Source organism: Mesorhizobium sp. LCM 4576 (assembly GCF_001854815.1).
In the GTDB taxonomy this organism is placed as follows: domain Bacteria; phylum Pseudomonadota; class Alphaproteobacteria; order Rhizobiales; family Rhizobiaceae; genus Mesorhizobium; species Mesorhizobium plurifarium.
Map to the genome: position 1 here is coordinate 1 of NZ_MDDT01000047.1, position 86,064 is coordinate 86,064.

The following is an 86,064-nucleotide window of genomic DNA, read 5'->3' on the forward strand; positions in this document are numbered from 1 at the left end:
GGACACCCGCATTCGGTGAAATGCTTCACCCACGCGGGTCAGCCTTTTGATTGAGCGGTAGGCTGAAGACGATCTAGAACGTGATCTCGGCGTCCAGCTGCGAGAGCGGGCGAACGCCCGCCAGCAGCGCCCTCGCCTCGGCCTCGTCGTTTTTCATCTGCGCCCCCAGCGCGTCGAGACCATCGAATTTGAGCTCGGGGCGCAGGAAGCCGAAGAACGACACCTCGCAGGTCTCTCCGTAGAGATCGCCGGAAAAATCGAAGACGTATGTTTCGAGCAGCGGCGCGCCATTGTCATCAACGGTCGGACGCCGACCGAAGCTGGCGACGCCGTCATGAAGCGTGCCGTCGGCGCGACGGAAACGGACGGCATAGATCCCTTCCTTCAAGGCCGCTTCCGGCGAAAGCCGCATATTGGCGGTCGGGAAACCGAGGGTGCGACCAAGCTGCTGGCCGCCGATCACCTCGGTCTCGACGGTGAAACGGTAGCCGAGCAGTCCGGCGGCCTCCTCCACCTTGCCTTCGGCAAGCAGTTCCCGGATGCGGCTCGACGAAACCACCTCGGCGCCTTCATCGCGGAAGGCGTCGACCAGCGTCACGCCGAAGCCGTGCCGCTCTCCGGCCGCCATCAGAAAAGCCGGGCCGCCCTGGCGGTCCTTACCGAAATGAAAGTCGAAACCGGTGACGGCGTGGCGGATGCCAAGGTTCTTCTCCAGCACGTCGGTCACGAAAGCCTCGGGCGAAAGGGAGGCAAAATCGCGGGTGAACGGCTGCTCGACCAAAGCGGCAAAGCCAAGTCCGGCGAGCAGCCGCGCCTTCATCGGCGGCGGCGTCAGCACGAAGAGCGGCACTTGTGGCCGGAAAACCTTGCGCGGATGCGGCTCGAAGGTGAGCACCAGGGCGGGCACGCCATTGCGGCGGGCCTCAGCCAGCGCGCGCTCCAGGACGGATTGGTGGCCGCGATGGACACCGTCGAAATTGCCGATCGCCACAACGCCGCCGCGCAGATGGGCGGGCAGCGGCGCGACCGCCGAAAGACGTTCGAAGGCTTGCGTCATGTCGAAGCGCCCGTCATGGCCAGACCACCAACCTATTGCAGACGTGGAATGACGGCGACCGGCCGGTAGCCGTGCTTTTCAAGGAAGCCCGCCAGCCTTTCCGGATCGGGCCGCAGCGGATCGCCATAGTCGCGAGCGTGGATGCCGCCCGAGACGTAGAGCACATCGAAACCGTTGTCGGCCGCGCCCTTGACATCGGTCATCATGCCGTCGCCGATGGCGAGAACCTCGCTGCGCTCGACGGCGCGGCCGAGAAGGCCGGCGACCTCCTTCATGGCGACATCGTAGATCGGCGCGAAGGGCTTGCCGGCAATCAACGTGCGGCCGCCCAGTTGGGCGTAATCGCGCGCGAGCGCGCCGGCGCACCAGATGGTGCGCTCGCCGCGCTCCACCAGGATATCCGGATTGGCGCAAATGAACGGCAGATTGCGCGCACGCAGCCGCTGCAGCAGCTCGGCATAGTCGGCGGGTTTCTCGACCTCGTCGTCATAGAGGCCCGTGCAGACGATGCCGGAGGCCTCGAACTCCTCGACGAGATCGACGTCGAGCCCGTCATAGAGGGTGAAATCGCGCTCGGGACCGATGTGAAAGATCTTCCTGGGTCCCTCTGCGATCAGGTCGCGGGTCACATCGCCGGAGGTGACGACCCGGTCGCAGGCATCGGCGGGAACCCCGATGACCTTCATCTGGGCGACGACGTCGGCGCTGCGACGCGGCGAATTGGTGATCAGCACGACAGGCACCTTGGCCACGCGCGCCCTGGCAAGCGCGGCGGCTGCGGCCGGAAAATGCCATTCACCATTGTGAACGACGCCCCACACGTCGCACAGGATGGCAGCGTAGCGCCCCGCCAGATCGTCGAGCGAAGCGATGATGTCGGGCGAATCCGCCATGCCGTGTCCTTGGTTTTGATCCTGGCAAGGCCGCTGCGGCCCCTTCGGTTCAGGGGTCGCCACGGCAGGTCCCGCATAACCGAAGCGCTTCATCCTGTCACGAGCTTTCCCCGCCGCTACCATCGCGGTCCATCCCGCAAGCCCGCAAAGCACAAGGTTAACGCGCCGTCAAAAAGGCAGTGCGTGGTTGATTGTTTCGCGCAAGCTGAAATTTAACGATTTATGACCATGGTAGCAGACCGTATACGACCAACGTCGTAGCTCAATATGGATCCTTGGCGGGGGTAAGCACAATGATCCGCGATTTTTTTCGCGATAAGCGTGGCAATTACGCCTTGATGACGGCCATCACGATGATCCCGCTGATGGGCGGCATCGCATTGGCGGTCGACTATACCGAATTGGTGCGGGAGCGGCAGGAGACGCTGAACGCGCTGGACGCGGCCGGCATCGCGACGGCACAACAGATCGTCGCCGGCGCCAGCGACACCGACGCCAAGGCCTACGCCAAAACTTTCTTCGAGGCCAATCTCAGGCACGTCCTTCCGGCGAATACGACGCTGACGGTAACGCTGCCCAACAACAATGCCGGCGGCGGCACGCTGGTGCTCGAAGCCGCCCTGAAATACAAGCCCTATTTCCTGCCGGCCGCGGTCGCGCTGCTTGGCGGAACGGCCGGCCAAACGAACCTCGCCTTCTCGGCAAGATCCGAGATCCGGCTCAAGAACACGCTGGAAGTAGCGTTGGTGCTCGACAATTCCGGATCGATGAGCCTGAACGGTTCAGGTACCGGCCAACAGCGAATCGAACTCCTCAAGACCGCCGCTACCGAATTGGTGACCACGCTGGCCGGACAGGCCGATTTAATGCGGCAGGTCAGCAAGCCCGTGCAGTTCTCGCTGGTCCCGTTTTCTGCCTCGGTCAATGTCGGCCCGTCCAACAAGGACAAGAGTTGGATGGACCAGGATGGCATTTCGCCCATCCATCATGAGGATTTCGATTGGTCACAGATGTACAAGAACGCGTCCGGCTATGATCCGAACAAGTACATCGAGAAAGTCGGCGATATCTATTACAAGCGCGGCAGCGGCTGGGGCGCAAGCCAAAATGCGAAGGCAACGCGCTTCAGTCTTTATGGCGATGTCATGGCCACTACTCGAACCTGCTCCAAAAAGAACAGCAACGGTTCATGCCAGACATACACTTACACGWCGGCTCCCTATGAGGCTTGGCGAGGCTGCGTAGAGGCCCGGCCCTACCCTTACAATGTTGACGACACAACTCCGGCCCCAGGCACTCCCGCGACGCTGTTCGTCCCCATGTTCGCCCCCGACGAAGCAGGTAATCTGTGGACTGACAGCACGCGCACCAGCACGAATTCGTGGGGCTACAGCAACAACTGGTGGATAGATTCGAGCGACGGTCTAACAGTGACCAAGCGCCAAGCGGATATGCGGAAATATTTTCTAACCAAACCGTACAACGCTTCGACCGTGTCGGCAGACGATGGCCCCAACGCCGGTTGCACGACAAGCCCGATCACACCGTTGCAGGATGTAACGACGACTATCGGCAAGCAGACAATCCTCAATGCCATAAATGCGATGACGCCTACGGGCAACACCAACGTGCCAGAGGGACTCGCATGGGGCTGGAGGACTCTTTCCAGCAATGAGCCTTTCACCGAGGGCCGAGATAATAACGAAAGAGGCAACGACAAGGTTGTCATCGTGCTCACGGATGGCGCCAACACCTATAGTTCAGTCAACGATGGCAGCTACGCCAAGAACAGATCAACCTATGCCGCTTATGGATATACAGGGCTGGCATATCCCGGTTCGGGCTCGGTGACCCGCCTGTTCATGAACACCAGCTCAGYCGTCGGCAAAAGCACCTATACGGACRCCAACTATACCGCCGCTCTCGACGAGCAGATGCAAACGCTATGCGCCAACGCCAAGGCTAATAACATCATCGTCATGACTGTTTCCCTTGATCTCAGCAATCAAAAAACTGCCGAGAAGAAGGCAATCTCGGCGCTTACGGCCTGCGCGTCGGATTCGCGTTTCCGCAAGGATCCGACCGACCCGACCAAGCCAGCGAAGCTGTTCTGGAATTCGACCGGCGCAACGCTGTCGGACGACTTCAAGGCGATCGGCAACGAATTGTCGAACCTTCGCATCGTCAGCTGATCTGCTCGGACAAATGATCGACGACGCCCGCTCGCAAGGCGGGCGTTTTTCGTCGCGCGGCATGGCCGCGGTCAGTTGGCTTGGTTAGCGCTTGGTGAAGCCTCCGTTAAGCAATCGAGCGGTTTGCCAAACCGGTCCTTCAGCGTTTTGTGGAAGTGTGGCCTGGCGAAAATCCGTCGGCGGGGGGCCGCTTCAAGTACAATGCGCAAATTCTGGCATCAATTCTGCCGTGACCGCCGCGGCAACTATGCGCTCATGACGGCAATCGCCATGGTGCCGCTGATGGGGGCGGTGGCGATAGCTGTCGATTTCAGCGAGCTCAATCGCCAGAAGCAGATGGTGCTGAACGCGCTCGACGCCGCCAATTTTGCCGCCGCGCGRCGGCTTGCCGAAGGCGCCACCGACGACCAGATCAGAGCCTACGCGGTCGACTTCTTCAACGCCAACCTCAACAACATCGACCCCGCCGACATCTCGCTCAACATCACGCTGCCGACCAACCAGGCCGGCGGCGGCCTGCTCACCATGAGCGCGACGCTGAACTACCATCCTTACTTCTATCCATCCTCCTCGCTGCTCGTCGGCGCGTCGACGGTCGACGCGAACAAGCCGATCACTCTCGCCATGGACTCCCAGGTGCGGCTGAAGAACACGCTGGAAGTGGCGATGGTGCTCGACAATTCGGGCTCCATGACAACGCCCGGCACAGGCACGGGACAGAAGCGCATCGACTTGCTCAAGCAGGCCGCCAAGCAGCTCGTCGACACGCTGGCGCAGCAGGCGGCGCAGATCAAGYAGATCGACAAGCCGGTCCAGTTCAGCCTCGTGCCGTTCGCGGCCTCGGTCAATGTGGGGCCGAAAAACGACAATGCCTCCTGGATGGACACCTACGGGCTGTCGCCGGTCGCCAATGAGAATTTCGACTGGTCGACGCTGAATGCGCCGGACAAATACGCCCAGAAGACCAACGGCATCTGGTATAAAAAGGGTACCGGCTGGGRCACGGAAGAGGGTCAGATATTGACTCGCTTCGAACTCTATCGGGACATGAAGGTCGTCACCAGCCACGAACGTATCGCCGGCAGCAAGCGCGTCGTCTGCGACGAATATCGCGACAACCACACCTGCAAGCGCAGCCACGACGAATACGACTATATCGACACTTACGGACCGTTCGCCAGCTGGCAAGGCTGCGTCGAGGTCCGGCCTTATCCCTATAATGTCGACGACACGCCGGCCTCCGGCGGCCCCAACAACACCGGCATTGGCGTCGGAAACCCCGCGACGATGTTCGTGCCGATGTTCGCCCCGGACGAACCCGGCAACCACTGGTACGTGACCCAAGACCCCGATGAGCCGAGGCCGGTGACCTATGGCGCGGCCAACAGCTGGTGGAACGACGATCCCTCGAGCACCACCGGCAAGACCAGGCAGTCGAACATGGCCAAGTATTTCATGCCCCGRCCAATCGATGCGCCGGTGCTGTCGAAAGGCGCCGGCCCGAACTATAGCTGCACCACCACGCCGATCACGCCGCTCACCGACGTCACAACCACGGACGGGCTGGCGGCCATCAAGGCGGCGGTCGATCTGATGCAGCCCAACGGCAACACCAACGTGCCCGAAGGCATGGCCTGGGGCTGGCGCACCGTCTCCAGCGCGCCCCCCTTCACCGAGGGGCGGCCGGAAACCGAGCGCGGCAACGACAAGGTTGTCATCGTGCTCACCGACGGCGAGAACACCTATTCGACGGTCAATCCCGACCCGGCCGGCAACAAGTCGACCTATGCCGCCTATGGCTATACCGGCGTCGGCTATAACGGCACTTCGGTCACCCGCCTGTTCGGCGGCACGTCGAGCGCCATCGGCCAGTTCAACTATTCGTCGAGCAACTACACCGCGGCGATGAACGAGCAGATGGCGAAATTATGCGACAATGCCAAGGCGGCCAAGATCATGGTCATGACGGTCGCTCTCGACATGTCATCGACCGATACCAGCGACCAGAAGGCGATGGCCGCGCTGAAGGCATGCTCTTCCGATTCCCGCTTCCGCAAGGATCCGACCAACCCCAGCAAGCCGGCCAAGCTGTTCTGGAACGCCACCGGCGCGACGCTCTCCGACAATTTCAAGGAGATTGCCAACGAGCTGTCGAACCTGCGGGTGGTGGGTTAAGCACGCCGGCGTGGAAATTGCTGATCTCCCCCGCAAGGGGCGAGATTGGCCGCTTCGCCGATTTCGCCAATCATCACCGCTGGCGCAAAAGCTGCCGCAGTCAAGGTCTTGCGGCCGGTGGACGGCCGTGATGAGTCCTTGGCCGAATGGAGCCCCAATGCCCGACGCTGCCAACCACCTCACCTTCGCGCTGATCTGCCTCGGCATGGTGCTGACACCGGGCCCGAACATGATCTACCTGATCTCGCGCTCACTGTCGCAAGGGCCGAAAGCCGGGCTGATCTCTCTCGGCGGCGTGGCGCTGGGCTTCCTGTTCTACGTGGTGTCGGCAGCCTTCGGCATCACCGCGCTCATCTTCGCCGTGCCTTACGCCTATGACGCGCTTCGCTTCGCCRGTGCGCTCTATCTGCTGTGGCTCGCCTGGCAGGCGCTACGGCCCGGTGGGCGCTCTCCGTTCCAGGTGCGCGAGTTGCCCAGGGACCGGCCGCGCAAGCTTTTCGTCATGGGGCTGATGACCAACCTGCTCAATCCGAAGGTGGCCGTGCTCTATCTTTCGCTGCTGCCCCAATTCATCAATCCGGCCAAGGGCCATGTTCTATCGCAGCTTCTGGTGCTCGGCGTGACGCAGATTTCGATCAGCCTCACCGTCAACGCCATCATCGCGGTGACCGCCGGCTCGATCGCGACTTTCCTTGCCGGACGACCGTTCTGGCTGGTCGTCCAGCGCTGGATGATGGGCACGGTGCTGACGGCGCTGGCGCTGAAGATGGCGACCGAGGCGCAAAGATAGCCGTCCCTCCGGACCAGCCGTCCTACATCGGCCGGCGCACCGGCCGGATCTGTTCCGGCTCGACCACCTTGCGATAGAGATGCCAGGTCGCGTGGCCGAGGATCGGCATGACGACGGCAAGGCCGGCAAACAGCGGGATCGAGCCGACCACCAGCAATACGGCGACGGTCAGGCCCCAAAGCGCCATCGTCAGCGGGTTTGCCATCACCGCGCGGGCCGAGGTTTCGATCGCCGAAACGGCGCCGACGTCGCGGTCGAGCAGCAGCGGGAAGGCAACGACGGTGGTGGCCAAAACGACGACGGCGAAAACGAAGCCGACGGCGTTGCCGACCAGGATCAGCGTCCAGCCCTTGCCGGTCGTCAACACGTCGCGCACAAAAGCGCCGACCGAAGCGGGCGGCTCGGCGCCGAACAGGCTGGTGTAGAGCGACTGCGCGGTGAACAGCCACAAAAGGAACAGCGCGAAGAGCAGGATGCCGATGACCGCGATCGACGGCAGCGCCGGCGAATGGCGGACATCGAGCGCATGCCGCCAGTGGCTGTTCATGCCCAGCTCGCGCCGGCGGCTGATCTCATAAAGGCCGATGGCCGCGAACGGGCCGATGAGCGCGAAACCCGACATCAGCGGATAGACGAGCTGAATGGCGTTCGAGCCCGAGCTCCATTGCGTCAGGATCAGGCCGACGATCGGATAGACCAGGCACAGGAACACGTAATGCGAGGGCTTGGCCCAGAAATCCTCGGCGCCGAGCTTCAGCGCGTCCCAAAGATCCGAGGTGGAGATGCGGCGCACCGTAGGCTGCACATGCATCCCATACGCATCCGCCATGACATGAAAACCAGCCATAACCGTCCTCCGTTTGTCAGTGCATGTGCGCGAAAACCAGGAGGTTCTCGCCACGCAATCATGCGCCAGATCAACGCGGGTCGGTCACCGCTTGCGGTGGCCGCCCCTGGCTGCCACTTCAAGAACGACCGCATCATAGCCGATCTTCCGGGAAAAGTCGCCGCTTCACGCGATTTTCATCCCTTGCCTTTCATCTCCTGCCCGGCAAAAGCCACGATCGGCGGTATCAGAGAGCCGGATGAGCATCTCGATCAYCGCCCTCCCCGACCTCAACCGCCGCATGCTGCTCAAGGCAGCCGGCCTGGTGGCGCTTGCCGGCATCGCGGCCTGCAGCACAGTCACGGTGCCGACCGGCGAAGGCGCCGGCGCCTCTTCGTCCGCCACGGCGACACTGGCCAGTATTCGCAGCTCCGCCGGACTGCCGGCGCTGACCCMMGACACGCAGCTCGAACAGGCGGYGCTGCAGCAGGCCGGCTACATGGCCTCGCGCGAACGCATGAGCCACACCACAGGCTGGGGCAAGGATTTCGCCTCGCGCATGAAGGACAACGGCGTGCGGGGCGCCGCGGCCGAAAACATCGCCGAGGGCCGCTTCGACCTTGAGAAGCTATTCGACATCTGGATGCATTCGGACGGCCATCGCCGCAACATGCTCGATCCGGACTTCAGCCGCTTCGGACTGGCCTATGTGCGTGACGGCCGCGATCCTGCCTTGCGCTACTGGGCGCTGGTGCTCGGCCGATAGGCCGTCGGCCCGGCCCTATCTCGTCGTCGCCTTGAACTTGCCCATCAGGTATGGCCCGGAGCGCACCGRCTCGTATTTCGGCACCTCGCCCTTGGTTAGGCATGCGTCCAGAACCGTGATCTCGGCATCCCAGTTCGGCTGGTGGAAGAAGGCCATCGACTGCCGGCGATCCTTGCCGCCCTGCTCAGCCGGCGGGTTGACGACGCGATGCACGGTGGACACCCAACGGTCGTTGGTCCAGCGCGCCATCAGGTCGCCGATGTTGATGACGAAGGCGCCGGGAATCGGCGGCACCTCGGCCCATTCGCCGTCCGGCGTGACGATCTGAAGTCCGCGTGAACCCGCCTGCGGCAGCAGGATGGTGAGGCTGCCATAATCGGTATGGGCGCCGGCGCGGATCTGGCCGGGCTTCGGCGCGACATGCTGCTCTGGATAGTTCAACGCCCTCAGCGCGCTGATCGGCGTATCGAGGAAAGCGTCGAAATAGGTTTCCGGCAGGCCAAGCGCGGTGGCGAAGACCCGCATGATGCGCAGCGCCAGGTCCTCGAGAGCCGCGTAATACGCTTTCCAGGCTTCGACGAAGCCCACGGGCTCGGCCGGCCAGATCGTCTCGGCATAGCAGAAGGCCAGCGCCTCCGGGTCCTTCATGCCCGGCGGCACGCGGAGGGGCCCGCCGTTGAAGCTCTCCTTCAAATCCGGCGGCGTGTCGACATTGCGGGATTTTGCCAGCGCCTCGAGCTCGGGGCCGAGATATCCGTAGGGATAACCCTTGTAGGGCGCCTTCGAGCGCTGCTTTTCCTCGGGTGGCAGGTCGAAGAAAGCCTTCGCCTTCGACCAGGCGGCGTCGATCACTGCCTGCGGAACGCCGTGGTTCTTGATCGCCAGGAAACCGGTGCCGCGACAGATCTGGTCGACCTCGCGGCCGAGCGCCTTCTTCTGCGCGGCGCTCGCAGTCTCGAATTGTCCAAGATCGAATACGGGAAATGTCTGCATCGCATTCATCCGACCACTCAACGCTGGAACGATGCAGCTTGTCCCGGCTGTGATCTAGGACCAACCGGCGCGGCGGTCCTAGTCCATGTGCGCCGCGGGCGCCCCGCCCGCCGGCGCCGCTTTCGGCTTGCGCAGCAGGATGACGAACGGGATCGCGACCAGCGTCATCACCATCAGGAGCTTGAAATCGTTGATGTAGGAGATCATCATCGCCTGGGCGTTGACGGCCAAGTCGACCTGCGAAAGCGCCGCGGGATCGCCGGCGGCGGCTGCCGGCGACGCGGCCCACAGGTTCGGGTTGTACGGGTTGATGAAGGTCGAAAGCTCGGTGTGGTTGATCTGCGTGTTGCGCACCATCAGCGCCGCGACCACCGACACGCCGATCGAGGAGCCCAGATTGCGCACCAGGCTGAACAGCGAGGTGGCATCGGTGCGGTAGCGCGCGTCGAGCGTGGCGAAGGCGACCGCCGACAGCGGCACGAACACCATGCCCATGCCGAGACCCTGGATGACACCCGAGGTGATGATCAGCCAGTTGTCCATCTGCGGCGTGAAGCTCGCCATGGTGTAGAGCGACTGCGCGGTGAGCAGGAAGCCGATTGCGACGAGGATCCTTGCGTCGATCCTGTRCATGATGCGGCCCACGACCAGCATGGAAATCATCGTGCCGATGCCGCGCGGCCCCAGCACGACGCCGATCGTCACGGTCGGATAGCCGAAGATGTTGGCTAGCATCGGCGGCAACAGCGACATCGAGGCCAGGATCAGCACGCCCATGACGAAGATGAAGCCCAGCCCGGTCACGAAATTGCGATCGAGGAAGATCTTTGGATCGATGAACGGATGCTCCGATGTCACGGTGTGGATGATGAACACCCAGAAGCCGGTGAGCGACAGAGCGAGTTCGATCCAGATCTCGGCCGAGTTGAACCAGTCGACCTCGCCGCCGCGGTCGAGCAGAAGCTGCAACGCGCCGACGCCGAGCGAGAGCATGGCGAAGCCGAAGAAGTCGAAGCCCCGCACGCGCTTGGCGATGACGGGGAGATAGGCGGCCATGCCGAGGAAAGCGAGGATGCCGACGGGCAGGTTGATGAAGAACACCCAGCGCCAGTTGAAGTTCTCCGTCAGCCAGCCGCCAAGCGTCGGCCCCAGGATCGGCCCGAGCATGATGCCGGCGCCCCAGATCGCCATCGCCTGGCCATGGCGCTCCTTCGGGTTGATGTCGAGCAGAAAGGTCTGCGACAGCGGCACGATGGCGGCGCCGAACACGCCCTGCAGCAGACGGAACAGCACCATCGTCTCGAGGCTCCAGGCGAGGCCGCAAAGCATGGAGAAGATGGTGAATCCGACGACAGATGCGAGGAACAGTTCCTTGCGGCCGAGCCGGTCGGCGAGCCAGCCGGTGACCGGCGTCATGATCGCCGCGGCCACGATATAGGAGGTCAGCACCCAGTTGATGTTGTCGGGCGACGCGCCGAGATCGCCGGTCATGGTCGGCAGCGCGACATTGGCGATCGTGGTGTCGAGCGCCTGCATGATCGTCGCCAGCATCAGCGCGACTGTGATCAGTCCGCGATGCGGCACTTCCTTGAAGGCTTCGGGCTTGCTCATGACGCTGAACTTCCAGCAGGTAACAAAAACGTGTAAACTGGGCTTCCGGGCGGCAAAGCCTTCCGTTGAGAGACCCTCATCGCGGTGGGACGCGACTATCGATGTGGGGGTTACATCGACCGAAAGTCTCTGTTGGAGCGGATGCCTGCCGCCCGGAAACCTGAGGACCGACGGGTCCGTGTCGAAGGTTTCGGTTTTGATCGCGCCGCCAAGCGGCTGATCTTAAACGCTTGTCCTTCCCACTCCTCCCATCAGACCAATCCCCTGCTCCGCCCCCGAATTCGCGGGGGGCGTATTGTTACTGCGCGTGCTCCCCTGCCGTGGCGTGGCCGAAGATCGACGGCAGGCCGCGCGCCACGCCGGTGTCGACGGTGACGGTCGCGCTCATGCCGGTGCGCAGCGCCATCTTGGCATCGGGATCGGTCAACTCCAGGCGCACGGGAATGCGCTGCGTGACCTTGACCCAGTTGCCGGTGGCGTTTTGYGCAGGCAGCAGCGAGAACTCCGCGCCGGTGCYGGCGCCGATCGCCTTGACGGTCGCCTCGAAGGTGCGACCCGGATAAGTGTCGACGACGATCTCGGCCTTCTGGCCCGGCTTCATGTTGGTGAGCTGGGTCTCCTTGAAATTGGCGTCGATCCAGGTATCGCCGGTCTCGACCAGCGCGAAGAGCGGCGTGCCGACCGAAACATACTGGCCGACCTTGAAGGAGGCGGCCTGGTAGATGATGCCGTCCGCCGGCGCCTTGACCGTGGTCTGCGCCAGGTCGTAGGCGGCCTTGTCGCGCGCGGCGAGCGCCRCCATCACGGTCGGATGCTGGTCGGTCGCGATGTCCGGATTGCCGCCGAGCGCGGCCTTGGCGCTGACGATGCCCTGCTCCGCGACGGCCAGCTGCTGCTTGGCCTTGTCGAGGTCGTTGCGGGCCTGGTCGAGCGAGGACTTGGCATTGATGCCCTTCTGCGCGAGATCGGCGGCACGGTTATATTGCGACTGCGCATAGTCGACCTCGCTCGAGGCGGACTTCTCCTGCGCCATCGCCTGGCTGTAGGCGGCGCGCAGTTGCTCGACGTTGAGGCGCGCGGCGGCGACCGCCGCATCGGCCTGGGCGAGCGCGATCCTGTAAGGCTCGGGGTCGATGACAAAGAGAAGGTCGCCCTGCTTGACCAGCTGGTTGTCGGCGATGCCGACCTRGACGATACGGCCCGCCGTGTCGGAGGCGACCGAAATCCTGGCCTGCTGCAGGTTGGCGTTCTCGGTTTCCTGATAACGGCCGCCCGTCACCCAGACATACGCGCCGCCGGCAAGCAGCGCCAGCGGCAGGGCGACCATCAACAGGAAGCGGCCAAGGCGGCGCTTCTTCTTGGGCGCGACCGGGGCCGGTTGGGGCTCAGGCGGCGTCGTAACCGGAGCGGCCGCCGGCTGCGCCGGGGCTTCCGCGACCGGCTGCGCCGAAGCGAACTTGGTGACGTTGTCGTCCTCTATCTTGGCTGCCGCGTTCATGCTGCCTGCCCTTCTGTATTCTTGATCTTTTCCAGGGACGACGTCTCGCCGTCCGTCAGATTCTGCACGATGGTGTCGAGCACCCGGATCAGGACGCGGCGTTCCTCCGCCGACACGCCGGTCAAGGATTCTTCATAGACCTCGCCGGCCAGGCTCTTTACGTCGGCATAGGCCGCGTTTGCCTTCTCGGTCGGGAAGATCATGCGCACGCGCCGGTCGGTCGCGTCCTGGCGGCGTTCGATCCAGCCGCCCTCCTCCATGCGGTCGACCAGGCGGGAGACGCTGATCGGCTCGATTTCGAGGAGCTCGGCAAGCCGCGCCTGCGCGACGCCCGCCTCCTTGGCGACGCGGACGAGCAGGCGCCATTGCGCCGAGGAAAGACCCAACCCGCTGGCGCGCGCCTCGAAACGCTTGCGCATCAGGCGCTGCACGTCGTGGATCAGAAACCCCAATCTGTCGATACCATCAGAAACCATGAGCGATACATATAATAAGCGTGCTTACTATTCAAGAGGATGCTTTGTTCCAGAAGCCGGCAAAGCGACATGGCAGACATGCAACGCCCGGAAAGGTTAGCGATCGATGAAATACGGGGTCGATGCCGGGCAGGCTGCACCAAAGGCGCGGGATATCACGGCCGGCGGCGCATCAGCATGGTGACGACGAAGAAGGCGCCAAGCGAGCTCGTGATGATTCCGATCGGCAGTTCCTGCGGCGGCAAAAGCGTACGGGCAAGCAGATCGCTGGCCAAGAGCAAGATCGCGCCGAAGAGCGCGCAGGTCGCTATCAGCGGCCGGTGCAGCGGACCGGCCAGCGGCCGGCCGAGATGCGGGATCATCAGGCCGACGAAGCCGATGACACCGGCCACGGCAACGAGAATGGCGGTCGCCAGGGCGGCGACGAGGAATGTCGTGCGGCGCATCCTCGCCACCGGAACGCCGAGGCTCTCGGCGGCGCTTTCGCCGGCGAGGAAGGCATCGAAACGGCGGTGGTTCCGCAGGCCGTAGGCGAGGATGATGCCGGCACCAAGCGCCGCGAGGCCGATATTGTCCCAGCGGGCAAGTCCGAGCCCACCCATGGTCCAGAACAACACCGAGTGYGCGGCGCGCTGGTCGCCGGCGAAGACGAGATAGTTGGTCAGAGCGGTGAACAGGAAGGAGACGGCGAGGCCGGCAAGGATTAGTCGCTCCGGTCCCTGCCCCTTCACTCGCGACACCAAGAGAAGCACGATCGCCGCCGCCAGCACGCCACCGGTGAAGGCGGCGAGCGGGAGTGTCCAGATGCCGAATGTGTCGCCGAATACGGTAATAACGGAGACTGCACCGGCGGCCGCGCCCGAGGAGAGGCCGAACAGGAACGGGTCGGCGAGGTCGTTGCGGGTGACCGTCTGCAGCAGCGCGCCGACGACGCCGAGGCCGGCGCCGACGGCGATCGCCAAGAGCGCGCGTGGYAGCCTCAGGTCGACGACGATGCCGCCGACCGGGCCGGACGGGCTCTGGCTGTCGAGCCCCGCCGCATGCGCCAGCGCGCCGACGACCTCGCGCAAGGGGATCAGCGTCGAGCCATAGGCGATCGAAAGCAGCGCGAGCGCGACCAGCAGGATCGCGCCCAGCGCCATCGCCAGGACGAATGGCTTGCGCCGCGGTCTCAAAACGCTTCCGGATGCATGGCCCTGGCGATCTTGCCGATCGCCTCGATATTGGCGGGCCCCGGCGTCAGCTCGGCGTAGCGGAGCGCCACGAAGCGCTCGTTCCTGACCGCGTCGGTCTCCTTCATTGCCGGATGCGCTTTGAGGAAATCGAGCAGTTTCCTGTAGCCGCCGCCATCCTGGTAATCGAGCAGGATGAGGAACTGCGGATTGCGCGAGGCGACCGTCTCCCAGTCGGTGTTGCCCCAGCTCGTCGCCATGTCTGCCATGATGTTCTCACCGCCCGCGGCAGCGATCATGGCGTCGGGAATGGCGAATTTGCCGGCGGTGAAGGGCTTGTCCTCGCCGGAATCGTAGAGGAAGACGCGCGTGCCCTTGGCGTTGCCCACTTTCGCGGTGATGCCGGCGAGCTCGGCCTTCCAGCCGTGGACCAGCTTTTCGGCCTCCGCCTCCTTGCCGAAGATCTTGCCGAGCTTCTCGACGTCGCCATAGAGCAGGTCCATCGAGGCGGCGGGACGGTTCTTGTCGAGATGGACACAGCTCTCGGTCAGCACCAGCGTCTTGATGCCGTGCGGAGCGAGCGTGTCGGGCGTCACCTCGCCGCCCGGCTTCATGCCGTAATACCAGCCGGCGAAGAAGAAATCGGGCTGCACGGCGACGAGGTTCTCGAGCGTCGGATATTTCGGCGCCAGCTCGGGGATGGCGCCCTGCTCGGCCTTGAACTCGGGCCCGACCTTGTACCAGCCGGTGATGCCGGTGAGCCCGACGATGGACGGCTGCAGCTTAAGCGCGAAAGCCATCTCAGCCATGTTGAGATCCTGGATGACGGCGCGCTTCGGCGGCGCGTCGAAGGTAAGCGGCTTGCCGCAACTGTCGACGGTGACCGGGAAGGCGAAGGCGGCCGAGGCGACAAGCGAGAAGGCAAACGACAAAGCGAGGCGTTTCACGGGGCATGCTCCTTGTTTGTGTTGGGCAGGTTCAGGATGGCGAGGAAGCGCGCGTGGGCAGCTCGAAGACGGTGAGCTCGCGGTCCTCGGTCGGGTGCCGCAGGCGCAGCACATCGATGCCGAACACCTCGCGGATGAGCGGCTGCGCCAGCGCGTCGCGTGGCGGCGCCAGCGCGCGCAGCCGGGCGTTGCTCATCACTGCGACGCTCGTGGCGAAGGGCGCTACGAGGGCCAGATCGTGCAGCACGGCGACCACGGTCATGTTGAATGCGGCGACCAGCTCGAGCAGCTCGCCGCGGGCGCGCGGATCCAGGTGGTTGGTCGGTTCGTCGAGAAACAGGATTTTCGGCTCCTGGGCGATGGCGCGGGCGAGTTGTGCGCGCTGGCGTTCGCCACCGGAGAGCGAACCGATGCTGCGCGCGAGTAACGGCAATAGCCCGGTCCGGCGCAGCGCTTCGACGACGATGTCGCGATCGTTGTGCCGGCGCCTCAGGCCGGCATGCGGGACGCGGCCGAGCTCGACATAGTCGATCAGCGCCAGCCGTGGATCCGGCTGGTCCGTCTGGCCGACGACGGCAATGCTCAGCGCCCGCTCGGCCGCGGTGATCCTGTCCAGCCGGCGTCCGGCAAGGCGAACCTCGCCGGCGCTCGGCCGGAGCGCGCCGCATAGCATGCGCAGCAGCGTCGTCTTGCCGGCGCCGTTGGGGCCGATGATCGCGAGCCGCTCACCCGCCGCCAGCGACAGGCCGACATCCTCGACCAGCGTCCGGCCGTTTGCCATGGCACGAAGAGCGCGGGCTTCAAGCAGGGGCGCGCTCACCGGACCTGCTCCCTGCCCCCGGCCGGGATGCGCGCCAGTATCTTGCCGGCGAGCCTTGCCGGGCGCTGGTCGGAACTGCACCAGCCATCGGCCAACGAGGCATAGAGTCTGGCAAACTSGACTAGCGCGCCGGCATCGGTGCCGCTGTCGATCGAGCCGAAGAGATAGCTGGYCTTGCCTTGCGCGTTGAAGGCGACGGTCAGTGGTCGCGAACAGCCGGCCATGCAGTCGACGGTCTCGACAGCAAAAGACGACGCCAAAGTCCCGGCAAGCCTGGAGCGCAGTTCGGCGCACAGATCCTCGCCGGACCTCAGCCTGGTCACGGTGTCGCGGCATAGCGAACAGACGATGATACGATGGTATGCGGTGTCCAGCATTTCCGTCACTTCCCAAAATGGCGACGGAAGGATGCCGGACGAGTCGRCCGAAAGGCCGGTGCCCGCGTCTCCTCCCGGCACACCCCGTCCGGTCAACTCGTGTCGATGGCAGGTCTCCTGGCTCGCGGGTCGTTGCGCCATCCGCCTTCCCAGCCTTGCCGGCCAGTGGCGTTTCGGATGGAGCTCGCCGCTCACAGTTGCGGGGGCAGCCACGGCCTCGACCCGGATAGGCCTCACCGTGTTCCCTTTTCACCCCTCGCCTTGCGGTTCGGGGACCATGACGTAACGATCGTAGGTAGTCCGGCCGCGAGTCGCAACGGGCTTCCGCGCAACCTTGTCACCGTTCGAAGCGACCTGCCTGAAAAGATGCATTTCCGATTGATATGTAATAACGTTACATACAGCTGGCGGAGGCGCTTTTGTCAACCCCCTTCTCCAGCCGTCGCGACCAACATCGGAGAATTTTCAGAAACCGTTCGGGTTTCGAACATGGGCACAGCGTCGAGACGGCTGAAGAGCTCCAGCGGGGTGGAACGTCAGGATTTCCTGGTACACCTCTTATCCGTCTCGGCGCTGCGCGCCGATCAGCCTTCTCCCCCGTGAGCCCGCAAGGGGAGACGGGAAAGAGAGCTAAAGCTCCAAATTCCAGGTCTGGCCGACCAAGTCCTTGCCGAAGGAATGATGGCGTTCCTCGTCGACCAGCTTGAAGCCCGCGGCCTGGTAAATGCGGCGGGCCGAGCCAAGAATGTCGTTGGTCCACAGCGTCAGCGTCTTGTAGCCCTTGGCTCGAGCAAAGGTGATGCATTCGTCGACGAGCCGCCGGCCAATACCAAGGCCGCGCGCCGACGGTTCGACATAGAGCAGCCTGAGCTTCGCCACCTTGGGCGATTTGYGCATGACGAAGACCGAGCCCACCACCTCGCCTTCGCGCTCGGCGATCCAGCTGCGCTCCCATTGCGGGACGAAATTCTTGACGAACTCGCCGAGGATCTCGGCGACCAGCGCCTCGAAGGTTTCGTCCCAGCCATATTCCTGCGCGTAGAGCATGCCCTGGCGACGCGTGACCCAGCCGATGTCGCCGACCTGCAGCGGCCGCWGGATATAGGGCACCTTCGGCTCGGGCCTGTCGCCGAGCAGGTCCTGCACCGTGCGCATGGCCTTGACCAGCCTCTCCTGGTCGACGGGCGCCAGGCGGTCGAGCAGCGCGCGCACCTGGTCGTGCGAATCCCGGTTGAGCGGCGCGAAGGCCTCCCTGCCGGCCGGCGTCAGCGCGATCAAGGCCCGGCGCGCGTCCGCCTCGCTTGCCTCGCGCTCGACCAGGCCACGCTCCTCGAATTTCTTCAGGAGCCGGCTGACATAGCCGGGGTCGAGGCCAAGGTCGCGCACCAGGTCGCTGGCGACCAGCCCGTCGCGATTGGCAAGCTCATAAAGCACCCGCGCCTCGGTCAGCGAGAAAGCGCTCTTCAGCAGGCCCTCATCGAGCAGGCCGATCTGGCGGGTGTAGAAGCGATTGAAGGCGCGCACCGTATCGACGCGTTTCTTGCCGGGGTGATCGTGGATGGTCATGGGAGTCCTCCTGTCGTGGACAGGATCAATCATTTAGTTGACTGAGTCAATAAAATGATCATCACGGCTTCGTGCGTCCCTCACCCCATCGGCAGCACCGGCCAGAACTCCACGATCCGCCCGCCGGCGAACACCRCAATCGCGCCGAAATGCTGCAGCACCGCCTCGCTCTGCGTCGGCCGCAGGAAGGCGTAGTCGCCGGGCTTCACATCGGCGCCCGCCGRCAGGCCCATGAATTGCTGGTTGGACGACAGCCCGATCAAGCCGTTCGGCTTCATGCCTTCGGGAAACGCCGGCTCGGCCATCCACTTGCCGCCATAGAGATAGCAGCCCTTGCGCGGAAAGAGGCCGAGCGCCTGCAATGCCCTGGAAACCGCCGGCGGACCGGGCAGCATCGGATCGAGCGCCTTGAGGATCGGCGTTGCGATGAAGGCCGCCGGCTGGAAGCCGCCGAGGCCGGGCGTGTCGAAATCCCCCGGAAGCACGAAGGCCGAGCCGATCGACACTTCGTTGACGACGCCGCCGCCATGCAGCAGCGCGGTCTTGGAGCCGCCGATGTTGAGGATACGGCGCTGGTCCGGATCGAGGGCGGCGATGAATTCGGCGGCCTTGGCGGAGGCCCGCTTCAGCGCCTTGGCYGCGCCGCCGAACAAACCGGGAATCTCCGGCGCATGCGCCTCGTAGGCCATGATGCCTTCGCAGCGCAGCCGCYCCGGTATCGTCAGCGCCTTGATCTCGGCGGGGCTGAAAAAACCGCCGCGATGCAGGCCGACATCGACCTCGAAGGCGAAGCGCAGTTCGGTGTCGAGCGAGGCGGCCAAGGCGCCATAGTCGGCCAGCCGCGCCGGCGTGTCGATCAGCCAGCAGACACGCGACCACCAGCCGGCGCCGCCTCTGGTCAGCGCGACCCTGGCGGCACCGACCGGCATAGGCTTGCCATAGAGCAGGTCGCCCTCGGGAAAGGCGTCGAGCACCGCCTGCGTCACGGGCGGATGGAAGGTCATGAAGCGGTTGGTTTCGAGTGCTCGCGCGATGTGCGAGAGCAGCGGCAAGCAGGGCAGCGACTTGTCGACCAGCCGCACGGCAAGGCCCGGCGCCAGCCTCTCCTTCACCAGCGCGATGTTGCCGTCCAGCCGGTCGCGGTCAAGGACAAGGCAGGGCCGGAAAATATCGGCGGCTTTCAGCGCCTCGGACAGAGCGGCGAAATAGTCTCTCATCGCTCAATACCGAACAGGCCGGCCATATAGGGCGACACGAAACGGTTGTCCGGGTCGATGTCGCGCCGCACGGCAAGCGCGTCGTCCCAGCGCGGATAAAGCTTCTTGAAGTCCGCCGCCTTCAGGCTGTGCATCTTTCCCCAATGCGGCCTGCCGCCATACTTCAAGAAGATCGGCTCGGCGGCGCGCATGAAGGGCAATGGGTCGTTCGCCGCGTCGTGGTGGATGGCGATCGAGCAGGTCAGCCTCTTGTAGAAGGGCGAAAGCCAGAATTCGTCGGGTGCCACCGAACGCACCTCCATCGGGAAATAGACTTCCGGGAAGTGCTTCTCCGTCAGCGTGATGATCTCGGCCAATGCCTTTGGACCTTCCTCGTAAGGCAGGTGGTACTCCATCTCGTTGAATTTGGTGCGACGGTCGCTGACATAGACATTGAGCCAGTCCTGCACATAATCCTCTGCCGGCACTTTCCTGACCGCGCCCATTATCAGGGCGCGGCGCAGCCATGGCAGCCAGCGCAGCACCGTCCGCAGCTTGCGCAGCGTCGCCAGACCCGCCTCGTCGTCCTCGGTCGGCCGCGGCGTCGGCGCGGCGTCGCTCAGGTCGCTGGCGATGAACTGCGCGTAGCCGGAAAACGGAATGTAGTAGAATTCGGCCGAACGGTGCGCGGCCATCATCGCCTCGAAATCGCGCAGCATATCTGCGATCGGCAGCACCCATTTGCGGCGGCGCAGCCGATAGGTCGCAATGTTGTTCATCGTCACTTCGGTCAGCACGCCGAAAGCGCCCAGCGCGACGCCGGTGGCGTGGATCATGTCCTGACCATTCGCCCGGCCATAATCGCGCAGCTTGCCTCGCCCATCCACCAGCTGCAGCGCCTCGAGCTGCGTGTGATAGGCGCCGAGCGTCGGACCCGAGCCATGCGTTGCCGTGCCGAGCGCGCCGCCGATCGCCTGCTTGTCGATGTCGCCCATATTGGGCAGGCCCTGGCCGATGTCCTGCAGGATATGCATCAGGGCGCCCAGCCTTGTCCCCGCCCTCACCCGCGCCCGGTTGTTCGCGGTATCGTGCGAGATCAGCCCTTCGATCTTCTCCAGCGAGACGATAGTGCCGTCCGATTGCACCAGCGGCGTGAAGGAATGGCCGGCGCCGGCGACGCGCAGCGGTGCGGGCGCCTTGCGCACCAGCTCGGCCAGTTCGCCGGCGTCGGCGGGCGTCGCGATCGATTGCGGGGAGGCTGTGACGAAGCCGGACCAGTTGCTCCAGGCTTTTGCCATCATGATCCTCCTCTCAGGGCTGGCCGCGGCGGYGCGCGACCAGCACGAAGACGCCGAGCAAAAGCACGCTCGCCAAAGCGGTGGCGGCGGCAAATTCCGGCACCGGCCGGAAATTGTCGCCTTCGATCAGAAGCGAGGCGGCGATCGGGCCGATGGCGAGGCCGAAGAGCTGGGCAGCCGGCACCAGGAGGGCGGCGGTGCGCGTCTCGTCGGCTGTGATGGCGAGGCGGATCTGGTACGGCACGATGAAGAGCAGGATGAAGCCCATCACCAGAGCCACTGCCCAGAACACCGAAAGACCCGGGCCGGACGCGAGCAGCACCGAGCTGATCGCCGCGACGATGCCGATGATCGTGATGGCGAAGCGATAGTCGATGCGCGCCTCGAAGATTGTCGCGGTCATGGCGCCGATCACCTGCGCGGCAAGGCTTGCCGAAACCATCAGGCCGACGGTGCGGCCGTCGATGCCGAACTGCGCGCCGATCGGCTCGAGAAAAGCCCAGACGGCCCCGAAGAACATGAAATAGCAGAAGATCGACAAAAGCGCGGTGATCGCCGGCACGGTCGCGACATTGGCGAACTGCTCTTCCTTGGGAAGGTCGGCATAGTCGTCGGGCACGGTCCAGGCGACGGCGAGCGAAAGCAGACAGACGATGCCGAGCGCGATGAAGCCGCCGGCCGAGCCTGCTCGCGGCACGGCATAGAGCGCGAGGATCAGCGCCAGCGCGCATTGCGCCAAGGTCTGCAGCGTGACGAAATAGCCGCCAATGCGCTCGGCCCGGCGCGAGCGGGCGATCAGCTCCGTCGCCACGGCGACCAGCCCGCCCTCCGCGAGGCCAGCCAGCGTGCGTGCGCCGATCAGCGCATTGGGGCTGCCGGCGTAAGCGGTCCAGACATTGGCGAACGCCAAAAGCACGAGCAGCACCGCGCTCTTCCAGCGCATGTTCCTGGCGGGAAGCAGCATCGCCACGATCGCCGAGCCGATGGCGATCGCGATCATCTCGGCGGTGGCCATCAGCGCGAGCTCGTCGCCAGTGACGTGGCCTTCGGTGTAGAGCGCGCCGAGCAGCACCGGCTGCAAGCCGAGGATCAGCAGGCCGACCGAGYCGATCCACAGCGCCGAGGCCAGTTGCAGCCCGGTCGGATTGCCRACAAGCCAATCGCCATTTTCCGCCTGCGCGGCTTGCGATGCGGTCACGAGGCGCTCTCCCTTGCAGCTCGGTCGGAAAGCTGACAAGTTGTCAGCATTTGGCGAAACTGATACTTGATCATGTTTCTTGTCAACCGCGAATTCGCGTGAGTGATTTGGCGCATGACGCAGATGAGGCGAAAAGCGACGGAACCGCGGCGCAAGCCCAAACAGGAGCGCAGCCGCGAGCGCATCGACGCGATCCTCGCCACGACCATGCGGCTGATCGGCGAAAAAGGCATCGACGCGGTGACGATGAAGGAGGTGGGCGCGCTGGCCGGAGGGCCGATCGCCACCGTCTATCATTATTTTCCGTCGAAGTCGGCGATCCTGGCGATGCTCTACGAGCGCTTTTCCGAGGAAAGCCGGGCRCGGCTCCGCGAGATCGTCGCGAATGTGCGGGAACGCAAGGACGTGATGCCGGCAGCTGACCGACTGCTCGATGATTATCGCGGCCGCGTGGCCGGCGATCCGGCAATCCAGGATTTGCAGAACGCGATCCAGGCCGACAAGGCGCTCAAGAATCTCGATATCGCCGAGACCAAGCGGCAAGCGGAGATGTTCTGCGAAACGGTCGTCCCGTTGATCGAGCCTGAGCAACGCGAGGCTTTCGCCCGGATCGTGTTCCTGATCTTCCAGCTCGCCGGCGGCGTCGTGCGGCTGGCGCTGACGCAAGACGAAGCGGAAGGACGGATGACGATCGAGGATTATCGCTCGAYCATCCATGCGCAGTTGCGGTTGTTTCTCTGAGCGCGATCAGGGATCCAGCTTCGGCCCCAGAATCTCCACCAGCCAATCCACGAACACCCTCACCCGCGGCGATAATTGCCGGCTCGGCGGATAGAGCACCGAGATCGGCGTCGGCGTCGGCGGATTGTCCGGCAGCACCTCGATCAGCCGGCCCGCTTCGATGTCGGCGGCGAAGCGGCGGCGCGGCGCCTGGTAGAGGCCGAAACCCTGGCGCACCAGCGTGGCGGCGGTGTCGGAATTGGAAACCGTGACGCGCGACGGCAGCACGATCTCGCGGGTCTTGCCGTCGACGGTGAATTCCAGCGGCATCACCTGGCCGGTGCGGGACGAGACGAAGCCGATCATCATGTGCCCGGCAAGCTCCTCCAGGGTGCGCGGCAGTCCGTGGCGCTCGACATAGGCGGCGCTGGCAACCGTCGCCTCGCGCGCCATGCCGATGCGGCGCGCGATCATATCGCTGTCGGGCAGCGTGCCGGCGCGGACCACGCAATCGACACCCTCGCGCACCAGGTCGACGAAGCGGTCACCCTCGCCGATATGCACGCTGAGCCCTGGATAGCGGGCAAGCAGGGCCGGCAGTTCCGGAATGACGAAGGTGCGGGCCATGTTGCCGTTGATGTCGACGCTGAGCCGGCCGCGCACTTCGCGCGCGCCGAAGGCGCCCTCGGCGTCCTCGATGTCGGCGAGGATGCCGATGCAGCGCTGGTAGTAGGCTTCGCCGTCAAGCGTCGTGGTGACATGGCGTGTGGTGCGGCGGAGCAATTGCACGCCGAGCCGCTCTTCGAGCTGCTTGATCGCGGCGGTGGCGCTGGAGCGCGGCAGGCCAAGATCGGCCGCGGCGGCGGTGAAGCTGCGCCGCTCCACGACCCGGGTGAATAACCGCATGCTGTCGAACCGGTCCATGACCGATTGTTCGCACAGACTGAATAGTGTTGGCAACGCAGAGCCGATTATATCAACCACTCAGGCGAGTATATGCGTCTCCATTCACACAGAAGGAGATTTCGCCATGACCACTCGCCCCATCGCCCTCATCACCGGCGGCAGCCGCGGCCTCGGCCGCAACACGGCGCTCAACCTCGCCCGCAAGGGCGTCGACGTCATCATCACCTATCGCTCGCGCGCCGACGAGGCCAAGATGACGATTGCCGRGATCGAGGTCGCCGGCGGCCGCGCCGCCGCGCTTGAACTCGACGCGGGCGCCGTCGCCAGCTTCCCGGCATTCGTTGAAGCGTTGAAGAAGACGCTTCACCAGACCTGGCAGCGCGACCGCTTCGACTATCTCGTCAACAATGCCGGCACCGGCCTGCGCAAGATGATCGCCGAGACGACCGAAGCGGAATTCGACACGCTGATGAACACCCATCTCAAAGGCGTGTTCTTCCTCACCCAGGCGCTGCTGCCGCTGATCAACGATGGCGGCCGCATCATCAACATATCGAGCGGACTGGCGCGCTTCGCCGCTCCCGGTTCGTCGGCCTATGCGATGATGAAGGGCGGCATCGAGGTGTTCACGCGCTACCTCGCCAAGGAACTCGGGCAGCGCGGCATCACCGCCAACACCGTGGCGCCCGGCGCGATCGCCACCGACTTCAACGGCGGCCATGTGCGCGACAATGCCGAGATCAACCGCATGGTGGCCGGCGTCACCGCGCTCGGCCGCGCCGGCGTCGCCGACGATATCGGGCCGATGATCGCCTCGCTGCTCTCCGACGACAATCGCTGGGTCAACGCCCAGCGGATCGAAGTGTCGGGCGGCATGAACATCTAGAGCAATTCCAGGAAAAGTGTGAGCGGTTTTCCGTCCGGAATTGCGTAAAAACAAACGGATAGGGCGCTTCACCGTTTCCGCGAAACGGTGAAGCGCCCTAGGCGATCGGTTATGAAACCTGTCGGATCAGTCCTTCGAAGCCGTCGGCAAGGTTGGCATTGCCGGCGGCGATGAAGCTCGACAGATTGCGGGCGCGACCGGGCGTCTTGTTGGCATCGAGCAGCACCGCCTTGCCCTCATGCATGACGAAATCGAATTTTCCGTAATCGAAGCCGAGCTTGCGTCTTAGCGCGCGAAGCTCGTCCGGTACCGGAACCGGCTCGCGGCGGATGGTGTCGTCGCCCTTGACGAGGCTCTGCGGCGAGACATGGCGGGTGCAGCGCTCGCGCTCGCCGCAGAAGGTCCAAAAGCGGGCGCCGAAGCCGTCGCGCTCCGGCTCGGGAATGAACTTTTCAACAACCAGGTCGCGGCGCGCGAAGACTTCGGCCGGAACGTCGGCGAGCGAAGCATGGACCTCGTACCGGTCGAACGGCTCGACCCCCGCAAACGGCTCCGGCTTGCCGGCACGCCGCGCGCGCTGGTTCAGCTGCTGCTCCGGCGTTCCCCGATGGTTGAGGCTGCTCTTGACGATGACCTTTCCCGCCCAGCGATCGTCCCTGCCAATTGCTGCACCGCTGACGCGGCGTTTCGAAATGTCGGTGGCGCCGAGGTTGAGGCAGAAGGGAAAACGGCGGGCATATTCGGCATAATCCGGCGGTGTCACCGTCACATCGAGATGCAGCACCGCGATGTCGGCGGCCGGCTTGGYCGAAATGCCCTTCAGTATCTGCACCGAATGGCCGCGGCGCTTCAGTTCTTCCAGCACGTCGAAGAGCATGTAGGGGCTGTCACGGCGCATCAGCAGCCCGCGCCGGCCCTGGAACCGGTCCAACTCATGCGTGATCACCGCGATGCGCGCCATGCTTGCCCCCACTTGGCTTGTTCAGCATCCTCTATTATTCGATCGAATACAAAGCGCTAAGCGGGTGGGCTTGCATGACGGAGCATTGGAATGCAATTCGCAGGCATTGGCAGTTGCTCGGATCGCCGCTGAGGCCRCCGCCGGAAGTCGTCGAGGCTTACGACCGCGAGCTCGGGCTTGGCCGATCGCATGTCGTCATGTTCGGCGTGACACCCGAACTCGCCGGGCTTGGCGCCACGACGACGTCGGTCGACGAGTCTTGCGACATGATCGCCGGCATTTGGCCGGGCGACACCGACACGCGCAAGGCGGTGCTAGGCGACTGGTTCGATTTGCCGTTCGGCGATGCAAGCGTCGAGGCACTGATCGGCGACGGGTGCCTCTCGGTCATCGGCGCCGCCGACTTCAGGCGCAAATTGCTTGCGTCGGTCGCGCGTACCCTGAGAGCAGACGGGCGGGCTGCCATCAGACTTTATGCTTCGCCCGAAACGCCCGACGATCCAAGGGAAGTCCGCGCCCTTGCGCTGGCCGGCGGCGTCTCGACCTTCCACGACCTCAAATGGCGCGTGGCCATGACCGCGATCGCCGGCGCGCCCGACTACACGATTCCGGTTACCGGCATCCTCGAGCAATTCGACAGGATGTTTCCCAACCGCGAAGAGTTGTCGGCTCGAACCGGATGGGAATTGCCGGTCATCGGAACCATCGACGTCTACCGGAACTCGTCTGTCGTCTACAGTTTCGCCCCCGCGGCAGYGCTGACCGAGGAAGCCCGGACCTTCTTCGATGATGTCCGGCTGGCCTCGAGCGGCACATACGGTCTGGCCGAACGCTGCCCGCTGCTGGTGCTGCGCTCGCCGAAGTGCCCGGGCTAACGGGCAGGATTGCTCGCCCATGCTTGGCGGCAGCCACCGGGTTTCTGCCCAAGGCTCCGCCGCAGAAAAATTTCGCGCCGCTTGCCCCTCGCGCGCGCCTTGACTCCGGYACGGCTCCAGCCTATTTCAGCGCCACGTTAGCACTCGCCATTGGTGAGTGCTAACTGATGTCCGGCGGCCTCGCCGGATGGAGGAACAGTTCTCACCGTTCTCATTCGAGGAAGACAACATGGCAAAGTCCAAGTTCCGCCCGCTTCATGACCGCGTGGTCGTTCGCCGGGTCGAATCCGAATCCAAGACCGCCGGCGGGATCATCATCCCGGACACGGCGAAGGAGAAGCCGCAGGAAGGCGAGATCATCGCCGTCGGCTCCGGCGCTCGCGACGAAAGCGGCAAGCTCGTGCCCCTGGACGTCAAGGCCGGCGACCGCATCCTGTTCGGCAAGTGGTCGGGCACTGAAGTCAAGCTCAATGGCGAAGACCTTCTGATCATGAAGGAATCCGACATCATGGGCATCATCGGCTGATCATCGGCCTCTCCATCAACTGAGTTTTCGGGCTCTTCCCGAGCCCCTGTCAGGAGCTAACTATGGCTGCAAAAGACGTAAAATTCTCCCGCGACGCCCGTGAGCGCATGCTGCGCGGTGTCAACATCCTCGCCGACGCGGTGAAGGTCACCCTCGGTCCGAAGGGCCGCAACGTCGTCATCGACAAGTCGTTCGGGGCCCCGCGCATCACCAAGGACGGCGTCACCGTCGCCAAGGAGATCGAACTCGAGGACAAGTTCGAGAACATGGGCGCCCAGATGGTCCGCGAAGTCGCTTCGAAGACCAACGACATCGCCGGCGACGGCACGACCACCGCGACCGTTCTCGCCCAGGCGATCGTCCAGGAAGGCAACAAGGCCGTTGCCGCCGGCATGAACCCGATGGACCTCAAGCGCGGCATCGACCTCGCCGTCGGTGAAGTCGTCACCGCTCTCGGCAAGGCCGCCAAGAAGATCAAGACCTCCGAGGAAGTCGCGCAGGTCGGCACGATCTCGGCCAATGGCGACGAGTCGGTCGGCAAGATGATCGCGGAAGCGATGCAGAAGGTCGGCAACGAAGGCGTCATCACCGTCGAGGAAGCCAAGACCGCCGAGACCGAGCTGGAAGTCGTCGAAGGCATGCAGTTCGACCGCGGCTACCTCTCGCCCTACTTCGTCACCAACGCCGACAAGATGGTCGCCGATCTGGAAGACGCCTACATCCTGCTGCACGAGAAGAAGCTCTCCAACCTGCAGGCCATGCTGCCGGTCCTGGAAGCCGTCGTTCAGACCTCGAAGCCGCTGCTCATCATCTCCGAAGACGTCGAAGGCGAGGCCCTGGCCACGCTGGTCGTCAACAAGCTGCGTGGCGGCCTGAAGATCGCCGCCGTCAAGGCTCCGGGCTTCGGTGACCGCCGCAAGGCCATGCTGGAAGACATCGCCATCCTGACCGGTGGCCAGGTCATCTCGGAAGACCTCGGCATCAAGCTCGAGAATGTCGGCCTCAACATGCTCGGCCGCGCCAAGAAGGTGTCGATCTCCAAGGAGAACACCACCATCGTCGACGGCGCCGGCAAAAAGGCCGAGATCCAGGGCCGCGTCGCCCAGATCAAGCAGCAGATCGAGGAAACCACCTCGGACTACGACAAGGAGAAGCTGCAGGAACGTCTGGCGAAGCTCGCCGGCGGCGTTGCCGTGATCCGCGTCGGCGGTGCGACCGAAGTGGAAGTGAAGGAAAAGAAGGACCGCGTTGACGACGCGCTCAACGCGACCCGTGCGGCCGTGGAAGAGGGCATCGTCGCCGGCGGTGGCGTGGCGCTGCTGCGCGCCTCGGCCAACGTCAAGGCCACCGGCGCCAATGCGGACCAGGCCGCTGGCATCGCCATCGTCCGTCGCGCCCTGCAGGCTCCGGCCCGCCAGATCGCTTCGAACGCCGGTGCTGAAGCCTCGATCGTCGCGGGCAAGATCCTCGAGAACAAGGCGCAGACCTACGGCTACAACGCCCAGACCGGCGACTATGGCGACATGATCGCCATGGGCATCGTCGACCCGGTCAAGGTCGTGCGCACGGCTCTCCAGGACGCGGCCTCGGTCGCCGGCCTGCTGGTCACCACCGAAGCCATGATCGCCGAAGCTCCGAAGAAGGAAGCTGCCGGCGGCATGCCGGGCGGCATGCCCGGCGGCGGCATGGGTGGCATGGGCGGCATGGACTTCTAATTGACGAATGATCCCGAAAAGTTGCAGACTTTTCGGACAAGATCATTCGCAATCGGAAGTCCATAAAGCACGCCCATCAACTAACATTGCTCAAGCCCGCAAGCGGGCTTGAGTGGCGGCATGGACTTCTAGTCCAGGCTATCCAGCTGACGCATATGGAAAGGGCGCCGAAAGGCGCCCTTTTTGTTTGCGAAGGATTTGCCAGCGCGATCAGCGTTTGATCGGCATTCCGAAACGAAATTGCATCGCCGTGAAAATAAGTCGCCGCAGCGCCTTCAGGCTGAGCGCCAGCTTTCCTTCAGGCTTCATCGCCCGGTCCATCCAGCATGGACTTCACGCCGACTGAACCGACACCAGCGAAAGAAGCGATGCCCCCTTCCGCCAGAGGTCGTGCAGCGATCAGCCGTTCCGCGAGGTCGCGGGCCACACCCTGCTCCGCAAGCACCTGCATGGCCTGTCCCGCCGGCAGCGCGTTGAACCAGCGATAGCCGGCGACGCGACGCGCGGCGGGGTCGACCTTGCCCAACAGCCTCACCCGCGAGATGCCGCCATCGGGATAGGCATCGAGCCTGACGTAAGAAACCGGCTCGCTCGTTTCCGCCACACGGAAGACATGGCGTGTGTCCGGCTGAAGCAGCCGGCGCGTAAGCAGCGGCTGCCAGCCATCGTCGCCAGGCAGCGCCTCCCCCGCGCCGGAGAGCGCTACCTCGGCGGAAGCATTGTATTTGAAATGCGCGGTGTCGATCTCGACCAGCCTGACATGGCCCGGCAGCGCCAGGCGGATGATGGCATGGTCATTGCCGTCGTCGCGACGGCGGCGCGTTTCCCAGCCGTCGCCCATGTTGCGGGCCTTGTCGGGACGGTTGAGCATCGCGGCCGAGGTGTAGAAGCCGTCGCTGCTGGTCACCACCTGGCCGCCATGGTCCTGGCTGGCGAGGTCGATAGTGAGACCGTCGAACGTCCGCGGGTCAGGCAGGACATGGCCGTAGACGCGCAGCCTGGCGATGCCGCCGTCTGGAAAGGCGGAGAGGCGCACATGGGTGAAGCGACGGCGGTCGGAAACGTCGAAGCGATTGTGCGCGTCGCCCTTGAGCGGCGAACGCGGCACGATCTCGATCCATTCGGTCTCGGCCGATTGCAGCGCCTTCGGGCTGGGATAGGCTTCGACGCCGCAGGCCTCCATGCGGCATGTGGTCGGAAAATTGCCGGTGAAGAAGGACGTATCGACATCGATGCCGGTGATGATGCCGGCAGCACCCAGCCGGATCAGCGCCCAATCGTGGCCGGGCTCGCGGCGCCGCTTCGTCTCCCAGCCGTCGACGATCTCGCCGCGCGGTCCATAATTGCCCGGGATGAAAGCGGATGGCGTCGGCGTAAGCAGGCTCTCCTTCTCGCCGAAGGACTCATCGCTCGCGGCGAGCACGCTGCCACCCAGCCAGCGCGAGGCAAGATCGACCTCCGCAGCGAAATCCTCCTTCAGCTCGGGCATGGCGTAAGCATCATGCGCCGGGCCTTTCTCGATCATGTTCATCGCCGGCCTCCCGCGCGCAGCGCCAACCCTTGCGGACGTGGCCCCAATCCCAACGCCTCCGACAGCGGCCAGCCGTCGATGCGCTTGGCCTCCGGCTTCGCGTAGGTCGAGACCTTACTGGTCTTGAGCCCGAGGCCGACGACCGCCTCGGCCAGCCGCACCGCGGCCGCCACACCGTCGATGACCGGCACGCCGAGCTCGGATGTGATCGCTTCCTCCAGGCCGGCCATTCCGGCGCAACCAAGGCAGATCACCTCGGCATGATCGTGCTCGACCGCCTTGCGCGCCTCCTCGACGATGGAGCGCATGGCGCCGGCGGGATCCTGATCGACCTCCAGCGTGGTCATGCCGTTGGCGCGAACCGAGGCGCAGCGGTCGGCAAGGCCGGAAAGCCGCAGTCGGTCCTCGATCGGCGGCACCGAACGCCGCAAGGTGGTGACGACCGAATAGCTGCGGCCGATCATCATCGCCATATGGGCGGAGGCCTCGCAGATCTCGATGACCGGCTGCTCGATCAGTTCCTGCAGCCCATCGCGGCCATGCTCGCCGAAACCGGCCATGACCACAGCATCGAACGGCTCATCATAGGCAAGCACGCGGTCCATGACGGCGACGGCCGAAATGTAGCTCTCGAAGTTGCAGTCCACCGCTTCGGGTCCGAAGAAGGGCGTCAGCGTGACGATGTCGGTGCCGGGGGATGYGGCGGTCTTGGCGGCCGCGTCGATGACATCGGACATCGACTGGCTGGTGTTGACGTTGACGACCAGGATCTTCATCTCAGGCACTCCTTCTCAATTCTTGTGTCCGGCTTTCCTCTCCGGCCTGCGCTTTTCTGGCGATCAGTTCACCCATCGGGTGGCCGAAAAGGTCGATGCGCCGGCCGCGCAGGAAGGTTCCCTGCACCACGCCGCTCAGCGTCCTGCCGGCATAGGGGGTAATCGGATGGCGGTGGTGCAGGCTGGCTGCATCGACGACGAATTCGGCATCGGGTGAAAACAGTGTGAAGTCGGCGTCGCAGCCGGTCGCGATGCGGCCCTTATGCGCCAAGCCGGTGAGCGCGGCGGGGCGCTCAGCCATCCAGCGAGCGACGTCCGCCAGCGAATGGCCGCGCTTGCGCGCCTCACTCCAGGTCACGGGCAGGCCGAGCTGCAGCGAGGAGATGCCGCCCCAGGCGGCGCCGAAATCGCCGGAGGCCAGTTCCTTCATCTCAGGCGTGCAGGGCGAATGGTCCGAGACGATCATGCTGATCGTGCCGTCCCCGACGCCACCCCAGAGCCTCTCACGGTTGACAGCTTCGCGCACCGGCGGGCCAACCTTGGCGGCGGTCGCGCCCTTGCCGATCTCCTCGGCGCAAAGCGCAAGGTAGTGCGGGCAGGTCTCGACGCTGAGCCTAACGCCGTCGGCGATCGCCGAAGCGATCATCGGCAGCGCGTCGGCGCTGGACAGATGAAGGATATGCGCGCGGGCGCCGCTGGCGCGGGCCGCCTCGATCACCTCGGCGATCGCCAGGTTCTCGATGCCTTTGGGGCGCGAGGCGAGGTAGCCGGCATAGCGGTGGGTGTGGACCTCCGGCATCGCGGCCATCGCGTCGGCGCTCTCTGCATGGACGATGAAGAGCGAGCCGAGGCCGGCGACGACATCCATCACCTTGCGCATATGCGCGGGCGTGATACCCGGAAAATCGTCGGTGCCGGTATCGCAGAGGAAGGATTTGAAGCCGAGCACGCCGGCGGCGTGCAGCTTCGGCAGGTCGTCGAGGTTCGACGGGATGGCGCCGCCCCAGAAGCCGACATCGACATGGCATTGGCCGGCGGCGGCCTCGAGCTTGGCGGCAAATGCCTCGAGCGTCACGGTGGTCGGTACGCTGTCCAACGGCATGTCGACCAGTGTGGTGATGCCGCCAGCCGCCGCCGCGCGGGTCGCGGTCAGAAAGCCTTCCCATCCGGTGTTGCCGGGTTCGCAGATATGGACGTGGCTGTCGACTAGGCCGGGCAGCAGCACGGTATCGGCATCGAGTGTGACGGTTTCCCGGGCGTTGTCYGGAGCATCAAGCGCGGCGACACGGACGATCTTGCCGCCGACGGCGCCGACCGACACGGCGCGCTCGCCTTCAGGCAAGATGGCGCGCGGGGCGCGGATGAGGAGATCGAGGGATGTCATGGCAATTCCTCCCGTGCGGCCTGCCGCGACGGACACTGGAGCTTGGATCCCCGTCCGGAGGCTGGCTGCAGCCTCCGGACAGATTGTGCCTCAGATGCGGGCGAAGCCGAGCAAGGCCTTCACGTCGGCCCGCTTGTGGACCAGCGTCACGCCGATCAGGTAGACGACCGCGCCAGTCAGCCAGGCCTGGAGAGCCGGGAAGCCGATATAGTCGCTGTTGATCGCCGGGATGAGGCCCGCGGTGTAGACGCCGGCGACCGTGCCGGCGGCCAGGGCTACCACGCCCGGCCAGTTGGCGATGCCGAGCTCGCTCCAGTTGGCGACGCGATACATCGGCCGCTTGATGCCGAACAGCCAGGGCAGCAGGAAAAGGTCGATCGCCATGATCGTGCTTGCGACCGGAACCGTGGTCGAGCCGATGCTGGTGACGAGGTTGAACGTGTCCTGCAGGTTGGGCAAGTAGAAGGTGAGCACGGCCGCGATGAGGCCGAGGCCGACGACGGTGTACTGGCGCTTCCAGCCGCGGATGCCGGAGAGAACGTTCTGCGCGCCGTTGACGGCGATGTAGAGGTTGCCGTCCTGCACCGCCCACTGGTTGATGACGATGACGGCGATGCCGAGCAGCGCGCTGCCGAACATGGTGAAGTTGACGAAGTAGCTGATGCTCGGGCCGAAATCGGGCTGGTTGGAGAGCGCCGCGATCATGTAGCCCATGACCGGGAAGAGCAGCGCGCCAACCAAATAGGAAATGACGATGGTCGGGATGTTCCACCAGGAGGCGCGGCCGACCTTGGCGTAGCGGAAGAAGTCCGGCTCATTGCCCCAGGTGGACAGGCCGACCATCGAGCCGATCACCATGATCATGGCGGTCTTGTTGTCGACATGCGGYACCGCCGCCAGCACGTCATGCGAGACGGTGGTGAAGGCAAGGATGGTGGCGAAGATGCCCCAGACCAGGATAACCGGCACGGCGACGAACTGAGCGAAGCGCTGCACGCCCTCGAAGCCGAAATAAGTGTTGACGATCATCACTATAGCCWGCAACGCCGTGATGATGCCGACCGCCGGCAGCGTCATCAGCCCTCCGGCGATGTCGATGATGAACTTCACCGTGAACAGGTAGAAGGCCATGCYGTTGACCACCAGGAGCAGCGAGACGAGGCCGCTGCCGATGGTGCCGAAGATGCTGCGGGCCATCACCGAATGAGTCTGGCCAGTGGCGGCGCCAGCATTGGCAGAGCCGATGCAATAGAGGCTCATGACGGCCGCCGCGATCAGCATCGCCACAGTCAGTTCGGAAAGCGTCAATCCCTGGAAGCGCGCGCCATAACCGACCAGCACGGTGCCGAACACAGCCTGCATCGACAGGAACTGCGCCAGCATGCGGAAGTTGGAACGCCGCTTTGCCTGCGGCACCACGGATTCGGTATAGTCGGCAAGGTCCGCCTCGGTGACGGACAGGATCGTCTCGACGCTGTCGGCAATCGCCGGCTGCGCCTCGCCCGGCAATGGCTGCCTGGGCGAAGTCGGTGTTTGCAAGGTCATCTCAGTATCCCCTTTGCGAGGTGTTCCCCTGGTCGACATGCCAGCCCGTCTTCGCCTTACGGCAGCATCAACGGAACCGATGCAATGTCGCCATGCGTGACCATGAAACCCCGATTTCTTCCCTTCAACGCCCAAAGATCGAACGTTAAGCATTAATCAGATCAATGCTTTCCTACCACCGGCTGCGTCCGCTCGACGATCTCGGCGATGAAAAGGTCACGCGCGATGTGTTCCGGGCTCTGCGGGTCGGTGACGATGAAGATGTCGTTGCGAGGCACGTCGCCACCGGCGATCAGCGGCCACAACCGTCCGGCCTCGACGTCGGTTTGCGCGTAGCCTTCCGGCAGGAAGCAGAGGCCGATGCCGAGGATCGMTAGCCGTTTGGCTTCCTCGAGATGATCGGACATGCCGGCGATGTTGCGGCCGAACCCATGCTCGAGCCGAAACTGAGTGAGCTCGTCGCCCTCGTCGGCGCCGGTCAGCACGAAGGCTTCCTTCGCCAGATCCTCAGGATCGGCGATGCTCTTGCCAAAAAGCCTGTGCGGCCTTCCGCAATAGGGGCGATGGATCTCGGTGAAGAGGTGAAGGTAGGCTAGCTCCGCGCGCTTCACCCGCGAAGGCGAGATGCCGACGTCGATCCTATGCTGGATGAGCGAGTTGACCACTTCGGTCCAGGCTGCGACCTCGACGATCAGCTCGACAGCCGGATATTTGGCATGGAAAGCGGCGATCGCCTCATCAAGCGCCGGCGCGACGAGGTTGGAGACCAACATCACTCGCAAATGTCCGCGTATCTCGGACTTGAGGTCCGAGAGCTTCGCCGGGATTTCACGGATCGCGCCGGCGAATTCCCGGCAGTGCTCGGCAAGAATGCGGCCCTCCTCCGTCAGCTCGAAGCCGGTCGGGCCACGATGGCAGAGCGTGACGCCAAGCCTTTCCTCCAGGCGCCGCAGCGCGAGGCTCAGCGCCGGCTGCTTGCGGTTAAGCTCCTGCGCCGCCTTGGTCACCGAGCGGGCATTGGCGATCTCATGGAAGAACTTCAGCAGGTTCCAGTCGAGATTCCTGGCGAATTGCGGTCCGCGAACCGCCTGATCCGACTGTCTGCGCCCCAATGCCTGCTCCTGAAGCCACTTCGCCGGCCGCCCGTTGCGGCAAGACCCGGCAAGTTAAGCCGATATTTTCGGAGCCGGCAARGCCCTTTGCCTTCAAACGGTAGCGTCAGCTTGCTTCGCCACCTTGCCGGCGAGCACGGCCTGCTCGACAAGCGCCGCCACCTCATCGGCGACAACGCTGACCGGGGTACGGTCGCGGGTGGCGCGGRCGATCACCATCAGGCCTTCGAGCGAGGATTCGACCAACAGCGCCAGCGCCTGCGCGCGCCGCTCCGGCACCCCTGCCCTGACGAATGCCTGGCGCAGCAATCCGATCCACTGCTCGAAGGCCGAGCGGCAGATTTCAGCCAGGTCCGGAACATCGTTCGGCGCGTCGAGCACGACCGGCGCCACCGGGCAGCCGAGCGAGAATTCGTTCTCCTCCAGCATGCGCGCGACCGACTGGTAGATGTGGCGGACGGCAACGGCGGGATCGCTTTCCTCCGAGAGCGCCGCGCCCAGCCGCTCGGTCACGTCGGCCACGCTGGCGCGCGTCACCTCAATGACAAGCTGATCCTTGCCGCCGGGGAAGTGGAAATAGAGCGAACCGCGCGGCGCGCCGCTGGCGCTCAAGATGTCGTTCAGCGACGTGCCGTGATAGCCGCGCTGCCGGATGAGCAGCGCCGTCGCCTCGATCATGCGGGTGCGTGTGTCCGTCGCCACCTCGACCTCTCGAATGTCAACCTCTGTCAGGAGTGCGCATTATAGGGCTTGCCGTTAATATGACAACCGGTCTACATAATATGTAAATCGGTCTACATATTCCGGAGGCAAAAAAATGCGGACTTATCGGCTCGACGAATTCGGCGACGTCGAGAAGCTGTCGATGCGCGAGATACCAATGCCCGAGCCGGGGGCAAACCAGATCCTGGTGCGTGTTCGCGCCACCTCGCTCAACCGCCGCGACACGATGATCCTCAACGGCACCTATCCGCTCACGCCACGCGCGGGCATCGTGCCGCTGAGCGACGGCGCCGGCGAAGTGGTGGCCGTGGGCGATGGCGTGACGCGCTTTGCTGTCGGCGACCGCGTCACCGGCAGCTACTTCGCGCGTTGGGTCGACGGCCGCATGCATCCGGGCATCGTCGACCAGCTGGGCTGCACGCTGGACGGCATGCTCTCCGAATATGCATTGCTCGACGAGCAATGGGCGGTGCGGCTGCCCGACCATCTCTCATGGCAGGAAGCTGCGACCTTCACCTGCGCCGGGCTGACCSCCTGGAGCGCGCTGACGGGTTCCGAAATTCCGAAGCCGGGACAATGGGTTCTGGWGATCGGTTCAGGTGGCGTTGCGCTGTTTGCGCTGCAGTTCGCCAAGCTCATGGGCTGCCGCGTCGCCGCCGTCACCTCCCGCGCCGAGAAAGCCGACAGGTTGCGGGCGCTCGGCGCAGACCTTGTCATCGCCGCAGCCGAAACGCCGGAATGGGGTATGAAGCTGCGCGAAGCGACCGGTRGCATCGACCTGGCCGTCGAGACCGGCGGTCCGGCGACCTTCGCGCAGTCGCTGATCGCCAGCGCGCTCTACGGGCGCATCGTGCTGCTCACCGTGCAGGACCAGAACGGCAAATCGGTTGAGATTCCAGGCGCCGTCTACCAGCGCAGCCTCGTCACCATCGGCCGCCTGTTCGTCGGCAGCCGCAACGGGCTGGAGGCAATGCTCGCCGCCGTCGCCACCCACCGGCTGAAACYGGTCATCGACAAGGTCTTTCCATTCGCCGAGGCGCGCGAGGCCTACCGACATTTCCAGCAGGGGGATGTCTTCGGCAAGGTCGTCATCGATGGCGCATAACCACCGCATTTTTTCGCAAAACCAGAAAGGAGATCAGCCATGACAATCCGCGAAGCCTCGGCCGAATGGCAGGGCACGCTCAAGGAGGGATCCGGCCGGTTGCGGCTGGGCAGCGGCGTGTTCGAAGGCGCCTATTCCTTCCCATCCCGTTTTGAAAACGGCCCGGGCACCAACCCGGAAGAACTCATCGCGGCCGCGCATGCCGGCTGCTTCTCAATGGCACTCAGCGCCATACTCGGCGGCGAGGGCCATACGGCCGAGAGCATCCACACGATCGCCAAGGTGCATCTCGGTGCGACCACGGCCGGGCCGACGATCACCTGCATCGAGCTCGAAACGGAGGCCGACGTCGCCGGCATATCGGCCGAGGATTTCGAGCGGCTGGCGCAAAAGGCCAAGGCCGCCTGCCTCGTCTCGCGGGCGCTGGCCGGCGTCGCAGCCATTACGCTCAAGGCGAGCCTCATAGCTCAATGAAACGAACGGAGAAATCCAATGACCCAGGAACAGATCATCGACATCGCCGCAGCCAAGCGCTCCGCCGAGACGGCGGAAATCATGCGGCGCTACAATAACGTGTTCCAGCGTCACGATCCGGCGRCACTGGACGAATTGGTGGCGCAGGACTGCGTGATCGAGAACACCACGCCGGCGCCGGACGGCGCTCGCCGCATCGGCAAGGCGGCTTGCGTCGAATTGTGGTCGGCGATCGCCACCGGGCCCGGAACACGCTTCGATCTCGAAGAAACATTCGTCGCCGGCGACCGCGCCACGATCCGCTGGCGCTTCTGGACGGCCGACGGCAATTCGCTGCGCGGCGTCAATCTGATACGTGTCGCGGATGGCAAAATCGTCGAGGCGATGGGCTATGTGAAGGGATAGGGCCTGGCGCGGAAAGCCACGCTCAGGCCGAGCCCGGAACCTGCCCGTCAGGATCTCGGTTCCGGGCAAGTCTTACGAGACCACTCTGTTGAGCTTCACGAAGGTCTTTGGGCTGCGCTGGATGGTCTGGAAGATCACGCAGTAGCGATCGGTGAGCTCCATGAGCTGGGTCAGCCGGCTTTGCTCGACATCCGACTCGATGTCGAAGCGAAGGCGGATTTCCTTGAAGCCGACCGGCACRCCTTCGGTGACGCCGAGCGTGCCGCGCAGGTCGACGTCGCCCTCGGCGGAGATTTCCGCCGATTTGATCGGGATCTCGAGCACGGCAGCCGCGRCCCGCATCGAGACGCCGGCGCACGCGATCAGCGCCTCCAGCAGCATGTCGCCGGAACAAAGCTCCCGGCCGCTGCYGCCCGCCTTCGGATGGATGCCGGCAAGCRCAAGCCCGCGTCCGGTCTCAACCTTGCAGGTCACTTTGGAATCGTCGGCACTGCCCTTGGCCTTCAAGGTAAGAAGCGCGGCCCGCGCGTCCTTGCGATAAAGATCCTTGATCGGTTCCTGCGTGGCGCGAAACGTCGCGATATCCATTCAAATTCTCCTGTCGTGAATTGCGGTTTTCTGAAATCGTCGGCCATCGTCCGGACCTATTCCGGGACGGCGATGCCTGAGCCGCCGAGCTCGGCGGGAAAATCCTGAAGCTTCGGCAGCCCGTCCTTCATCGGCAGCACCGTCTCGGCGTAGTTGACGTGGACCGCCGGCGTGAATTCGACCGTCGGTATGGTGGCCGCATAGACGTCGACCAGCCCGAGCGGCGGGTGATCCGTCATCAGATGGCCGCCACACTTGGTGCAGAACTGGYGGTCGCTCATCGCGGACTTCTCGAAGCCGGACAGAAACTCCGCGCCCTTGGTGACCTTGACGTTCCCGGGCTTCCACAGCGTGAAGGCGTTCACCGGAGACGCCGACCACGAAYGGCAGGAACTGCAATGGCAGTAGCCCATCGCCTCGGCGGTTCCATGGACTTCTATTTCCACGGCGCCGCAAAAACACCCGCCCTTATGTACCGTCATGACTTTCGTCCTTTTTCTTTCGTTGCGTTCGATCGCGCGGAGCGTCCACAGAAGACAGCTCCTGACGCCGGTTGGGATTTAAAGCTTCCGGCCGGAGACGGAATGACGGGGCGTCCGCGTTCGTTGACAGCGCGTCCGGAACTCGAATGGAATGCCGCGCAGCTCGCGAGAAAGGGGTGGAATGGCCGGGGACGCTCTATCGGATCTTTTGAAAACGGTGCGCCTCACCGGCGCGACGTTTTTCGACATCGAGGCCCAGGACCCTTGGGCGGTGTGCTCGCCTGCGCCCGCCTCGATACTGCCGAGGATACTCCCGGGCGCCGATCATCTGATTTCCTATCACGTGCTGACGTCCGGCCGTTGCTTTGCCCGCATCGTCGGCCAGGAGGCTATCCCGGTGGAAGCCGGCGAGGTCGTGGTCTTCACCCACAGCGACCCGCACATCATGTCGAGCACGCCCGATCTCCGGGCCGATCCGCCGGCGGCGGATGTGCTGGAGATCGCGGCCGCAAGCCAGACGCCCTTCCCGATCAACTACGTGAAGGACGGACCGCTGTCGGCACGGCTGGTCTGCGGCTATCTCGCCTGCCATGCCCTTCCCTTCAATCCGCTCCTCGAAGCGCTGCCGCCCGTCATCAAGGCCGGAGACGTCGAAGGTGACGGCGGCTGGCTCGGCCAGTTCATCAGGCTGGCGGTCTCGGAAGTGGCCGAGAAGYGGGCCGGCAGCGAAACGGTGCTGACCAAGCTCAGCGAACTGATGTTCGTCGACGTGCTGCGCCGCTATGTGGAGTCACTACCCCCGCAACAAACCGGCTGGCTGGCGGGCCTGCGCGATCCGCATCTGGCGAAGGCGCTGGCGCTGATCCACGACCGTCCGGCCCACAATTGGACGGTGGAGGCGCTGGCCAGGGAGTCCGCGCTGTCGCGCACGGTGCTGGCGGAGCGATTCACCAAAATCGTCGGCATGCCGCCGATGCACTATCTCGCCAAATGGCGGATGCAAATCGCCTCGGAACTGCTGAGCGCCGGCAACAGCAACGTCGCCAGCATCGCGGCGGACATCGGCTATGAGTCCGAAGCCGCGTTCAGYCGCGCCTTCAAGAAGATGATCGGCGTCCCACCTTCGGCCTGGCGGCTCGGCGTCCGGGCCGCGGCCGGCTCTGGAAGCGATCAGCTTTCCGGAACCGGATCAGAGATCTAGCGATCCGCCAGCGCCAGCTTGGCGCCGAGCATGACGAAGGCGGCAGCGAAGCTGCGGCGCATCCAGGTCAGCACCTTCGGCCGCGTCACGATATGGCTGCGCACCGAAGCCGCGAACACGCCGTAGACGGCGAAGATGACAAAGGTCATCAGCATGAAGACGCCGGAGAGCTCCAGCATCTTGGGCAGCGCGTGCGGCTCGGTTGTGCTGACGAATTGCGGCAGGAAGGCGAAAAAGAAGATCGACAGTTTCGGGTTGAGCACGTTGACCAGGATCCCGGTGGTGATGGTCCTTGCGGTTGAGCGCGGCGCGGCATCCTCGTCGATGCTCAAGCCGCCCTTCTCCTTCAGCGTGTTCCAGGCCATGTAGAGCAGGTAGGCGACGCCGAGATATTTCAGCGTCTCGAAGGCGACGGCGCTTGTGTGCAGCACAGCGGCGAGGCCGGTGATGGCGGCCGCCATATGCGGGATGATGCCCAGCRTGCAGGCGAAGGCGGCGACGATCGAGGCGCGCGCGCCGCGCGAAAGGCCGGCGCTCAGCGTGTAGAGGACGCCGGTGCCGGGCGAGGCCACGATGATCAGCGACGTCAACAGGAATTCGATGCTCATGGATTTCCTCCGCGGCCCTTGCCGGCCGGGGAAGGTATCGGGAGGCGTGGGTTGAGGCAAGCGGGGGGAGAGCGTGATCTCCCCCCTTGTGGGGGAGATGGCCGGCAGGCCAGAGGGGGGCGCGAAGGAATGCGGCCTCTCAGTTTCCTCTTTTTGAAATCTACTCGGATGTCCGATCGAAGCTCGCCTGAACCGCCGGCGGGACAGCGCCCCCCTCTGCCCTGCCGGGCATCTCCCCCACAAGGGGGGAGATTGGCAGTTGCAGCCCGTGCGCCGCCCGCGCCATAAGGCAGTCGGCGCCGCCGGGCATGCAGGCGCGGCAGACATCGGGACGGAGATCATAGATGCCGCAGGCCGTATGCTTGCCGACCTCGCCGGTGAGCGCCGCGCACCGCGCGCCCTCGCAGCGCATTCCTGACTGGTCGGCCGCGACCAGCTCCGCCGGAATGCGGTCGAGTTGCTCATCCTCCTCGGTCGAAAAGCGTGGCCAGTCGGCCGCGTAGGAACAGCAGGCGCCGCAGCTCTGACAATCGAAGGCGGCGCTTTGCGAAAGCGATAAGGTGATGGCGGGGTCGAGCGGCAAGGCAATTCCTCATGCGTCCCTTGTCTTGACGCAGGATCGGGACGTTCGTCCATCCTTCAACGCAATTTTTTCGGCAGCACGATTTTTTCGCTTTTGCGGGGAACTCTTTCGCCGGCTACCGGTTTTATCCTTGCTGTCAGCAGTTCGAGAGCAATCGAGAAAGGTTGACGGCAAAAAGACGCCTCCCGCGTGTAAAAGCGCGAGAGGCGTTTTTCGTTGTTCAGCGTTCTTGATCGGTCGGGCGGATAAGTATCTCGTTGACGTTGACCCTGGGCGGCTGGCTGACGGCATAGAAAATAGCGTTCGCGATATCCTCGGCGGTCAGCGCTTCCATCGTGGCGAGGCGATGTTCAAGCCCGGCCTTCGATTGCGCGTTGGTGATGTGGTCGCCGAGCTCGGTGCGCACCAGGCCTGGCTCGATGACGGTGACGCGCACCTTGTCGGCATAGACCTCCCGGCGCAGCGATTCCGAAAAAGCCACCACCCCGAACTTGGTCGCCGCGTAGCCAGTCGCGCCCGGATTGGCAACGCGGCCGGCGACCGAGGAGACGTTGACGATATGGCCCTTCGAGGCCTTGAGATGCGGCAGCGCCGCTTTGGTGGTGGCCATCAGGCCGATCAGGTTGAGCTCGATCATTCGTCGCCAGTCGTCGAGATCGGCTTCGGCCGCGGGGGCAAGCAGCATGACGCCGGCATTGTTGACGAGGATGTCGAGTCGCCCCCATTCGGATACGACCTTGTCGACCATCGCGACAATGTCGCTGGCCTTGGCAATATCGGCTTCAATGGCGAGAGCGACGCCACCCGCCTTCTCGATGCGGGCAACCAGTGCTTCGAGGCGATCGGCGCGACGGGCGGCGACCGCGACTTTCGCCCCGGCCGCGGCAAGAACTGCGGCGGTGGCCTCGCCGATGCCCGACGAGGCGCCGGTGACGAGCGCTACCTTGCCCGTGAGTGCTGAATTTGCGGATGTCATGAGAAATCTCCAGATGCCCGGCCCGTTCCTTCACATAGGCCGCGCGGCCGAAGCGTGAAGCCCGCCATCGGACCAGTTGACGCGATTTGGGAGCCGTCCYGCGCTCAATCCTGTTCGTGTGGCCCCGGCTCGGGCCACGGTTCCTTCGCCGCTTCGGCGTACCAGCAACGCATCGCTGGTGTCGCCAACACCGCATCGACATAGGCGCGGGTGACGGGCGCCAGCTCGCCGCCATAAGTGTCGAAGCGCGTGACGACCGGCGCATACATGGCATCGGCCGCGGTGAAATGGCCGAACAGGAAGGGACCGCCCTCGCCATATTGCTCGCGGCACTGGCGCCAGATCGCCTCGATCCTCGCCCGCTGCGCCTCGCCCTCGGCATCGAGCGGCTTGTGCGATTTCGGCCGGCGCAGATTCATCGGCCAGCCGTAGCGAACCTCACGGAAGCCGGAGTGCATCTCGGTCGCCACCGAACGCGCCAACTGACGGGCGCCGAGGTCCTCCGGCCAGAGCTTTTTCTCGGGGTAGAGATCGGCCAGATATTCAAGGATTGCGAGGGTTTCCCAGACGATCCTGCCGTTATGAATCAGCACCGGCACCAGCCCGGTCGGCGACACCTTGGCAAGGTTGGCCGCCGTTTCCGGCGTGCGCAGCCGCACGAACCCTTCCTCGAAAGGGATATCCAGGTGCTTCATCGCCACCCATGGCCGGAGCGACCAGGAGGAAAAGCACTTGTTGCCGATGTAGAGGGTGAACTCCGCCAAGACCGTCTCCCGATGATGWCAATCCGCTTCGGCCGTCGTTATCGCCGATGGCCTGACGCCAGCGCGGRCCTGGATCGCGGCGACCGCCGCCTTTATGTCGGGGTTGACCTCGATCGCCTTGCGGCCGGCCTCGATCGTCAGGTCCACCTGATCGACAGACAGCCGCAGCCTGGTCGGAATTTCGTTGAGCTTCGCTTGCATCGCCGGATCGACATCGGCGAAGGACAGGTGCTGGACCACAAGGCGGACATCACGGCAGTTCCAGCCGGCCGCCGATCCGCGATAGGCGGAAACGGTGGAAGCCGGCAGCCCGCAACGATAGCGCACCAGCTCACCCTTCCATTGCGAGACGGCGAGTTTCAGCGCATCGAACTCGTCGCGCACCGAGGCGGCGAGCGTGGTGCTGGTCACCGCATCGAGGAGTTCGRCAGCCTTTGGCCCGTGCAGGGACTTCGCCCAGCTCACGTCGCTGTCGCTCCCGGCATCGGCGACAACGAAGATCAGCGTGTTCAGACGCACCGCCGCTGAGGGCGACAGCGGCCCGTAAGGCGTGCCCGCGGYGGAGCGCTCGAGCGTGAAGCCGGTGACGCCGATATTGTCGGTCAGGCCGCCATCGAGCAGCTTCACATAGTCGAGCGGGTCGGCGTTCTGGTAGGAATCCAATGCGCTGGCATAGGCCTTGAGCCGCAGCGAGGCATTGCGATCCGCGAGCGCAAGGCTCAGCCATTGCGGCCTGCGGTAACCGCAATGGGGACTGGTCGCCGAGACCACGATCGGCGCGAAGACGATCGGCACGGCGGCCGACGCCGCGACCGCATCGGCAATCCGCACCTTGTCGAGGTCGCTGCACAATGCGGCGAAGGTGTCGTAGGTGAAGAGGAACGGCGTGCGATTGTAGATGTCGGAGGCATTGATCCAGACGATCGGCCCCTTCGGCCGATGGAAGGCCTTGAATGTGGCGCCGTCGAACAGATGGTCGTTCAGCCATCTGGCGAAACCGCTGCGGTCGTTGACGCCGCCATAATAGGCGCGGATGAAATTGACCGGCGACAGCGATGTCCTGAGGTCGGCCTCGGCGTCCTGGATGAGAAAGCGTTCGCGAAAATCGCCATAGCCTTCCCTGCCGCGATAACCGAAATAAGCGGCAGCGACCGCGCCGCCCGAGGCGCCGGAAATCATCCTGATGTTGTCGACCAATGTGCGCCGGCGCGGCTGCTGGTCAACGACGATATCGTCCAGCGCGCRCAAGACGCCATAGGAAAAGGCCGCGGCGCGGGTGCCCCCGCCGGAAAAGGCCAGCCCGACGACGGTCGAGCCGTCATCGGCGGGATCGGGGATGTAGGTGGGCGACGGGTGGCCGACTTGCGTGGTCAGCACATTGATCGGCCCGACATCGTCGGCAACGCAGCCGGCCAGGGCCATCAGGATAGCRACAAAAGCCACACGAAGACGCAAACCCGGTTCCCCCAGGGCTGCCTCTCCCGCAGCCGCCGCGAACCTAACCGGATTGTATTGCCCGATGCAACCACCGGTACAAAGACGTCGCCATGGTCGGGAACCTGAACCGCTCCGGCACGTTATGAGACCCGGATGCGGTTCTCGCATCCAACTCCCATCGAGACCCCAGGAGATGCGCGTATGGTGAACAGGGATCAGGTCGCCGGCATTGCCAAGCAAATGAAGGGTTCGGTCAAGCAGGCGGCTGGCAAGGCCACCGGCAACCGGCGGACAGAGGTCGAAGGCGTTGCCGACAAGATCGCCGGCAAGGTGCAGAAGGCCYATGGCGACGTGAAGGACAAGGTCAAGAAGACTTTCTGATCTCTTAGCCGTTGACGACAAGGCTTTGGAGGCCGCCGTGGGGCGGCCTTTTCATGTCTGGAATTGCTTGGCCAAGGCGTTGGTGAAGACGATCTCGCCGTGATCGCCAGTTGCTTCGCCTAGCACCACATCCATGTTGTCGGCCGTCACCCTGGCCAGCGCGAAGCCGCCCATATAGGCCGCCTTCGGCTTGAGAATATCGAGCCCGTCGCGCTGGTAGATCATCGGCACTTCATGCTGGTGGCCGTGGAAGACGGCAATGACGTTGTAACCCCTGATCGCGGCCAGCAGCGCCTGRCGGTCGGCCTCGCCCCACCAATGCGGGCGGCCCGTGCCATCGTCGTCAAAGGTGCGTTTCACCGGGTCCCAACGCTCGGTCGAGAAACTGTCCCAGCCATAATGCTGGAACAGCACGACCGGACGGCCGTCGCCGGCATAGGTGGCGAGGTCCTGCTTCAGCCAGGGCAGGCTGCTCGGCAYGCCGTGGCCGGTGTCCCCGGCGAAGCGGTGCGTCTGGATAAGATGCAGGCCGCCCCAGTCCCAGGAATAGCAGTCGGTGTCGACATCATATTCGGTTGCGGGCACCGGCGGCTTGAAAAACACGCCTGGGCGATGATTGACCTCGACATAGTCGCGCAATTCGCGGCGATACCAGTCGACATGCGGCGGCGAGCCGTTCTGGTCGAGATCGTGATTGCCGAGCCCGACATAGACCGGGATGTGGACGCGATCCGGCCCGACGCCCTCCTGGTAGCGCTGCGAGAACTGCAGAAGCTGCGTGCCTTCGCTGGGCTCGGTGACCTGGCCGCCGCCATYGTCGGTGATGTCGCCGCCGGTGACGAGGCCGAGCGGCGTGCCGATACGGGTGCCGGCCGAATGCAGGCCGGTGGAGACGCCGTTGATCTCGGCCGGCCACCTTTTGTCTGCAATCGCGTTTAGCGCCGCGACATTGCGCAAAAGCGCTGCATCGGTCTTGCCTTCCTGCCGGCAGTTGGGGCTGAGCCCGCTCGCCATGCGGCAAGCATGGATATCGGCGATGAAGAGGAAGGTGGCGTCGATCGGCTGGATGCGCTTGCCGGTCTGGCCGACGGCCGCGCGAGGCAAGGCGCAGGTGGCAGCGAGACCTCCCATCCGGGCGATGAAGGTGCGGCGCGAAACGAGTGCTGGCGAAGAGCGATTCATCGTCACTCGATTAAACATCCTCGAGCCGGCTCGTCCACCGTGAAGACGTTTCGCGCGCGGTGCAATCGTGAATGACTCCTGGTCGACAGCACAGCGGTGGTCTGTCATTGCTTTGGAACATGCATCCAGGGGAGGAAGGCATGAAAATCCTCACAATCGGCATGACGCTCGCCATGCTCGCCGGCACCGCGCAGGCTGCCGACTGCGTCGACGGCAAATCCGCGAAAGCCGGCTTCGTGCTCGAAAAGCCCGGTATCCGCAGCGAGTTCCGGCCGGCGCCCGGCGGCATGATCGCGGTCGCCAACAAGTACGAATCGGATTCACCGCAGACGCAGTATCTCTATGCCGGGTTGATCGAAGTGTTCCGCGACAGCGACACTGGGCGGCTGTCGATGATCCCGCTCGGCGACTTGAAGAAGCTGTTCCCGCTGAAGGCCGGCGCCAAGAGCAAGACCGAATTCGTGCGCCTGTCTTCGAAAAAGGCGCCGAAGGGCACCGAGACCTTGGCCTTGGCCGTCAAGGGCAAGGACAGCTACAAGCTCGGTGACTGCAAATACAATGTGCTCGTGGTCGGCGAAACGATCACCGGGGATTCCGGTGCGGTCATCGACAGCTTCACCGCGCTGTATTCGCCGGACCTGCAGGCGGTGCTGGCGCGGCGCTATGACGAAGGAACGAGCGCGCAGAGCGAGGTGGGGTTCGAGACGATCAAGCCGCTGAAGGAGTAAGGCGTAATTGTCGACTGCAGGCACTATCCGATTTTCGGCCGTGGCAACACACGACGACGGTGCTTTGCCGTCAATCCGCCCTGCGATGGCAAGAGCTCGAAACTTTCCAACCCCTRCAAGCACTCCCGCAACACCCGGGCGTCCTGGGATGTCTTGGCCATCGACATGGCGCCGGAATAGGTAGCGACGGTGAGCGCCGCAAAACGCTCCGGATCGGTCCCACCCTCCCCGTCGCCCAGCTGGTCGGCCCGGATCTTGTCGGCGATCGCCTGGCGCCAATCGGCAAGGATCATGGCCAGCGCCAGGCGAAATTCATCGTCGGCCAGCGACAGTTCATGCGCGAGGTTGTTGAGCGGGCAGCCGCGCACATAGCCCTGCTGTTCGAGCTCCGCGGCCACCGCCTCGAACACGGCCCGCACCCCTTGGCGGRYCGACGGCGCYGCCAGCACCGGGTCGATCCAGGTTTCCCGGACCGCGGCCGCCACCCGTTCCTCGATCACCGCCAGCGCCAGCGCCTTCTTGGTCGGGAAATGGTGGTGCAGCGCGCCGCCCGTGACGCCGGCCGCCGCCATCAGATCGCCGAGGCTCGAGGCGTGATAGCCGCGCGCCTGGAAGGCGTCTTCCGCCACGTCGAGGACTCGCCGGCGCATGCCTTCCGGATCGTTGGTGCGCTTTTTGCGAGCCATATGCGACCTTCCCTTCTCGCGTTGTGGGAGAAGGAAAAGAAAATATCAGATTGACAAAACAGGACAACCGGTCTGTTTATAAAACAGGACGATCACCCTGTTTTGAGATTCCGACCATGAACCGGCCTTTCCGCCTTGCCTCGCCTGTCGTGGACCTGCGGCAATACGCGCTGAAGCCGGGGCAGCGCGAAACGCTGATCGCRCTGTTCGACCGCGAGTTCGTCGAGACGCAGGAAGCGACGGGCATGACCGTCATCGGCCAGTTCCGCGACCTCGACCGTCCCGACATGTTCGTCTGGCTGCGCGGCTTCGAGGACATGGAGGCAAGGAAGGACGCGCTGAGYGCTTTCTATTGCAGGCCAGTCTGGGCCGCGCATCGCGATGCCGCCAATGCGACGATGATCGATTCCGACGACGTGCTGCTGCTGAAGCCGGCCTGGCCGGGTGCGGCGTTCAACCTCTCGGGGTTGCTTCGGCCGACAGATACCGAGGCTGAAACTACGAACGATGAGAGCCGCTTGTCAGGCTTTGTTGAGATTTCGATTCATCATTTGCAGCCAGGCATCGAGGCTGGCTTTGCCGAGCGCTTCCGGGCGGAGGCGGCTCCGCTGCTTGCGGCAAACGGCGCCCGGCTGCTCGGCGCCTTCATCAGCGAGCATGCCGAAAACACGTTTCCGCGGCTGCCGGTGCGTGCCGCGGAAAATGTCTTTGTCATCGTCACCGGTTTCGATGATGTCGATGTCCATGCCGGCCATCAAGCCGCCCTCGCCGCTTCGCCGGCATGGCAGGCGGCCCACGAAACCATGACGGCTGTTTCCACAAAGCCGGTCGAGACGTTGCGCCTGATACCGACGAGCCGGTCGCTGTTGCGGTAGTCACGCGGCCGGAAACATGCCCGCTGTTGCGTTGGCGACAAAGGCCGGGTCTTCCCAATGCGGGTTATGGCCGCAATCCTGCGCCCACACCAGACGCGACCCGGCGATCGCCTCCGCCATCGACTGCTGGTGCGCGGGGCCGAAAAGCGGGTCGCGCCCGCCGGCGATGATCAGCGTCGGGACCTGCACGGTCCGCGCCGCGGCGGTCAGATCGGTGCTGCGGACTTCCTCGAGAATGGCGCGCCAGCGCGCTGTGGGAATCGCCGAAGCGTCCTTCGCCAGACCTGCCAGAAAAGCCCGCGGCACGACCGGCTGGCAGGCATGCCACCAGTCATAGAACGGATCGGACGGCGAGATCGGATCCCGCAGAGCCGTGACGCCATCGATCAACGGGTGATCCGATCCGAAATCGGGCTTCAGTGTGCTGGCCAGGATCACCAACCCGCCGATCAGCTCTGGATACCGGGCGGCCAGCGCGATCGAGACCATGCCACCCAGCGAATGCCCGACAACGACCGGCCGGTCTAGTCGCAGGCGCCGGATCAGCCCAGCAATGTCGTCGGCGAAACTGGCGACAGCAAAACCCTGGCCCGCTGGCGAGCCACCGTGGCCGCGCAGGTCCGGCATGATCAGCCAGCGCCCCGGAAGATGCGGGGTCAGCAGCGAGAAACTGCGGCTGGTGTCGGTGAAGCCATGAACCAGGAGCAGCGGCGGCTCCGAGCCGGCGACCTCGACATAGGCAAGGTCGAGACCGCCGACGTCGACGCTTCGCTTGTGGCCGGCCCAGGCGTCCTGCTCGGCCTCCTGATCCGCCAGCTCAAAAGCTGCCGGCCTCACAGTCCGAGCTTTTGCTTGACCGCTGCAAGRCCGGGCTTGCCGTCGAAGGTGGTGACGCCGGCGAGCCACGTATCGAGGCGGTCCTTGTGCAAGGTGATCGACTTCAACGCCCCGTCCTCCGGCTTCATGCCGTCATTGATGAGGTAGCCCATGCCGACATTTTCCATGTCGATGTCGAAGGCGAGGTTCTTCAGGAATTGCGCCACGTTCGGGCATTCCTGCAGAAAACCCTTGCGCACCTGCGTCGTCACGGTGGCGGCGCCGAAATTCGGACCGAAGAACTTGTCGCCGCCGGTCAGGTACTTGAAGTCGTACATCGTGTTCATCGGATGCGGCGCCCAGCCCTGGAAGATGATGAACTGCTTCTCCTTGATCTCGTAGCCGACCTCCGAGAGCATGCCCGCCTCGCTCGACTCGACAACCTRCCAGCCATCGAGCTGGAACTGCGGATCGGCAATGGCGTCCATCATCAGCTGGTTGGAGCCRGGCTCGATGCCGTACATCTTCTTGCCGAACTTGTCGGCAAACTTATGCAGGTCGGAAAGATCCTTGACTCCGGCCTCCCAGACATAGGTCGGCACGGCGAAGGTGTATTTGGCGCCGACCAGATTGACCCTCACATTCTCGATCGAGCCGTCCTTCTTGTAGGGCTCATAGTAAGTGACCATCGCCGGGTCCCAGTAGCCGAGGAACAGATCGAGGTCTTTGTTCTTCATCCCTTCGTAGATGACGTTGATGCCGAGCACCTCGCTCTGCGGCTCGTAGCCGAGCGCCTGGAGCAACACCTTGGYCACGCCGGTGGTGAAGGCGAGATCGTTCCAGCCTGGCTCGGCCATGCGGACCGCTTTACAGCTTTCGGCCTCGGCGGCCCGGGCCGCCTGGGAAGCCATGATCAGGGCCGCGAGACAGACGCCATTCGCAAGCATGCGCAACATTCCGGTTCTCCTCATCGTCGAAATTGACCTTTTGGTCGATTTATTGTCCCACTGGTCAATCGTTGATCTGATCGGACGAAAATGTCAACATGGATTCGCCATGCATGGATCGGTCCGTTGAAACTCACGCGCCTCAGCGACATACGCCGCAAGGAGTTGCGGCAGGCGGCGTTCGCCGTTCTGGAGCGCGAAGGCATCGCCGGCGCGACGCTGGAAAAGGTCGCGGCCCAGGCCGGYGCCTCGAAGGGCATCGTGCTGCATTATTTCCGCAACAAGCAGGAGCTGTTCGAGCACGCCATGCGCGAAGCCAACGCCGTGCTCTGTCACGCCGTGGTCGCCAGGCTGCAGCGGGCGCGCACGCCGATGGAGCGGCTGGATGCCGTGATCGAGGGCAATTTCGAGGAGCACCTGTTCCTGCCGCCACTCTGCCATGCCTGGCTGTCGCTCTGCGCCGAGGTGCCGCGCGACGAGAAGCTGGCGCGCATCCAGAAGGTGATCCACGCGCGCATGCGCTCGAACCTCTTGTCCGGCCTGCGCGGCCTCGCTTCGCCCGAACTGGCCGACGAGATCGTGCTTGGCGTCACCGCTTTGATCGACGGGCTGTGGCTCAGGCTCGGCCTGCAGCCGGGCAGCGTCACGCGCGAGCAGGCGGTGCGTCAGGTCAAGGACTTCGTCGCGGGGCGGCTGGCGCTACGCCATCCCGCTCCCGTCGGGCTGGCCTCGGCGGGATAAAGATCATATCGAGCGATAGCCCGCCGGGTGGATGGCGGCTAGGCGGGGTGAGATTGACCGCTCAATAGGCTGTCTCAGTCCTTGAACCCAAGCTTTGAGAGGCTGACGAGACTGTGCGCCGAGAACGGCATCGACATTGTCGGGCCGCCGCTGGGGTGAGCCTTCTCTTCAACCGATTTGCATCTTTCCTGCCCGCAATCTCCRCTTGATGCCGTTTGTGCAACGCGATACGCCCTTGCCCAAATCGACAGATCGGAGAGTTGCCGTGAGCGCTGAGAAGACCAGAACAGAAACCGATACGTTCGGCCCGATCGAAGTGGCGGCCGACCGCTATTGGGGCGCGCAGGCACAGCGTTCGCTGGGCAATTTCAAGATCGGCTGGGAGAAGCAGCCGGCTTCGATCGTGCGTGCGCTCGGCATAGTCAAGCGCGCCGCTGCCGAAGTGAACATGGAGATGAAGCGGCTCGATCCCGCCATCGGAAAGGCGATCGTGGACGCCGCGCAGGAAGTCATCGACGGCAAGCTTAACGATCACTTCCCGCTGGTGGTGTGGCAGACGGGCTCGGGCACGCAGTCCAACATGAACGCCAATGAGGTGATCTCCAACCGGGCGATCGAGATGCTCGGCGGCATCATGGGCTCGAAGAAGCCGGTGCACCCGAACGACCACGTCAATATGAGCCAGTCGTCCAACGACACCTATCCGACGGCCATGCACATCGCCTGCGCCGAGCGGGTCGTCAACCATCTGATCCCGGCCCTGCATCATCTGCACAAGGCGCTCGACGCCAAGGCCCGCGCGTTCAACCACATCATCAAGATCGGCCGCACGCACACGCAGGACGCCACCCCGCTGACGCTCKGCCAGGAATTTTCCGGCTATGCCGCGCAGGTCGCCTCGTCGATCAAGCGTATCGAGCAGRCGCTGCCCGGTTTGCAGGAGCTGGCGCAGGGCGGCACCGCCGTCGGCACCGGCCTCAATGCGCCGGTCGGCTTCGCGGAAAAGGTGGCGGATCGCATCGCTTCGATCACCGGCATCGCCTTCGTCACCGCGCCGAACAAGTTCGAGGCGCTCGCCGCACACGACTCCATGGTGTTCTCGCATGGCGCGATCAACGCCGCGGCCGCGGCCCTCTTCAAGATCGCCAACGACATCCGCCTGCTCGRCTCAGGCCCGCGCTCCGGCCTCGGCGAGCTGTCGCTGCCGGAAAACGAGCCCGGCTCCTCGATCATGCCCGGCAAGGTCAATCCTACCCAGTGCGAGGCGCTGACGCAGGTCTGCGTGCAGGTGTTCGGCAACAATGCYGCGCTCACCTTCGCCGGCAGCCAAGGCCATTTCGAGCTCAATGTCTACAACCCGCTGATGGCCTACAACTTCCTGCAGTCGGTGCAGTTGCTGGCCGACGCTTCCGTGTCCTTCACCGACAATTGCGTGGTGGGCATCGAGGCGCGGGAAGACAACATCAAGGCCGCGCTCGAGCGCTCGCTGATGCTGGTGACGGCGCTGGCGCCGACCATCGGCTACGACAACGCCGCCAAAATCRCCAAGACCGCGCACAAGAACGGCACGACCTTGCGCGAGGAAGCGCTCGCCACCGGGCTGGTCAGCGAAGCCGATTACGACCGCCTGGTGCGCCCGGAGGACATGACGCATCCGGGGTAAAAGGACCCGACGCAGGGCAAGAMCCTCGCGAGATCGTCATTCCAGGGCGAAGCAGGAGCGAAGCTCCGTCGCCGAGACCCTGGAATCCATGCCGTTACTTCGGGCGTGGAGCACGACGGAGCAAAAACCTGCACCGCAGCGGCTGTTTTGACGTCACGGCATGGATCCTCGGGTCTGCGCCGCGTCGCTTCGCTCCTTGCTCCGCCCGTGGATGAAGAAGCGATCGGGATTTTGCGGCAGTACAATTTACCTCCTTCACCTCATCTACCGACATGATTTTCGCGCCTGCCCGCGAATCCCGAAAACATACGTCCTGTGAACAATGTGTTGCCGCATAGGCGGCTTTTTGTGAACAGTCTCCATCGTTTATCTAACGGGCCATTCAACCCCGTTCGGAGAACCGCCATGTCCATCAACTCTTCCGTCGCCGGCAACGGCGCAGCATCCAACAACTCCACCACGATCCTGCTCGGCCGCATTCTGCTTGCCGTCATCTTCCTGCTTTCCGGCTTCGGCAAGCTCACCGCCATTTCCGGCACCGCCGGTTATTTCGGGGCTCTCGGCCTGCCGGTGCCGACCGTAACCGCCGTCGTCGTCGGCCTGATCGAACTGCTCGGCGGCCTTGCCATCCTCCTCGGCTTCCAGACCCGCATCGCCGCCTGGGTGCTGGCCATCTTCACGATCGCCACCGGGCTGGTCGCGCACACCGGCTGGGCCGATCAGATGCAGATGATCCAGTTCCTCAAGAACCTCGCCATCACCGGCGGCTTCATCCTGCTCGCCTCGTCCGGCGCCGGCTCCTATTCGATCGACGCCAAGCGCGCCTAAGTCTTCCCTCCCAGCCCTGAACGCAAGCGGCGCGGAATTTTTCGCGCCGCTTTTTCGTTGCAGGCGTAGACTGCACCGGCAGCCGGCGTCATGCCGACCGGGCGCCGGCAAGGGAGGTGGCCATGTTTCGCAACGCGTTGCTTCTGGTCTCGCGGCTCCTTCTTGCCGCGCTCTTCGTGCCATCGGGCTTCCAGGCGCTTACCAATATCGGCGGCACGATCAACTATTTCGCCGGCCTCGGCCTGCCGCTGCCGGCTTTGGCAGCCTGGGGCACAGGGCTGTTCGAGCTGATTGCCGGGCTGTTGATCCTCGTCGGTTTCCAGACGCGGATCGTGGCGCTGCTGCTTGCCGCTTTCTGTGTGGTTGCGGGTTTCATCGGCCATTATGGCCAGGGCGGCGACGACGCCACGCTTGCCTTCCTGCACCAGCAGATGCTGATGAAGGATATCGCCATTGCCGGCGGCTTCCTGGCGCTCGCCATGGCCGGCGCCGGCGCATGGTCGGCTGACGGGCGTGGCTTCGGGATCGGCGCCGAGGTGACTTGAAGCGCCGGCCCTATTTCGCCGAAACGCCTATTTTACCGAGACACTTGGTCCGCCCTCCACCGCCAGCACCAGGCGGCGGTTGGTGATGCGCGCGAGCTGCGCCAGCCGGCCCCCAGGCCGCTCGCCATAGAGGTCGGCGAGCGAGGCAGGCAGCACCAGCGCCAGCGCACCGTTGCCGCGGCTTTCCCATTTCAGCCTCGGCATGACGCCCGGCATTGCAGCGGTGAGGAGATAGACCACACGCATCATCGCCGCCAGCACGCGGGCGCGCTCGAGCAGACGCGGCGGCGCCAGCGCCTTGATCTCCGGCGCGATGCCGTCGTTGAAGATGCCGTCATGGCGATAGGCGTTGGCCAGGGCCAGATAGGCGCGGCCGGGGTGATCGACGCCGATGAAGGAGGCATGCGCGATGATATTGAGCGACTGCCTGCCACGGTATTCCGGGTGCGCGCGCCAGCCGATATCGGCGAGCAGGCAGGCGGCATGGCGATAGCGCGCCTCGTCCTCTGTCTCGTCGATGCCGAAGGCCTTGAACGCCGTTCCGGTCCATTCGACCAGATCGTGCGCATGGTGTACCGAGCGCGAGCGCWACAGCGCCAGTTCCTCGGCGGCCGAGATCAGCGGGTCGGCTTTCTGCTCCTCGGCGTCGAGCAGCGAATAGAGGAAGCCCTCGCGCACGCCCTGCGCCGAAACGACGATCTTCGAGGGCTGCATCGCCGCCATGATCTCCTGGAGCACCACCGCGCCATAGGGCAGAAGCGAACGGCGGTTCTTGGAGACGCCCTCGATGCCGCGCACCTTCTCGACCTCGCCCTTGGCCACCTGCTTCAGGAACGCCTGCGCGCTGTCGGCCGAAATCTCGTAGTGATGCATGACGCCGAGCGGATAGTTGGTCATCTCCATATGCAGCCTGGCGAGGTTTCGCCAGGTGCCGCCGACGGCATAGAAGACCCTGCCCTGCCCGCCCTTGAGCAGCTTTGCCCGCGCCAGTTCCTGGCGCGCGATCTTCTGGGCCTGCRCCAGCGAGTTCTTCGYCATGTCCTGCAGGCGCAGACCGCCGAGCGGCAGCGTGATGCCGTCGCCGATCGCCTCGCGATTGATGTCGATCAGCTCAAGGCTGCCGCCGCCAAGGTCGCCGGCGATGYCGTTTGCCGGATGGAAGCCGGAAATGACRCCGAGTGCCGAATAATAAGCCTCCTGGCGGCCAGTGAGCACGCGGATCTCGGTCTTCAGCACATCCTCGGCGCGATGGATGAAATCGGGGCCGTTGCCGGCCTCGCGCGCCGCGGCGGTGGCCAGAACATAGATGTGCTCCGCGCCCGCTTGATCCGACAGCGCGCGGAACCGGCGGAATTCCTCCATCGAGCGCGTCACCGCCTCGGGGTCGAGCTTGCCCGTCGAAACGATGCCGCGGCCGAGGCCGGCCAGCATCTTCTCGTTGAACAGAAGCGTGGGCGAGCGCGCCAGCCCCTCATAGACGACAAGGCGGATCGAGTTCGATCCGATATCGATGATCGACAGCGGTCGCCGGTCCTGAAGCCGGCCCTGGGAAACTGCGATCACGCGGCGCCGTTCTTCTTGCGGCGCTTGAACTGGGCGATGCGCTTKGGCGCATGCGATTTCAGCGCGTCGCCCCGTCCGGAGAGGCTCGGATTGGTCATGAAATATTCCTGCGCGTTGAACGGTTCCTCACCCTCTTCCAGCACAACGCGCCGGGAGGTGCCGTCAGCCAATACGTCGAAACTTTGCTGGTTGTCCATGACATTGCCCAGCATGATCTGACCAAGCACCTGTTCATGCACAGTTGGATTGGTGATCGGCACCAGGGTCTCGACGCGGCGGTCGAGATTGCGCGGCATCATGTCGGCGGACGAGATGTAGACGATCGCCTCGTCCGACGGCAGGCCGTGGCCGTTGCCGAAGCAGAAGATGCGGCTGTGCTCGAGGAAACGGCCGACGATCGATTTGACCCTTATGTTCTCGGAAAGGCCCGGCACCTGCGGCCTCAGGCAGCAGATGCCGCGCACGACGAGGTCAATCTCGACGCCTGCGCGGCTGGCGTCGTAAAGCGCATCGATGACRATCGGATCGACCAGCGCATTCATCTTCATCCAGATGCGCGCCGGCCGGCCTTCGCGCGCGTGGACGATTTCCTCGGCGATGTGCTTGAGGATGCGCTTGCGCAGCGTGAAAGGCGACACGGCAAGCCGCATCTCCTCGGCCGGTTCGGCATAACCGGTGATGAAGTTGAAGATTTGCGCGACATCGCGCGCGATCGCGGGATCGGTGGTGAAGAAGGACAGATCGGTGTAGATGCGGGCGGTGACCGGGTGGTAGTTGCCGGTGCCGAGGTGCACGTAATTGCGCAGCTTGCCATCCTCGCGGCGCACCACCAGCGACATCTTGGCGTGCGTCTTCAATTCGAGGAAGCCGAACACGACCTGCACGCCGGCGCGTTCGAGGTCGCGCGCCCAGCGGATGTTGGCCTCCTCGTCGAAGCGCGCCTTGAGCTCGACGAGCGCCGTCACCGACTTGCCGGTCTCGGCGGCGTCGATCAGGGCGCGCACGATCGGGCTGTCGTTGGAGGTGCGATAGAGCGTCTGCTTGATCGCCACCACTTCCGAATCCGCCGCCGCCTGGCGCAGGAACTGCACCACCACGTCAAAGGATTCATAGGGGTGGTGGACGATGATGTCCTTCTCGCGGATGGCGGCAAGGCAGTCGCCGCCATGCTCGCGGATGCGCTCGGRGAAGCGTGGATTGTAGGGCGTGAATTTCAGATCGTCGCGCGGAATGGCGACGATTTCGGAAATCTGGTTGAGCGCAAGCGGGCCGGTGAGCACGCTGATGCGGCTCGACGAGACGCCGAGTTCGCCGGCGACGAAATCGCGCAGCTCGGCCGGCATCAGCGTGTCGAATTCGATGCGGATCACCGAACCTCGCCGGCGCCGCTTCAGCGCCGTCTCGAACAGGCGCACGAGATCTTCCGACTCTTCCTCGACCTCGATATCGCTGTCGCGGATGATACGGAACGTGCCGGAGCCCTTGACCTCGTAGCCTGGGAAAAGCTTGCCGATATAGATGCCGACCGCCTCCTCCAGCGGAATGAACCGCACATGGTGCTTGCGGTCGGGCAAGCGGATGAAGCGCCTGAGCGCCACCGGCAGGCGCAAGAGCGCGCTCATCTCCTCGCCGTTCTTGCGGTGGCGCAGTTGCAGCGCGATCGAGAAGCCTAGATTGGGGATGAACGGGAACGGATGCGCCGGATCGATCGACAGCGGCGTCAGCACCGGGAAGACCTGCTCCTGGAAATGCTCTTCCAGCCAGGCCTTCTCGTCCTTGGTGAGCGCGTCGCGGGTGATGCTTTCGATGCCTTCCTTGTTGAGCAGGGTCATCAGCGCCGAGAGGCTCTTCTGCTGGTCTTCCTGCAGGCGCTCGACCTCGCGCAGCAATTGCTCGAGCTGCTGCTCGGGCGTGCGGCCGTCCGGGCTCTTCAGCGCGATGCCCTCGCGCACCTGGCCGGCAAGGCCGGCGACGCGCACCATGAAGAATTCATCGAGATTGGCGGCCGAGATCGACAGGAAACGGACGCGTTCGAGCAGCGGATGATGCTGGTTCAGCGATTCTTCCAGCACGCGGCGGTTGAATTGCAGCCAGGAGAATTCGCGGTTGACGAAACGGTCGGGATTGCCGCCGTCCGGGCTGGCCGCCTCGACGGTGATGAACTCGCTCTGCACCGGCTTCAGTTCGTTCATGGTTTCCCGCTCTTGCCCGCAACCGTCCCTGGGGAGCGCCGCATATTGCCGTTCGGCGACGCTCTAGCATGTCTTTGTGACGCATGATCGTCACGGAATCGCTCCGACGCCCGGCCTCATGCGCTTAACCGGCTCAACTTATCCTCTGACAGGCTTTTGCGACAGTTTGATTTCATCGATCTTGCAAACTGGGCTGTTATGCTCCAGATGCAGGCTGGTCACACCCACTGGCCGAACCCAATTGGAGACGACGATGGCAGGCGGCAGCATTCCCCATTTCCAAAACGACGCGGGCCATCCGGTCATCGAGATCGGCGTCAAGGAATTCATGTGCACCGGCGCCAACCCGCCTTTCGACCATCCGCATGTGTTCCTCGACATGGGCGACGACAATGAGAAGGTCTGCCCCTACTGCTCGACGCTCTATCGCTATTCGCCATCGCTGAAAGCGACGGAAACGCAGCCGGCCGGCTGCCTCTATGTCGACCAGGCCGCCTGATCGCCCCCTTTCGACCATGACTGAAACGCGGTCCCGGCAGATCGTCATCGTCGGGGCTGGCATCGCCGGGCTGACGGCAGCACTTGCCTTCGCCGAGCGCGGCTTCCCGGTAAGACTGTTCGAGCAGGCCAGGCAACTCGAAGCGGCCGGCGCCGGCCTCCAGCTTTCCCCCAACGCGACCCGCATCCTGCGCCGGCTCGGCGTGCTCGAGCGCCTGCTGCCCGAGGCGATCCGGCCGCAAGCGGTGGTGCTGAAGGATGCGAGAAGCCTGCGCGAGCTGGCGCGCGTGCCGCTCGGACAGGCAGCCGAGCAGCGCTGGGGCGCGCCTTATCTCGTGGCGCACCGCGCCGACCTTCAGGCGGCGCTGATGGAGGCAGTGGCGGAACGGCCCGACATCGAGCTTGTCACCGGCGCGCGGGTGACGGGCATCGCCGTCGACCCGCAAGGCATAAGCGCGACGGTCGAGACCGACGGCAAAGCGACGGATGTCGCGGGCGGCCTGCTGGTCGGAGCGGACGGCGTATGGTCCTCGGTTCGCGCAGAGCTTGCAGGCAGGCAAGCGGCTTTCATGAAAAGCCGTTTCTCGGGCCGACTGGCCTGGCGGGCCACGGTGGCGGCCGAAAGCGCCGCTGGGCAGACTTTCGCCGAGATCGGCTCGGCGGACTGCGTCACCACCTTCCTGCATCCCGGCTTCCATATGGTCGCCTATCCGGTGAGCAAAGGCCGCGCCGTCAACCTCGCCGCCTTCACCAAGGGCGAACGCATCGCCGAAGGCTGGTCGGGTCATGCAGACCCGGCCATCCTGTCCAAGGCCGTGCATGACACCGCAGCGATGCTCGCAAGGCTCGTCGCGCTGGCAGGGCCGTGGACAGCGTTTCCAATGCACACCGTCCAGCAACAGCGCTGGACGGCCCCGCAAGGCATCGCGCTGATCGGCGACGCAGCRCATGCGATGACGCCTTTCGCGGCGCAGGGCGCGGCCATGGGGATCGAGGACGCGTCGATGTTGGCCAATCTGATCGCCGACTTCCCCGGCGATCCAACTCAGAGYCTCACCGTCTGGGAAAACCTCAGGCGACCGCGCGTCGAAAGAGTGCTGAAACGCGGCGCGCTCAACCGGCTGGCCTGGCACGCCTGGGGGCCGGTGGCGATCGCCCGCAACCTGGTGCTGGCGACGCGGCCAGCGGAGAAGCTCGCGGCAGACCTGGACTGGCTCTACGGATGGGAAGAGCGGAAGGTTGTGCGGCGATAGGGTATCGTCGACGAACGACTGACCAGATAGGTCGGCGGTGTGACGGAGCGTAGCGTTTGCAGGTTCCCATCAGCCTCAGTCATACAATCCCATCGACCACCACAGCGACACCGGCAGCGGGTTCCACCATCCCGTGCGGATGCCGGCCACGCGCAGTCCCGCCRCCGTCCAGGTGTTGCAGCCAACCAGCGCGTTGAAATGGYCGTTAGCTTCGTAGAAGCGGTCATAGGTTGAATAGCCTGCGTTCTCGACCACCATCGGTCCATTCGGCCCCTGCTGGAAGCTCGCGGCGATGTAGTCGAGCAGAGCTGCAAAGTGCGCCTCGTCGATGTCGAAACCTGCAACATCCGGGTGCGGCTCCTTGATCGCGCCGGCGACATCGACATGCATGACCGAGGCGTCGACGGTCAGCGCCTTCAACACCGGCTCGGCCTTCAGCTGCGACCATGTCGGAGTCTCCAGATAGAAGGCGCGCCCGCCCCAGCCGAGGACGATATAGCGCGCCTCCGGCGCATCGACGGGCAGGCCGGCCGAGGCCAAGAAGGCGAAGCGCCGGCGCACGTCGTCATCGAGGGGCACGGCGATGTCGGTGTGGATCGGATTCTTCAGCACAAGGATGTGCCGTGTCCCCTCGCCTTCGGCCATTGCCGCGGGCCAGAGCGGGCGCGGCACCACCGTGCCGAGCGCGGCGGCAAGAAACACGGCTCCTACGAGCATTGCCAGATATCGCAGGAATTTCCGCATCAGGGAGGGTAAGCCGGTCGCCTCATGACTTCGTCATCCTCGGGCTTGACCCGAGGATCCGTGCCGTGACCTCGACCCAAGCGCGGCGGGGCAGAATTCTGAACCGTCGCAACGCCTTAGCGTCACGGCATGGATTCCAGGGTCTGCGCCGCGTCACTTCGCTCCTTGCTCCGCCCTAGAATGACGGAGCGGAGGCGCCGCCTCAGTGCAGGATCTGCGACAGGAACAGCTTCGTGCGCTCGTGGCGCGGATGATCGAAGAACTCGGCCGGCGTGTTCTGCTCGACGATCTGGCCCTGATCMATGAAGATCACCCTGTTGGCAACCTTGCGGGCAAAGCCCATCTCATGGGTGACGCACAGCATGGTCATGCCTTCCTCGGCAAGGCCAACCATCGTCTCCAGCACTTCCTTGATCATTTCGGGATCGAGCGCCGAGGTCGGTTCGTCGAACAGCATGATGCGCGGATTCATGCAGAGCGAACGGGCGATCGCCACGCGCTGCTGCTGGCCGCCGGATAGCTGTCCAGGATATTTATTGGCCTGTTCCGGAATCTTGACGCGCTTGAGGAAATGCATGGCAATTTCCTCGGCCTGCTTCTTCGGCATCTTGCGCACCCAGATCGGCGCCAGCGTGCAGTTCTCCAGGATGGTGAGGTGCGGGAACAGGTTGAAGTGCTGAAACACCATGCCGACCTCGCGGCGCACTTCGTCGATCTTCTTCAGATCGTTGGTGAGTTCCTTGCCGTCGACGATGATCTTGCCCTTCTGGTGCTCCTCCAGCCGGTTGATGCAGCGGATCATGGTCGATTTGCCGGAGCCGGACGGGCCGCAGATGAMGATACGCTCGCCGCGCATCACCTTGAGGTTGATATCCTTCAGCACATGGAACTCGCCGTACCATTTGTGCATGCCGACGATGTCGATGGCGACATCGGTGGTTGAGACATGCATCTTTCCGGCGTTGACCTTGAGGTCTTCCGCGCTGACGGCGTTTTCGGTGGCCATGGCCAATTCCCCTTATCGTTGTTCTTGATACATGCCCCAAAACCGCTCCACAGTTTTGGGACACGCATCAGCGTTTGTAGCCGGTATCGAGCCGGCGTTCGGTGTACATTGAATAGCGCGACATGCCGAAGCACAACAGCCAGAAAACGAAGGCGGCAAAGATCAGGCCGGACTTCGGGGTCTGGGGCGTTGCCCAGTTCGGGTCGGYGAAGTTCTGCTTCACCACGCCGAGCAGGTCGAACATCGAGATGATCAGGACCAGACTGGTGTCCTTGAGCATGCCGATGAAGGTGTTGACGATGCCTGGGATGACCAGCTTGAGCGCCTGCGGCAGCACGATCAGGCCCATCTTCTGCCAGTAGCCAAGGCCGAGCGAGTCGGCGCCTTCATACTGGCCCTTGGGGATCGCCTGCAGGCCGCCGCGCACCACTTCGGCCATATAGGCGGCGGCAAACAGCGACACGCCGATCAGCGCCCGCAGGTATTTGTCGAAGGTGACGCCCGCAGGCAGGAACAGCGGCAGCATGACGCTGGCGAAGAACAGCACCGTGATCAGCGGAATGCCGCGCACCGTCTCGATGAAGACGACGCACAGCCATTTGATGATCGGCATCTTCGAACGCCGACCGAGCGCCAGCACGATGCCCAAAGGCAGCGACACGGCAATGCCGACRAAAGACAGGCTGAGCGTGACCAGCAACCCGCCCCAGCGCGGGGTTTCGACATGCGGCAGGCCGAACATGCCGCCGACCAGCAGGAAGAAGGCGACGATGGGCAGCGCCACGAAGAGCAGGATCGCGTTCAACCCCTTGCGCGGCACGCGCGGGATCAGCATCGGCACCAGCAGCGCCACGAACAGGATGGCGACAAGGATCGGCCGCCAACGCTCCTCGATGGGATAGGTGCCGAACATGAACTGGCCGAACTTGGCGTTGACGAAAGCCCAGCAGGCGCCGGTCCAACCGTCGGGTTGGATGCCGCCCTGCGAAGCGGTCGTGCATACCGTGCGGTCCGGGCCGGTCCAAACGGCGTTGATGAAGGCCCAGTTGATGATTTGCGGCAAGACCCAGAGCACGATGGCGATGCCCAACACCGTCAGGATGGTGTCGCCGACCGACCCGATCAGGTTCTTACGCACCCAGGCATAGGCGCCGCGTTCGGTAGGCGGGGCCGGCTGCGCAAGCGCCATCTCGGCGCGCACCCAGGACATATCATGTTCCTGCATGGCCCTACCTCTCCACCAGCGCCATTCTGGCGTTGACAATGTTCATGACAAAGGACGTCACGAGACTGAGCACCAGATAAGCGATCATCATGATGAACACGCCCTCGACCGCCTGCCCGGTCTGGTTCAGCACGGTGCCGGCGGTGGCGGTGAGATCGGGATAACCGATGGCGATCGCCAGCGAGGAGTTCTTGGTCAGGTTGAGATACTGGCTGGTGAGCGGCGGGATGACGATGCGCATCGCCTGCGGGATGACCACCAGCCGCAAGATCGGGCCGGAACGCAGGCCGAGCGCGGCCGCTGCTTCACTCTGGCCCTTGCTGACGCCCCTGATGCCGGCGCGCACGATCTCGGCGATGAAGGCCGCCGTGTAGAAGGACAACGCCAGCAGCAGCGACAGGAACTCCGGCTTGATCCAGAAGCCGCCGGTCAGGTTGAAGGTCGACTGCTTTGGGAAATCGAAGGTGAGCGGCATGCCGGCAAGCAGAAAGGCGAGCACCGGCAGGCCGACAATAAGCGCAACGGAGGTCCAGAACACCGGGAATTGCTGGCCGGTCGCCCGCTGCCGCTGTCGCGCCCTGTGGGCGACGAACCAGGTCATCGCGATGGCGAGCAGCAATGCGACGCCGATCAGCCAGGAGCCATCTCCCCAGACGGCGCGCGGCAGATAGAAACCACGCTGGTTGAGGAAGGAGCCGAGGGGCAGATGGATGCTCTCGCGCGGTGGCGGCAGCACTGCGAGCACGCCGGAATACCAGAAGAAGATGACCAGCAGCGGCGGAATGTTGCGGAAGATCTCGACATAGACCGTGCAGATCTTGCGGATCAGCCAGTTGTTTGACAGGCGGCCGATGCCGATGGTGAAGCCCACGATAGTGGCAAGCACGATGCCTGCGACGGCAACGATGATCGTGTTGAGCAAACCGACGACCAGCGCGCGGAAATAGGTCGAATCGGACGTGTAGGCGATCGGCGTGTCGGAAATGTCGAAACCGGCCCTGCTTTTCAGGAAACCGAAGCCTGACGCGATGTGCAGGCGCTGGAGGTTTTCGATCACATTGTGAACGATCCACCAGATCGAACCAAACAGCAGAATCACAACCAGCGTCTGGAAGAACAGGCCGCGTATTCTCGGGTCATTGATGAAGGAGCCGCGGCTCGACCCCTCGCGAAGGATTTCCTGCGAAGCCATGGACCGTCCCCTGGAAAGAGAAACCGGGAGGCAGGTGACCTGCCTCCCGGATCACGTTTCAATCAGCGGATCGGCGGACCGTATTGCAGGCCGCCCTTGGTCCACAGCGCGTTGATGCCGCGCGCGATCTTGAGCGGGCTGCCCGAGCCGACATTGCGCTCGAACATTTCACCGTAGTTTCCGACGGCCTTGACGATATTGACGACCCAGTCGTTGGAGAGGCCGAGATCGGCGCCATACTTGCCGTCAGGCTCTGTGCCGAGGATACGCTGGATGTTCGGGTCGGTCGACGTCTTCATCTCGTCGACATTCGCCTGGGTGATGCCGGCTTCTTCGGCGTTGAGCAGCGCAAAATAGGTCCAGCGCGCGATATGCGCCCACTGGTCGTCGCCCTGGCGCACGGCCGGGCCGAGCGGCTCCTTGGAGATGATCTCGGGCAGCACGACGTGATCGGCCGGCGAGGACAGTGTCAGGCGGATACCGTAAAGGCCGGACTGGTCGGTGGTGTAAGCATCGCAGCGGCCTGCGTCATAGGCGGCGTTGACCTCTTCCAGCTTCTCGAACACGACGGGGTTGTATTCCATCTTGTTCTTCTTGAAGTAGTCGGCAAGGTTGAGCTCGGTCGTGGTGCCGCTCTGCACGCAGACGGCGGCGCCCGAAAGCTGCAGCGCGGAGTTCACGCCCGGCAGCTTCTTGGCGTTGATCATGAAGCCCTGGCCGTCATAGTAGGTGACGCCGACGAAATCGAGGCCGAGCGCGCTGTCGCGGTTGCTGGTCCAGGTGGTGTTGCGCGACAGGATGTCGATCTCGCCCGACTGAAGCGCGGTGAAACGCTCCTTGGCGCTGAGCGGCGTGAACTTGACCTTGGAGGCATCACCGAAGACGGCGGCCGCGACGGCGCGGCAGAAGTCGGCGTCGATGCCCTTCCACTCGCCCTTGTCGTCCGGCGCCGAGAAGCCGGCGAGGCCGGTCGAAACGCCGCACTGGATGAAGCCCTTCTGCTTGACGGTGTCGAGCGTGCCGGCCGAAGCGGCGGACGCCATGAACCCTAGCGCGGCGGCGCCTAGGATGCCGATTGCAATGTGTTTCATGACCCACAGACCCTTTTTTCTGTTACAGACGCCCCTGCTGCCAGGCGACGCTTGATCTTTTTTCGTTTGTGAATGCAGCTTCCCACTTAAGGCCACTCCCGGACCCGCATCGGTTGCCGATGCACTGCCTCCCATTCACGAAACGCATCGAAGGCGATTATTCCTGTGAGGTCAAGGGAAATGACCGAATGCGGGGAGGTTCGAAAAGCAATTGCCGCAAATGCCTGAATTGCGGACAAGAGCCCATGAAATCGGCAGGCCATGCGAACAAATCAGCCAAGTTGCGTCGTTGCGAATCCATAGCCCGGCGGCCGAATCCGCTTCGGCAATAGCAGTGCTTTATTGGGCGCGCACGCCGTTGGATTGGCCTAGCGGAAGACCGGCCTTTGGCGGGCCCGGCGCGGTTGYGCGGGCTTTGCCGCCGCTTTATGGCTCTCATTCACATCATTTGACGGGCGACGAACCATGGCTAAGGACGGCATCGAAATGGGCATGAACACGCTGCTTGCCCATTCCGGCAACAATCCGCGCGATTATTTCGGCTTCGTCAATCCGCCGGTCGTGCACGCCTCGACGGTGCTCTATCCAGACGCGGCATCCATGGCCGGACGCAGCCAGAAATACACTTACGGCACGCGCGGCACGCCGACGATGGACGCGCTGACGCTCGCCGTCGATGCGCTGGAAGGCTCGGCCGGAACCATCGCCGTTCCTTCGGGTCTCGCCGCRGTGACGGTGCCGCTGCTCGCCTTCCTTGCCGCGGGAGATCACCTGTTGATCGTCGACAGCGTCTACCACCCAACGCGCCACTTCGCCGACACGATGCTGAAGCGGCTCGGCGTCGAGGTCGAATATTACGAGCCGCGCATCGGCGCCGGCATCGCATCGCTGATCAAGCCCAACACCAAGGTGGTGTTCACCGAATCGCCGGGATCGAACACCTATGAGGTGCAGGATATCCCCGCTATCGCGAAGGCGGCGCATGAAGCGGGCGCCATCGTGATGATGGACAACACCTGGGCGACGCCGCTCTACTTCAAGCCGCTCGGCCACGGCGTCGACATCTCCATCCATGCGGCGACCAAGTATCCGGCCGGCCATTCCGACGTGCTGCTCGGGCTGGTTTCTGCCAACGAGACCTATTGGAAGCAGCTCTATGACGGCTTCTGCACGCTGGGCTGCTGTTCGGGGCCGGACGACGTCTACCAGGTGCTGCGGGGCCTGCGCACCATGGGGGTGCGGCTCGAGCATCACCGCAAGAGCGCGCTCGATATCGCGCGCTGGCTCGAGGAACAGCCGGGCGTCGCGCAAGTGCTGCACCCGGCGTTGGAAAGCCATCCCGACCATGCGCTCTGGAAGCGCGATTTCTGCGGCTCGAGCGGCGTCTTCTCGGTCGTGCTCAAGGGCGGCGGGCAGAAGGCGCAGCACGCCTTCCTCGACGCGCTCAGGATCTTCGGGCTCGGCTATTCCTGGGGCGGCTATGAGAGCCTCGCCGTTCCGGTCTTCCTCGGCGACCGCACACTTGCCAAGGGTTCGTATGCCGGATCGCTGATCCGGCTGCAGATCGGGCTGGAGGACGTCGAGGACCTCAAGGCCGACATTCGCCGCGGCCTGGCCGCGGCGGCCGCCGCCGAGTAACGGGGCTGATCGGCGAGAGCTTCCATAGAGCGACAGACCGAGGGCAGCAGACAGGCCTCGGCCGAAGCGGTAGCATGGCCCGCGCAACCAACCTGGGAACCTTTTACCGGCAGGCGCATCCAATGCGGATGTAACGACCGCCGGGAGATCTGGACGAGATGAGAAAGCGTGCCATGCAAGCCGCCGAGGTCGGCCCGGTCGAGGCCGGCGACATGGCACTGGTGCGCCGGGCGCTTGCGCGCGATCCGGACGCGTTCCGCGCCATCATCAAGACGCACAACCAGCGGCTCTACCGCATCGCGCGCGGCGTCGTGCGCAATGACGCGGAGGCCGAAGACGTCTTGCAGGAAACCTATATGCGCGCCTTCAGCAGCCTAGGCGCCTTTCGCGGCGAGGCCTCGCTTTCGACCTGGCTGTCGCGCATCGCCATCAACGAAGCGCTCGGCCGGCTGCGAAAGCGCAAGCGCATCGTGGCGATGCCCGGAAATCCGGAAGCGCAGATCATCCGGTTTCCCTTGAACCAAAACGACGTGAATCCAGGTGACGATCCGGAGCGGACGATGGCGCAGCGGCAGATCCTCGGGCTTGTCGAACGGGCGACCGACAGCCTTCCCGATGTCTATCGCACCGTCTTCGTCGCCCGAGTCATCGAGGGCCTCAGCATCGAGGAAACCGCCGACCTGCTGGGCGTGAAGCCCGAGACGGTGAAGACCAGGCTGCACCGGGCGCGAGCGCTGGTGCGAAAGGCGCTGGACGACGAGATCGGCCCGGTGCTRCTCGACGCCTTCCCCTTCGCCGGCCGGCGCTGCGAGCGGCTGACGCAGGCGGTGATGAGAAGGCTGGGATTCGAGCCCTGAAGCGCGTCGCGGTCTTTCAGATTCGCTCCATGCGCTTTCGTTTTTGATTTTACGCATGTCTTTATCCCGAAACCGGTTCCCACTTTCGGGAGACATGCCTTAATTTCGATCTCCCGACCTTTTCCCGGRAACGTTTCGTTCTCGACCGCATCCAATGGCAGTCAACACCAGATGAAGCCCGAGGCCAATGCCGCCGGGCGAAGGAGATGCCATGTTCATGCGATCAACCGCCACCCTCGCCGCTCTTTTCCTCGTGAGCACGGCGCCGCTGGCGCCAGCCGCCGAAAAGCCCACCGATCCTCAGATTGYCCACATCGCCTACACGGCCGGCACGATCGACATCGAAGCGGCCAAGCTGGCGATCAAGAAGTCGAAAAACAAGGAGATCGTCGACTTCGCCAAGGACATGGAGCGCGACCACGAGGCGGTGAACAAGCAGGCGCTCGACCTTGTGAAGAAGCTGAAGGTCACACCCGAGGACAACGACACCAGCAAGGCGCTGACCAAAGCCGCGAAGGAGGAACACGCCAAGCTGGCGAAGTTGAACGGGGCAGCCTTCGACAAGGCCTATATCGAGAACGAAGTGGCCTATCACAAGCAGGTCGACAGCGCGCTCGAAACCCTGCTCATCCCTTCGGCCAGCAATGCCGAGCTGAAGAGTCTGCTGGAGACCGGCCTCAAGATCTTCCAGGGGCATGAGCAGCATGCTGAACATGTCGCCGGCATGCTGAAATGAGGGTGCTGCTTCTTGCGCCTATGCTGGCGACGGCGCTCTTCGCGTCGCCGGCCTTCGCGGCGACCATCGAGGTGACGATCGACAAGCTGGTCTTTTCGCCGGCAAGCGTCCAGGCAAAGGTCGGCGATACGATCGAGTGGACGAACAATGACATCCTCGCCCACACCGCCACGGTCAAAGGTGRCTGGGATGTGATGATCCCGGCAAAATCGAAAGGTAAAGTCACGCTGACAGCGGCTGGAGCGGTCGACTATTTCTRCCGGTTCCACCCCAACATGAAAGCCCATGTCGACGTGGCCCCTTGATCACCCCACCGGAAAGCGAGGCGCCCGCGCCTCGCTTAGCCTTGCAGCGATCCTCCCATGCAGGTTGCCGCACGCCGCACCAGCGCAGTTTTCGCCGAGGCCAGGACGTTCGGACGAATTGCCAAACCGATTGCGCAAACCTTCGTAAGAACTTGACGCGATTGACAAAGTGAACGCCGCCGGCGGCCTGCCACAGGTTCCGCATCACGCAATAATATTCCCCTCAGCGCCGGCGAAACGGATTGGTTTGGCTTCCAAATCCGTGACTTCGGCGGCATTGCGAGCAGCGCAATTCCACCCGTTCGATCCAGGGCCTGCCATGGCGTTTCGCCTTTTCGTTCCGATCCTTGCCGGCGCGACGCTTCGCGAACGGCTGCTTGCCTGTATCGGCGCGACCATCGGTATCGCGCTCACGGGCATGATCAGCGGGCTCGCCATGGGCAGCGGCCCGCTTGTGGCGATGCTGGTGGCGCCGATGGGCGCTTCCGCCGTGCTCCTCTTTGCCGTCCCGTCGAGCCCGCTGGCGCAGCCCTGGTCGATCGTCGGCGGCAACACGATTTCGGCGCTGGTCGGCGTGACGGTCGCGCATTTCGTGCATGACACGGTGATAGCCTCCGGCCTTGCGGTAGCGCTGGCGATCGCCGCCATGTCGTTCACACGCTCATTGCATCCGCCGGGGGGCGCCGCGGCACTCACCGGCGTGCTCGGCGGACCGGCGGTTGCCGCCGCGGGCTTCCTATTTCCTTTCGTGCCGGTGGCGCTGAATTCGACCATCCTGGTAGCGCTAGGCTTCCTCTTCCATAAGCTGTCTCGGCGCAACTATCCGCATGTGCATGTGCCCGCCGCCAGCGGGCACGGCACCGCCGACCGGCCGCCGGCAGAGCGCGTCGGCTTCCGGCCCGAGGATGTCGACGCCGCGCTCTCGGCGCTCGACGAGACCTTCGACATCGATCGTGACGACCTCGAGCGCCTGTTGCGGCAAGTCGAACTGCAGGCGATGGTGCGTTCGCAACGCACGCTGCTTTGCAGGGACATCATGTCCCGCGATGTGATCTCGGTGACGGAGACGGCCTCCGCCGACGAGGCGCGCAAACAGCTGATCGACCACAACATCCGCACCCTGCCGGTTGTCGACACCAACCGGCGTCTCATCGGCGCTGTCGGCTTGCGCGAGCTGACACGGGCGACCGACACCGTGAAAGGGGTGATGTCGAAAGCCGGCACAGCCTCGCCCGACACGCCGGCGATGAGCCTGCTGCCGGTGCTGACCGACGGCCGCAGCCATGCCGTGGTGATTGTCGACAGCGAGCGGCACATCCTCGGACTGATCACCCAGACCGACCTGCTGGCGGCGGCCGCGCGCGTGCAAGCGCCGGCGCGGCTCAAAGCGGTGGHATAGAGCCAGACCGATCATCCGGCCTATCCCCCGCTTGCCATTCGATCGAGCTGCTGCGCCGCCCGTCTTGTCTCGGCCGGCCGGGTGACATGTGTCCATGTGCCGTCAAAGGTCGGCTTGCGCCGCTCGATCCAGGCACTCAGGCCTTCGCGCAGGTCGGTCGTGGGGGCCATACGCGCGAACTGCTCGGCCTCGACCAGCAAGCCCTCGGCAATGCTGTGATTGATGCCGCGGGCGACCGAGGTAAGGATGGCGGCGACGGCAGCCGGCGAATGGCCAATGATGCGCCGAGCGAGATCATGCGCCTCCGGCATCAATTCGGCATGTGGCACGACCTTGTTGACAATGCCGAACTCGAGGGCGCGGTGCGGCGAAAACGCCTCGCCGGTCAAAAGCAGTTCAAGCGCCCGCTTGCGCCCGGCAAGCCTCGGCAGGCGCTGCGTGCCGCCGAAGGTAGGCGGCATGGCGAGGTTGATTTCCGGCTTGGYGAACAGCGCGCGGTCGCTGGCGACCGCCAGCGGCACCGCTTCGGTGATCTCACAGCCGCCGCCGAAAGCCAGGCCGTTGACCGCGGCGATGACCGGCTTGCGAAAGGCTTCCAGCCGCGCCGTCAGGCGCTGGCCGCGAGCCACGAAATCGCGCAGCGCGACATCGGCGCCTTCGRCCACGCTCAACGAGAATTCGTGGATATCGGCGCCGGCGGAGAACGCGCGCTYCCCTGCCCCGGTAAGAATGACGGCGYGCACGCCGTCGTCCGTCTCGATCAGGTCGAGAAGCGACAGTAGCCGGTCGATCAGCGCATAATTCAACGCGTTCAGCTTCTCGGGACGGTTGAGAGTGAGGATTGCGACGCGGTCGCGCGTCTCGCTCAGCACAAGTTCGGTCATGACTTTTCCTTTCCGGCGGTTCGGCCGATAAGGAGCAGACTTGTGGTTGCTTGTATATTCACTAGTCGGTATACTTACGTGATGAACGAAAAAGCCAACCCTACGCGAAAACGCCTCGTCGACGCGGCGACCAAGCTCTTCTATGCCGAAGGCATCGGCCGCGTCAGCGTCGACGCGGTGGCTGAGAAAGCCGGGCTCACCAAGCGCACGCTCTATTACCATTTCAAGAGCAAGGACGATCTGATCGCAGCCTATCTCGACGGCCGCGACCAGCCCAATCTCGAGCAGATGGCCGGCTGGTTCGATGCAGCCGAGGGCGGYGCGGACAAGAAGGTCGAGGCGATCTTCACCAATCTGGCACGGGTGGCCCGCCACCCCAAATGGAAGGGCTGCGGGTTCTTGCGCACGGCGGCCGAGCTCGCGGCGATGCCCGGGCATCCAGCGGTCAAGGCTGGCGCGCGCCACAAGACCAATTTCGAAAAATGGCTGGCCGTCGCACTGTCGGAGCACGATGTCGGCGAGGCGAAGATGCTGGCCCGCGAGATCATGCTTTTGATGGACGGCGCCTTTTCCAGCATGCTGATCCACCACAATCCCGACTACGTCAACGCCGCCGGCCATGCCGCCGCGACGCTGGTTCGGGCAAGGATGGCGGGCAACCACGAAGCTTAGAGCGTAACGCTTCCGGCGCGTCGACTGTGGCGGTCCGAGAGGCAATCTTCAGGACAAGGCCAGCCAGGCCGTGCCGACGAGAAGCGTGACCAACGTCAGCGGCAGGCCGACCTTGAAGAAGGCGGAGAAGGAAAGCTCCTTGCCGGCCGCCTTGGCCTGCTCGGCGACGATCAGGTTGGCAACCGAGCCGAGCAGCGTGAAATTGCCGGCAAGCGTCGAGCTCATCGCCACGACCAGCCAAGCGCGCTCCGGATTTTCCAGACCCGGCATGAAGGGTCGGAGCGCCAGCACCGCCGGCACATTACTCATGATGTTGGAAAGCAGGGCGGTGAAGCCGGAGAGCCGCCAGACATCGTCGAGGCCGAAATCCTTCGCCCAGGCGATCATATCGGGCGTGAGCAGCGTGCGCTCGGCGCCCGCCACCACCACGAACAAGCCGGCGAACATGAAAAGCAGCGGCCCGTCGATCTCGCGGTAGATGCGCCGCGGCTTGATTGCCCGGGTGACCAACAGGAAAGCGCCGGCAATCAGCGCCGCCTTGGCGACGGGGACACCGGCAAAGAAGGCGAGCGCCAGCAGCAGGCAGACGACGGTGGCCTTCAGCACCTGCCCCGGCAGCATGCGGCCGCGATAGACTTCCGGGCTGAGTTCGGCGGGGCGGGAGAATTCGGCGCGGTATACATAACGCACGATGACGATGAYGCAGAGCAGGCCGAACAGCGCCACCGGCGCCAGCGCCAGCGTGAAGGCCGGATAGGAAATGCCCGACAGCGCGCCGATCACCATGTTCTGCGGGTTGCCGGTGATGGTGGCGACGCTGCCGCAGTTTGAGGCCGTGCAGGTGGCGATGAGGTAAGGCACCGGGTTGCGGTTGATGACCCGTGTGACGTGGACGACGATCGGCGCCATCACCAGGCAGATCGCGTCGTTGACCAGGAAGGCCGAGAGCACGCCGGTCAACAGCGTCACCATGACCAAAAGCATGAAAGGTGCATGGGCATGCTCGATGGCGAAGCCGCCAAGCGCCCGAAACGCGCCCGAAACCTTCAGATGCGCGACCACGATCATCATGCCGAGCAGCAGCGTGATGGTGTCGAAATTGATGGCTTTGTAGGCATCCTCGATGCTGATCGCGCCGATGGCGATCATGGCGGCGCCGCCGAGAAGCGCGATGCCGGCACGGTCGAGCCTCAGGCCAGGAATGCGGCCGACGGCTACACCGGCATAAGTGGCGACCAGGATGAAAAGCGCGCCCGCACCAGTCCATGTCATTGCAAAGAAGGTTCCCGTTGCCTGCCCTGCTCGCCGGAATCGGCCGGCGCATGGACGCGCATCACTTTTAGCAAGGGCGAGGCAAAGGGAAAGCGTGCAAACACGTGAAAGTGCGATGACGTTTTCGTGGTTCCATATTCATAAACCCTAATGTAAAGAATGATGAATTAACATATCTGACCGATAATCCAGGCGTTGGGGACTAAACGGATGAACACGGTCGTTGAAGTGGAACATCGCGTCCCATCGGGGGAGGAATTGATGCGTCCGCAGGAATGCTCCCGCTGTCACGGGGCCAAGAAGGTTTTCGTTTGCGCGCGCTGGCTGAGCTCGAACGGCCATTGCTGCCCGGAAGGTACGCATCGGCTGAATTGTCCGGGACACAGCATCGTCTGCCTCGAATGYAGCGGGCGCGAGAGCTAGCGAGGCCCGGCGAGTCGCCGGTCGRCTGCAAGCGCCCTAACCACCGCTTCTAGGAGCCAGCTACGGCGCGGGACGCTCAAAGCGCCGTACTCGGCTACGATGTACATTTCGTCGCTCAAGCTTTCCGCGCTGGAGTAGCTGGCAACCAAGCTAAAGGATGCGCCGGCTAATTGCCGGGCCGGCTATCAAATCCGTCCGAGCACAACCAGAATGATGACAATTATAAGAACCAGCCCCAAACCACCGCCGCCATAGTAGCCAGTACCGTAGAATGGCCCCCCGCCTAAGCCGCTAAAGCCGCCAAGCAGAGCAAGGATAAGAATGATGATAAGAATTGTGCCGAGACCCATGGCCTTTTCCTCTTTCTTAAGCGCGAACCCGGCGCCGTTATGACCAGGTCAACTCGCAAGCGGCGCGCATGTTCCGCTCATCTCCGGGCCGATGCTACTCGGGACTGGCCGAGTAAGACGATACCATCGGCTGTCCAGGGTTGGCCTCAAGTTTGATGGGGACCAAAAAYATAAGCGCTATGGCGATAGCGATCGAGGCGATAACAGCAGCGGTGCTGAACATGTCCTTCATGTTCCTATCCTTAATATTCGAAGTTGCTGCACAACGTGTTCGCCAAGTCTCCTGTTCCACTTCACCTTCGTGGAACCATTCTCGCGTCCGCAACGTTTGAGGCAGCCCTATCCGGGCAACATTGGGAAGGAAACAGCCACATGGGCGTATCGGTTCTTATCGGCATACTGATCACCTTCCTGGTGGTGATCCTGGTGCTCTATCTCGTGCAACGTCTGCCGCTCGACGCCCGCGCGCGCCAGATCGCGCAGATCATCGTCATCATCATTGGAATCATTTCGCTGCTCAAATATCTTGCGGTGTTCTAACCGCGATCCATATTCGGCAACCGGAAACTTCAAAAAGCCGGTGTGCCATGAGAATCCCGTCGATCGCATCTACCGCAGGTAAAATATTGTGGGCCGGCACAGTGTTATGCAGCGTGAGCGCAGCTTATGCCCGGCCAGACACGCGCGCGATGACTTGCGCGCAGACGCAGGCCCTGATCAGAAGCGATCATGCCGCGGTCTTGACGACGGGTCGGAACACCTATGACCGGTTCGTTCGCCAGTTCGGCAACGAGTGCGACTGGCCGGAAGTGCCAATCTCGACGACGGTTCCGACCAAGGATGGCGAGTGCCGCGTCTATCGGTGCCAGGAGCCGATCAACCTTCCGTACTGACCCTTGCTCCTTGCACCGGCGCGGAACCATTACAAGCTCATGCGGGTTTTAGCAGCCAGCAGCGGGACTTGCCGGGCGTGAGAGAAACTTGGCTCCTTTCATAACCGCAGGAGGAACGGCAATGCCTGAAATCGTGCGCAGCGGCAGTTGCCTGTGTGGCGGCGTGCAGTTCCGCGTCACTGGCGAGCCGCTCCGGGTCGGCCTCTGTCATTGCAAGGACTGCCGCAAGACGAGCGGATCTGCCTTCCATGCCTACGCCGTATGGCCGTTGCGAGCGTTCGAAACCACCGGCATCACCAGCAGCTATGGCACTCGAAGCTTTTGCCCCAGCTGCGGAAGCCGCGTTCCCTTCGCCGGCAATGGYGAGGCCGAGGTCACGATTGGCAGTCTGGACATTGCGCCAACCGAAGGGTTGGTGCCGAGCTACGAACTCTGGATCGGACGCCGCGAGCCCTGGTTACAACCTCTGCCCGGAGCGCGCCAGTTCGAGCATGACCGGGCCGCCGATGATTCGGCTGCAGGCGGTGAACGCGGCGCGGAGCCACAACAAAGGTCAGCCTAGGTCTGGCTCTTGGTGGACTTTGGTCGGAACGACAATGACCTTCAGTCTAGCGGCCGACCACGAGCAGCCCGGGAAAGCGCTTGGCCGTCGATTGATATGCGCGGACTTTCCTCGAAGTTTTGCTTTTTTCAACCAGCGGTCGGTTTGACGGCCAATCAGCTGYCGCTAGCATTTTTGAAGCGTGGCGAAACATGAGTCGTGGCCGGCGCGGTTTCAGGCGACAGCACGCAACAGAGTTCTACTCACTTTACCAATATAGAAGTTTTTAACCATGCTTTCCGCGGTAATACAACCCTTGATATTGTTTCCATCGCCATCTGCGGTGCTTATCTCGTAAAGTACAAGCTGAAGTTGCAGTATCGATGTGAAAATTCTTTCGGCTCAAGAAATTTTTTTAACCACTTCTGTTCCCGATTATAGCGGCCATGGCATTTAAATTGCCAGGATCGGCAGGCGCAATGACTTTAGGCCCTGTACAAAAGGCCATCTTTGTTTCTTCCCGTTTTTGCTACATAGTGCTGCCGAATCTTGAAACCGAACGGGGCGGTTTTCATGACGTTGGYGCCTGAACACGGCCGCAACATGCATATGCGGTATCCACCGATCGACGGGTTCTGGACCTGGGACATCAAGCGYGACCGTATCTATGGCGACGCTAATCTTTCAGACTATTTCGGTTTGACACTTGACGAATTCTCGCACGGCGCGCCGCTGGAGYGATGCATGGAAAGCATCGATCAAGACGACCGCACAAGGGTTCGGATGGCCATCCRCAAGGCCGTGGAACGCAGGTCCGGCTTCAGGGAGGTCTACAGGGTCCGCTCCGAAAAGATGGGGTTGCGCAAGATCCTGGCCGTGGGCCAATGTTATGTCGACGGGGTGGGCGAGGCGGCCCTTTATCCAGRCTGGTTCATTGATCTGACGAACGATGCCGCGTGCGAGGAGCAGGCGCTGCGCGAAATCTACAACCATGTCGGGCAGGCCAAGGACATAGCGCGATCGATTGGACATGACCTGATGTCCTATCTTCTGGATAATATCGAGGAAGAGGTCGAGCAGCGGCTTGACGGGAGACTGGGGAGGCGAAGATCGTCCTGAGGCCGCTTTCGCAGATTGTTTCAGGGCTAACCGCCCGTGCGGCGCCTGCCGACTTCAGCCGTAACCATGCGCGCGAAATACGATTGGGGCGATCGGCGCTCGATGAGTTTGGCCCGCTCCAGGGCCGCATCGCCGTAAAATTCGATCAGCACGCTGGCGGCCTTGGCGGCATCGGCCCTCAACCGGCCGAAATCGGCCTGCCCGCCCTCGGTCGAGAGCCCGCTCCTGGCAATCACGTCAAGCATGGCTTGCAACTTGTCAGGAGTGCTGCCCTCGTCTTCGTGCATGGTCGCTATCCGATTGGGCGCGTAAAATATCGACATTTCCGCTCAATGTCCAACGGGTTCGTTGACCGGGCATCGGTGCAACCGAGCACAGCTTCGCCGCGAGCGGGGCCACAATCTTCATACAAGCATAGTGAGCCAAACTTACCGCGCATACATTTGGGGGGCACCCATGGACCAGCCTAGCAAAATGGAAAACCTGCAGTTTGCGCAAGGGATTTTGCGAGAACTTCGCCAAAAGGCCGAGGCCGACGGCGAAAAGCTTCTGACCTACCTGATCGACATGGCTTATCTCGAAGCCAGCGACCGCATCCGCGCCCACTGGATCGGCAGCCACGAACACGAAGGCCGCCGCGCCAAGGGCTGAGCCTGTCCATTCCGGGCGGCAAGCCAGAACGCAAAAAAGCCCGCCATGCCTTCCGGCAYGGCGGGCGGATCAAAACGCGTAAAGGCTATTTCAAACGGCCAGATTATGACGCGGCCGCCCGTTGGCGGACCGGAAGCTTCCAGCCCGGCCGCGCGAAATGGCAGGTGTAGCCGTTGGGATAGCGCTCGAGATAGTCCTGATGCTCTGGCTCGGCTTCCCAGAAGGGCCCGACCGGGGCGAGCTCGGTGACGACCTTGCCGGGCCATAGGCCGGACGCGTCGACGTCGGCTATCGTGTCCTCGGCGATCCGCTTCTGTTCATCGCTGGTGTAGAAAATCGCCGAGCGATAGCTCGCGCCGATATCGTTGCCCTGGCGGTTCTTCGTCGTCGGATCGTGGATTTGGAAGAAGAATTCTAGAAGCGTTCGGAAATTGGTCCTGGCCGGGTCGAAGATGATCTCGATTGCCTCGGCGTGGGTGCCGTGGTTGCGGTAGGTGGCGTTGGCGACATCGCCGCCGCTGTAGCCCACTCGCGTCGAGATCACGCCGGGCAAGCGCCGGATCAGATCCTGCATGCCCCAGAAGCAGCCGCCGGCAAGGACCGCACGCTCGGTGGAAGAAGCCATGTCATACCTCCTTTGGATTGCTCCATAGATAGGCATTGCGCCTGGATTCTTCCAGCGGCTCGAACGGGCGAATGCCGACGCAGGGATCGAGTGTTGTCGTATATCCGGCATCGACAATCGATCGGTTAACGCCTGCGCGGCTTCGCCTCCGCCGCGCTTAGGAATCCGGCGTGTGTTTGAATCTTCGCACCACCACCTCGAACACGATGTCCGATATCCACATTGCCGAGACTCCGATGAGGAAGGCTGCGGCGAGCGTGGTGGTGTCATCGGCGGCGGGGATCGGCAGGCCGCTTGCGCGAACCCAGGCGACGGCAGGCAATGTCAGATAGGCGGCGGCCAAAGCGCCGCAGATGGGCGAGGCGATCATCTCGCGCAGCTTGTAGCGATGGCGCGACAGCGCCCGTAGCACGCCGCCGGCGAGCCCCGCCGCCACGACCTGGCCCTTGATGCCCAGAAGATCGAAGATGTCATGCATCACGGCCTCCAGCCGCAGAGTTTTTCGCCCTTGCGGTTGTGGGCAAGCAGCGCCCTCGCCTCCAGGTCCGAGAGTATATCCACGCCCTTGGCGGAAAGGCGCACGGGCGAGGCGATGGCGCAGAAGCCGCCTCTGGCCGTCACGCAGCCGGCAAGCCCGGCTGCCATGGCGGCGACAATCAATCCCTTGCCCATGACTTCAGCTCCTTCCTGACCGCGCCAGCCGGCAAAGCGCCGATGTCGTTGTCGACCTGGTCGGCGACATCCCGGGCCGCGACCTCAGCCTCAGCCTGCCTGCCACGCTCGTCCCGCGCGCCGGCAAGGCGCTGGTGGAAGCCCCAACCGAGCGCGCCGACAATGCCGGCACCGATCGCCAGGATTGTCGGATTGGTGAGAAGCCACGCCAGCAGCGCGCTCATAGCAACACGCCGATGAGAAGGCCGGCGATGAAACAAGTGGCGCCCACGATTGCGTACGGCCTGGCGGCTTCAATGCACGCGGCGAGCAGACCTTGCAGGTTTTCCATGGTCAGTGCTCCCAGCCGAAGCGGCGCGCGAGCAGATGCCACCACTCGGCCGTGGCGGCGATGGCAAGACCGACGCCGGTCTCCAACGCCATCTGGATATCGGGATCGGCGGAGAATGCCGAGGCGTCGTCGGCGCCGAGAAGGCCCCGCGCGACAAGCACGCCCGCGCAATAGCGCAGGACGATGCGGATGATGATGGCAATCATTGGCAGAACACTCCGAAGAGATTGCAGGGAAGATGCGTGGCCCAGGCGGCAAGCGAGCCGATCGCCAACGCGATCAAGGCGAGAGTGCCGGCGGCCTTGGCGGGCGATGTGGTTTTGCGAGGCGCGGTGTGTGCGTCATTCACGACAGGCGATCCGGCGCTGACGGGCGTTRCCGCTGGCGTGGCGTCATTGCTCGATGCAGGTCCCGGCGCTGATCCGCCCGCCGCCGACGGAGCGGCCGACATCAGCAGCGCCTGCCGCCGCACCGAGGCGACGCGGGCGCTCCAGTTCCGCATAGGATGTGAAAACCCGGTCGAGGCTTTCGGCCTTGGTCCAGCCCTTGGCTTCAGCGAGCTTGCGGTTGCCTTCGGAAAGACCGTMAAACCAACTTCTGCCGGCCGCCGGGGCGGACCCGTTGTCCCCGGAAGCCGGAGGCGTCGCCAGGTTGCCCGCCGGCCGAGCGGCCACGGACCCGGCCTCTGCCAGATCTGTCATGTGATGTGTTCCTTTGTTTGAGAGTTCAAAGACGTGGCGCTGCCGGCGGAGCGCGTGATCTCCCCCTCGAGGGGGAGATGGCCGGCAGGCCAGAAGGGGTCGCTGCGCGTGGAGCTCCGACCTCGTGAGGCGTTGCAAAGGGCGCTGGTGCTCCACGCGCGGCGACCCCCTCTGTCGCCTTCGGCGACATCTCCCCCCTCAAGGGGGGAGATTGGCGCCTACGCGTTATCGCCCCAGTTCTCCCACAGCAGCGTGATCGTGCCGGTCACGGCAAGCGTGCCGTCGGCGTCGATATCCGTGCCGGTGGCGAAGGCGAGGTTGAGATAGAGATCGACCGGCGTCACTGTCCCATCGAGCGTCGAGGCGGCGGCGATGTCGGCGGCGGAAGCGGAAGAGAGCGCAGCTCCGGCGCCGTCCAGCGTGCGGGCGGTGGAGGCCAGCACATTGACCATGGTGCCGGCGAGCGTAGCGCTCGACGCCGGAGCCGAGCCCAGCGACCAGGTGAGCGCGGCGTTGTCGTTGATGGTTGAGGCGCGCGTGGTCAGCACCGCGAATTGCAGCCTGGCCGTGCCGCCCTTGATGCGCACCTTGCCGTCGGTGAAATCGAAAATCTTCTGGCTCGCATAGGCGAGCGCATCGGTCACYGGCACCTGCATGCCGGCGAAGGTGAAGACGGTGCGGTAGGAACCACCCTGCCCGCTGGTCACGGCCTTGAGGCCGAACTTGGGCGGCGCAAGGCCGGCCTCGCGGGCGGCAGCGCGGGCAAGGGTCCGGGGAAGTCCTCGGGTCATGTCATTTCTCCATTCTTGGGGGGAATTTTCTGGGGTAAGGCGTGGTTCGCGTTGCGAGGAAGGCCGATTGGACTTCCGGACAACGACCGCCCGCGGCGGCGGCGGAAGTCCTCGCGCTGATCGGCCTGCTGCATGCAGGTTATCGACGCGGCCCTAGGCATCTTCGCCGGCTGATTCCGCCAGCGGGGCTAAACCATTGTTCGCGTGATCTTTCCGGTTTGGAAACCATGGCGTTCAACCGCCGCGAAACCGTGAATCACTTCGTGAGCGGGCTCCRCCGCCGTTCCGCCGCAATGCGACCGCAGTTCAGCTTCGTTCGCCCCCGTCGTCAGTCCCTGGGGCTTCAGAGGAGTTCTAGTGATGATCATCAAGAAGGCCATTCTGGCCGTGCTCATGACCGCGGCCCTTGCCGGCTGCGAGACGCAGACCGAAGGCCAGCAGCGGGCTACCACCGGCGCATTGCTCGGCGGCGCCGGCGGCGCGCTGGTCGGCCAGGCGATCGGCGGCAACACCAAGAGCACGGTGATCGGCGCCGCGAGYGGCGCGCTGCTCGGCGCCGTCGTCGGCTCCGCCACCACRCCACAGCGCCGCGGCGACCAGCTCTGCCGCTACCAGGACCGCTACGGCCGCATCTACACCGCGCCCTGCGACGACCGCTATTACAACGGCAATTATTGATACTGTCCGGCTTTGCCTTCTCCCCGTTTCACGGGGAGAAGGTGCCCCGARGGGGCGGATGRGGGGCAGCGCGAGGCTCTGAGATGCTGGCGCTGTTGAGCGCTCAATCCGTAGCCCATCTATGGGGCGCATCGAGATGAGTGCACCGGCATGGTGCCCTGTAAATCTTGTCGATGCCTGCGGCTAATAAATCAGCTTGGTGAGGACATCGGAAGCCTCAAAGCCGCCTACTCCTCCGCTCGCGCCGCTTTACGCAAATCCCCGATAGTTCGATTCCAAAAGCGCACCAGTTCAAAATGTTCTTGCCTGGTCACCCAGATTTTATTCTCCAGGCTCATTGGATCACCACCAACGATGACGGGTGTAATCTCAAACAGCTCCATGCCCTTGCGGCGCGAATTTCCGTTTTTGTCGCTCATTTACATTCCACCAATCGAGAAAATAAATCAGCTATGTTACGCGCCGTTTTCAAAGCTAACTTCCTGTTCATGCCTACGAACGGAACGCGTACGATTGACATATTTGGATCCTGAGTATCAAAGCCATATCCTTCACCTCCTCCGTTCGATCCAAACAAGAGGATACCTGGCGCATATTTTTCGACTTCATACTCTCGATTGAAGTCCGCCAATTCTTCGGCCTTAAAGAAAACAACGTAGTTGTCGTGGACAAAACCCTCGCCCCCATTATGCTCTCTGAGGAAGTCGGTGTAGTCCTTGGGTAGCTCGACTCCCAAGCGTGCCGACAGCCCATCGACGACTGCAGGTTCAGCTGGCGGATCAAACTGTCCCTCGGTTAAGATATATCTCACTGCTATCCTCACCAAATCGAAACTAACCCCAGCCAAGACGGCCGACATCGCWCAATCACCTTTGAGCTCCGGCAAAATCCKCTCGTCGAGAAATTTGAGGYGGCCGGCCAGCATTTCCGCATTGGCGGGAGTTGCATCGACGTTGACCGGTATCAATTCCGCTACGGATTTCCCCTCGCGCGCTGCCTCGACCCATTCTTCAAGGGCACCGATATAGCTGTCTAGGACCTCGAAGGGCGTGGTGGCGTCATCAGCAGGAAGATATGCCGGCGGCACGTCGCCGACGATCACCCAGATCCATCGGTTCACCTCCGGACGCCCGGGCTCTATTTCGAACAGGAAGATGTAGATTATTCCTTCGGCTCCATATCCAAAATACTCGCCTTTGATGGATAGGACCCAGTTGTAGAATTCGAGATATTCGCGTGCCTCGGCCCGGGCAGAGTCGAGATCATCGTCTCCGGTGCCGACATCGGCAGGTGGCAGGCGCGTGACGGTGTCGAAGTTAGGCTCTGCAAGACTGTCCATTGTCTAAAGGCTCATTTCAAGCGTTTGAGATGCTTCATGGTCTGAGCACCGTCAGCTCGCCGTCTGGCTTTGGCGGCGGCCGCGAACAAAATCCACGACCARCCAGATCAACTGAGCAACGACGTATACCGGGCTGTGAGACCAATCCGGCGCCCCGTTATGCGAGTAGCCGTAAGCGGATGCGACAACGGCGAGCGCCCCGCAAATGATATGCACCAGCAACAGGCGCGGCACACCACCGTTCCAGCGCTTCATAATCCACAGCAACAAGCGGCTCAGCAAAAATGTCGGAACCAGTGCCCCGAGCAGCATCGCGGCAGAACCCGCACCCATATAGTCCCCCTTGTTTTCTATGAATACGTCCGAAGCTTCCGAACTGCGGTCCACCCGATACCATCAAGGTGAAAAATGGCTGCCGTTCTTCGCCCTCTCATTTTCTGCGCACAATCTATAATTGTATCTCTTCATATACATGTACTTATGATTGTACGCAAGCTCACCCCGGCAAAAGCTCGTGGAGGTCACCCGCTTTTGACGTTTATCCGCGTCCCTGGAGGCAAACCCCTCGCTTTCGCGATGAGCTGAGYGGTAATGTGCCAATAAACTTCCAGATCTGTCAGTTCCAGATTTGCACTATCGTCCTTGCCGCCCAGGAAGAGCGGCACCTTGTAGCCGATGCATTGGTCGTAGGCAGGTTCGGCGCCACCGTTCCTGCGCCATGTCGCGTAAAAATTGGAGGCYAACGCGGCATCCTGGTACTCATCCAACTCGACTTCATGAAAAGTCCGAATGTTGGCTGGTATCTGAAGCGCCTCGCCGGTCCCTGGCTCGAACATCACGACACCAGGCTCCCCATCCTCGGTTCGTTTGGTGTCAATGGCGAATGTCCTGCCCAACCAATCGTATCCAAAACAGGTAATGCGCCCGGCGAATGCAGGRAAGCCCACGATTATTCTGCTGCTCCACGCCGCCAAATCCTGGGCACGGACGATGYGGTAAACGCCGTGGTTGAACGACACACCACTGAAACTGGAAAGGAGCTCATTCAGGCTTGGCACGCCAGTGTCGATGCTCACAGAGTCAGGCTTGCGACCTGCGTCCGGAGAAAAGCTTTGCCGAAACTTTGGAAACATCACCGGTCTCCGATCGTTATCTTGCCAATTCTCGTCCCGTGAGGCAGATGCTTTATCTGATGATATATCTGGGGACCCAAGCTACGGTTCACGCYTGAATCCAGCGGAGCCATGCATCCATCTTGTTGGTGACTAATGYCGCCCTGAACCCGGCCGATACGTGCGCTACAGTCCTAGTCAAGCTTAATTCGGATGTGGGTTCCTTGAGGCAGCGCTCTTACCTGAACCATGAGTTGACCCATCAGGTGCCAATAAATTTCAAGATCTGATAGCTCGAGATTTTCAATTTCGTCTTTTCCATTCAGAAAAAGCGGCTTCTTATAGCCCACGCATTGATCATAAGCAGGCGCGGCGCCTCCCGCGTCGCGCCAATCTGCATACATATTTGYGGCCAATGCGGCATCTGCATCCTCAACCATTTCAACCTCGTGAAAGGTTCTTATGTTGGCAGGTACCTGAAGCGCCTTTCCTGTCCCAGGATCGAACATCACGACACCAGGTTCCCCGTGCTCCAGGCGCCAACTGTCAGTCGCAAAAGCGGTCCCCTGCCAATCATAACCAAAGCAGGTGATTCGACCTACAAATTGTGGAAAACCTACACAAACACGGGCGTTCCAATCAGCTACCTCTGATGTACGAATAATTCGATACAGACCGTTTTTGAATGAAGCTCCTCCAAACCTTGACAGCAGTTCATTGATCCCGCTGGTTTTTGGATCCAACGGAGAATTTGGGCGCTGGATCACGGAGCTGGCGTCTATCGGAAAATTTTTTATAAAATCATCAAACACTACCGATCTCCAATCGTCACCTTGTTGATCTTCGTYCCATGAGGGAGATTCTTAATTTTGTGCTTAATCTGAATGCCAAAGCTCCTGTTTACGCTCCGGTCCAGGGCGTCTAGATTGGACAAATCTTCTGATCCATTTAGTTGTAAATCTTGGATATGATCGACGTCCTCGTCAGGTGCAACCTCGTTGCCTGCCTCGGTATATCTGCGGCGAGCGGGATTTGAATCCCGAACCGCGTGATGATTTACTGAGGTGTCCCGATCAGTCAATCGCTGGGCCTTAAGAGCTGCCTTCTCTCGTTGCGATGCATCCCACTTCCGCATGTGGTACACGTGGATATCCTGACTAGTGGAGTTCTGCCCAACCACTGCCCCACTTTCGGCAGCCTGACCAGAGATGGRATCGAGTGCGTCAGATGTTTCGTCGGACTGCCGCTTCGCCGGTATGCCGTCCGCAGGGCTTTCGGTGCCATCTAACGCCCGAATCTCTCCGGCGGCACCTTCCGAATTTCGCACCTTCGCCGCAGCCGAAACACCTGCGGATCGCTCAGCTTGCCTCGGTGCGGAAGCGAACCAATCAATTCCTCGTCCTATTCCTTTGGCAACGCCCTCACCCAATCCCCAGCTCAATGCGTCACCGTGCTGACGCATCATTACCTTCTCGGTACTGTTCGCCGGTTCGTAGTAGCCATGGCCGAAATCGGGGCGCTCGGTCGATCCAAGGGAAACAACGTAGCCACCCCCTTTGATCAATTTGCCGGCGAGTATCCCGGCATTCGCAGTCTCCTTGCCAATGGCCTTGGCGTCCGCTCGAAACACCTCGCTCGGAGAAAGGCCTGGCTTGCCGCCCGGCAGAATCCCGCCCAGACCGGCCTGGTCCAGTTCCCGGACCAGAGCCGCCTGCGCGACGGCGCCCTTCGTGTGCYGGAACAACTCGCTCACCCTTGCGTAGTTGTCCATTAAGTCCATACTTCCGCTGTCGCGATCCCCGGCAAGTTTGAGAAGAATGGAGAGCGGCACGGGTTGGAGATTTTCATCATCGACGCCCAATGCTTTTTGCGTTGCGACAGACAATTCTATTGTTCTGTCGTATGTGTCCTGGTCATAGGCTTCTGGATCAGAGGGCCCATTGCCAAATACGGCTTTCCAACCTGCGGAGATCTCTTGAGACGTATCGCTGATATAGTCACCTGAATCGACCCGCCTCCTCTCCAGGACCAGCTTTCCCGCGACGGCGGTTGCCTCATCGCTCTTTCTGTCTGGCGAAGAATTCGACCCGGTCTCGGCATTGACAATGGCTGCCTTGATGGCCTGGTTCGACATGGTCCCCATGTCGAAGATTTTCTTCGCGACATTGACCTGCCATTCGAGATCCTGCCGACGCTTCGGCCCCTCGTCTGGGCCGTAGACAATCTTGTAGGCTTCTTCGCCCGGTATGTTGCCAGAGTAAGCGCCGGTCAGTGCGATGTGGTCTGGCGCCTCTGCTTCGGCGCGGCTGATCGCAGCGCCAATCTTGACTTTCAGCGCAAGATTGGCGGCATCAGCCTGTCGGCGGATCGCCCGCTGTTCCTCTTCAGGAAGGTCGCCGAACGCCTGAGCGATCACTTCGTCCGGTGTCTTGTTGCGGCGCCAGTCGCCCTTCGCGGCGGCCTGCTCATCCCGGGCGTCGGCGCCAAGCTGCGCACGCACCGTCTCGCCCATGCCGTCGCTCGCCACCGGGCCGGCGCTCAGCATCTCGGCGGCGCGGCGCGGGTCTTGTGCGATCAGCGCTTGCATGCGCGCCTTCGCCGTGCTGGCGCGCCAGTCGGCTTCGGCCAGCGCCTTGGCTCGCGGGTCGAGGTCCATCTTGGCGATGAGATCGAGGCCGGCCTGTCGGGAGGCGTCGAATGCGACGGTGTCGTTCGGGTCGCTCTGCGAGATGTTTCTGAGCTCGGCGGTGTGGACCTCCGCCACCTGATCCTGCTCATATTGCTTGCGCCGCTGATTTTGCTGCCCCGCCATGCGCCGCCCGCCAACGGCGCGAAACGCTTCCTTGCGGCCAGCGAGACCGGCGCGCAGCTCGGGCGGCAGCTRCTTCAGGAAATTGCCGAACAGCGTGTCGAACAGGCCGGTCTTCACCACCTGGCCGGTGTACGGATCGACCTGGCCATACATGGCGTCATGCAGGCCGGCGCCGTCGGCGGGCGCGTTGGCCACGGCATCGGCCTCGGCCTTGGCGAGCTCGCCGTTTAACCGCCGCGCGGCGATCTCGGTGTCGAAGGCCTGCTGCTGCGCCTTGCGCTGCTCGTAGCGCTCGGCCGCAGCCTGCCACCGGTCGCCGAGTTGCTGCATCGCCTCGCCGACCGGCGAGGAGTCCGGATATTGCACAGCATTGCCGGTATCGAGCCGGCGTTCGCCGACGAACAGGGGGATGATGTGGACCATTTGGATTTTCCTGGCCGGGTGGAGGCGCGCGGCGACGGGCCGCCAGAGGGGTGGCGGCCGGGTTGGGCGTTGCGGGTGGTGCGGGTTCGGCGGGGTCGTGGTGGAGGGAGTAAGGTTGGTCGTTAGGGCGCGGCGCGCGCGACAGCCAATCTCCCCACTCGTGGGCGAGATGTCCGGCAGGACAGAGGGAGGCGCTGTCCCGCCGGCGCTTCAATGCTTGGACTGGTTTATACGGCGCGCTTCGTCATCCTCGGGCTTGACCCGAGGATCCATGYCGTGACCTTCGTCGGGGGATGCAGCGGAGCAGAATTCTGAACCGTTGCAACACCTTAGCGTCACGGCATGGATCCTAGGGTCTGCGCTCGTCGCTACGCTCCTTGCTTCGCCCTAGGATGACGATCGCGATTGCGTTCCTTCGCGCCCCCCTCTGCCCTGCCGGGCATCTCCCCCACTTGGGCTAGGGGATGCACACATCTTTTGAAGTGAATGACTCGCTTTTGATTGGCGATCTTGTGTTGGGCTGTGATTCCGTCTGCGATGCGTTGATGGA

General features: G+C 63.5%; 90 protein-coding genes, 1 pseudogene and 1 riboswitch. Of the genes and pseudogenes, 33 read left to right on the forward strand and 58 right to left on the reverse strand.

Annotated elements, in window-relative coordinates; translation table 11 throughout:
• Window positions 1–73: 73 nt before the first annotated feature.
• Both LCM4576_RS23920 and LCM4576_RS23925 read right to left on the reverse strand, forming a co-directional pair.
• Window positions 74–1,057 (reverse strand): bifunctional riboflavin kinase/FAD synthetase, encoded by a 984-nt coding sequence (locus tag LCM4576_RS23920; RefSeq protein ID WP_071034950.1) that lies wholly within the window; start codon window positions 1,055–1,057, stop codon window positions 74–76.
• 32 nt (window positions 1,058–1,089) lie between these two features.
• Window positions 1,090–1,950: a TIGR01459 family HAD-type hydrolase gene (locus LCM4576_RS23925; protein WP_071034951.1), complete on the reverse strand. Its 861-nt coding sequence runs from the start codon at window positions 1,948–1,950 to the stop codon at window positions 1,090–1,092.
• A 293-nt stretch (window positions 1,951–2,243) separates the two neighbouring features.
• On the opposite strand from LCM4576_RS23925, the gene LCM4576_RS23930 reads away from it, so the two are divergent.
• The 3 genes from LCM4576_RS23930 (at window position 2,244) to LCM4576_RS23940 (ending at window position 7,107) form a co-directional block, all read left to right on the forward strand.
• On the forward strand, window positions 2,244–4,142 hold the full coding sequence (locus LCM4576_RS23930; protein WP_071034952.1) for a pilus assembly protein: 1,899 nt from the start codon (window positions 2,244–2,246) through the stop codon (window positions 4,140–4,142).
• Between the two features lie 201 nt (window positions 4,143–4,343).
• Window positions 4,344–6,317, forward strand: coding sequence for a pilus assembly protein (locus LCM4576_RS23935; protein WP_071034953.1), 1,974 nt, complete (start codon window positions 4,344–4,346; stop codon window positions 6,315–6,317).
• A 157-nt stretch (window positions 6,318–6,474) separates the two neighbouring features.
• Window positions 6,475–7,107 carry a LysE family translocator gene (locus LCM4576_RS23940; protein ID WP_071034954.1) on the forward strand — a complete coding sequence of 211 codons (633 nt, stop codon included), beginning with the start codon at window positions 6,475–6,477 and terminating at the stop codon, window positions 7,105–7,107.
• Window positions 7,108–7,129: 22 nt separating this feature from the next.
• Here the strand turns inward: LCM4576_RS23940 and LCM4576_RS23945 are convergent, their stop codons facing one another.
• Window positions 7,130–7,954: a DUF2189 domain-containing protein gene (locus LCM4576_RS23945; protein ID WP_040980935.1), complete on the reverse strand. Its 825-nt coding sequence runs from the start codon at window positions 7,952–7,954 to the stop codon at window positions 7,130–7,132.
• Window positions 7,955–8,192: 238 nt separating this feature from the next.
• On the opposite strand from LCM4576_RS23945, the gene LCM4576_RS23950 reads away from it, so the two are divergent.
• A complete protein-coding gene (locus LCM4576_RS23950; RefSeq protein ID WP_071034955.1) occupies window positions 8,193–8,699 on the forward strand; it encodes a CAP domain-containing protein in 507 nt (168 codons plus the stop codon).
• A gap of 15 nt (window positions 8,700–8,714) precedes the next feature.
• On the opposite strand, the gene LCM4576_RS23955 is transcribed toward LCM4576_RS23950, so the two are convergent.
• The 12 genes from LCM4576_RS23955 to LCM4576_RS24010 form a co-directional block, all read right to left on the reverse strand.
• A complete protein-coding gene (locus LCM4576_RS23955) occupies window positions 8,715–9,692 on the reverse strand; it encodes an isopenicillin N synthase family oxygenase (protein ID WP_198540308.1) in 978 nt (325 codons plus the stop codon).
• A gap of 78 nt (window positions 9,693–9,770) precedes the next feature.
• On the reverse strand, window positions 9,771–11,303 hold the full coding sequence (locus tag LCM4576_RS23960) for a DHA2 family efflux MFS transporter permease subunit (protein WP_071034957.1): 1,533 nt from the start codon (window positions 11,301–11,303) through the stop codon (window positions 9,771–9,773).
• Window positions 11,304–11,601: 298 nt separating this feature from the next.
• A complete protein-coding gene (locus tag LCM4576_RS23965; protein ID WP_071034958.1) occupies window positions 11,602–12,801 on the reverse strand; it encodes an HlyD family secretion protein in 1,200 nt (399 codons plus the stop codon).
• Window positions 12,798–13,277 (reverse strand): MarR family winged helix-turn-helix transcriptional regulator, encoded by a 480-nt coding sequence (locus LCM4576_RS23970; RefSeq protein WP_071034959.1) that lies wholly within the window; start codon window positions 13,275–13,277, stop codon window positions 12,798–12,800. The genes LCM4576_RS23965 and LCM4576_RS23970 overlap by 4 nt, the downstream gene beginning before the upstream one ends.
• Before the next feature lie 155 nt (window positions 13,278–13,432).
• Entirely contained in the window at window positions 13,433–14,419 is a 987-nt protein-coding gene (locus tag LCM4576_RS23975) for an iron ABC transporter permease (RefSeq protein WP_083361502.1), read from the reverse strand.
• Window positions 14,420–14,448: 29 nt separating this feature from the next.
• Window positions 14,449–15,396, reverse strand: coding sequence for an ABC transporter substrate-binding protein (locus LCM4576_RS23980; RefSeq protein ID WP_071034961.1), 948 nt, complete (start codon window positions 15,394–15,396; stop codon window positions 14,449–14,451).
• A gap of 31 nt (window positions 15,397–15,427) precedes the next feature.
• The gene (locus LCM4576_RS23985) at window positions 15,428–16,216 is read right to left on the reverse strand and encodes an ABC transporter ATP-binding protein (RefSeq protein ID WP_071034962.1); all 789 of its coding nucleotides are present in this window, start codon (window positions 16,214–16,216) and stop codon (window positions 15,428–15,430) included.
• Window positions 16,213–16,593, reverse strand: a complete 381-nt coding sequence (locus tag LCM4576_RS23990; protein ID WP_071034963.1) for a DUF1636 family protein — start codon at window positions 16,591–16,593, stop codon at window positions 16,213–16,215. Before LCM4576_RS23990 ends, LCM4576_RS23985 begins: the two co-directional genes overlap by 4 nt.
• 89 nt (window positions 16,594–16,682) lie before the next feature.
• A riboswitch (cobalamin riboswitch) is annotated at window positions 16,683–16,888 on the reverse strand.
• A 335-nt stretch (window positions 16,889–17,223) separates the two neighbouring features.
• The gene (locus tag LCM4576_RS23995) at window positions 17,224–18,159 is read right to left on the reverse strand and encodes a helix-turn-helix domain-containing GNAT family N-acetyltransferase (RefSeq protein ID WP_071034964.1); all 936 of its coding nucleotides are present in this window, start codon (window positions 18,157–18,159) and stop codon (window positions 17,224–17,226) included.
• 80 nt (window positions 18,160–18,239) lie between these two features.
• A complete protein-coding gene (locus LCM4576_RS24000) occupies window positions 18,240–19,376 on the reverse strand; it encodes an alanine racemase (RefSeq protein ID WP_071034965.1) in 1,137 nt (378 codons plus the stop codon).
• Complete coding sequence (locus tag LCM4576_RS24005) at window positions 19,373–20,653, reverse strand: D-arabinono-1,4-lactone oxidase (protein ID WP_071035014.1); 1,281 nt, start codon at window positions 20,651–20,653, stop codon at window positions 19,373–19,375. The genes LCM4576_RS24000 and LCM4576_RS24005 overlap by 4 nt, the downstream gene beginning before the upstream one ends.
• A gap of 13 nt (window positions 20,654–20,666) precedes the next feature.
• On the reverse strand, window positions 20,667–21,851 hold the full coding sequence (locus tag LCM4576_RS24010; protein WP_071034966.1) for an MFS transporter: 1,185 nt from the start codon (window positions 21,849–21,851) through the stop codon (window positions 20,667–20,669).
• A gap of 114 nt (window positions 21,852–21,965) precedes the next feature.
• Between LCM4576_RS24010 and LCM4576_RS24015 the strand changes: the two genes are divergently transcribed.
• The gene (locus LCM4576_RS24015; RefSeq protein WP_071034967.1) at window positions 21,966–22,592 is read left to right on the forward strand and encodes a TetR/AcrR family transcriptional regulator; all 627 of its coding nucleotides are present in this window, start codon (window positions 21,966–21,968) and stop codon (window positions 22,590–22,592) included.
• Between the two features lie 6 nt (window positions 22,593–22,598).
• Here LCM4576_RS24015 and LCM4576_RS24020 read toward each other — a convergent pair whose 3' ends face one another.
• Entirely contained in the window at window positions 22,599–23,495 is an 897-nt protein-coding gene (locus tag LCM4576_RS24020) for a LysR family transcriptional regulator (RefSeq protein WP_071034968.1), read from the reverse strand.
• Window positions 23,496–23,601: 106 nt separating this feature from the next.
• Between LCM4576_RS24020 and LCM4576_RS24025 the strand changes: the two genes are divergently transcribed.
• Complete coding sequence (locus LCM4576_RS24025; protein WP_071034969.1) at window positions 23,602–24,363, forward strand: SDR family NAD(P)-dependent oxidoreductase; 762 nt, start codon at window positions 23,602–23,604, stop codon at window positions 24,361–24,363.
• Window positions 24,364–24,472: 109 nt separating this feature from the next.
• Here the strand turns inward: LCM4576_RS24025 and LCM4576_RS24030 are convergent, their stop codons facing one another.
• Window positions 24,473–25,324 carry a hypothetical protein gene (locus tag LCM4576_RS24030; protein ID WP_071034970.1) on the reverse strand — a complete coding sequence of 284 codons (852 nt, stop codon included), beginning with the start codon at window positions 25,322–25,324 and terminating at the stop codon, window positions 24,473–24,475.
• 74 nt (window positions 25,325–25,398) lie between these two features.
• On the opposite strand from LCM4576_RS24030, the gene LCM4576_RS24035 reads away from it, so the two are divergent.
• From LCM4576_RS24035 to groL, 3 genes are all read left to right on the forward strand, one after another.
• Window positions 25,399–26,199: a methyltransferase type 11 gene (locus LCM4576_RS24035; protein WP_071035015.1), complete on the forward strand. Its 801-nt coding sequence runs from the start codon at window positions 25,399–25,401 to the stop codon at window positions 26,197–26,199.
• Between the two features lie 229 nt (window positions 26,200–26,428).
• A complete protein-coding gene (gene groES, locus LCM4576_RS24040) occupies window positions 26,429–26,725 on the forward strand; it encodes a co-chaperone GroES (protein WP_010915433.1) in 297 nt (98 codons plus the stop codon).
• Between the two features lie 62 nt (window positions 26,726–26,787).
• The gene (gene groL, locus LCM4576_RS24045) at window positions 26,788–28,440 is read left to right on the forward strand and encodes a chaperonin GroEL (RefSeq protein ID WP_071034971.1); all 1,653 of its coding nucleotides are present in this window, start codon (window positions 26,788–26,790) and stop codon (window positions 28,438–28,440) included.
• A gap of 298 nt (window positions 28,441–28,738) precedes the next feature.
• Here groL and alc read toward each other — a convergent pair whose 3' ends face one another.
• The 6 genes from alc to LCM4576_RS24075 form a co-directional block, all read right to left on the reverse strand.
• Window positions 28,739–29,971: an allantoicase gene (alc, locus tag LCM4576_RS24050; RefSeq protein WP_071034972.1), complete on the reverse strand. Its 1,233-nt coding sequence runs from the start codon at window positions 29,969–29,971 to the stop codon at window positions 28,739–28,741.
• Window positions 29,968–30,747: an aspartate/glutamate racemase family protein gene (locus LCM4576_RS24055; RefSeq protein WP_071034973.1), complete on the reverse strand. Its 780-nt coding sequence runs from the start codon at window positions 30,745–30,747 to the stop codon at window positions 29,968–29,970. Before LCM4576_RS24055 ends, alc begins: the two co-directional genes overlap by 4 nt.
• A gap of 1 nt (window position 30,748) precedes the next feature.
• Complete coding sequence (gene allB / locus LCM4576_RS24060) at window positions 30,749–32,131, reverse strand: allantoinase AllB (protein ID WP_071034974.1); 1,383 nt, start codon at window positions 32,129–32,131, stop codon at window positions 30,749–30,751.
• Window positions 32,132–32,221: 90 nt separating this feature from the next.
• Window positions 32,222–33,676, reverse strand: a complete 1,455-nt coding sequence (locus tag LCM4576_RS24065) for a hypothetical protein (RefSeq protein WP_131803296.1) — start codon at window positions 33,674–33,676, stop codon at window positions 32,222–32,224.
• 161 nt (window positions 33,677–33,837) lie between these two features.
• Window positions 33,838–34,788 carry a LysR family transcriptional regulator gene (locus LCM4576_RS24070; RefSeq protein WP_071034976.1) on the reverse strand — a complete coding sequence of 317 codons (951 nt, stop codon included), beginning with the start codon at window positions 34,786–34,788 and terminating at the stop codon, window positions 33,838–33,840.
• 93 nt (window positions 34,789–34,881) lie between these two features.
• A complete protein-coding gene (locus LCM4576_RS24075; protein WP_071034977.1) occupies window positions 34,882–35,490 on the reverse strand; it encodes a TetR/AcrR family transcriptional regulator in 609 nt (202 codons plus the stop codon).
• 115 nt (window positions 35,491–35,605) lie between these two features.
• On the opposite strand from LCM4576_RS24075, the gene LCM4576_RS24080 reads away from it, so the two are divergent.
• From LCM4576_RS24080 to LCM4576_RS24090, 3 genes are read left to right on the forward strand one after another with little or no spacing between them, the layout of a single operon-like run.
• The gene (locus tag LCM4576_RS24080; RefSeq protein ID WP_071034978.1) at window positions 35,606–36,616 is read left to right on the forward strand and encodes an NAD(P)-dependent alcohol dehydrogenase; all 1,011 of its coding nucleotides are present in this window, start codon (window positions 35,606–35,608) and stop codon (window positions 36,614–36,616) included.
• Window positions 36,617–36,655: 39 nt separating this feature from the next.
• The gene (locus LCM4576_RS24085; RefSeq protein WP_071034979.1) at window positions 36,656–37,090 is read left to right on the forward strand and encodes an OsmC family protein; all 435 of its coding nucleotides are present in this window, start codon (window positions 36,656–36,658) and stop codon (window positions 37,088–37,090) included.
• 18 nt (window positions 37,091–37,108) lie between these two features.
• Window positions 37,109–37,495: a nuclear transport factor 2 family protein gene (locus LCM4576_RS24090; protein WP_071034980.1), complete on the forward strand. Its 387-nt coding sequence runs from the start codon at window positions 37,109–37,111 to the stop codon at window positions 37,493–37,495.
• A gap of 72 nt (window positions 37,496–37,567) precedes the next feature.
• On the opposite strand, the gene LCM4576_RS24095 is transcribed toward LCM4576_RS24090, so the two are convergent.
• Together LCM4576_RS24095 and LCM4576_RS24100 are read right to left on the reverse strand one after the other, a co-directional pair.
• Window positions 37,568–38,083, reverse strand: a complete 516-nt coding sequence (locus LCM4576_RS24095; RefSeq protein WP_071034981.1) for an OsmC family protein — start codon at window positions 38,081–38,083, stop codon at window positions 37,568–37,570.
• Between the two features lie 56 nt (window positions 38,084–38,139).
• Entirely contained in the window at window positions 38,140–38,565 is a 426-nt protein-coding gene (locus tag LCM4576_RS24100; protein WP_071034982.1) for a GFA family protein, read from the reverse strand.
• A 181-nt stretch (window positions 38,566–38,746) separates the two neighbouring features.
• Here LCM4576_RS24100 and LCM4576_RS24105 point away from each other — a divergent pair, with 181 nt between their 5' ends.
• Complete coding sequence (locus LCM4576_RS24105; RefSeq protein WP_071034983.1) at window positions 38,747–39,766, forward strand: AraC family transcriptional regulator; 1,020 nt, start codon at window positions 38,747–38,749, stop codon at window positions 39,764–39,766.
• On the opposite strand, the gene LCM4576_RS24110 is transcribed toward LCM4576_RS24105, so the two are convergent.
• The 5 genes and pseudogenes from LCM4576_RS24110 to LCM4576_RS37660 all read right to left on the reverse strand — a co-directional run.
• Window positions 39,763–40,374: a LysE family translocator gene (locus LCM4576_RS24110; protein WP_071034984.1), complete on the reverse strand. Its 612-nt coding sequence runs from the start codon at window positions 40,372–40,374 to the stop codon at window positions 39,763–39,765. The genes LCM4576_RS24105 and LCM4576_RS24110 overlap by 4 nt on opposite strands.
• Window positions 40,375–40,534: 160 nt before the next feature.
• Window positions 40,535–40,939: a YkgJ family cysteine cluster protein gene (locus LCM4576_RS24115; RefSeq protein ID WP_083354774.1), complete on the reverse strand. Its 405-nt coding sequence runs from the start codon at window positions 40,937–40,939 to the stop codon at window positions 40,535–40,537.
• A 238-nt stretch (window positions 40,940–41,177) separates the two neighbouring features.
• The gene (locus tag LCM4576_RS24120) at window positions 41,178–41,933 is read right to left on the reverse strand and encodes an SDR family NAD(P)-dependent oxidoreductase (RefSeq protein WP_071034985.1); all 756 of its coding nucleotides are present in this window, start codon (window positions 41,931–41,933) and stop codon (window positions 41,178–41,180) included.
• 104 nt (window positions 41,934–42,037) lie between these two features.
• Window positions 42,038–42,697, reverse strand: coding sequence for a glutathione S-transferase family protein (locus LCM4576_RS35130; RefSeq protein WP_071072820.1), 660 nt, complete (start codon window positions 42,695–42,697; stop codon window positions 42,038–42,040).
• A gap of 54 nt (window positions 42,698–42,751) precedes the next feature.
• Window positions 42,752–44,119 (reverse strand): annotated as a pseudogene (locus LCM4576_RS37660) (patatin-like phospholipase family protein); the annotation flags it as partial.
• 216 nt (window positions 44,120–44,335) lie between these two features.
• On the opposite strand from LCM4576_RS37660, the gene LCM4576_RS24130 reads away from it, so the two are divergent.
• On the forward strand, window positions 44,336–44,515 hold the full coding sequence (locus LCM4576_RS24130; RefSeq protein ID WP_083361500.1) for a CsbD family protein: 180 nt from the start codon (window positions 44,336–44,338) through the stop codon (window positions 44,513–44,515).
• A 51-nt stretch (window positions 44,516–44,566) separates the two neighbouring features.
• Here LCM4576_RS24130 and LCM4576_RS24135 read toward each other — a convergent pair whose 3' ends face one another.
• Window positions 44,567–45,697 (reverse strand): metallophosphoesterase, encoded by a 1,131-nt coding sequence (locus tag LCM4576_RS24135; protein WP_083361501.1) that lies wholly within the window; start codon window positions 45,695–45,697, stop codon window positions 44,567–44,569.
• Between the two features lie 140 nt (window positions 45,698–45,837).
• On the opposite strand from LCM4576_RS24135, the gene LCM4576_RS24140 reads away from it, so the two are divergent.
• Complete coding sequence (locus LCM4576_RS24140) at window positions 45,838–46,425, forward strand: hypothetical protein (RefSeq protein ID WP_041012476.1); 588 nt, start codon at window positions 45,838–45,840, stop codon at window positions 46,423–46,425.
• A 23-nt stretch (window positions 46,426–46,448) separates the two neighbouring features.
• On the opposite strand, the gene LCM4576_RS24145 is transcribed toward LCM4576_RS24140, so the two are convergent.
• Entirely contained in the window at window positions 46,449–47,111 is a 663-nt protein-coding gene (locus tag LCM4576_RS24145) for a TetR/AcrR family transcriptional regulator (RefSeq protein WP_116397997.1), read from the reverse strand.
• A 116-nt stretch (window positions 47,112–47,227) separates the two neighbouring features.
• Between LCM4576_RS24145 and LCM4576_RS24150 the strand changes: the two genes are divergently transcribed.
• The gene (locus LCM4576_RS24150; protein WP_071034987.1) at window positions 47,228–47,986 is read left to right on the forward strand and encodes an NIPSNAP family protein; all 759 of its coding nucleotides are present in this window, start codon (window positions 47,228–47,230) and stop codon (window positions 47,984–47,986) included.
• Here LCM4576_RS24150 and LCM4576_RS24155 read toward each other — a convergent pair whose 3' ends face one another.
• Entirely contained in the window at window positions 47,987–48,823 is an 837-nt protein-coding gene (locus LCM4576_RS24155) for an alpha/beta fold hydrolase (protein ID WP_244508372.1), read from the reverse strand.
• Window positions 48,820–49,758 (reverse strand): choline ABC transporter substrate-binding protein, encoded by a 939-nt coding sequence (choX, locus tag LCM4576_RS24160; RefSeq protein ID WP_071034988.1) that lies wholly within the window; start codon window positions 49,756–49,758, stop codon window positions 48,820–48,822. The genes LCM4576_RS24155 and choX overlap by 4 nt, the downstream gene beginning before the upstream one ends.
• Window positions 49,759–49,839: 81 nt before the next feature.
• On the opposite strand from choX, the gene betI reads away from it, so the two are divergent.
• The 4 genes from betI to LCM4576_RS24180 all read left to right on the forward strand — a co-directional run bounded on the left by betI (window position 49,840) and on the right by LCM4576_RS24180 (window position 53,526).
• Window positions 49,840–50,490, forward strand: a complete 651-nt coding sequence (betI, locus tag LCM4576_RS24165; RefSeq protein ID WP_116390103.1) for a choline-responsive transcriptional repressor BetI — start codon at window positions 49,840–49,842, stop codon at window positions 50,488–50,490.
• A gap of 265 nt (window positions 50,491–50,755) precedes the next feature.
• Window positions 50,756–52,153 (forward strand): class II fumarate hydratase, encoded by a 1,398-nt coding sequence (gene fumC, locus LCM4576_RS24170; RefSeq protein ID WP_071034990.1) that lies wholly within the window; start codon window positions 50,756–50,758, stop codon window positions 52,151–52,153.
• Between the two features lie 405 nt (window positions 52,154–52,558).
• A complete protein-coding gene (locus LCM4576_RS24175) occupies window positions 52,559–52,981 on the forward strand; it encodes a DoxX family protein (RefSeq protein WP_040980879.1) in 423 nt (140 codons plus the stop codon).
• 122 nt (window positions 52,982–53,103) lie between these two features.
• Window positions 53,104–53,526 (forward strand): DoxX family protein, encoded by a 423-nt coding sequence (locus LCM4576_RS24180; RefSeq protein WP_071034991.1) that lies wholly within the window; start codon window positions 53,104–53,106, stop codon window positions 53,524–53,526.
• A 27-nt stretch (window positions 53,527–53,553) separates the two neighbouring features.
• Here the strand turns inward: LCM4576_RS24180 and ppx are convergent, their stop codons facing one another.
• Window positions 53,554–55,089: an exopolyphosphatase gene (ppx, locus tag LCM4576_RS24185; RefSeq protein WP_071034992.1), complete on the reverse strand. Its 1,536-nt coding sequence runs from the start codon at window positions 55,087–55,089 to the stop codon at window positions 53,554–53,556.
• Window positions 55,086–57,281, reverse strand: a complete 2,196-nt coding sequence (locus tag LCM4576_RS24190) for an RNA degradosome polyphosphate kinase (protein ID WP_071034993.1) — start codon at window positions 57,279–57,281, stop codon at window positions 55,086–55,088. The genes ppx and LCM4576_RS24190 overlap by 4 nt, the downstream gene beginning before the upstream one ends.
• A gap of 253 nt (window positions 57,282–57,534) precedes the next feature.
• Between LCM4576_RS24190 and LCM4576_RS24195 the strand changes: the two genes are divergently transcribed.
• Both LCM4576_RS24195 and LCM4576_RS24200 read left to right on the forward strand, forming a co-directional pair.
• Window positions 57,535–57,780, forward strand: coding sequence for a zinc-finger domain-containing protein (locus LCM4576_RS24195; protein ID WP_027169907.1), 246 nt, complete (start codon window positions 57,535–57,537; stop codon window positions 57,778–57,780).
• A gap of 16 nt (window positions 57,781–57,796) precedes the next feature.
• Window positions 57,797–59,032, forward strand: coding sequence for an FAD-dependent monooxygenase (locus LCM4576_RS24200; RefSeq protein ID WP_071034994.1), 1,236 nt, complete (start codon window positions 57,797–57,799; stop codon window positions 59,030–59,032).
• A 75-nt stretch (window positions 59,033–59,107) separates the two neighbouring features.
• Here the strand turns inward: LCM4576_RS24200 and LCM4576_RS24205 are convergent, their stop codons facing one another.
• The 5 genes from LCM4576_RS24205 to LCM4576_RS24225 form a co-directional block, all read right to left on the reverse strand.
• A complete protein-coding gene (locus LCM4576_RS24205) occupies window positions 59,108–59,749 on the reverse strand; it encodes a TIGR02117 family protein (RefSeq protein ID WP_407067398.1) in 642 nt (213 codons plus the stop codon).
• A 229-nt stretch (window positions 59,750–59,978) separates the two neighbouring features.
• Complete coding sequence (locus tag LCM4576_RS24210) at window positions 59,979–60,782, reverse strand: amino acid ABC transporter ATP-binding protein (RefSeq protein WP_071034996.1); 804 nt, start codon at window positions 60,780–60,782, stop codon at window positions 59,979–59,981.
• Window positions 60,783–60,849: 67 nt separating this feature from the next.
• Window positions 60,850–62,007, reverse strand: a complete 1,158-nt coding sequence (locus tag LCM4576_RS24215) for an amino acid ABC transporter permease (protein WP_071034997.1) — start codon at window positions 62,005–62,007, stop codon at window positions 60,850–60,852.
• Window positions 62,008–62,011: 4 nt separating this feature from the next.
• Window positions 62,012–63,199: an amino acid ABC transporter permease gene (locus LCM4576_RS24220; protein ID WP_040980864.1), complete on the reverse strand. Its 1,188-nt coding sequence runs from the start codon at window positions 63,197–63,199 to the stop codon at window positions 62,012–62,014.
• 62 nt (window positions 63,200–63,261) lie between these two features.
• The gene (locus tag LCM4576_RS24225; protein ID WP_040980862.1) at window positions 63,262–64,290 is read right to left on the reverse strand and encodes an amino acid ABC transporter substrate-binding protein; all 1,029 of its coding nucleotides are present in this window, start codon (window positions 64,288–64,290) and stop codon (window positions 63,262–63,264) included.
• 465 nt (window positions 64,291–64,755) lie between these two features.
• Between LCM4576_RS24225 and LCM4576_RS24230 the strand changes: the two genes are divergently transcribed.
• From LCM4576_RS24230 to LCM4576_RS24250, 5 genes are all read left to right on the forward strand, one after another.
• A complete protein-coding gene (locus tag LCM4576_RS24230; protein ID WP_071034998.1) occupies window positions 64,756–65,928 on the forward strand; it encodes a cystathionine beta-lyase in 1,173 nt (390 codons plus the stop codon).
• Between the two features lie 158 nt (window positions 65,929–66,086).
• Complete coding sequence (locus LCM4576_RS24235; RefSeq protein WP_244508373.1) at window positions 66,087–66,785, forward strand: RNA polymerase sigma factor; 699 nt, start codon at window positions 66,087–66,089, stop codon at window positions 66,783–66,785.
• 211 nt (window positions 66,786–66,996) lie between these two features.
• A complete protein-coding gene (locus LCM4576_RS24240) occupies window positions 66,997–67,521 on the forward strand; it encodes a DUF4142 domain-containing protein (RefSeq protein ID WP_071035020.1) in 525 nt (174 codons plus the stop codon).
• The gene (locus LCM4576_RS24245) at window positions 67,518–67,826 is read left to right on the forward strand and encodes a cupredoxin family copper-binding protein (RefSeq protein WP_071034999.1); all 309 of its coding nucleotides are present in this window, start codon (window positions 67,518–67,520) and stop codon (window positions 67,824–67,826) included. Before LCM4576_RS24240 ends, LCM4576_RS24245 begins: the two co-directional genes overlap by 4 nt.
• A gap of 319 nt (window positions 67,827–68,145) precedes the next feature.
• Window positions 68,146–69,225, forward strand: a complete 1,080-nt coding sequence (locus LCM4576_RS24250; protein ID WP_071035000.1) for an HPP family protein — start codon at window positions 68,146–68,148, stop codon at window positions 69,223–69,225.
• A 20-nt stretch (window positions 69,226–69,245) separates the two neighbouring features.
• Here LCM4576_RS24250 and LCM4576_RS24255 read toward each other — a convergent pair whose 3' ends face one another.
• A complete protein-coding gene (locus LCM4576_RS24255; protein ID WP_071035001.1) occupies window positions 69,246–70,109 on the reverse strand; it encodes a crotonase/enoyl-CoA hydratase family protein in 864 nt (287 codons plus the stop codon).
• Window positions 70,110–70,190: 81 nt separating this feature from the next.
• Here LCM4576_RS24255 and LCM4576_RS24260 point away from each other — a divergent pair, with 81 nt between their 5' ends.
• Window positions 70,191–70,781: a TetR/AcrR family transcriptional regulator gene (locus LCM4576_RS24260; protein WP_071035002.1), complete on the forward strand. Its 591-nt coding sequence runs from the start codon at window positions 70,191–70,193 to the stop codon at window positions 70,779–70,781.
• 48 nt (window positions 70,782–70,829) lie between these two features.
• Here the strand turns inward: LCM4576_RS24260 and LCM4576_RS24265 are convergent, their stop codons facing one another.
• Entirely contained in the window at window positions 70,830–72,053 is a 1,224-nt protein-coding gene (locus LCM4576_RS24265) for an anion transporter (RefSeq protein ID WP_071035003.1), read from the reverse strand.
• Between the two features lie 608 nt (window positions 72,054–72,661).
• The gene (locus tag LCM4576_RS24270; protein WP_023769518.1) at window positions 72,662–72,826 is read right to left on the reverse strand and encodes a DUF3309 family protein; all 165 of its coding nucleotides are present in this window, start codon (window positions 72,824–72,826) and stop codon (window positions 72,662–72,664) included.
• Window positions 72,827–73,198: 372 nt separating this feature from the next.
• Here LCM4576_RS24270 and LCM4576_RS35990 point away from each other — a divergent pair, with 372 nt between their 5' ends.
• The 3 genes from LCM4576_RS35990 (at window position 73,199) to LCM4576_RS24280 (ending at window position 75,379) form a co-directional block, all read left to right on the forward strand.
• The gene (locus tag LCM4576_RS35990) at window positions 73,199–73,366 is read left to right on the forward strand and encodes a Thivi_2564 family membrane protein (protein ID WP_116390104.1); all 168 of its coding nucleotides are present in this window, start codon (window positions 73,199–73,201) and stop codon (window positions 73,364–73,366) included.
• A gap of 474 nt (window positions 73,367–73,840) precedes the next feature.
• A complete protein-coding gene (locus LCM4576_RS35135; RefSeq protein WP_071072840.1) occupies window positions 73,841–74,281 on the forward strand; it encodes a GFA family protein in 441 nt (146 codons plus the stop codon).
• Window positions 74,282–74,833: 552 nt separating this feature from the next.
• A complete protein-coding gene (locus tag LCM4576_RS24280) occupies window positions 74,834–75,379 on the forward strand; it encodes a hypothetical protein (protein ID WP_131803297.1) in 546 nt (181 codons plus the stop codon).
• A 26-nt stretch (window positions 75,380–75,405) separates the two neighbouring features.
• Here LCM4576_RS24280 and LCM4576_RS24285 read toward each other — a convergent pair whose 3' ends face one another.
• Window positions 75,406–75,666 (reverse strand): hypothetical protein, encoded by a 261-nt coding sequence (locus LCM4576_RS24285; protein ID WP_071072842.1) that lies wholly within the window; start codon window positions 75,664–75,666, stop codon window positions 75,406–75,408.
• A 187-nt stretch (window positions 75,667–75,853) separates the two neighbouring features.
• Between LCM4576_RS24285 and LCM4576_RS36910 the strand changes: the two genes are divergently transcribed.
• The gene (locus LCM4576_RS36910; protein WP_167498612.1) at window positions 75,854–76,030 is read left to right on the forward strand and encodes a hypothetical protein; all 177 of its coding nucleotides are present in this window, start codon (window positions 75,854–75,856) and stop codon (window positions 76,028–76,030) included.
• A gap of 103 nt (window positions 76,031–76,133) precedes the next feature.
• Here the strand turns inward: LCM4576_RS36910 and msrA are convergent, their stop codons facing one another.
• From msrA to LCM4576_RS24320, 7 genes are all read right to left on the reverse strand, one after another.
• Complete coding sequence (gene msrA / locus LCM4576_RS24290) at window positions 76,134–76,655, reverse strand: peptide-methionine (S)-S-oxide reductase MsrA (RefSeq protein WP_040980838.1); 522 nt, start codon at window positions 76,653–76,655, stop codon at window positions 76,134–76,136.
• A gap of 157 nt (window positions 76,656–76,812) precedes the next feature.
• The gene (locus LCM4576_RS24295; RefSeq protein WP_040980836.1) at window positions 76,813–77,133 is read right to left on the reverse strand and encodes a hypothetical protein; all 321 of its coding nucleotides are present in this window, start codon (window positions 77,131–77,133) and stop codon (window positions 76,813–76,815) included.
• The gene (locus LCM4576_RS24300) at window positions 77,133–77,327 is read right to left on the reverse strand and encodes a hypothetical protein (protein WP_071035006.1); all 195 of its coding nucleotides are present in this window, start codon (window positions 77,325–77,327) and stop codon (window positions 77,133–77,135) included. Before LCM4576_RS24300 ends, LCM4576_RS24295 begins: the two co-directional genes overlap by 1 nt.
• Window positions 77,312–77,551, reverse strand: coding sequence for an ABC transporter permease (locus tag LCM4576_RS24305; protein ID WP_071035007.1), 240 nt, complete (start codon window positions 77,549–77,551; stop codon window positions 77,312–77,314). Before LCM4576_RS24305 ends, LCM4576_RS24300 begins: the two co-directional genes overlap by 16 nt.
• A gap of 109 nt (window positions 77,552–77,660) precedes the next feature.
• Window positions 77,661–77,864: a hypothetical protein gene (locus LCM4576_RS24310; protein ID WP_071035008.1), complete on the reverse strand. Its 204-nt coding sequence runs from the start codon at window positions 77,862–77,864 to the stop codon at window positions 77,661–77,663.
• 186 nt (window positions 77,865–78,050) lie between these two features.
• On the reverse strand, window positions 78,051–78,359 hold the full coding sequence (locus LCM4576_RS24315) for a hypothetical protein (RefSeq protein ID WP_071035009.1): 309 nt from the start codon (window positions 78,357–78,359) through the stop codon (window positions 78,051–78,053).
• 218 nt (window positions 78,360–78,577) lie between these two features.
• Complete coding sequence (locus tag LCM4576_RS24320) at window positions 78,578–79,150, reverse strand: hypothetical protein (RefSeq protein WP_040980807.1); 573 nt, start codon at window positions 79,148–79,150, stop codon at window positions 78,578–78,580.
• 360 nt (window positions 79,151–79,510) lie between these two features.
• Between LCM4576_RS24320 and LCM4576_RS24325 the strand changes: the two genes are divergently transcribed.
• On the forward strand, window positions 79,511–79,828 hold the full coding sequence (locus LCM4576_RS24325) for a YMGG-like glycine zipper-containing protein (RefSeq protein WP_040980804.1): 318 nt from the start codon (window positions 79,511–79,513) through the stop codon (window positions 79,826–79,828).
• A gap of 227 nt (window positions 79,829–80,055) precedes the next feature.
• Here the strand turns inward: LCM4576_RS24325 and LCM4576_RS24330 are convergent, their stop codons facing one another.
• From LCM4576_RS24330 to LCM4576_RS36915, 6 genes are all read right to left on the reverse strand, one after another.
• A complete protein-coding gene (locus tag LCM4576_RS24330; protein WP_040980802.1) occupies window positions 80,056–80,247 on the reverse strand; it encodes a hypothetical protein in 192 nt (63 codons plus the stop codon).
• Window positions 80,244–81,167, reverse strand: a complete 924-nt coding sequence (locus LCM4576_RS37295) for an SMI1/KNR4 family protein (protein ID WP_244510901.1) — start codon at window positions 81,165–81,167, stop codon at window positions 80,244–80,246. Before LCM4576_RS37295 ends, LCM4576_RS24330 begins: the two co-directional genes overlap by 4 nt.
• 51 nt (window positions 81,168–81,218) lie before the next feature.
• Window positions 81,219–81,554, reverse strand: a complete 336-nt coding sequence (locus LCM4576_RS24345; protein ID WP_071035010.1) for a hypothetical protein — start codon at window positions 81,552–81,554, stop codon at window positions 81,219–81,221.
• 134 nt (window positions 81,555–81,688) lie between these two features.
• Window positions 81,689–82,300, reverse strand: a complete 612-nt coding sequence (locus tag LCM4576_RS24350) for a T6SS immunity protein Tdi1 domain-containing protein (protein ID WP_071035011.1) — start codon at window positions 82,298–82,300, stop codon at window positions 81,689–81,691.
• 173 nt (window positions 82,301–82,473) lie between these two features.
• Entirely contained in the window at window positions 82,474–83,091 is a 618-nt protein-coding gene (locus LCM4576_RS24355; RefSeq protein WP_071035012.1) for a T6SS immunity protein Tdi1 domain-containing protein, read from the reverse strand.
• A complete protein-coding gene (locus LCM4576_RS36915) occupies window positions 83,091–85,514 on the reverse strand; it encodes a hypothetical protein (RefSeq protein WP_071035013.1) in 2,424 nt (807 codons plus the stop codon). Before LCM4576_RS36915 ends, LCM4576_RS24355 begins: the two co-directional genes overlap by 1 nt.
• Between the last annotated feature and the right edge of the window lie 550 nt (window positions 85,515–86,064).

Excerpts from the sequence above, each read along its gene's own strand:
- LCM4576_RS23920 (WP_071034950.1), bottom strand. The coding sequence starts at position 1,057 with ATGACGCAAGCCTTCGAACGTCTTTCGGCGGTCGCGCCGCTGCCCGCC.
- LCM4576_RS23925 (WP_071034951.1), bottom strand. The coding sequence starts at position 1,950 with ATGGCGGATTCGCCCGACATCATCGCTTCGCTCGACGATCTGGCGGGG.
- LCM4576_RS23945 (WP_040980935.1), bottom strand. The coding sequence starts at position 7,954 with ATGGCTGGTTTTCATGTCATGGCGGATGCGTATGGGATGCATGTGCAG.
- LCM4576_RS23970 (WP_071034959.1), bottom strand. The coding sequence starts at position 13,277 with ATGGTTTCTGATGGTATCGACAGATTGGGGTTTCTGATCCACGACGTG.
- LCM4576_RS24005 (WP_071035014.1), bottom strand. The coding sequence starts at position 20,653 with ATGGCAAAAGCCTGGAGCAACTGGTCCGGCTTCGTCACAGCCTCCCCG.
- LCM4576_RS24020 (WP_071034968.1), bottom strand. The coding sequence starts at position 23,495 with ATGGACCGGTTCGACAGCATGCGGTTATTCACCCGGGTCGTGGAGCGG.
- groES (WP_010915433.1), top strand. The coding sequence starts at position 26,429 with ATGGCAAAGTCCAAGTTCCGCCCGCTTCATGACCGCGTGGTCGTTCGC.
- groL (WP_071034971.1), top strand. The coding sequence starts at position 26,788 with ATGGCTGCAAAAGACGTAAAATTCTCCCGCGACGCCCGTGAGCGCATG.
- alc (WP_071034972.1), bottom strand. The coding sequence starts at position 29,971 with ATGAACATGATCGAGAAAGGCCCGGCGCATGATGCTTACGCCATGCCC.
- LCM4576_RS24085 (WP_071034979.1), top strand. The coding sequence starts at position 36,656 with ATGACAATCCGCGAAGCCTCGGCCGAATGGCAGGGCACGCTCAAGGAG.
- LCM4576_RS24120 (WP_071034985.1), bottom strand. The coding sequence starts at position 41,933 with ATGACATCCGCAAATTCAGCACTCACGGGCAAGGTAGCGCTCGTCACC.
- LCM4576_RS24140 (WP_041012476.1), top strand. The coding sequence starts at position 45,838 with ATGAAAATCCTCACAATCGGCATGACGCTCGCCATGCTCGCCGGCACC.
- LCM4576_RS24175 (WP_040980879.1), top strand. The coding sequence starts at position 52,559 with ATGTCCATCAACTCTTCCGTCGCCGGCAACGGCGCAGCATCCAACAAC.
- LCM4576_RS24180 (WP_071034991.1), top strand. The coding sequence starts at position 53,104 with ATGTTTCGCAACGCGTTGCTTCTGGTCTCGCGGCTCCTTCTTGCCGCG.
- LCM4576_RS24195 (WP_027169907.1), top strand. The coding sequence starts at position 57,535 with ATGGCAGGCGGCAGCATTCCCCATTTCCAAAACGACGCGGGCCATCCG.
- LCM4576_RS24220 (WP_040980864.1), bottom strand. The coding sequence starts at position 63,199 with ATGGCTTCGCAGGAAATCCTTCGCGAGGGGTCGAGCCGCGGCTCCTTC.
- LCM4576_RS24225 (WP_040980862.1), bottom strand. The coding sequence starts at position 64,290 with ATGAAACACATTGCAATCGGCATCCTAGGCGCCGCCGCGCTAGGGTTC.
- LCM4576_RS24270 (WP_023769518.1), bottom strand. The coding sequence starts at position 72,826 with ATGGGTCTCGGCACAATTCTTATCATCATTCTTATCCTTGCTCTGCTT.
- LCM4576_RS35990 (WP_116390104.1), top strand. The coding sequence starts at position 73,199 with ATGGGCGTATCGGTTCTTATCGGCATACTGATCACCTTCCTGGTGGTG.
- LCM4576_RS24285 (WP_071072842.1), bottom strand. The coding sequence starts at position 75,666 with ATGCACGAAGACGAGGGCAGCACTCCTGACAAGTTGCAAGCCATGCTT.
- LCM4576_RS36910 (WP_167498612.1), top strand. The coding sequence starts at position 75,854 with ATGGAAAACCTGCAGTTTGCGCAAGGGATTTTGCGAGAACTTCGCCAA.
- msrA (WP_040980838.1), bottom strand. The coding sequence starts at position 76,655 with ATGGCTTCTTCCACCGAGCGTGCGGTCCTTGCCGGCGGCTGCTTCTGG.
- LCM4576_RS24295 (WP_040980836.1), bottom strand. The coding sequence starts at position 77,133 with ATGCATGACATCTTCGATCTTCTGGGCATCAAGGGCCAGGTCGTGGCG.
- LCM4576_RS24300 (WP_071035006.1), bottom strand. The coding sequence starts at position 77,327 with ATGGGCAAGGGATTGATTGTCGCCGCCATGGCAGCCGGGCTTGCCGGC.
- LCM4576_RS24305 (WP_071035007.1), bottom strand. The coding sequence starts at position 77,551 with ATGAGCGCGCTGCTGGCGTGGCTTCTCACCAATCCGACAATCCTGGCG.
- LCM4576_RS24310 (WP_071035008.1), bottom strand. The coding sequence starts at position 77,864 with ATGATTGCCATCATCATCCGCATCGTCCTGCGCTATTGCGCGGGCGTG.
- LCM4576_RS24330 (WP_040980802.1), bottom strand. The coding sequence starts at position 80,247 with ATGAGCGACAAAAACGGAAATTCGCGCCGCAAGGGCATGGAGCTGTTT.